The organism is Proteus mirabilis ATCC 29906, assembly GCF_000160755.1.
In the GTDB taxonomy this organism is placed as follows: domain Bacteria; phylum Pseudomonadota; class Gammaproteobacteria; order Enterobacterales; family Enterobacteriaceae; genus Proteus; species Proteus mirabilis.
On the sequence record NZ_GG668576.1, the window covers coordinates 175,884 to 260,236 of the forward strand.

The following is an 84,353-nucleotide window of genomic DNA, read 5'->3' on the forward strand; positions in this document are numbered from 1 at the left end:
CCGAAAGTAGGCAATTAATTATCTCTTATTCGATAAGCAACGCCTGCAATTGTAGCTTAATATCGCTTAACTGCGCTTGCTGCTGTTGGTTCTGTTGCTTCATAGTTCGAATGTCTTCACTGTCCGGTATCAATACCAAACACTCATTTAGAATATTCACCGTAAAAGTGAAATCCGTATCAAACCTTGTATCCTGAACCACTGCCCTTTGAGGTGTATCGCCGGCGATGGTACAGTTTTGTTACCGTCCCGCCATGTAATAGAGACATATAATAGAGAATGGCTGTATTTATGGAATACACAAAATCATCTAACTGCGTGTCTTGTAGATAGGGGTTTTCCTGATGAAATTAGAAAATTACTGGGGATAGAATGAATATATATGACGGTATAGTATCAAACTCGTTACTTAAGAAGTTTCCATCGGGTTATCCTGCAAATGTACTATTGACTAATTTTGTGGCGAATTTTGTTGATTTAGAAGGCGTTCTTGCCTGTGCTGGTTTATTTTGCCCAACATTTATTGAAATAGATAATGTACTAATGAATATCTTTTAGATATAGACTGGAGACCTTCGTTCAAAATTGATGGTCAATTTAAGTTGGCGCTAATTAAAGGTTTTAACTTGTAAAATTCTGTTTATTTAGGTTCAACAATTAATTTATTCGAATTAAAGAAGAAACTCAACTAGCAATGCGCAAATTATAGGATCTCTTGATTAATATGGAACAATTACTAACCAAAACCGAAATGCCAGAATGGTTTTCTTACCCACGTGAATTTCTCAGAATAGTTGAGCAAAATTTACTTAATTTTGATCCTTGGATTATTTTGGAAGGAGAGCGGCTCAGGGTTCGTTTTGGTGGTTTAAAAAAAGATACCCAACAAATAGAAATATTATTCCTTTTGCCCATCGGGAAGATAATGATGATGTAGCGTGTTGGGATAAAAATAGCCGTCATCAGGTTATTATTATTCACGATTTTGCAAGTGAAGGTTATGAATATGTCGGTAAGTTTGATTCATTTTGGGATTGGCTCAGAACGGCCTTAGAAGCAACTATCGAATACAATGAGTAAATATTAATGTATCAACAAAGCCGGAAGACTGAAGTGGCAAGTTACCGTTGATGGGAGAACCTAGAACATATTTCAAAGCAACTGGTGGGCATATTATAGTCTTCGATCCAGATGGGTGCCGCATAGCGGATATAAGTAAAGAAAGAATAAAAATAGTTGAATGAAACCGTTCACCCAAAGGACAATATTTTATCCCAACTGGTAGTGATACAAAGTTTGCGAGTAAAGAAATACCCGATGTAATTAAAAAATTATAATAGCCCTTGCTATAAATTAGCAAAGGCTATTTTGTTGTTTATAAGATAAACGCTAAACAACTACTGCTTTGCTGGTACAAGCAAGCTCAATACAAATAAACTACTGGCGGCTAATACTACTGATGGGCCTGCAGGGGTGTCATAGAATGCAGAGAAAGTTAATCCCCCAGTGATAGCAAACATACCTACAGCGACGGCAATCACTGCCATCTGTTCTGGTGAACGTGAAAAACGGCGCGCTGTTGCTGCGGGAATAATCAATAGTGACGTAATGATAAGTGCACCAACAAATTTCATTGCCAACCCAATTGTTAATGCGGTGATCATCATCAATTTTAAACGTTCGCGTTTAATATTCACACCATCGACAAAAGCCATATCTTGATTAATAGTCATTGAAAGAAGTGGACGCCATGAACGGATAATCACTAATAAAACAATAACGACACCAATAAAAATACTGATCACATCTTGGTAATTAACGGAGAGTAAATCACCAAAGAGATATGCCATTAAATCAACACGAACATTGGCCATTAAACTGACGACAACAAGCCCTAAAGAAAGGGCGCTATGAGCCATGATACCTAACAAGGTATCAACAGAAAGTTGAGGCTTTAGTTCTAACCAAACTAATAAAATAGCTAACAGCAAAGTTACGGCAATAACGGCATAAAAAGGCTCTATATTAAACAGCAGGCCAAAAGCGACCCCCAATAAAGAGGCGTGGGCGAGGGTATCGCCAAAATAGGACATTCTGCGCCAAACAACAAAGGAGCCTAATGGACCTGCGGCCATCGCTAAGAGCATACCGGCGATCCAGCCCGGTAACAGCAACTCAATCATGATGACACTCCTTATTATGTTGGTGATGATGACGATAAATACCCAGTTGTTCAGCACCACGACTACCAAACATAGCTATAAATTCAGGGTGAGAAGAAACCACATCTGGTGTACCTGAGCAGCAGATATGACCATTTAAACAGAGCACTTCATCTGTTTTAGCCATAACCAGATGTAAGTCATGTGACACCATTAAAATTGCGCAGCCTAATTCATTGCGAAGCTGATTAATTAAATCATAGAGGGCTAATTGACCATTTACATCAACCCCTTGAGTGGGTTCATCTAGAACTAACAGTTGTGGTTGATTAAGTAAAGCTCGGGCGAGTAAAACACGTTGTGATTCACCCCCTGATAATTTTTGCATAGGGGCGTTTATTAATTTTGCTGCATTGACTCGTTCTAAAGCAGGTAAAATATCTTTATCTTTAACACCCGGTTTTAAGGTCATAAACCGCTTGACTGTCAATGGCATAGTTGGATCGAGATAGAGTTTTTGAGGTACATAGCCAATACGTAAACTATGTTGACGTTCAATCTTTCCAGAAGAGGGAGCCAACAACCCTAAAACCAAACGAATAATCGTTGACTTACCCGCACCATTAGGGCCAAGTAAGGTAAGAATACGGCCTGCTTTTAGATTAAAAGAGATATCTTTTAGAATAACGCTTTCACCAAAAGAGACACCAACCGATTTTAAACGAATTAAGTCAGACATAAAATTAGCACTTGCAGAATCATTGAAACGTTATAATATAACATTTCCAATGACGTTTCACGAGAATTTTGCCTATGTTACATAAAAACAACAAATTTGCGCATGGTTTTTTAATTAAATCATGTTTAGTGACTGCTATGATAGCCTCATTTAGTTCATCTGTTCAGGCAGATGTTGTTGCTTCAATTAGGCCGATAGGGTTTATTGCGGCAGCAATTGCTGATGGTGTAACGCCAACAGAAGTTTTATTACCTGATGGGGCATCGCCACATGATTATGCATTAAAACCTTCGGATTTACGCAAAATCACCTCAGCAGATTTAATGGTATGGGTTGGGCCGGATATGGAAGTCTTTTTAGATAGACCATTAAATAGACTTAGTGACAAAAATAAGCTGGCTTTAGCGGAAACTGACAAAATAAAGTCGCTTTTATTGAAAGATGATAATGACAATGTGCATAAACATGAGGAAAATCACGAACATCATTCTCATGGTGATTATAATATGCACATCTGGTTATCACCAGAGATTGCGTTGTCGTCTGCAAAACAGATCCACGATAGGTTAGTGACGCTCTATCCAGATAAAAAAGAACTTCTGGACGTAAACCTAAGTAAATTCAGCGAACAACTCAAGCAAACAGATAAAAATCTTGTTAATATTCTGTCGCCTGTTAAAAACAAGGGTTATTTTGTCTTTCATGATGCTTATGGCTACTTCGAAAAACATTATAATTTAAAGCCATTAGGTCATTTTACGATCAACCCTGAAATACAACCAGGTGCACAGAAATTACATCAAATACGAACACAGTTGGTTGAGCAAAAAGCCACATGTATTTTTGCTGAGCCACAATTTAGGCCGACAGTAATTGAGACAGTGGCGAAAGGCACTGGAGTTAAAATGGGGGTATTAGATCCCCTAGGAAGTGGGATTGCATTAACTCAAGATAGTTATGTGAAATTCCTTACCCAATTAGCTAACCAATATGCGAGCTGCCTGAATGAAACACAATAAGGAATTAAGAACGTGCAGCAGAAGACGAGATCCATTGCACAGGTATATTTAAATTTACCCTTACCACATAAAATTATGCTTGGTTCGTTAACTGCAGCAACACTGGCTGTCGCAATATGGCGGCCAGTTGTGCTTCACACCGAACAAAGCAGAGAAGTTCCTATCAGTATTCAGACTCCCCTAACAACCCAAGGGGAAAACACCGACGATATTATTACCGACAGTAGTGATCAGCTAACAGATGAAGGACTTGTAGGTGCTGATGATGGTGTCGATACTAGCACCGCAGTGGCACAGGTTCCTCATACTTATATTGTCTCCAGTGGAGATTCATTAAGTTCGATATTAACGCAATTTGGTATCGACTCAGCTGATATTGCAACGCTCTCCAATCAAAATAAAGATCTCAGAAACCTTAAAATAGGCCAACCAATAAGTTGGAAACTTGATGATGATGGTTTATTGCAAGAGTTAAGTTGGGGCGTTTCTCGCCGAGAAACTCGTGTTTATACGCGTACGGAAACAGGTTTTACTGAAGCAAAAGAGTTCCAAAAAGGCGAATGGAAAAATAGTGTGACCACAGGGGTTATCCGTGGTAGTTTCTCTGCAAGTGCAACAAATGCTGGCTTAACTAACGCAGAAGCTCGCGCAGTGACTAAAGCTTTGCAATGGCAATTAGACTTTAGAAAATTACAAAGTGGTGATAAATTCTCAGCCCTTTTTTCTCGTGAAGTCTTAGATGGTCGTACCGAACAGAGCGAACTTATTGGTGTGCGGTTACGAAGTGGTGGTAAAGATTACTATGCTTTTCTTGCTGAAGATGGCCGCTACTATGATAGCCAAGCAGGTGGTTTAGAACGTGGTTTTATGCGTTTTCCAACGGTAAAACAGTTTAGAGTCTCTTCTCAATTTAATCCTCGCCGTATCAATCCTGTCACAGGCCGTGTTGCACCGCATAAAGGGGTTGATTTTGCTATGCCTGTTGGTACGCCTGTTTTAGCTACAGGAGATGGTGAAGTCATTGTCTCTAAATACAGTGGTGCAGCAGGTAATTTTATTGCTATCCGTCATGGTAGCCAATATACCACTCGTTATATGCACTTACGCCAACTGTTAGTCAAACCGGGACAACGTGTAAAACGAGGTGATCGCATTGCACTATCCGGAAATACAGGGCGCTCCACAGGGCCACACTTACATTATGAATTATGGATCAACCAACAAGCAGTTAATCCATTAACAGCTAAATTACCTCGTGCAGATGGCCTAACAGGCAAAGAGAAGCGTGAATACTTAGCTAAAGTAAAAGAGATCATGCCTCAATTAACGTTAGATAATTGACATTAAACAAGAAGTTAAAGACATAAAAGCGGATGATTGATATCATCCGTTTTTGTTTTAATGATTTTTACGCCTATTTAGAGGTGTCAGTTCAGCGAGTTATCTGATGAATAAAGAAAAAGATACAGATAGTAAAGCGGGTTATGTACCGACTTTTCACCGCGCCTATTTGCATCCTCGTCATTGGGGAACCTGGTTTGGTGCAGGCGTATTGTGTGCATTAGCGTATATGCCGGTAAAATGGCGTGATCCGCTCCTTGCTTCTATAGGTCGTTTTGTTGGGCGTAAAGCGAAAAGTGCCAGACGTCGTGCAGATATCAATTTAAGATATTGTTTTCCTCACTGGGATAAAGCACAACGAGAAGATGTGCTTGATAAAATGTTTGAAACAGCGCCACAGTCTTTCGTGATGCTTGCAGATCTTTGTTTAAGAGGGGCTAAACACACATTACAGCGTACCTCTTGGGAAGGGATAGAGATTATAGAGCGCTTAAAAGCACAAGGGCGTAATGTTATTTTTATGGTACCGCATGGATGGGCTGTTGATGTACCTGCCATGTTATTGGCTGCTAAAGGGCAAAAAATGGCAGCAATGTTTCACCACCAAAAAGATCCGGTGACTGATTATTTATGGAATAAAGCACGTTACCATTTCGGCGGACGTTTACACTCGCGCGAAGCGGGGATAAAACCTTTTATTTCAACGGTGCGCCAAGGGTTTTGGGGGTATTATTTACCTGACCAAGATCATGGTGCCGAGCATAGTCAATTTGTGGATTTTTTTGGTACTTATAAAGCCACATTACCGGCGATTGGCCGATTAATGAAAGTATGCAGAGCGGCCATTGTGCCACTGTTTCCTGTTTACTGTCATAAAACGCATCAACTAAAGATTATTATCCGTGAGCCGATGGATGATATAGAAGGGCAAGATGATCGTTATATTGCGCGTCGGATGAATGAAGAGCTAGAAGCGTTAGTCTCACCGACACCAGAGCAATATACTTGGATCTTAAAACTATTAAAAACGCGTAAAGAGGGGGAAATAGAACCTTATGCGCGTGAGAATATCCTAGACTAGTCCATTGCTGGTGAACGAATAGGAAGATAAAAAAACGGGCACTATTTAAAGTGCCCGTTTGCCATTTTGCTATAAAAGAATAAGAACGATTATTCTACGGTAAGGATACGACAAGTATTGGTACTTCCGATCGTACCCATCTGGTCACCTTGCGTGACTAAGACTAAATCACCTGAAACTAAAAAGCCTTTTTCACATAAACGCATAATAGCTTCATTAGCGGCAGCAATACCGTCAGTATGAGTACTGCAATAAACAGGCGTAACACCTCGATAAAGTGCAGTTTGGTTTAATGTTTTCTCATGGCGTGACATAGAGAAAATAGGTAAACCGGTGCTAATTCGTGACATCATACGGGCAGTACGACCGGACTCAGTCATAGCGATAATCGCATTAACGCCTTTCATATGGTTAGCTGCATACATGGTTGACATGGCTATCGCTTCTTCAGCATTATCAAATACCATATCTAAACGGTGTTTTGATACATTGGCCGCAGGCATTTTTTCCGCGCCTAAGCAGACTTGTGCCATTGCGGCTACAGTTTCAGCGGGATATTGTCCTGCTGCTGTTTCAGCCGATAACATAACGGCATCTGTACCATCTAATACCGCATTGGCGACGTCCATGACTTCTGCACGAGTTGGCATTGGGTTAGTTATCATCGATTCCATCATTTGAGTGGCTGTGATAACAACACGATTTAGCTGACGAGCACGACGGATGAGTTTTTTCTGTACCCCGACTAATTCAGGATCACCAATTTCTACGCCTAAATCACCACGGGCAACCATGACAACATCAGAAGCGAGAATGATCTCATCGATAATTTCATCATTGGCAACGGCTTCGGCACGTTCAACTTTCGCGACAATTTGGCACTCACAGCCTGCATCACGTGCTAAGCGACGTGCATAATTAAGATCTTCGCCTGTTCTTGGAAAGGAGACAGCAAGATAATCAACACCAATTTTGGCTGCAGTAATAATATCTTGTTTATCTTTTTCAGTTAATGCTTCAGCAGAAAGACCACCACCGAGTTTATTGATCCCTTTATTATTAGATAATGGGCCACCGACAGTCACTTCAGTGAAAACTTTCAGGCCTTCGACTTTAAGGACTTTTAATTGAACACGTCCATCATCAAGTAGCAAGATATCGCCAGGAACAACATCGGCAGGTAACCCTTTATAGTCAATACCGACTTTAGTTTGGTCGCCTTCGCCTTTTTCTAAATTGGCATCAAGGAGAAATTTGTCTCCCACATTAAGAAATACTTTGCCTTCTTTAAATGTCGAAACACGGATTTTCGGACCCTGCAAATCGCCTAAAATAGCAACATGGCGACCAAGTCTAGCTGCTATTTCACGGGTGCGATTAGCACGAGCAAGATGATCTTCTGCAGAGCCATGAGAGAAATTTAATCGAACAACATTTGCACCAGCAGTAATGATTTTTTCTAGGTTATTATCACGATCTGTTGCTGGGCCTAAGGTGGTAACAATTTTTGTTCTTCTGAGCCGTCTGGACATGCATTACTCCGTTGACCTTGAACGAAAGGTATTGGCTATTGGATAAAACGGAGGTAAGTAACATTCTATCCAATATGTTAAGTGAAACGCTTCAAGCTAATTGTAACATACTTAGGTGTTTTCATCATATGTGAGAGTTAGCTCGCAGTTATGCTACCATTTTTCAAAAAGTTATCTAGTCAAGGGCACACTGCTAAATGTGACTATACTAACAAATTCATTTAAAACGGTTACTTATCAAAGCGCGAATCGCGTAATGCTTCTTTGACACGCTTCAAGTTATCTCTAAATTTTGGCCCTCGGCGTAAAATAAACCCTGTAGCCAGAACATCAATAACGGTAAGTTGTGCAAGGCGAGAAATCATCGGCATGTAGATATCGGTATCTTCCGGTACATCAAGTAAGATGGGTAACGTTGCTTCGGCGGCTAATAAAGAGCCAGAAGTGGTAATCGCTATTACTGATGCATCATTTTCACGTGCAATTTTAGCAATTTCGACTAAATTTTTAGTACGACCTGTGTGAGACACAATCACCACAACATCACCGTCGATACTATTTATACAGCTCATTCGTTGCATGATAACATCATCAAAATAGGTCACGGGAATGTTGAAACGTGAGAATTTATTCATGGCATCATGTGCGACGGCGGCAGAAGCACCTAGACCAAAAAACGAGATTTTTCTTGCTTGAGTAAGAATATCGACAGCTCGATTAATAACCGCAATATCGAGATTATTTTTGACAGTCTCTAAACCCGCCATCGCGGATTCAAATATTTTATTGGTATAAGCAGAGACAGAATCGGAGTCATCAATGTTACGATTGACATAAGGTGTACCATTGGCAATGCTTTGTGCTAATTGTAACTTAAAATCTGGAAATCCTTTTGTTGCCATGCGTCGACAAAAACGATTTACAGTGGGCTCACTAACATCAGCTGTTTTCGCCATAAGAGCGATACTTGAATGGATCACGGTTTGTGGTGTTGTTAAAACAACCTCAGCCACTTTTTTTTCTGATTTACTCAAGATGTCCAGACTAGACTGAACCCTTTCCAATATATTCATTAAATATACAGATCCTTGGCTTTGCCAATTTCAATAAAAGGAGAAATCTATAACGGTTTTATGAAAATATACTACGCATATAACAGCACTTACATCGCTGACAGCCCCTTAAAAGGGCTTTTTTCATCAAAGTATGACCTGTGTCTAACTTTCAAAGCTGAAAACAATTAACAAAACTGTTGTAAATTTACATAGAAATAGAAAAAGCTAGACATAAAAAACTGTTGGTTAATAAGATGTAAGGGGCGTTAAAGACTAAAACACGCAAGCGTATTTACTGCGTACACCCAAAAGAGTACATTAATACGAAATTATGTAACAAAATTACAAAATCTCATCATGAGGAGACGTACTATGGCAGCGATATCGACTGCTCAGGCCTGTGATCTGGTTATCTTCGGTACTAAAGGGGATCTTGCCCGTCGTAAGTTAATTCCATCACTTTATCAACTGGAAAAGGCAGGATATATTCACCCTGATACACGTATCATCGGTGTTGGTCGTGCTGATTGGGATGTAGCTGCTTATACAAATGTTGCCCATGAAGCATTACAAACTTTTTTAAAAGAAGAGATTAACCCTGAAATTTGGCAACGTTTAAGTGCTCGTCTCGATTTTTGTAATCTTGATGTCAATGAAACTGACCACTTTATTGAGTTAGCAAAACATCTAAAACAAGACAAATTACCGGCGATTTACTATTTTGCAATGCCACCAAGTACTTTCAGTGCGATGTGTAAAGGTTTGGGACATGCTAAATTAAATAAAGAGCCAAACCGTGTTGTTATGGAAAAACCACTAGGAACAGATTTAGCGTCTTCAGTTTCTATTAATGACAGTGTGGCGAAATACTTTAAAGAGAGTCAAATTTATCGTATCGACCACTACTTGGGTAAAGAAACCGTTTTAAACTTATTGGCTTTACGTTTTGCTAACTCCTTATTTGTTAATAATTGGGATAACAAAACGATAGATCATGTCCAAATCACGGTGGCAGAAGAAGTTGGTATTGAAGGACGTTGGGGGTATTTCGATCAAGCGGGTCAAATGCGTGATATGGTGCAAAATCACCTATTACAAATTTTGACGATGATCGCCATGTCACCACCTGCTGATTTAACGGCTGATAGTATCCGCCAAGAAAAAGTGAAAGTACTGCGCTCATTACGTCGTATTGATATGACTAATGTCCGTGAAAAAACGGTTCGTGGGCAATATACGGCTGGTTTTGTACAAGGTAAAAAAGTACCGGGCTATCTAGACGAAGAGGGTGCAAATAAAGCCAGTAATACAGAGACCTTTGTTGCAATTCGTGCTGATATTGATAACTGGCGTTGGGCGGGTGTACCCTTCTATTTAAGAACCGGTAAGCGTATGCCAAGTAAATGCTCGGAAGTGGTGGTCTATTTTAAAAAACCAGCTCTGAATATTTTCAGTGAAACCTATCAAGAGTTACCACAAAATAAACTCACTATCCGTTTACAGCCTGATGAAGGTATTGATATTGAAGTGCTAAATAAAGCACCAGGTCTTGATCATAAACACCGCTTACAAACCACTAAATTAGACTTAAGTTTCTCCGAAACTTTTAATCAAACTCATTTAGCTGATGCTTATGAGCGGTTGTTGCTTGAGGCAATGCGGGGTATTCAAGCGCTATTTGTCCGTCGTGATGAAGTAGAAGAAGCATGGAAATGGGTCGATTCAATTATTAATGCATGGGAATGCGATAATGAATTACCTAAGCCATACCAAGCAGGAACATGGGGGCCGGTTGCATCTGTTGCAATGATCACTCGTGATGGCCGCTCTTGGAATGAAATTGAGTAGGGAATTTCATCGTCAGATATAGTCCCTAACTAATATAAATAACACCGTAAAATAAGAGGTCGAGTTTTGCGGTGTTTTTTTATTAAGCATGATTACTGCGATATAAATGAATAAATTAATAACAAGTTCAGCTAAGAATTGATTAACTATGCAGTGTATTGCAATCTTCAACTTAAAACCTAAATAAAACCAATCAATTACCTAAAAAATTTTTGCAGAAGATCCTTGCTTTAAATAATTCGGCATGATAGAAATATCATGTAACATTTATCCATATTATATGAGGGTTCGGAGTATATCGTGCGGATGGTCTGCGCGATGAAAGAATAAATAATCATGACTAGCGCCAAAAGCGTAAAAGTTAAACGTTCTACTTATAAGTTATTCCTTTCTGCTATTTTATCCAGCGAACACTACTGGTGTGGCGCATTATAGAAATTTCTCATCCTACTTCCTGATATATCAGGAAATAACGTTGCCTTAACGTTCGGTTTTATACCGCCAGAAAGACTATCTGCATATTCTCTATCTTCTGCGCAAGAAACGTTTAGGCGTGCTTTAAACGTGTATGAGAGATGAAAAATGATTTATTGGATATTTTTAGTTTTAGCTATTATCTGTGAAGTGATCGGCACTTTATCAATGAAGTATGCCAGTGTCAGCGGTGGTTACACTGGTATGATCGTTATGTGGTTAATGATTGCCACTTCCTATATCTTTTTAGCCATAGCCGTAAAAAAAGTGGCATTAGGTGTAGCTTATGCACTGTGGGAAGGTATTGGAATTGTCATTATTACAACATTTAGCGTGCTTTGGTTTGGTGAATCACTGTCAGCATTAAAATTAGGTGGTTTAGCAATGTTAATTGCGGGGATCACTCTGATTAAGTCAGGCACTAAAAAATCGGCGGTTGCTAAAAAAACAACCGATTCGGTAAAAAATATTGCCGGAAAAGCCAAACAGGTTGCTACTGTGGTAAAGGGAGTTAATAAGCCAATTTCTTCTAATGTTAAAGAGGCTTAATATGTTAGCTCAATTTGAATGGTGGCATGGCGCTTTTCTTCTTCTTGCTGTTGTGCTTGAAATCGTGGCCAATATATTCTTGAAAATGTCTAACGGTTTTAGTCGTTGGGGGTTGGGAATATTGTCATTGCTTTGTGTATTAGGCGCATTTAGTTCATTGGCAATGGCCGTAAAGGGGATAGAGCTTTCTGTTGCTTACGCACTATGGGGAGCTTTTGGTATTATTGCCACTATCGCCGCTGGGTGGATCTTATTTAATCAACGCCTAAATTATAAAGGATGGAGTGGAATTATATTATTATTAGTCGGTATGATAATGATTAAATTCGCTTAACTCTATTTTACATAGCAAAGTAAAGCATATTAAATAAAAAAGCTAAGTTTCTTGTAAACTTAGCTTTTTTGTTTCTATAAATATCTATTAAAAACGATGTGTTTAAAATAACAAAAGTTTATAGTAAAAATAACCTTACTATTTCAACACTAAAAAGAGTGAAATTTGAAGATGCTATAGAATCTATCACTAACAATGGTGAGTATATTGCATTTATTATGCTAAACGCAGTTGCTATTAATTTATCATTGATGTTACTTTTCATGATAATTAAAAAATAAAGGAGTTGAAATGAAACGGATATTAGTCGCGGGAGCAACAGGATATTTGGGTGGTTTTTTAGTTCAAGAATTAAAAAAACAAGGATATTGGGTACGTGTTTTAGTTAGAAATCATCAACAAGCGACAAAGTTTGCTGATGTTGATGATATATTTATTGGCGAGATCACAAAACCAGAGCAACTTTCTTTGATTGCTCAAAATATTGATTGCGTGATATCAACGGTAGGGATCACTCGGCAAAAAGAAGGGTTAACCTATATGGATGTGGATTATCAGGCAAATGCCAATTTATTAGAAGAAGCGATTAAATCGAAGGTTAATAAATTTATTTATATCTCGGCTATTGATGGCGAAAAACACCGAAATCTAAAGATTTTTCAAGCAAAGGAGCGCTTTGTTGATAAATTAAAACAAGCCAATTTAGCATACTGTATTGTAAGACCTAATGGCTATTTTAGCGATATGGGGGATTTTTTACAGATGGCAGCATCGGGTAAAGTTTATTTATTTGGTGATGGCGAACAAAAAATAAATCCTATTTCTGGAAAAGATTTAGCGCAATTTATTGTCGAGAAAATGACAACCAATATAAATGAATTCACTGTAGGTGGACCGGATATTCTATCTTTGAATCAAATATGTGAACTCGCAGGAAGCGCATTAGATAAAAAAATTAAAATAATCCATTTACCCGATACGTTAAGAAAAATAACTATTTTTACGTTACGTCATTTCACGAGCCAAAAATTTTATGGGCCATTAGAGTTTTTTTTAACTTTTATGGCAAACAGTCATATTGGTATGTGTTATGGGCATGATCATTTATCAAATTATTATATTGAATTAGCTGATCCGAGATATAAGAGAAAATAGTACCCGCATGTGCGGGTGCTAATAAAAAATTAGAGAGCAGCGATGATTTTAATTTCTACTTTATATTCAGGATGCATGAGTTGAGCCTGAACGGTACAACGTACTGGCGCGCTCCCTTTAGCAACCCATGCATCCCATGCTTGATTCATACCTGCAAAATCGGCTTTATCTGCTAAAAATAGTGTTGCATCAAGGATCTTACTTTTATCCGATCCCACTCTTTGTAATAACACATCAATAGCAGCTAATGTATCTGCAGTTTGTTCGATTATATCCCCTGATAAGTTTTCAGGAACTGCAGTGTAATAGACAGTATCATTATAAATAACCGCTTCAGACCAACGGTCCTCTGGATCGATACGTTTTATAGTCACGATAAATTCTCCTTTGTATTAATAACGTGGGTGGTACTTTTAGCTATCCACTGGCATAATTTACGTCTTATTTTATAAAAAGAGTATGCCTGTGTCAGACGATTTTGCAGAAAACGGGATTTTAACCCGACGCGTTCCTGGATTTCATCCCCGTGAAGCTCAACGACAAATGGCGATATCAGTAACAGAGGTTATTGATAAACAAGGTGTGCTTATTGCAGAAGCGGGGACCGGGACAGGGAAAACCTATGCCTATCTTGTGCCTGCATTACGTTCTGGGAAAAAAACTATCATCTCTACCGGATCTAAGGCATTACAAGATCAACTGTATAGTCGTGATCTCCCCACCATAATAGAAGCGCTAGACTACGATGGTACAACGGCTTTATTAAAAGGTCGCTCTAATTATTTGTGTTTAGAACGTTTAGATCAGCAAATGCTCAGTGGCGGTGATTTAGAAGCAGAAGTACTTGCTGATGTTATGCATGTACGCCAATGGTCAACGCAAACAGAAGATGGTGATATTAGTCGCTGTCATAGTGTGGCGGAAGATAGCAAAGTATGGCCATTGGTGACTAGCACTAATGATAATTGTCTGGGCAGTGATTGTCCTCGCTACAAAGAGTGTTATGTATTAAGTGCCCGTAAAAATGCGTTAGCCGCTGATGTGGTGGTTGTTAATCATCACCTTTTTATGGCAGATACGGTAGTAAAAGATACTGGTTTTGGTGAGCTGATCCCCGATGCGGAGATAATGATCTTCGATGAGGCGCATCAAATTCCTGATATAGCGAGCCACTACTTCGGTCAACAGCTCACTAGTCGTCAATTATTCGATCTAGCGCGAGATATGATTGTGGCGTATCGCACTGAAGTGCGTGATCAAGTGCAACTGCAAAAAAGTGCTGACCGTTTAACTCAAATGGTACAAGATTTTCGTCTTAGCTTAGGTGATACGGGTTTTCGGGGTAACTTAAGGGAATTATTACAAAATAAGGAAACCAAACGCTATTTAACCTTATTAGATGATGCGTTAGAGCTAAGTTATGATGTAATGAAGCTCTCTTTAGGGCGTAGCCAATTACTGGATAGTGCGTTTGAACGGGCAACACTTTATCGTAATCGTTTAAAACGCCTAATTGATACGACGATTGCCGGATACAGTTATTGGTTTGAAAGCTATGGTCGTCATTTTTTACTGGCGATCACGCCACTTTCGGTTGCTGATAAATTTCGTGAGCTGATAAAGTCCCATAAAAGTAGTTGGATATTTACTTCTGCAACACTCTCTGTAGATGAAAAAATGTCTTATTACACAGATAGATTAGGACTGGAAAATGCCACAACATTAATTTTAAATAGCCCATTTGATTATCAACATCAAACGTTGCTCTGTGTACCACGTTATTTACCTCCGTTAAATCAACCATACACCGCGAAGCGTTTAGCCGCTATGCTGGCTCCTGTGATCTTAAAAAATCAGGGGCGTTGTTTTTTTCTTTGTACCTCTCACGCTATGATGCGTGGATTAGCCGAAGAGTTTAAAGCCAGCTTACCACTTCCCGTGTTAATGCAAGGCGAAATGGGGAAATCGCAATTATTGAAAAAATTTGTTTCCTCAGGCAATGCGTTACTTGTCGCGACCCAAAGTTTTTGGGAAGGGGTGGATGTCAGGGGAGATACACTTTCTTGTGTGATCATTGATAAATTACCCTTTACCGCACCTGACGATCCATTATTAAGAGCACGTATTGAAGATTGTCAATTACGTGGTGGTGATGCATTTCGGGATGTACAAATCCCTGATGCGGTGATCACTCTAAAGCAAGGCGTCGGGCGTTTGATCCGCGATATACATGATTATGGTGCCATTATTGTTTGTGATGATAGATTAGTTTCAAGACCTTATGGGGAAGTGTTTTTAAGTAGTTTGCCCCCATCACCACGAACCCGTTCATTAGAAAAAACCAGTTATTTTTTAAGCCAACGGGCACAACGAAATGAAATAGTGTCGGAGTCATAATAGTGATTACATATGATGTGTATTTATTCTGTTGAATACTATTATGATATTATTCTTTCTCTTTTTACTTATTGAATCTGCCGGAGTTATGGCGTGTCACTGCGAATTTTAGCAATTGATACCGCAACTGAGTCTTGTACTGTTGCGGTTTGGAATGAAGGTGTCGTTGCTTCACGTTTTGAAATTTCACCGCGTGAACATACACAAAAAATTTTACCAATGGTGAAAAGTGCTTTAGAAGAAGCCAATTTATCACTGCAATCCTTAGATGCCCTCGCTTTTGGTCGTGGTCCGGGCAGTTTTACCGGTGTTCGCATTGGTGTCGGTGTTGCGCAAGGTATCGCACTAGGGGCTAATTTGCCACTGATTGGTATTTCTTCTCTTGCCACCATGGCAGAAGGCGTCTTTAGAACAACAGGCATTAAGCAAGTTTTAGTCGCCATTGATGCCCGTATGGGGGAAATCTACTGTGCCCAATATCAACGTAATGACGCTGGCATTTGGTCTGGTGAAGAAACAGAAGCGGTAATGAAACCAGAACAATTTGCCGAAACGCTACAAGCTACCACAGGTCGCTGGGCAATTGCGGGTACGGGGTGGCAAGCTTATCCTGATTTAGCTTTATCATTGCCTTTTACCGTGGTTGAAACGCAAATTACTTTGCCTGCGGCACAAGATATGTTGCCACTTGCCGTTACCGCATGGCATGAAGGGAAAGCAACTAAAGTAGAAGAGGCCGAGCCTGTTTATTTACGTAATGAAGTCACTTGGAAAAAATTACCAGGACGGGAATAGATTGTTAGCGATTTTCTGTTAGAAGTGACAGAGTGACGCTATACTTATCTTAGCGTGTAACGTACTTAATGACGTACAAAGAGGTGGTTTATGAACAGACAATTAAACTACCGTTTGGTAAGTAAAGCGCTATTTTTATCTGGCGCTCTATTACTAACGGGCTGCGTCTCTATACCTGAATCTATTAAAGGGACAACAGCAACTCCTGTTACTGACTTAAATGTAGTTCTAGCGGCACCGGAGCTTTATGTCGGTCAAGAAGGTCGTTTTGGTGGGCGAGTGATAGAGGTTAAGAATCTACCTTCATCAACCCAGTTAGAAATTGCTGTGATGCCACTTTCTCACTATGATGCGGCTCCTGAGTTACAGCAACCTTCTGTTGGTCGTCTTTATGCGAATGTTACTCATTTTTTAGATCCAACAGATTATAAAAATCAGTATGTCACGGTAGTGGGTACGATCAAAGGTGTAAAAACAGGCAAAGTGGGTGAAGCCGTTTATCCATTTTTACGTATCGATGTTACAGGAATGAAACGCTGGACATTAACGCAACAAGTTATTATGCCTGCGCCTGTTATGACATGGGGATACTATGGTAATGCCCCTTACTGGTATAATTATGGCTACGGCGGCTATGGGGCATATCCATATGGTACTGGCCAAGTTGTCCCCGTTTTGGAGTAATAAACTAGAATAATTGTTAATGACGATATAATATTTTACCTTTATGAGTTTGAAACGGTGTATAATCAATACCTGTAATATATTAGATGGCAATTATCTAATATAATTATTAAAGATGAAGACAACAAAAGAGAGGGCGGTTTTGACCGCCTTCTTTTTTGTTAAACATAAAAAGAAAAAATTTAGTGATACACTTCGCATCTTCACAACAGAAAATTGTTTGTGCTGGTAGGATGAGTTAATACTTTGTTAAAAAGAAACATAATATTAACCAAGAAGTGCGATTAATCAGGAGTACTACTTTGGAAAAAGTCTGGCTTAAACGTTATCCGGCAGATGTTCCGGCTGAAATTGACCCGGACCGTTTTGCATCTCTTGCAGAGATGCTTGAAAACGCTGTCGCAAATTACGCAGATCAACCCGCCTTTATCAATATGGGCGAGGTCATGACTTACCGCAAACTAGAAGAGCGTAGCCGTGCTTTTGCCGCTTATTTGCAAAATGGCTTAGGATTGAAAAAAGGTGATCGTGTCGCCTTAATGATGCCTAACTTACTGCAATATCCTATAGCGCTTTTCGGCATTCTTCGTGCCGGTATGGTAGTGGTCAATGTAAACCCACTCTACACACCAAGAGAGCTTGAACATCAGCTTAATGATAGTGGCGCCACAGCTATTGTCATTGTTTCTAATTTTGCCCATACGCTGGAAAAAATCGTCTTTAACACCAGCATTAAACACGTTATTTTAACACGTATGGGAGATCAGCTATCTCGTCCTAAAGCGACACTGGTTGATTTTGTGGTTAAATATATCAAGCGATTAGTCCCAAAATATAATTTGCCTGACGCGATATCATTTCGTCGAGCGATGCATTTAGGCTACCGAATGCAATATATTAAGCCAGAAATTACTGGAGATGATTTAGCCTTCTTACAATATACTGGTGGTACCACAGGAATTGCGAAAGGCGCGATGTTAACTCATCGTAATATGTTGGCTAATCTAGAACAAGCTAAAGCCGCTTATGTTCCTGCACTTAATGTAGGGAAAGAGCTGGTGGTAACCGCTTTACCCTTGTATCACGTCTTTGCTTTAACCGTGAACTGCTTGTTATTTATTGAAGTTGGCGGGAAAAACCTACTGATAACGAACCCACGAGATGTTAAAGGCACTATTAAAGAGTTATCGCGTTATCCTGTCACGGCGATTACCGGGGTAAATACACTATTTAATGCTTGGCTACATAATCCTGAGTTTCGTCAACTTGATTTTTCTAAGCTCAACCTTTCTGTTGGTGGCGGAATGCCCGTACAAAGTAGTGTTGCGAAAGAGTGGGAAGAATTAACCGGTAAGCATCTATTAGAAGGTTATGGTTTAACTGAGTGTTCGCCTTTAGTAACAGGTAACCCTTATAACCTGAAAAAATACAGTGGTAGTATTGGGCTTCCTGTACCTTCAACGGAAGTAAAATTTATGGATGATGAAGGTAATGAAGTGTCTCGCACAGAAGGCGGTGAAATGTGGGTTCGTGGCCCTCAGGTCATGAAAGGCTACTGGAATCGTCCTGATGCGACAGCAGAAGTACTACATGATGGATGGGTTGCCACAGGTGATATTGCCACAATGGATGATGAAGGCTTTATCCGCATCATTGACCGTAAAAAAGATATGATCTTGGTTTCAGGATTTAATGTCTATCCTAATGAAGTTGAAGAAGTGGTTACTGCGCACCCGAAAGTTTTAGAATCAGCAGCTATTGGTGTACCGAGTAAAAGCTCGGGTGAGACTGTGAAAATCTTTGTTGTCAAAAAAGATCCCTCATTGACAGAAGATGAACTTAAAACTCATTGTCGCCGTTACTTAACGGGTTATAAAGTACCTAAGATTATTGAGTTTCGAGAAGAGCTGCCTAAGTCAAATGTTGGTAAAATTTTACGCAGAGAATTAAGAAATGAAGAAAAACAGTTGAAAACATCAACTGGATCTTGATACAACAAAGTATAACCTTTGATAAATTCGCCGGTTTATACCGGCGTTTTTGTCTTTACGAAAAAGTCATTAGACATAAAAACACAAGAGAAACCTGTTTTGAATTATCAATTTATCACGACAAACACAGCACTAGAAGATGTCTGTAAAGCAGCGTCTGAGGTATCACAAATTGCATTAGATACAGAGTTTGTCCGTATACGCACCTATTACCCACATTTGGGGCTTATCCAAATGTACGATGGGAAACAGATCTCTCTTATTGATCCCCTGACCATTACTGAGTGGACTCCTTTTGTTGAATTATTAACTAATCCCGCAGTACTTAAATATTTGCATGCTGGAAGTGAAGATCTTGAAGTGTTTTCTCATCAATTTGGTTGTGTTCCGACACCCATGATAGACACCCAAGTCGTGGCCGCTTTTCTGGGCTATCCCATTTCTTGTGGTTTTGCCACCTTAGTTGAGAAATATGAACATATTGCTCTCGATAAAAGTGAATCACGAACAGATTGGCTGGCGCGCCCATTAACCGAAAAACAGTGCCAATATGCGAGTGGTGATGTGTTTTATTTGTTACCTCTAGCTAAGAAATTAATCGCACAGGCACAAGAAGCCGGTTATATGGACGCGATTGTTGATGAGTGTGAAATGATAGCCGAGCGTCGCCAAGAGACCGTATCACCAGAGCTTGCCTATCGCGATATTGGTAATGCATGGCAATTACGAGGTCAACAATTAGCATGCTTAAAAATGTTGGCAGAATGGCGTTTAAATCAAGCTAGAGCCCGTGATATGGCATTAAATTTTGTTGTAAGGGAAGAGCATTTATGGTCAGTAGCACGCTATTTACCGACCTCTCTTGCTGAATTAGATGCGCTTTCTCTATCGGGGCAAGAAATTCGTTGTCATGGCCGTCGCTTGTTGGATTTTGTTGCCAAAGCCAAACAGATCAAAGATGAAGATTGTCCTGAGCCTATTGGCAATTTAATTGAACAACCTAACTATAAAAAAGCCTTTAAAGCAATAAAAACGGTGATCCAAGAGGTAAGTGAAGGACAGCGTTATAACCCCGAGTTATTAGCCTCAAGAAGACAAATAAACCAATTGCTTAATATTCACTGGAAAATTAAAACAGGGGAGCCTGAATTGCTTTCACGCTGGCGTAAAGCATTATTAGCAGAAAAAATTACTGCAATTTTGGCGCAATATCCTTAATATCACGTTATATTAATTCAGGCTAAAGAGTAATTATTTAGCCTGAAATTTTCTCAAACCCAATATGAGTTTCTATCATCCTTCTATCATCCAATAAATAGCAACTCCAACTTATTATTAATGAATGTTTAAAATAGCAACAATATATAGCGCTATTTGCACATTTGTATTCAGCCAGTTTATATATAATTAAAAACACAGAGCCAAGCAAATATGTGATAGTTTATAGCTGGCTCTGTGGATCATTAGCTTATATCAGCGAATTAAATATGATCACTTAGGTGATTCTTCATTTTCAGGTAATGTCACATTTAATTCTAGTACGGAGATATCATCGCCTTTCTGCTCAAACTGAACAGATAGCATATCGGGATCTATCTGCACATACTTACAGATAACACCTAATAAATCTCTTTTCATATCAGGTAAATAAGCTGGCTCAGTATCGCCACGTCGACGCTCTGCTACGATAATTTGTAGGCGCTCCTTGGCAATATTTGCTGTCGACTTTTTACGCGACAGAAAAAAATCTAATAAAGCCATCTTTTACCCCCCAAAAAGGCGTTTTAGGAAGCCTTTTTTCTCTTCTTCAATAAAACGGAATGGATGTTCTTCACCTAATAAACGATTTACTGTATCTAAATAAGCTTTACCTGCATCAGATTCACTATCAAGAATAACAGGCTCACCTTGGTTTGATGAACGTAAAACGGATTGATCTTCTGGAATAACACCCAGCAGTGGAATACATAAAATTTCTAGCACATCTTCCATACTTAACATATCACCACGGCTTACTCGGCCTGGATTATAGCGTGTTAATAGAAGATGTTCTTTAATAGGATCTTCGCCTCGTTCAGCGCGACGTGATTTAGAGGCTAAAATACCTAAAATACGGTCTGAGTCACGTACAGAGGAGACTTCTGGGTTGGTGGTGATAATGGCTTCATCTGCAAAATAGAGTGCCATAAGTGCGCCACTTTCAATCCCTGCAGGTGAATCACAAATAATAAAATCAAAACCCATTTCATCCAGTTCATCTAACACTTGCTCTACACCATCACGGGTTAAAGCGTCTTTATCTCTTGTTTGTGAAGCAGGGAGGATATAAAGGTTTTCTGTACGTTTATCTTTAATCAGGGCTTGATTTAAAGTAGCATCACCTTGAATAACATTAACAAAGTCATAAACGACTCTACGCTCACAACCCATAATTAGGTCAAGATTACGTAACCCGATATCAAAGTCGATAACAACCGTTTTATGCCCTTTTTGAGCGAGGCCGGTAGAAATGGCCGCGCTGGAAGTTGTTTTACCAACCCCACCTTTACCTGACGTAACAACAATAATGCGTGCCATGGAGTGATTCCTTGTCGATGCTCTAAATTAAGTTCTCGATTGTTAATTCATTCTCTTGCAAACTAAGTTGGACTGATTTGCCAACAAAATCTGTAGGAATTTGGTCGCTTAGCCAATATTGACCAGCAATGGAAACTAGTTCTGCAGATAAATGTGTACAAAAAATATGGCTCTCTTGGTCGCCTGATGCTCCGGCAAGAACCCGTCCACGCAATACACCATAAATATGTACATTACCGTCTGCGATTAATTCAGCGCCAGCACTGACATTGCTTAACACGACTAAATCGCTATTTGGTGCGTAAATACGTTGCCCTGAACGCACTGGTGTATGAATGATTTTGGTTTTTTGTCGTACATTTATCGGTACTTCATTCGTTTTATCGTTATTTGCCTGAGCTGCTGGCTTAGTTATTTTACCTTCATTTAGAATAGGTAACTGTGCGGCAATTATCGCTTCTTTTTGTTGAGCGTCATGACTACCACTAATTCCCACAACACGTAAGCCAGCATCTTCTACTATTCGCCTCAGTTTTTTAAAATCAATCGTTTGATCTGCGATAGCAGAGACATTGATAACAACAGGCGCATTTTTCAGAAATTGAGGCGCTTGGGCAATTTTATCTGAAATAGCCTGACGAATAACCTTCGGTGATCCATCATTTAAATGAAGTACCGAGAGGGTAAAATTACTGCCTTTTAACTCAATGGGCGTGTTTGACATCTATCTGACTCAGTAAATTTTCTATAATCTGGCACAAAAAACCAGAGACGATATTACGAAATTATATAAGCATGTTATATTTACTAAAATATTCAGGCAAGTCGCTTATTTTAATAATTAGAGTTTAATGAAAATGATTTGTGCAATTTACCGTAGTACCAAGCGTGATCAAACTTATTTATACATCGAAAAAAAAGATGATTTCTCTCGAATTCCTGAGGAATTATTACAAAGTTTTGGTGAACCACAGTTTGCAATGTTGCTAGATCTCGCGCAAAGACAGCGTTTAGCGAATGCAGACATAGAAAAAGTCAAACAAGCGTTGACTGACCAAGGTTTTTATCTACAAGTGCCACCTCCCGTCGAAAGTATGTTAAATGCTTATTTAGATGAATTAAAAAATTCAGAAAAAACTGAATAAATCATCGAGATAAAAGGAGCATAAATGTTCAAATATTCGTTCATCGCGGTGATTGTTTCTACTGTTTTGCTATCTGCTTGTGCAGATAGCCATCAGAAGAGTGCAGAAAAAAAACCTGTAACAAGTGAAATTGCCGATATTACGACATCAGCACCGGCTCGCTGGAAACAGATTGATGTTGCCTCACTTGAACAGGCGTTTCCAAAACAGTCACGGACACCTGCACAATTTCCTGCTTATGTAGATGCTTTAAAACAAAAAGCGGCTGAATTGGGTTATAAACCTGAAACTATCAATTTTGCCTTTTCGGAAATTCACTTTATTGACAGAGTGGTGAAATCAGACCGTAATCAGCCAGAAAAGAAAATTACTTTAGATGTGTATTTACCTCGAGTGGTGACGAAAGGACGTATCGCAGAAGGGGCGAAACTTTATCAAGCTAACCAACAAACCCTAGCGCAGATCAGCAATCAATATGATGTGCCTGCAAATTATATTGTTGCCTTATGGGGATTAGAAAGTGGTTTTGGTCGAGTACAAGGAAAAGAAGATGTTATCTCAGCACTGGCCACATTAGCTTTTGAAGGTCGCCGTGAGGCCTTGTTTAGTCGCCAATTAATGGCCGCACTTGAGATAATCGAAAATGGACATTTACCTGTAGGCCAGCGTTTAAAAGGCTCTTGGGCAGGCGCAATGGGGCAGACACAGTTTATGCCATCTTCATTTTTGACTTACGCTGCTGATGGCAATGGTGATGGCAACATTGATATATGGAATAGCCGTGAAGATGCGTTTGCTTCAGCCGCTAATTATTTAGCAACCGAGGGATGGCAACGCGATCTCCCTTGGGGGGAACAAGTCAGTTTACCTGCTAATTTTAATCAACAGTTGGAAGGTATAAAAACAGAGCAACAAAAAACGGTCGCACAATGGAAGGCGCTAGGGGTGCAATTACCCGCTAATAGCCAATTAAGTGATGATATGAAGGTATGGCTGATAATTCCTGATGATGATTTGCATAGAAGTTATTTAGTCACCCAAAATTTCCGTACTATCATGCATTGGAATAGCTCTTACTTTTTTGCTTTGAGCATTGTGACGATGGCTGATGGCGTTGCCAATAAAATAAATACACTGCCAACTCAACACTAAATCACGTTAGCAGTGACATAAAACACAGCGATTTACCTAATAAGGAAAATATTATGTATCAACATAGAGATTGGGAAGGTTCGTTGCTTGATTTTCCTGTTAATAAAGTGATTTGTGTGGGCAGTAATTATGCAAACCACATAAAAGAGATGGGCTCGGTGCGCTCTGAAGAGCCGGTTATCTTTATTAAACCAGAAACGGCGATGTGTGATATTCGCCAACCTATTGCGATCCCCAAAGAGATGGGGGCGGTGCATCATGAAATAGAGTTAGCGGTATTAATTGGTCAGCCACTGAAACAAGCCAATGAAGATAGGGTTGATCGTGCTATTGCTGGTTTTGGTGTTGGTTTAGATCTCACTTTACGTGATTTACAAAGTCAATTAAAAAAAGCGGGACAACCTTGGGAGAAAAGTAAAGCGTTTGATGGTTCAGCGCCTTTGTCGGGATTTATTCCGGTGAACTCTTTTGGTGATCCCCAAAATGTTGACTTAATGTTGAAAGTTAATGGTGAAATTCGTCAGCAAGGCAACAGTCGTGATATGCTAACGCCTGTTTTACCCCTTATCAGTTATATGTCGCGCTTTTTTACCCTTCGCCCAGGTGATGTCATTTTAACGGGAACACCTGAAGGTGTCGGTCCCTTAGCATCGGGTGATATGTTGGTATTAAGTGTCAATGAACATCAGCTGACCACACGGGTTATTTAATAATATGATGAGCAATAAGGTAATAACGTAGAGATGACACAGGCTTTTTGGCAGACAAAAACTTTGGATGAAATGAGTGATGATGAGTGGGAATCGTTATGTGACGGGTGTGGGCAGTGCTGTTTACACAAGTTAATGGATGATGATACTGATGAGATCTATTTTACTAACGTCGCTTGTAATCAGTTAAATATTAAAACCTGCCAATGCAGTAACTATGAAGATCGTTTTCGTTATGAGCCTGATTGTATCAAACTCACGCGATATAATTTGCCGACGTTTGAATGGTTACCGATGACTTGTGCTTATCGCTTATTAGCAGAAGGGAAGCCTTTAGCGGATTGGCATCCCCTTATTGCAGGTAATAAAGCAAAAATGCATCAAGGTAATATCTCAGTAAGATATATTGCTGTTCCTGAAGTGGAAGTTGAAGACTGGGAAGATCATATTCTTAATCGCCCCAAAGGACGCGGTTAATATTGCGCTCTCCCTTTGTGTTACACAGAGGGAGAGCCATTATTTTATTGATTAAACGTCATTAATTGATGGCGTTGATTAAAGAATTTCTTATAGGTTAAATAGCAAGCAATAATTGTTGAAATACTGGCGGTTGCCATCAACATAAAGGTGACCATAATTTGGTATTTAACCGCTTGTAGTGGATCAACACCGGCAAAAATTAATCCAGACATCATTCCAGGTAAGCTTACAATCCCCACTGTCTTGGCTGCGTCAACGGTCGGAATTAACGACGATTTAATACTATCTCGAATAATAGCCATTGAAGCAATTTTAGGGGTTGCCCCCAAACTTAACATTTCTTGGATCTGTTGTTGATGATTTTCAAAACGTTGCCCAAGCTGATTATAACAAAGTCCGGTCGCAATCATTGCATTCCCCGCGATCATACCGGTAATAGGAATAATTTGGATAGGGGTAAAGGCAATAGCATGAGTAAAAAGTAAAATACTTAAGGTGAGCAATGCCCCTGTGGTAATAGCGACAAACGAGATAATAAAAATATCTTTAACGTATTTACTGCGTTTTTTAGCATTATAGGCAGCGTTATAACAGATAAATAAGACCATTAGAAATGTAAGGATAATATGGTCGACGTCGAAAATATAAGTTAATACGTAGCCAACAATAAAGAGTTGAATTATCGCTCGGGCGGTACTCCAAATAATATCTTTCTCTAATGAAAGTTTCTCTTTTCGGCTAATAAATATAGCCACTAAGACCAGTAACAGAGAAAAAATAAGAGATTCATTACTGATTGTATGTTCGTTCATAATAATTTATTTGCTCACTGCTCAATAAAGTTAAAACTAAGGGGGTAATGGAAGTCAACCTAACCTTAATTGTTCATATGACTCGGTAAGTGGATCACATCATCGGCATGTTTGATTTCATTTTGATCGTGAGTTACCCATAATGCAGCGATTTTTTGCTCTTTGACATAATGATGGATAAGCTCATTGACTTTTATTTTATTGTCTTCATCAAGAGCACTAGTAATTTCATCAAGCAATAACACTTTAGGCAAAAACTGTAGGTTACGGATAAGTGAGATACGCTGTTTTTCACCACCAGAAAGTTCATTAATACCTTTATTTAAAATCTCATTGGGCAAATTAAAGTAATCTAAATCTTTCGCTAATTTCTTCTCATCAACGGCGATTTTGCGTAGTAAATAAGGAAATTTAAGATTGTCATAAACCGTTTCACCAAATAACATCGGGGTTTGAGTACAATACGAAACTTGTTGTCGGTATTGTTCAGGAGAAAGGGTTAAGTAGTCTTTTCCGTCAAAGAAAAGTGTGCCACTTGTCGGTGATAATAAAGAGGCAATGATTTTTAATAACGTACTTTTTCCACAGCCAGAAGGGCCTGTAATCAATTTAAATTCAGAAGGTTGTAGTGAGAAAGTCACATTATCTAGAATAATTTTGCTATCGAGTTGAAAGCCAATTTTTTCCAGACATAGTAGTGCGCGATTATTGTTCATTCTGATCCTATACATCTAGAAGAGAGAAGTTATCACTATTATACAAGGTTAATTGTTTAATGATCCTGTTCCATATCAGTGATCTGATAACAAGATTTAACTTAAGTATAAGAGCATAAAGGTGTGATGATAAATTGCTTTTCTCTATCACTACTATCAGTCAATCAATATTAAATAGCCAATAGGGGAAACAGAAAGATAACGCAGCATAAAAGATTAAGCATGATAAAATAGGCCTAATCATCAGCTCGTAAAATTATCTTAATATAATAAGTCAAGATAGGATGAATGTTATTTATTATATTGCGCATACCATTGCTGTATATCTTGAACGACTTTTCCGGTTAATCGCTCACCTTGTTGATTATAAAAACCATGATTTAATTTATCATATTTAATAAATGTCACATTAGGTTGCGTTATCTCTTGAGATAATTGATGGAATGCAGCCATATCTACATTGATATCATCTAATGTTTGAACAATTAATACCGGAGTTTGCGTGTTGCGCTTAATCACCTCAAGTAGATCAATAGCAAGATATTGTTGCCACCATAATTTGCTATGTTCACTAACAAATTGCTCATCACCAATTTGATTCGTTATTATTGCATTAGCGAGTTGTTGAAAGCTATTTATTGCTTCTTCCACATGCTCTTTAGGTGTTGTATTGCGTATATTGTACAGTACATCATCAAGGAAAAAACGACCACCGCCATTTAATGCGATTGCAGCGCTAATATCATGACGTTCAGCAACAACTAAATGAACCATTGTTGCGCCTTCACTTCCTCCAAGTAATACAATATTGGTGTAATTAGGGGATAATTTATCTAGCACTGCTAAATAATCAGCAAGTCTTTGGTTAGGATTATCATGTAGTTTATAGTTTTTAGGGCAATCTTCTCTTTCACCATTATCGTCGGAATAAGTCAATTGTGCTGTAATACCATACTTTTCAACCATTAAAACATCACTACTCGGTAGCCATCTACCAAAGGTTTCTTGAATAAAAGTATTATTTTTTATGCTATTACAGTCAGAACCTTGCATTAAAACTAACAGTGTTTTGTTATGTTCAGCTTGTTTATCTAGATAATAAATCAGTTCGCTATTATCTTGGCGAATCAGTTTATGTGTGCTTATTTCTGCGTAGCTTGATGTTATTGATGATACTAAGAAAGTGGTGCAGAGCAACAAAGAACAAATACGCATAGAACAACCTTATTAACCAAGGGAGGGTGAGAGAGAAGGATGGCTAAATAATCCATCAAGACGGTTAATTAGCCATATCAATAAACTGAAAGTCAAGTCGTTAAGTACTTATTACTGATTAATGAATTGGAACGTAATAATCAATTTCCAGTGTTTTTGGTAGTTCCATAATGTCGCTATCTGTTTCTATACAAATGTAGTTTTCAATATCTGGCCCTAAACGACGACATAACCCCAAAGCCGGTAAAGTATAAAAGTAGATCTTGATGGCAAATTGTTTATATTCTTCTAACGTGCCTTTAAATTGGAAACGAACATAACGCCCGCCTGCAATCGCTTTTTTTCTAAAACCACGGGGTCTGGTAAAGTGATCTAAATTGTTTAGGCCAATTTCATAATCAATCTGGATCTTATCTTTACGTAATGTATTTGGCTGATAAGAAATTAACACACTACTTTCCGTAAAGTTTTTATCTGTGTACAACAGAAAATCATTCCAAAACTGATGACGAATATCTTCATGTAGCTTGCCAATATCCTCGATAGAGCAAAAGTATTGGTATTGAATAACATAAAGAAAGCTTTCAGGTAGCTCGATAATATTTGGAATAGGGAGGTCGGTAACTTCAAAATTGATGGGGGGCTGAAAATTGTCGCTACACAACACATCAACTTTACGGTATTCCGAAGGAGTAACGCCAAAAACAGCTTTAAAGCGGCGTGTAAAAGATTGCTGCGAATCAAATTGATAGCGTAGTGCGATAGTTAATACCGGAAGTTTAGTTAAGCGCAATTCAGTGGCGGCTTTGGTCAGTCGTCTACCACGAATATAAGAGGCTAATGTTAAGCCCGTTGCTTGCTTAAACACCCGTTGTAAATGCCATTTTGTATAACCTGATTTTATCGCAACATCATCAAGTAATAACGGCTTTTCTAGATTTACCTCGATCCAGAGCAGAAGTTCTTTAATCACTTCTATATTAAACGAAGATAAAGAATTGGAAGGGATAAGTCCATTGAACTGAGATGACATGATGATTTCCTGAAAAGATATTTTGTTCAGTTTACACAAAACTGATACCCATATATTATTACATACTTATGGTATGTTTTATGGGTTTTTTATCATGAAATTAAAATCACGGCAACAAGAGAATTCAGAACAAACACGCTTAGCTTTACTTGAAGCTGGACAATATCTCTTTGTAAATCAATGCTATTATGATGTTTCCATTGATGAAATATCACGTTATGCAAGGGTTACTAAAGGGGCGTTTTATCATCACTTTAGTAATAAAAAAGCCCTTTTGAGAGAGTGTTATTTACTGCAAGTTAAGCATGCTGTTCAAAAATTAGATGAAGTGCCTACTTATGATGATAAATGGCAAGAGCTAACGGCGCTCTTCTCTCTTTGTGTTGACCATATTTATCAGTGTAAAAACGAGTTAATTCCCTTACAAGAAGTTATCTCGGTATTAGGTTGGAAAGAGTGGGAAGAGATTGACGCCAACATTCTTATTCCTCGTATCCAACACTGTGTTGATATACTCTTTGCTGAAAAACAGATCTGTGCTTATTCACCGGCTATTGTGGTGAATTTAATTTATGGTTTTATTACTCATATTGCTATCAATCTAAAAAATGAAGCGTCATTGCCGAAAGAGGCATGTAGTGATTTTAAAGCTATTTTTGCTGATTTTTTAATCGGGGTAAAACAAGCATCACCACAGCGTCATCAACATAGGGTATAAAGAGGTATTAAAATACCTCTAAGCATTGTGCAAAAGATTAACAATCAACAAATAATTCTGTTCAATTATCACTGTATTATTGAATAGCAAAACATAGCGATTCAATAAAGAGATAAGTTTAATTGAACTAACTAAAAAATAATTAAAAATAGAATAAGTAATCTTTCTTAATATCGTTAATCTATTTGAGTTAAATAACCTAATGTCCACAGTATTAAGCAATAGCATTATTTTTTAAGAAAGTAACAACAATTCTTTCTGTTTAAATAAAAAAGTATGATTAGTTTAATTTATAAAATAAATACTGATATTGTATGATAAATTGGTCATGCCTTAAAATCTATCCTGTTCATTCTAAAAGATAATTAATCATTTAATTTTTTATCAATCAAATCATAATGCTAATGGAATATTATGTAACGAATTGCTTAGTGGGCAGTGAAATGAAATGTTTATTTCAAAAATAAAAAATAGATTTCACTATGCTCTAAAGTTTTTGATAAAAATGACCGACATTATCAATGTGAGCAGTCTCTTACCTGTCTCTATAATCTAAAAAATAATCTTTAATTTATTTTGTTAACACTAGGGAATGCACTCTTTTTTACTAAAGAGTGCATTCTGATATCTTACAAATATACAGAAAAATCAAAGCTGTATATTTTGCTGGAATATGATTATGTTTAAAAACATCAGTATAGAAAAAACCGTTAAAGTTATGCTGGCTATTTTATTTGTACTTATTATGAGCATTATTTACTTTAGTTATGATGCTTCAACACGCTCTTATCATAACTTTGTTTCATCAAATAACTTAAGTCAGCAAATGTTGCTGATGGGAAAAGCGCGTTATCAAATGGCGGTGATCAGAGCGAATATTAATGGCTTGGATGGGCAGTTAAGAGTGAATGAAAAACCTTCTGCTAAATACCTTCATCAAACTCAAGAATATATAAAAATCACCCGTGAAGAGATCCACCGTTGGGCAGATGCTGAAAAGTTAACCATGGAAGGGCGTCAGGTTGCTGATGATATGACGAAACGCTTTGATGAGCTTTTAGATATATTTACCGATGCCTTAGCTAAATTACGTAAAGGACAATTGACTACGCACTCTGCTAGTCAAAAAATGGATGAACTCAACGAGATCACCATGACATATTATGCCGTCGCCAATGGTATTGAGAATAATTATATTGATATTGCGAAAACCTCACAACAGCGCATTATACTAATGGCGTTAGTCACAGCGATTATTGTCATTATGCTCTTTATCATTATCTTACGTTGGTTCTCTCATAGCTTTATCGGCAATATTAAAGTGCTTATTAATATTTTTAGTAAAATGAGCCAAGGCGATTTAAGTATGCGAGTGGAAAATCACGGTAACAATGAATTTGGTAAGCTATTTAATGAAATGAATAAAATGAAAGTTTCATTAAGTCAAATGATTGCTTCGGTAAAAAATGCAGTAAACACCATTAGCGTCAGTGCAAGTGAAATAGCAACAGGTAATACTGACCTCTCCTCACGTACTGAAGAGCAGGCTAGTGCGCTACAACAAACCGTTGCAAGCATGGAGCAAATCAAAACCACGGTTGAAAAAAATGCCGATAACTCACGCCAAGCTAGCCAGTTGGCATTAAGAGCGACAACGTCAGCACAAAACGGCGAAAAGGTGATGGATAATGTTATCGAAACCATGTCATCGATTTCTGAAAGTGCGAAAAAGATCTCAGATATTAATGACATCATTAACAGTATTGCCAATCAAACCAATATTCTCTCATTGAATGCTGCGGTTGAAGCGGCTAGAGCGGGTGAACAAGGTCGCGGATTTACCGTTGTTGCAGCCGAAGTGCGTAACTTAGCTAGTCGTAGTGCAGAGGCAGCCAAAGAGATCAATGAACTTATTACCCATTCGGTAAATAAAGTACAGGTTGGATCACAACAAGTGAGCGAAGCAGGACGCTCCATGTCGGAAATTGTGACCACCATTAGTCAAGTTAATGATTTTATGCAACAGATTGCCTTAGCCTCTAATGAACAAAGTATGGGGATTAATCAAATTGCTATGGCCGTAAGTGAGATGGATACCGTGACTCAACAAAATGCGGCACTTGTGGAAGAGTCTGCCACTATTACTGCCAATATGGATGACGAAGCTCATCAGCTTGCCAACTTAGTCTCTCAATTTAAAGTGGATGAGAAAGAAAATACTAGGCATGCATAAAAGGGATAGTTTACGCTTGATAAAAATGTACCTAAGAAGATAAATATGTTGTTAATTCATTAACCAAGACGAATAAGATAAAACCCCTTTAGCCACTCAAAGGTGACTAACAGGGGTTTTTTAGAGACTTAGGCTTTCACTTCGTTAGGTGATGTTATACCTGCAGCAACCTCTTTAATATTGTGCAATGTCGTTTCACTAATACTAATTAACGCTTCTTCAGTTAAGAATGCTTGGTGCCCGGTAAACAATACGTTATGGCAAGAGGAAAGGCGACGGAACACGTCATCTTGAATAACATCATTTGATTTATCTTCAAAAAATAAATCGCGCTCATTTTCGTAGACATCCATGCCTAATGCGCCAATTTTACCTTGTTTTAAGGCATTAATGGCAGCTGCAGAATCAATTAAGGCCCCACGGCTAGTGTTGATGATCATTACGCCATCTTTCATTTGCGAAAAAGCACTTTCATTTAATAAATGATGATTTTCTGCGGTTAATGGGCAATGCAACGAAATAACATGTGAATTTGCGTAAAGAGTCGCTAAGTCAACATATTCCGCACCCAAATCTAATACAGCTTGGTTTGGATAAGGATCATAGGCCAATAGCTTCATACCAAAGCCTTTTAGTATGCGTAAAGTCGCTAGACCAATTTTCCCCGTACCGATAATCCCTGCAGTGCGATTATGCATATTAAAGCCAGTTAAGCCTTCTAAGGAAAAGTTTGCATCACGGGTACGCTGGTAGGCTCTGTGAATACGACGATTTAACGAGAGCATCATCCCAACAGTATGCTCAGCAATCGCTTCTGGGGAATAAGCCGGCACACGCACTACGGTGATCCCTAATTCGGCTGCTGCCTTAAGGTCAACATTATTAAACCCCGCACAACGCAGTGCAAGGATACGGATGTTGAGACTGGCAAGCTCTTGTAATACCGCACGATTAGCATCATCATTAACAAAGATACAGACTGCATCTGCGCCGACGGCATTTTTTGCTGTTTGTTCAGTCAAATTAAAGTCAAAATATTCGATATCATAATGATATCCATTATGCTGATTGACCCATTCCATGTGTTTGCGGTCATAATGTTTAGTACTATAGGAAACAATTTTCATCCTGTACTCGCTTATTATCGATTAAAATTTATTTTGAGAGTGAGAAAACAAGAATTATCTAACCCCAATAGAGAAACATTTAATACTATTATTATAAACAATTTAATGGGTAAAGTGGATGTTCGGAATGTGGTTAATGTGATCAAAAGGAAAATGAGGTGTTGTTAAAGAAAACAATCAAATGGACAGGGATGATACTACTGGGTGTCGGCGCAGTTAGCACGACCTTGTGGCTCACCATTCCACGTTGGTTACCTGTTGTGGCTAAAAGCTATTTACCTGAAGGTGTTTCACTCTCTTTAACACAACCTAGGTTACAACAATGGGGTGTTTTTATTGATGATATCGCATTAAAAAGTGATAGCTGTACCTTGGCTAATGTGCAGCAATTTACGTTTAACTATCAAAAACAGCAAATTGATAGCCTATCATTTAATAGTCAACAACTTACTATTAACGAAGGGTGTTTTTCACAATTATCTTTTGCAGATAAAAAAGAGACCGCAACAGTTCCTCTCGATATTCATGCGTTATTAGCTACTATTCCTCACTTATCGGTTGATATCAATCATGTTTCTTTAATGGATAATCAGCGCTATAACGGCCATTTTCAGCTTAAAAGTGATACAAATGGGCGATTAATCAGCTATCAGGGAGATAATACGCAGATACAAGCGCTGATCCGTGATAATCAATGGTTAGATATTAAACAATTAAAGATTAATTTACCTGACGATAATCAGATAGAGCTGGCGGCTGAAATCGCGTTACCCCTTAATGTTGATTCATTACCAGAAAATGGTTCTATCAGCACAACATTGTTAACATCCCATTATGCTTACCCATTAGTCTTTATTGCTCAATGGCAAGGGAATAGCGGTACCATTTCTATTGCTGAACAAGGTGGAGGGCAAGCGTTAGCTGTGTTGCCTTGGAATGTAACTGCAGAAAATATCACGATAGAAAAAGGGCGTTGGGAATGGTTTGGGCTTGATCAACCCTTACGTGGTGGTGTGAATATCAACATTGCCCAGTGGCAGCAAGGATTAACGGGATTACGCTTAACTGCGCGCTTAAATGTTATGACGCAAGGGCATGCAGGAAAAGGGAATTTAGTGATGACGATACCTGAAACGGCGATTAACTGGTTAGATGCTGATATACCTATTCAATTGACAGGCATTGTAAATAAAGATCTCATGCAAGCCAGTGCACAACTTCCCGTTAAAGTGACTGGTATGTTGACAGATCCTACTATCGAATTTCAGCCCGGTTCACTATTACGCTTTAAAGGGCAACTAACAGAAACGCTGACGGTAAAAGATGCTCGTTTACCACTGGCTGGCTCAACATTATCTTCCAAAGGATTTAATGGTCACCTAAATGCGATTGTGTTAGCTGAAGATACTATTTGGGGAGATTATCGGGTCCATTTTGCTGGACGTTCGACCGATTTCTTACCTGATCAGGGCAATTGGCAATGGCGTTATTGGGGAGAGGGCAATTTATTGCCATTAAAAGCGCGTTGGGATATCGCTGGAACTGGCTCTTGGGTAGATAACATGGTGAGTTTTGAGACATTAAATACCGGATTTGATGTTTTAACTTATCAGCATACCAGTATGTTAGCCCCCAGATTGACGCTCTTAACGCCATTTCGTTGGTTAAGAGACGATAAAAACCCATTATTTGAAGGAAAATTGAAGTTAACCAGTCAACGAATCGATTTTCCTGCGGGGGGATTCTTAGATAGAGCTGACTTTATTGCCAGTGTAAAAGGTCAATCTCCTTTTCGTTTTAATATGAAAGGCGAGCTCAATGCCAAGCCAAATATTGGACCGATAACGATTAATACACGTTGGGATGGTGAAAGGCTAAGAGGGCAGATGCGTTGGCCTGCACAACCAATCAATGCCTTTCAATCTTTATTGCCAGAAAAATTAGGCATCACATTAGATAATGGCGAATTTTATACACAAGCTGACTTTTCTATTGCCCCTCAACAAGGTTTAGTTGCTGGTGGACATTTAGTAGTTAAGCAAGGCAGCATGTGGCTAAAAGATGGCGTATTAGAAGGACTCGATTTTATTTTACCTTGGCGTTTAAACGGTGATGAATGGCAACTAGGTGTAAAGCAGCCAGTGCAATTACGGATTAAGCGCGTCAATAATTTATTTGAAATGACAGACATTACCGCCGATCTGCAAGGATTTTACCCTATTACAGAAGCAAAACCTTTAGTCTTATCTAATGTCAAGGTTGCTATGCTTGATGGCACTATTTCTATGGCAAAATTAGCATTACCACAGCATGAAGCGGCGATTATCTCATTAGATAATCTAGAGTTAAGTCGGCTTTTCACTTTATTGAAGGTGACCCAATTTGCCGCATCAGGTAAAGTAAGTGGCGAATTACCTTTCTTTATCAATAACAATCAGTGGATAGTGAAAGATGGGTGGCTGGCTAATTCATCGTACTTAACCCTCAGGCTTGATAAAGATTTTGTTGACTCTATTGATGATAGCAATATGACAGCCGGTGTCGCTATGGCATGGTTACGATATTTAGAGATTAGCCGCTCTTGGACGCGGGTTAATTTAAGCAACCTAGGTGAATTAGTGCTTGAAGCGGAAATCCAAGGGAAAAATCCATTGGAAGACAAACGGCGACAAGTAAATCTTAATTATCGCCATCAAGAAAATATTTTTCAGTTATGGCGCAGCTTGCGATTTGGTTCGCAATTGGAAGAGTGGTTAGAAAAGAGCCTATCCGATTTAGGGAGTGAGTCAGAATGATGTTATTATTTTTAAAAAGACTATTTTTATTTGTTATTTTCACTATCGGCATATCAGCACTCACTGGATGTATTCGATTAGAGGTTGCTACCCCGGAAAAACCGATAAACATTAATATGAACGTTAAGATTGAACATGAAATTAATGTCAAAATAGATCGCCAAGTTGAAGACTTGCTGAAAAACAATAGTGCTATATTCTAACGCTGGGGTGAATAATGAATTATAAAAAATATCTCTTTAGTTTTGCATTAATCACAGCATTGATTAGTTCAAATGCCGTTGCTTTAACACTTGATGAGGCGCGCGCGCAAGGCTTAGTAGGGGAAACTTTTAGTGGTTATGTTGAGTTAGTGCAACCAAACCATAAGCAAGCTCAAATATTGGTGAATGAAATCAATCAAGCCAGAAAAGCCAAATATGCTGAAATTGCTAAAACCAATCAAGTGACTCCTGAATCTGTTGCCCGTTTAGCGGGTGAAAAATTAGTGGCAAGAGCCAATTCAGGTGAGTTTGTTAAAGGAATTAATGGGCAGTGGATTAAGAAATAATATCCACTACCCAAGTAGCGATAAAAGAGAGACTAAATTATTCTCATAGCGTTGATATAGTGATAATACTTATTATCACTACAGTACTCTGTTTTCTACACCCGCAAATTCATTATCATTTTCAACAATCTGATCTTTTGCTTCCACAATGAACGTAATACGAGAAGATATATACCCTGGCTTTGCGCGAAGATTATCTTTTTTGACATAATTTATAAAGAAATTAAAATAAGCAGTACCACTTTCATCAATAGTTTTAGTGAATGTATTTTTCTGATTTAAATCAATAGGATTATTTTCATCATCAATTAATTGGAATGTCACATTATCACTTGCTTCAGAGCCTGTTACATCGTTGATAAGGTAACCATTATTAAAATCAATATTTGTATTATCAATACGTAAAGTTATTTTAGTATTCTTTTCTGAACAAAGACTAAAAACTATAGCAATTCTTTTAGAATATCTGTCATTAGCTAAGGTTCCTGCATAATTGCTAGGGAAAGAATCAGGACGTATACTTCTAACTTTAGTGCTATTAGGTATGTCAAAGCTACAACTTATTGGCGCTGGTAAACTACCTCTTCTATTATCAGATAAAGCAATAAAAGGGAAGTATAGTAATAGTAGAGGAATTAAAAATGTTATATTTATTGATTTCATAGAAACACCTTACATAAATATTCAAGAATAAAAATTATTCATTATTGGCAATAAATTTGTTTCTTAATAATTGAATTATTTTTACTTTCATTTTTTACGTTATAATGGAAGAAACATTGTTGCTCCTCTGTATCTCCCCATTTTACTTGTACCGTTCCGCTTTCTTTTATTCCGGAGAGGAATATTCTATTGTGGTCATAGACAGAATCACTAGAAATGAGATTATTATTATCATCAAATGCCATTACATTGGCAGCAAAAGGAATTGGTGTATTTGAGGTAAATAAAACATTATAGCCCCTATTTATAGGGAAATTGATTTTTGCTACCGCACCTAAAGTAGGTACGATGATTTTACTTTGAGTTTTAGTATTACTAAACTCAGGTAACGAATTTATGTTTAGTCCAATAGTATTTTTACGATATGGCATGATGTGCGGTAATATTAAATTACCGTTATTGTCTGTAATGGCTTGTGAAGAACGATTAGTTTTAATTCCGGCAATGCCATTCGTATTTACAATAGCAAAAGTATTACCTAAGTCAGGTGCCAAAGTTACTCCACTTTGATGTAACACTATTGCACCATTAATCCCTAATCTTAAATTGGTTTTATTATTAGACGATTTAGTTGTATTAATAGAATAAGATTGATATCTCCCCTTATACTGAGTATTTACTGAAGTATGATAGCCAGCATTTGGGTGGCTAAAATCCCGTCGGTAATTAATAGAATAGCCTAAGCGATAGTGTTCTAATAAACTTCCACCTATAGTCGTACTATTTATATAACCTTTATTGTTTGGATGATAATCAAATTGATTGCTTACCCAATGATAGGATTGAGAGCTATTTGTTAGTGGAATATTAAAATTTAAAGAAAAATGATTGTCATTATAATATTTTTCATTTTTATATTGATATTTTATACTATAATTCATTTTTTTTATAGAAGATGATAGAGAAGTATTGATTGTAAAGTCATTTTTTCTTTTGGCATAAGAATTTTGATGATAACCAATAGAAAATGTCCCGAAAGATTTAATCGGTTGAAAGAGAGAAATTGTATAGCTATTTTTTATGTTGTCTGTTTGACTTTTTCTAATGCTAACACTATCAGATTTTATTGATTGATAATGGCTAGAAGATATATTTAAAGAAGTACCAATATTGCTCCATCGTTTATTATAGCGCAACTGGTATTTTAATAGATTATTGTGTTCAAAATAACTAATATCACTGGCTACTCCCCCCCAGCGTCCTAAATCTAATGATAATCCTGAAAAGAAAGTATTGCTATTCAGCTTCTTTCTAATTGCACCATAAGCGGTTATTTTTTGATTAATACCATAGGAGAACTCACCCAGTAAAAAAATAGGGTTATTATTTTGATTATTAAACTGGTTATATCTATCATAAGAATATCCAGAAATAAAATTATATTGATAACGACCTTTTTTTAATTGGTTTGGCATTGTAGTAAAGTAATGAGTACTTTTTCTTATACGTCCATCTGCTTCTTTTATTTCTAATACCAATTCATTGCTACCTATAACAGGTAGATCGTTTAAAATAAAAGGCCCAGGAGGAACAATAGTTTCATAAATGGTTCTTCCTTGTTGTTTCACTTTAATTTCAGCATGAGATTCTGCAATCTCTTCTATGATAGGACTATTCATATAGAGATCATTACCAGAGAGCAAATTACTAGATATAAGTTGAAATCCAATTAATTTATCTGTTGATAACATTCTACTGGTTGGTCGAAATTCCCCCACATTAAGCGTTGCCAACAGCGTATTTAATTGATGATAAGCATATAATGAGTATAGCTTAAATTGCTGTTGCTTATCCGTATGATGATAATAACTTTTACTACGTACTCGCCAAGCACCTAAGTTAGCACCTGAGTTAAAACTGATTTTGTGTTCTATCTTATTTTGATTGTTATATTTGCCAAAATAAGAATATGAGCTAAACAAAGCAGGGACACCATCATCCCATAAAACTTGGCTAGCAAGCATATTTTTTTTATTATCTAAGGCTTTTTGTGGAATAGTTAAATATAATGATTGCGAGGAGAAATTATATTTAAAATCAATATTGTAATCGCTTAATAACAAATCAGAACTTAAATCAATAGGAATATTATAAAAAGATGGATCAATATTTAAACGAATTAAATCATTAACATTAATCCTTGGTGTTAATATACCGTCTTTATTTTCATAATATAAAATAATGGTTTCTTTTTTATTTTCGTTGATATAAATATTTGTTGAGTAATAACCATCAGGATGTTCATTATTTAATAACTTGCCGATGGTTTTATTATCAATATTTGACAATACACTTTTATATAGAGAATGAATATTATTGTTAGCAATAGAAAAGAAAGGGTATGCATTTAATATCAATAGCAAAGATGTTTTTAGTCTAAAACTTATCTTACTCATAAATAAGTTCCTTTGGGGTTGCAATGATAGTCTGCTCATACTCATCGACTCTCTTCCAATGTACTTTTTTATCTTTAATATTTTTAGTTATTTTTTTATTTTTTATACTGTAATTTTTAAATGGCGATAGGGTTATTCGCTCATTTAATATATCAATGTTATCTACCTTTGCTTCTGCTATGGTAATAAAATAAGGAGTGGGGTTGTTTATTTTAATAAAATTTTCATCATTAATAAAGAAATTAATATCTTTATTATCACTTTTGTTAATAATATCGCTAGGTGTATAGAAAAGATTATATATTGAGTTTAAAGAGATAAGAAGCAAGTTTTTATCAGCCATCTCATCATCTATAACTGGAACTAATTTTATATTTACTCTATATACAGATTCTTGGTTGATTTCTTTTATATCATCCGTTTTGATAATTTTTAATGTAAAATTTTCATTGGGTGCTAATCTTATTAAACTAGGAGAAATGATAAATGGTGCCTCACTATTATCTTCTTTGTTATAGTGTGATACCCAACTTTGAATAATATAGGTTTTTTGTTCGCTTTTATTTCTTATGTCAAATAGAATTTCCTTATCTTGTTCTTTATAAAAAAATCTATCCTTATTAATTTGAATAGAAGCATAACATGAGAATGTAAAGACAAATGATATTATATAAACAATATATTTTTTAATCATATGTTTTTTAATTAACCATTAGTTAAGTTATTTATTATATTAATCCATAAATAAAAAGCCGGTATTTCCCCGGCTTTATATTGGGTTAAAAATTAAAGCAGAATTATATTTAATTTTGGCCTTTTTTATTGGATATCATCAGTGACGTAAGCATCAAGAGATAAGGCTGCATTGAAAGCACCTGCGGTAACAGCATCATCAATCGATTCTGGTCTATCATATTTTAATAAAAATTCTAAGCTACCACGTTCACCGGCAACCTCCGAAGAAAATGTACGTTCTGAATTCTCACCATTAAGTGGAACAAGTTCACCTGTAGAACGCAATAATGCTACTCGAGCATTGGTATCATTTTCTGTCGAACCAGTATTCATTAAATGAGTAGCGTGTTGTCGTGCAACAACTACTTTGACTTTTCTATCTCTTGCTTGATTAGTACAGCCAGAAAAATCCACACTAAATCGTTTTTCAGGAGTAAGTAGTAAAGAATCAACGTAAGCATTATCCAATTGAATTGGAGCAATATCTTGAACGACACAAGTTAGTTTCTCGTCAATTACTCTGCCTTGGATATCTATATTATAACCACCAAGGAAAATCTGTTGTGCAATAGCTTGTGTTGATAAAGAAAGTGTAGATAGAATTAATAGTGAAAATAATGATTTTTTCATTTTAAAGTCCATTTAAGTATTAATTGTAGTTACAAATTTGCTCATAATTAAGAGCGAGATAATAATATTTTTTTACGTGAAATTTGACAAGTTATATATAATTATGATTAGTATTATTTTGTTAAATGATTAGCGAAATATGTTTTTTTTGGGTTGGTTTGTTAGATTTAAATTTTAAATTATAGGTAAAAGATGAAGGATTTATCTATTGAAGGTTTTTTTTAAAAAAAAACAGAGGTTTTATTTGTGTAATTATATTTATAAATAAATAGCACCTTGATTAAAGGTGCCATTAGGTATATTTTTATTTTATCATTATTTCTTTATTAATAATTAAATTTATTTCTTTTTGTGCTTGAACATGTGACTGTTGTGCATATTCTTCGCCTAGCGCAGTATCCTCGGTGAGAATAAACTGTACATTATTAATACCAATAAATGATAAAAATTGTGTTAGATATGGAATAATTAAATCAGAGGGTTGTCCTTTATGGATCCCACCACGACTCGTTAATACAATAACTTGCTTATCTTCAAGTAATCCGACTGACCCTGTTTCAGTATATTTAAAAGTTTCGCCTGCACGCGCAATAAAATCAATAGAATGTTTTAACTGAGAGAAGATGGAGAAATTATATATAGCCGTATCTTTGCCAAAAGCAAATAATATGGCTTGATCTAAAACGGGAATGGGATCTTTTGCCAGATCACGTAGGGTAATGAGGTCATTTTGATGGTGTTTTTGCCAAATTTTAATCTTATGTTTTTTAATTAATCATTAGTTAAGTTATTTATTGTATTAACCTATAAATAAAAAGCCGGTATTTCCCCGACTTTTTATTGGGTTGAAAATTAAAGCAGAATTATATTTAGTTTTGGCTGTTTTTATTGGATATTATCAGTGATGTAAGCATCAAGAGATAAGGTAGCCTTGAAAGCACCTGCGGTAACAGCATCAATCGATTCAGGTCTATCATATTTTAATGAAAATACTAATCTACCACTATCACCGGCAACATCCGAATAAAATGTACGTTGTTCTCGCTCACCATTAAGTGGAACAAGTTCACCTGTAGAACCCAATAATGCTACTCGAGCATTGGTATCATTTGCTGTCGAACTAGTATTCATTAAATGAGTAGTGTTTTGTCGTGCAACAACTATTTTGACTTTTCTTGCTCTTTCTTGATTAGTACAGCCAGAAAAATCCACATTAAATTGTTTTTCAGGAGTAAGCAGTAAAGAATCAACGTAAGCATCATCCAATTGAATTGGAGCAACATCTTGAACGACACAAGTTAGTTTCTCGTCAATTACTCTGCCTTGGATATCTATATTATAACCACCAAGGTGAATCTGTTGTGCAATAGCTTGTGTTGATAAAGCAAGTGTAGATAGAATTAATAGTGAAAATAATGATTTTTTCATTTTAAAGTCCATTTAAGTATTAATTGTAGTTACAAATTTGCTCATAATTAAGAGCGAGATAATGATATTTATTTACGTGAAGCTTGACAACTTATATGTAATTACAATAAATATTTATTTATTAAATAATTAGGAGTAGATACTTTATATGGTGGGTAAGCTAGATTTAAATATCAAAGTATGGGTAAATAGTGAAGTATTTATCTGTTGAGTTTTTTTTAAAAAAAAACAGAGGTTTTTTTTGTGTAATTATATTTATAAATAAATAGCACCTTAGTTAAAGGTGCCATTAGATATATTTTTATTTTATCATTATTTCTTTATTAATTATTAAATCTATTTCTTTTTGTGCTTGAGCATGTGACTGCTGGGCATATTCTTCGCCTAGCGCAGTACCCTCGGTGAGAATAAACTGTACATTATTAATACCAATAAATGATAAAAATTGTGTTAGATATGGAATAATTAAATCAGAGGGTTGTCCTTTATGGATCCCACCACGACTCGTTAATACAATAACTTGCTTATCTTCAAGTAATCCGACTGACCCTGTTTCAGTATATTTAAAAGTTTCGCCTGCACGCGCAATAAAATCGATATAGTGTTTTAATTGAGAAGGGATGGAGAAATTATACATAGGCGCCGTGATCACAATAATATCATGTGCTTTTAATTCATTAATTAATGTATCAGAGAGTGCTCTAGCGGCTTTTTGTTGTTCCGATAACATAGCCGTATCTTTGCCAAAAGCAAATAATGTGGCTTGATCTAAAACAGGAATGGGATCTTTTGCCAGATCACGTAGGGTAATGAGATCATTTTGATGATGCTTTTGCCAATTTTCTATTAGATAGTCAGCCATTTTATTGCTGTGCGAGTAATTTTCTAAAATACTGGATTTTAGTACAAGAAGCTTGTTCATTTTATTCTCTCGGTAAATATCTGTTATGTTTATATAGACCAAATTTTATCTTATCTGAAAAATTTCACACCATAATCGTTTGAATATGCTATTCAAATTTATTGATTATATATATTCATAGAATAAGAAAATTCATCAACCCTTTATGTGCAAATTGGCGGTTGTGATATCATGGCAACAATATTATTTGGTTAAATAAACCTCAAAAAGGATAACAAAAGGTGGCACTATCATCTGCGATGCTCTACAAAGAGATAGAGCAACTCTCGTTGCGGGATCAGCAACGATTGAGAAAACGCTTACGTGGCGTTGATAAAATAAGTAAAGAAACGTCGAAACACGCGGTATTAAGCGAGATTGAGCAGGATATTATTGTCGCAAAACAGCGTATATTAAATCGACAAATTCACTGTCCTAAAATTGTTTATCCAGAAAACTTGCCTGTTAGCCAGAAAAAAGAGGCTATCTACAATGCAATCAAAGATAACCAAGTGGTTATTATTGCAGGGGAAACGGGATCGGGTAAAACAACTCAGATCCCGAAAATTTGTCTCGAATTAGGGCGAGGCGTAAAAGGTTATATTGGGCATACGCAGCCTCGACGTTTAGCTGCACGCTCTGTCGCAGAGCGAATTGCTCATGAATTAAACACAACATTAGGTGAGTCTGTCGGTTATAAAGTTCGTTTTAGTGATCATGTTGGTGATAACACGCTAGTTAAGTTAATGACTGACGGGATTTTATTAGCTGAACTACTACAAGATAAGCTGTTATTACAATATGATACTATTATTATCGATGAAGCCCATGAACGTAGCTTAAATATTGACTTTATTCTTGGTTATTTAAAGCAGCTTTTGCCCAAACGCCCAGATTTAAAAGTGATTATTACTTCTGCCACTATCGATCCTGAGCGTTTTTCTAAGCATTTTAATCAAGCTCCTATTATTGAGGTATCTGGCCGAACTTATCCGGTTGAAGTGCGTTATCGTCCTATTGGTGGTGACGCTTTGGATAGTGATAAGGATATGACTGAGGGCATTATTGATGCAATTGACGAGTTAAGTCGAGAAAGTGCGGGTGATATTCTTATTTTTATGAGCGGTGAGCGCGAGATAAGGGATACCGCAGAGGCATTAAATAAATTACAACTACGTCATACCGAAGTTTTACCCCTATTTGCTCGTCTTTCTAATAGTGAACAAAACCGGATATTTCAGCCTCATACCGGAAGACGCATCATATTAGCAACCAATGTTGCCGAAACTTCTCTTACGGTACCGGGCATTAAATATGTGATTGATACGGGTTATGCACGTATTAGTCGATATAGTTATCGAACCAAAGTTCAGCGCTTACCCATAGAGCCTATCTCTCAAGCTTCTGCGGATCAGAGAAAAGGGCGTTGCGGTCGTGTTTCTGATGGTATTTGTATTCGTCTTTATTCTGAAGATGATTTTATTTCCCGTGCGCAATTTACCGATCCTGAAATACTAAGAACCAATCTTGCTTCGGTTATTTTACAAATGACCTCGATAGGATTAGGGGATATTAGCGGATTTCCTTTTGTACAAGCGCCCGATAAACGCAATATACAAGATGGTGTACGCTTATTAGAAGAGCTGGGTGCCTTACAAGAGGGTACTGATAATAAAGGTGCTTATCGTTTGACGCCGATGGGGAAACAATTAGCTCAGCTTCCTATCGATCCAAGATTAGCGAGAATGGTTCTTGAAGCGCGCAAATATGGTGCAGTTAGAGAATTAATGGTGATCACATCGGCGCTTTCTATTCAAGATCCTCGTGAAAGACCGATGGACAAGCAACAAGCATCAGATGAAAAACATCGTCGTTTCCAAGATAAAGATTCAGATTTTCTTTCGTTACTCAATTTATGGGACTATTTAAAAACTCAGCAGAAAGAATTGAGTCACTCTCAGTTTCGAAAACACTGTCGCCAAGAGTTTTTAAACTTTATGCGAGTTAGGGAATGGCAAGATGTCTATACGCAACTACGCCAAGTTGTGAAGGAATTAGGTTTTCCAATTAATAGCCAACCGGCCGATTTTAAAAGTATTCATGTGGCTTTATTAAGTGGGCTATTATCACATATCGGACAAAAAGATAGCGATAAGCAAGAGTTTACTGGCGCGAGAAATGCGCGTTTTGCTATTTATCCCGGCTCTGGGTTATTTAAAAAACCGCCCAAATGGACCATGGTGGCAGAATTAGTCGAAACATCACGGTTATGGGGGCGCATTGCTGCACGTATTGAAGCGGAATGGATTGAACCTATCGCGACCCACTTAGTTAAATATCACTATAGTGAGCCTCATTGGTCAAAAGCACAGGGTGCGGTAATGGCTAATGAAAAAGTCACCTTATATGGTTTACCTATTGTGGCCTCACGATTAGTAAATTATGGCAAAATTGATCCACTATTATGTCGAGAGTTATTTATTCGCCATGCGTTGGTAGAAGGCGATTGGCAAACTCGACATGCTTTTTTCCGTGAAAATTTAAAATTACGTACCGAGGTTGAAGAGTTAGAGCATAAATCACGTCGTCGCGATATTTTGGTAGATGATGAAACGCTGTTTACATTCTACGATCAACGAATACCACAAGATGTTATCTCTACTCGCCATTTTGATAAATGGTGGAAAATAGCGCAAAAGAATTTACCTGATTTGCTGAGCTTTGAAAAAAGCATGCTTATCAAAGAAGATGCTAAACGTGTTAGTGCATTAGATTATCCAAATTATTGGCATCAAGCTAATTTAAAATTACGCTTAACTTATCAGTTTGAGCCAGGTACAGCAGCAGATGGCGTCACTGTCCATATTCCATTACCGATTTTAAATCAGGTTAAAGATGAAGGTTTTGATTGGCAAATTCCGGGTATTCGTCATGAATTAGTCGTTGCCTTAATAAAATCATTACCTAAACCTATACGTCGTAATTTTGTTCCTGCGCCTAACTACGCTTCAGCTTTTTTAGAACGAGTGGTTACCCCTGAAGGTGAATTACTCGATAAATTAGAAAAAGAGCTACGTAGAATGACCGGCGTTACGGTCGAACGTGATAGTTGGCAACTTGAGCAAGTGGCCGATCACTTAAAAATGACTTTTCGAGTTGTTGGTGACAACAATAAAACCCTTGCGGAAGGAAAAGATCTTAATCAGTTAAAAGCACGTTTAAAGGACAAAGTTCAAGAAACATTATCAGCGGTAGCAGATGATGGTATTGAGCAGCAAGATTTACATATTTGGAGTTTTGGTGACTTGCCACAACGCTACGAACAAAAGCGTGGTAGCTATTCAGTTAAAGCCTATCCGGCATTAGTGGATGAAAAGAATAGTGTTGGTATCAAGCTATTTGAAACAGAAACAGAGCAACAAGCGGCAATGTGGCAGGGGATAAGACGGTTATTACTACTTAATATTCCTTCACCCATTAAATACTTGCATGAAAAATTGCCTAATAAAGCAAAATTAGGTCTTTATTTTAATCCTTATGGCAAGGTGCTAGATCTGATTGATGACTGTATCGCTTGTGGGGTTGATAAACTCATTGCTTCTTATGGGGGATTAATATGGCAAGAAGAGCAATACCAAAAACTCCAAGATTATGTCCGTGCTGAATTAAACGATGTTGTTGTCGAAATTGCTAAACAAGTTGAGTCTATTTTAACTCAAGTATTTGCGATTAATAAACGCTTAAAAGGGCGGGTTGATATTAGTGTCGCTTTTGCATTATCTGATATTAAAGCACAACTTAATCAATTAGTTTTCCCCGGATTTGTCACATCCCATGGCTGGAAACGTCTTGCGGATATTCCTCGCTATCTCAGTGCCATTGAAAAACGTATGGAGAAATTAGCGATTGACCCTAACCGTGATAGAGCACAAATGAGCCGAGTTGAAAATGTCATTTTGCAGTGGCAACAGTGGTTAGCTAAGTTAACCGAGAAGCAAAAACAGCAAGAAGAGGTACAAAATATTCGTTGGATGATAGAGGAATTAAGAGTGAGTTTATTTGCTCAACAGATAGGAACACCTTATCCCATCTCTGATAAACGCATCTTACAAGCTATTGAGTCTATCTCATTAAGTTAAAGCTGATAGATAAACCCACAATGGTGAGTTATGGCCATTGTGGGTTTATATACTACTATTATTGATAATGTACTGAAATGGTAAATTGATCATTAATATTGTCAGCTAAAACCACTTTATTACTATCTAAGATAAAAGATGTTTTTGCGCTATTTTTTATTGAAATAGCAGTGTTCTTTTTAATATTCAATATACTATTAGCGTTTTTTATTATTGATGGACAGTTTGATATCTTCAATATAACTTCTTGGTTTTCTTTTGATTTATTATTATCCATTATGTATTCACAGCTAGTTTCATAGATATAATAAGCATTTACAGAAAACACAGGTAGTAATATTAATAACATGATAATAGGAGTTAAATGTTTTTTCATAGGGGAAATAAATTATTTATATTCTAAGTTTACATTAATTTGTGATGTTACCTTGCCAGGCAAGATGTTTTCACTCATTTTCACATAACCTACTGAAAAAGGAAAAGTATATTCCGTCGAAGGTGTTCTATGAACGCTATTATAAATAACATTACCTAAATAATATTTATTATCATTATATTTAATTGATAAACCTACCCCAGAAGGGGTGCCATTATTAAGAAGTGTTAATAAATTAGTATTTCTACTTTTATAAATAGCAGGTGCATCAAGCTTTAATGAAACTAATGTATCTTGGTTACAAATAACACCAATAGAAAAATGTGTTTCATTAGCGGGTATTGAATCACTTAAACTGTTTTTTTCTACAGGCGCTAATTCAATATTAGGTTGTTCAATATTAAGTTCGCAAACTTTATTCTGAGGCTTCTCAATAATCAAATTATTATAAGTAAATTTTTTATTATCTAATGTATAGACAAGAAAATCATCCATAACAAATATGTCGCTCAGAGGTTCTAGAACGATTTCGCTTATTTTTATTAATTGAATATATAGTCTTGGCCAACTATCAGTACAATATATATTTTTATATCCTTCTTTTCTAGTTTGAGCATTACAGACATTTGCATATTCAGGTGTTACATTAAACTCATCGCCTACTAAGTTAAAAGGTGTTTTATTCGCTGATATCTTAAAGCCAACTCCTGGAATATTTGTTTTAAAAATATCATCTTTATAATGCCTTGCATTAATAATTAATTTTAGATCAACTTTATCTTTACAATGAAGAATTGACGTAGATAGAGCGGCATCAGTAAAACTCATTTCTGCGATAGGTTGGCCAATATCGACACCTAAATCAATATCACTAGCTTTAAATCTAATATTATGTACTGGAATAAACCCATTGTCTGTTATATCGTCATAAACGCAATTGTTACTAAAGCTTTTATATGGTTCATCAGAATAACAATGGAATGAGAGTAAATAAATTAAAATAATAATGTATTTCATTTTTATATATTATTCCTCTTTAATGCAATTTACAGTTTTAAAATAAATTCTATTTTGTTTTTCATTATCATTTAATTGATAGTTAAATGAGCACTGTTGTTTGTTGGAACTTCCCCATTTTACAAAAATCTTTCCTGAAATAGGTAAATTAGAAATATATAATTTATTATCTTCATTTACATAGGATATATCGGATAGGGTGCCATCAGAATTTTTCACATAGGCTGTTGCACCAAAAGGAATGTTTTGGTGAAATGTAAATAAAGCACTTTCTCCTTTAGTTACCTTAATATTTTTTGCAATAATAGCTCCTTTAGTAGGAATTAAATGATAGCTATAATTATCAATATTATAATTATAATCTAATGATTTTGCATCAATGTGGAACTTATTGTTATGATAACTAGTTAAATTAGGAATGATTAAATAACCTCTTCGGTCTGATTCTATTGTTGGCTTTCCTATTATTTTTACTTTCTTAGCACCTGCAAAATTTAGGATAGCAAAACTATCATTTAGATCTTGGGCTAACGTTATTCCTCCATTATGAAACACAATGCCGCCATTGAGTCCATAGCCTAAAGAATAACTATCTTTATTAAATCGAGAGTTTATATTTAGTTTGGCTATCCTACTTAAATAATTAATTTTCATTGATGAATCTAAGCGTTCTTTATTATTTTTAGAAAAATCAAGGTTATAATTTAACCGATTATTTTCTAATGTATTTCCACTAAATGAAATATTCTCATGAAAATATTTTTCTCTATTATCATAATTGATCCTTGCTGTTGCCCAATGAGAGAGATCTTGACCAATAGGATAATTTAAAAAAATTGATAATTGATTATTATTGCTGTACTGATCTTTGCTATTCTCTAGCTCTAATGAATAGGAAAGTTTTTTATAATTTGAACTAGTATTAATAAAAAGTCGTTGGCTTTTTTCTTTTGAGTGATAATAGGTTGCAATATTATACCCCAACGTTAAAGCAATATTATTATTTAATGATTGTGAAAAGTGAAATCCTAAATCATATTTCTTATATTCTTTATTTACAGCATAATTCTCTTTAAATCTAAAGTAGAATGATGAGTTTAATGAAATAGTTGTATTTTCCATAGAAAATACTTTTTGGTAATTAATCTTATTGGACTGATATTGTTGATGATATTTCTCTCTTATCCAAGCGTTTTCTAATGAGACTATACCCAGGATATTTAATCCTAGGGTATTTCCAATAAGTGCTTTAATATCATCTCCTTTTTTTTCAGCTCCTATCATTGTCGTTAAATAATTGCTCACTCCATAGCTTAAATTCAATTGAGTTAATAGTTCTTTTTTCTTATTAGAAGGAAACTGTCTTTTTTGAGGATTATTTACTAAACCCATAGTATAGTAATAATTCCATTGGTTCTTTCTTAATAAATACTGTGAAGAATAATTCCAGATTTTCTTCTTTCTTACTTCGCCATTTTCTTCTTTTATAATTAATACTAATTCACCATTTGTACCTAAAGAGGGAAGGTTATTAAGAGTAAATGGCCCAGGTGGTACAGATGTGCTATATAGTGTTTCTCCATTTTGCTCAATGCTAACTTCTGCATAGGTATAGGCGGTTTCACTTATAATGGGTGCATAACCTACTAGGGAGCCATCTTTCATTGCATTATCGCTATTGATTTGCACGCCTAGTATTTTATAAGTGTTTAAGTTAGGAGAATAAGCATAGAAATCACCCATAGTTAAAATGGAATTAATATTTCTAAGTGTCCTATATACATATTGCTGGTTTATAGAAAAAGAATTATTATTATTATAGTTTAGATCTTGACGATAACGCCATGCAAATAAATTAATTCCATTATATAGCTGTAGGTTATGTATGTGTTGTCCATTTAAACTATTTTGTTTATAATAATGGCCTTGATAGTTGTATTTAATGAAAGCAGCATTATCACCATCATCCAATTTTTCTTTGGAATATGAAGTGTTTTTTTCTATCGCAATTAATGGTACTTTAAAGTAAATCGACTGTTTGTTAATTTCTAATTTTATATTAAATAATTTTTTTAATAAATCATAGTCAACGATATCGTTGTCTAACTTATTTTTTAAAGGCTCGTAATAATTGGTGTTTATTCCCCATTGTTTTAAATCAAATAGAGTTATTATTGGAGTTAAGTTATTGTTTTTGTTTTTAAATGATATCTCAGCATTTTGTTTTTTATTGTTATTTATATAAATTGTTATGTTATAGGTTCCTTCGAGAAAATTTTCATTAAGCAAGAGTGAAAAATCAATATTTCCATTGTGGTTTTCAATTGCTTGTAAGTAAAGTGCATTTGCATATACATAGGGCGTAAATAATAAGAGTAAAGAAATAGGAGATAACTTTATCATAATTAATACTATTCGCTATTTTTTATGTTGATATTAACTTCATTACCAAAATCATTTATATAGCTCCAGCCTACTTTAGCTGTACCAAAATGATTTTTTCCTATATTAATTTCACTAAAAGGGGATAGCATGACTGAGATCTCTTTTTTTTCCCCATTAGAAAAAATATTTATAATAGTGAAGTAGTATTCAGAGTTGTTTTTTATTATCATTTCTTTTTTATTATTTATAGAAAAAATAATTTTTTTTGTCGCTTCTTCAACTGTTTCTGTTAAGCCATGTGGTCGGTAAAATAATTTAAACACTGACTTAATTGATATATGAATACTATTATGTTTTGATTCAGCTATAGGGATCGCTTTGCTATTTATATAAAAAAGACTTTCACGATCTGTTTGAGCTATTGATGTGATTTTGGCAATTCGCAAAATTGCAGATTGTTCTTTATTTAATTTAAATAAAGGTGGGGTAATCATAAAAGGTGTATTTTTATCATTTTCATCCTTTGTGATCCAGCTTTGTATTAAATAATCAGTAGCGGAGTTTTTATTTTTTATATTAATAATAATATCATTATCGTCTTCATTATAGATAAACCGTGTTCCACTATAAATTACATTTGCTTGTGTAAAAAAAGTAGAACACAGAATTATGATAAATAAAATATAAACATTATACTTCATAATAAAATAATCCTGTGTTTTTTTTAATTAAGAATATTTAACGGTAAAATTTACTGATGTATTGACAGTTCCTGATGTTGGATTTGGAAGATAACTCGCGTAATTGGCATGGAATTTATAAGTTGCTGTTTTATTTTCAATTCTCTTAGTTATTGCTTGGTTACCATTTAAATGAATAATATTTTTATTACCTTCATCACTACGAATGAAAATTCCTACTCCTTTAGCACTATTATTTGTGATGCTTTTATTCTTCATAATTTTATTTTCACCGGCTAAATCAGTGCCGTTAAATGTTAATGTTGCATTATTATTGCCACAATCTAATAGTTTAATTTCAAAATTACTACCTGTACTGCTTTTGGCATTGGCCCAATCTTTATCTAAGACTATTTCCGATTTATTAATTGTAGGCAAAGTGATAGGAGAACTAGGGCTATCTATATTGCAGGATGTTGATATTACTGTTCCACTAAAATTAATAATATTGTTATTTTTCTTTTCTGTTGTTTTGCTATTATCTGCTAATACATTCATGCTAGAAGAGATAACTAATAATGCAGATAGTAATCTGATATGATTTTTTATTTTCATCGTTTTTCCTTTAATAAATAATTTGATAATGCAATAGGTTTATCCTATTTGTTGCGACGGAGTGGATAATATAGTTTTCTAACAAAAAGTAAATAAAGTTTATTTATCTACTTTTTGTTAGAAAAACCAGTTTATTTGTCTGTCTATAATGTTACTTATGGTTGTATTAACTAAAAATAATATATTTTATTGTGTTATTCACTGGTTTTTTAAAAAACATCATATAAAAAATGAATTTTATATAAAAATTATATGGGTAAATTGTAGTCAATTAGGGAAATAATTAGTTACAACATACAATTTACCCTTCTAATATAATGCACCTAACCATCATCAATAATATTTACTTGCTAAGTAATCAAAACATGGCGTTATTCAATTTCTAATTACAAAGCTTAAGGAAATGAACAAGAGAAGCTTGGGTAGAAAAAAAGGGGAGTGAAGGGAAAGAGATGCCCCCTTGCTTCTTTCTCAAGGGGGAATATAGATCTTAATTAAATACTAAATAGCCACAAGCAGGAATTGCGCCAATTAATACCATCATCAGTAGTATTTTTTCACTAGTATTTAATGACTGTTTATCTTTATATTGTTTTCGTGAATATAAAAATATTAATACACCGGGTGCATAGAGAACGACGGAAAGTAATAAATTAATTACACCTGATGCATAAAGTAACCATAAACCATAGAGGCTTGCAGGTATTGCTATCAGTAATAATCCTCGGCTACTGCGTTCTATGGCAACTTTAAATAAGAAAGCACCAACCAGGAAATAAGGAACGAGGATCATTTCTGACGCGATGGTCAGTAGGGTATTGTAATTACTACCAGTAAGCCAAATTAATACTAGTGATAATTGAACAGCTAAATTAGTAAACCACAAGGAAGAGGAAGGCGCATCATTGTGATTTTGTTTACTCAGTTGTTTGGGAAAAGAGTGGTGTAATGCGGCAATATAAGGGACTTCAGCAGCCATAATTGTCCAGCTTAAATAAGCGCCACATACCGATAGAATAAGGCCGGCGGCAATAACTATCTCACCTATATTTCCAATTAGTTGAACCAGTAAAGGTGCCATAGATGGGTTTTTCATCATAGCAAGCTCTGGTTGGCTAACTAATCCTTGAGATAATAGGGTAACGAGAATATAAATAATCAGCGCGATCACAACCGCAAATATTGTCGCTAAACCAACATCTCTTCTATTTTTTGCTCTTGCAGATACGACAACGGCCCCTTCAATACCAATAAATACCCATAAAGTAATTAACATGGTATTTTTTACTTGTTCCCAAACGGGCACGCCCATTTTTATCCCTTCGAAATCAAAGGTAAAAATATCCATATTAAAGGCAAGTAGGGCAACAATAATAAATAACCCCAATGGTATTAATTTTGCCATCGTGGTCATTAAATTGATACTAGCGGCTGTTTGCACACCTCGTAGAACTAAAAAGTGCACAACCCAAAGTAAGATTGATTCACCCAACAATGCCTGCCATGTATTACCATCACCAAAAATAATATTATTAGGGCTGTCGGTAAAAAAACTCACAGCAGCGAAAACGATGACTAAATAAGAGACATTGGCAACTACCGCACAGACCCAATAGCCCCAAGCAGAACAAAAGCCAATAAATTCACCAAATCCTTCTTTCGCATAGGTAAAAATACCGCCATCAAGATCAGGTCTTAAGCGAGAAAGCAATAACAATGATAGGGCGAGAAAAAGGATGCCAACCCCTGTTATTATCCAACCGATAATCAGTGCCGCAGGGCTTGCAACCTCAGCCATATTCTGAGGCAAACTGAATACACCTGCACCAACCATTGAGCTTAGCACTAACGCTGTTAGTGACATTAAACCAAGTTTTTTATTCAAAGATAAGTTCCTGCATGATTAAAATTGTGAATAAATAGCGTATTTTCTTGTTTTTGGTTTAATAATTAGCATAAATATGAATCTGTTAATTTAAGACAAAGATAAAACCACTAAAAAACAGCGAGATTTTACGGAGAGTTGACTTGGTTGTCTATGCATAAAATCATAAATTTTATGCATAAGGATAAGAAATTGAGTGAGGTTATTTGGACAAGTATAAAAAAACCTTGCATAGAGCAAGGTTTTTAAAAGAGAAAGTAACAACAGATTATTTAAATAAATCAGCGGTGATTGTTACCGTACCACCATTACTCTGCCATTCACGAGTAATATGGTAGTATTTTGCACCTTTCTCTGCGGCACGTTTAGCAACTTGATAAGAAACTTCCGGTGAGTTCACAAAATAACCACTGAAAGTAATGGTATCAAAAGGTTCCATTAATGCAGCCGCTGCTTTATTAACCTCTTGAATTTCAGTGCCATCAGGTAAGGTGACAGTGTAACGTCCGCTTTTACCTGATGATTGTGTTTCAGCAAATACACCTACATTTCTATCAAAGTCACTATTTGACGCAAGTCCTGGTTTTTCAACTTTATTGGCTGCACTTCCACCTTCGGCAATAAGCGCTCGACCCGCATCAGAGTCATAAGGAACCACGGCTTCTGAAGACTGTATGGCTCTTTTAGGGGCATCTTTTTTATAGATATAAGCAGTAACTTCTTGGTTACCACCATCATTTACCGAGATATTACGGACAATAAAGAATGATGCTGCACCTTTTTTTGCTGCTTCTTTCCCGATTTCGTTATTAATATCAGGTGTTGTTGGATAGTAACCATGAATAGTAACGGTATCAAAAGGCTGTAGCAAAATAGCTTCAGGTTTTGGTAATTCTTTTACACCATGAAATACGCGGTATTCTTCTTCAGTTGCTTTTGGTGCATCTTTTCTATACAGATCGGCAGTCACACTCATGTTACCACTATCACTGATATCATCTAGACCTTGAATGTAAAAACTATCAGCACCGATTTTATCAGCACGACGAGATACTGCGTCAGCTGCTTCATAAATCGCATTAAAACGACCGATGACTGTAATTCTTTCAAATGGTTTTAGCTCTGCCGCTTGTTCTGGAGACAGTTCCTGTGCAGCCTGCGCAACAGTAATATTAGTTAAAGATAACACCGCTGCTGCGATGACTGAGGTTTTCAGCTTCATACAAAATCCTTCCGCCTTGCGCAATTAATATTGGTCATGTGCTGAACATAGTGATCTATCACATAGAGTGCAATTATTACATGTAATAATAGCGTTTGTCGCATTATTTTATTTAGTGAATAGCCACTGGGTCAAATGACCAGTATATGTTACCAGATATTTACTTAAATATAGTGAATAATTCATTAATATGCCTTTTCGACTAAAATGATCGCATTAAGTTCAATTTTAGCTTTACACAGATCTAGATTATTGGTTTTATTTTCAGTAGGTTATTAGTACCCCAATAAATGGCATGTGAATGATAATGCTTAACAATTTTTTTGCATATTAATGAAATTAGCCATGAAATTTTAACAGTTTTCGGATGGATAAGAAGGGAAAATTATGCGAATTGGTATACCCAAAGAGCGACTTTCTAACGAAACAAGAGTTGCAGCAACACCTGCTACAGTCACACAACTCTTGAAATTAGGATTTACAGTCGCGATAGAAAATGAAGCTGGCATTGCTTCTAGTTTCGATAATGACGCTTATCAACAAGCAGGGGCTGAGATCTTAGATTGTCAAAATATTTGGCAATCCGACATTATCTTAAAAGTTAATGCCCCCCTAGAAGATGAAATTGCTTTACTCAAAAAAGGCTCGACTTTAATTAGTTTTATCTGGCCCGCACAAAATGCACCATTGCTAGAAAAATTAGCTGAAAAAGAGATTAATGTGATGGCTATGGATAGTGTACCGCGTATTTCCCGTGCACAATCTTTAGATGCATTAAGTTCAATGGCGAATATTGCCGGCTATCGTGCCGTTGTTGAAGCCGCTCATGAATTTGGCCGTTTCTTTACTGGGCAAATTACCGCTGCAGGTAAAGTACCACCAGCCAAAGTGATGGTGATTGGTGCGGGTGTCGCTGGGCTTGCCGCTATTGGGGCCGCAGGTAGTTTAGGCGCTGTTGTTCGTGCATTTGACACTCGACCTGAAGTCAAAGAGCAAGTGCAAAGTATGGGCGCTGAGTTCCTAGAGCTGGATTTTAAAGAAGAAGCGGGGAGTGGTGATGGCTATGCTAAAGTGATGTCAAAAGCATTTATTGATGCAGAAATGGCATTATTTGCAGAGCAAGCCAAAGATGTTGATATCATTATTACCACAGCATTAATTCCAGGAAAACCTGCACCACGTTTAATCACTAAAGAGATGGTTGATTCAATGAAACCAGGTAGCGTGGTGGTCGATTTGGCAGCCCAAAATGGTGGTAACTGTGAATATACCGTTCCTGGTGAGATTTTTACCACTGAACATGGTGTGAAAATTATTGGTTATACCGATTTAGCCGCCCGGTTACCGGCTCAATCATCTCAACTTTATGGTACTAACTTAGTTAACCTATTGAAATTACTCTGTAAAGAAAAAGATGGTAATATCAATATTGATTTTGACGATGTGGTTATTCGTGGTGTTACCGTTATTAAAGCAGGGGAAGTGACATGGCCGGCGCCTCCTATTCAAGTTTCAGCGCAACCTAAAGCAGCTCCTGCAGCAAAACCCCAAGAAAAACCCGTTGCGAAACCTATTTCCCCGTGGAAAAAATATGGTTTATTGGCTATTGCCTTTTTACTGTTCGCATGGTTGGCTAATGTTGCGCCAAAAGAGTTCTTATCACACTTTACTGTCTTCGCACTTTCTTGTGTTGTTGGTTATTACGTTGTTTGGAATGTCAGCCATTCATTGCACACCCCATTAATGTCGGTGACAAATGCCATTTCAGGTATCATTGTCGTTGGTGCATTACTACAAATCGGTAGTGGTGGTTGGGTAAGCTTTTTCTCATTTATCGCTATTTTAATTGCCAGTATTAATATTTTTGGTGGATTTACCGTCACTCAACGTATGTTGAAAATGTTCCGTAAAGGATAAGGGAGACAATTATGTCCAGCGGTGTTGTTACAGCGGCATATATTGTCGCCGCAATATTATTTATTTTTAGCCTTGCAGGGTTATCCAAACATGAAACCTCAAAACAGGGGAATTACTTTGGTATTGCAGGGATGGCTATCGCGTTATTTGCGACTATCTTTGGGCCTTATGCTGATAATGTAGGTTGGATCATTGTTGCTATGGTTATTGGTGCCGTTATTGGTATCCGTTTAGCCAAAAAAGTTGAAATGACGCAAATGCCAGAGTTAGTGGCTATTTTGCATAGTTTTGTAGGTTTAGCCGCGGTTCTGGTTGGTTTTAATAGTTATCTAGATCACAATCCTGCCATTGATCCTGTAATGGCCAACATTCATCTCACAGAAGTCTTTTTAGGTATCTTTATCGGTGCGGTTACTTTTACCGGCTCTATTGTCGCTTATGGCAAACTAAGTGGCAAAATGTCATCCAAACCTATGATGTTGCCTAATCGCCATAAACTTAATTTAGCAGCTTTAGTTATTTCATTTTTATTAATGATCTGGTTTGTCAAAACTGACAGTGTTGGTTTACAAGTCTTTTTAATGATTGTGATGACAGTCATTGCATTAGCATTTGGTTGGCATTTAGTTGCCTCCATTGGTGGTGCGGATATGCCAGTTGTTGTGTCAATGTTGAACTCTTATTCGGGGTGGGCCGCCGCTGCTGCTGGTTTTATGTTAAGCAACGATTTGTTAATTGTGACCGGGGCATTAGTGGGTTCATCGGGCGCTATTCTTTCTTATATCATGTGTAAAGCAATGAACCGCTCATTTATTAGCGTGATTGCCGGTGGTTTTGGTACAGATGGTAGCAGCTCCAGTGACGAAGGAGAGATGGGGGAATATCGTGAAACAACCGCAGAAGAAGTTGCTGAACTATTGAAAAACTCAACTTCAGTGATTATTACGCCGGGTTATGGCTTAGCAGTGGCACAAGCACAATACCCAGTACATGATATAACAGAAAAGCTTCGTCAGCGTGGTATAAAAGTACGCTTTGGTATTCATCCAGTTGCGGGTCGTCTACCGGGGCATATGAATGTATTGTTAGCAGAAGCGAAAGTACCTTACGATATTGTCTTAGAAATGGATGAAATCAATGATGATTTTGCTGATACAGATACCGTTTTAGTTATTGGTGCAAATGATACTGTTAACCCAGCCGCACAAGACGATCCTAATAGTCCAATAGCAGGTATGCCGGTATTAGAGGTATGGAAAGCTCAAAACGTGATCGTGTTTAAACGCTCTATGAATACTGGCTATGCGGGGGTACAAAATCCATTATTCTTTAAAGAAAATACCCAAATGTTATTTGGTGATGCTAAAGCCAGTGTCGATGCGATTTTAAAAGCCTTGTGATCTGTTTAGCTAATAATCTTTAATAAAAAACGCCCGACTATTTAAGTGATAGCGGGCGTTTTGTTATACAGTATTAAAAGCGTTATTCGTTGTCTGAATCGACAGTGATAGGACAGGTAAAGCCATCAGGTTTGATAGCGAGTAAATCACATTTTATATGGTCGATCAGCTGTTCTGCTGTATTGCCTAAGAAAGCGGCAGAAAGTCCGGTTCTCCCTAAAATACCTAATACGACAATACCCGCGTTTAGCTCTTCGCATACTTGAGGGATAACTTGCTCAGGCAATCCTTCTTTGACATGTGTTTTTTCCTCAGGAATAGAGAATTTCTGGCGAAGCTCTTTCATCGCTATAAGGTGTTGTCCACGCAAAGCATTGTTATAAAGGTTAGGATCAAAGTCAGGTAACTCAATTGCAATATTAATGGGTGCAACAGGGTAGGCACTGAGTAAATGAACGTCTGGATCTTTTTGTATACGGTGAGATAAATCGTTAGTTAATTCAATTAACTTTAAATTTAATGCATCATGATATGACTCTTCATTGGACAGATTAGCGGCGACAACAATAGTGCCGTATTCTGGCCACTCTTTATCTTTTACCATCCATACAGGAGCAGGGCATTTTCTTAACAATTGCCAATCTAGGGGAGTAAAAATTAAGGAGCCTAACTTATCATGTTGATGAGCCATTTTAATCAGTAAGTCATGCTTATCGGTGATCACTTCTTCAATAATGGCTTCATACGGTCGGTTATGCCAAATCACTTTTATGTCGATTTGAATGCCGGCTTCAAGATAATAGCGAGCTTGCTGTTTTATCCAAGCGGTTTTTTGATTAATCACGCCTTTGCGCATCGCATTACGTTCATCGGGAGATAAAAGGGTGGTCATGTCATATGAGAGATCATAAACAGGTAGAAAAGCTTTTATCCGCCCACCATTACGCTGAACGATATAAACAGCACGACGTAGTGCTGGTTGGTCATCTTGGTTAGGATCAATGACAACGAGAAGGTTTTGATATTTTTCCATTGCTATATCCTCTTTAGGGCTGGATTTATCCATCTACATTTTTAAAGATAACCCAAGAAGCTAAAATGCAATAGCACAAAATAGAAAACGGGACACAAATTTGTGTGCCCCGTTATAAAAATAGGTGATGTAATGTAAAAGATTAAGCTTCTGTTGAGGAAGGCAGTTTGCCTGCGAGTTCACTTAACATTTCACTATCTTCAATAGTGATGTATTTACCTTTTACACTTAACATACCACTTTTCTGGAAACGACCTAATAGTCGGCTAATAGTTTCTACTGTCAGGCCTAAGTAATTACCAATATCACCACGAGTCATGGTTAAACGGAACTCACGAGGTGAAAAACCGCGCTGCGCAAAGCGGCGAGAGAGGTTATAAATAAAGGCGGCTAAACGTTCTTCTGCATTTTTCTTTGATAGCAGTAAGATCATCTCTTGGTCACCTTTGATTTCGCCACTCATTAGACGCATCATTTGTTGACGTAAATTAGGCATTTTGCCTGATAAATCATCTAGTGTTTCAAATGGTATTTCACAAACCATTGATGTTTCAAGAGCTTGTGCAAAGCTTGGGTGTTCGGTGTTGATAATGGCATCAAATCCAACCAAGTCACCTGCAAGATGAAAACCTGTGATCTGTTCGTCGCCTTCTTCAGTGATCGTATAACTTTTAATAGTTCCTGAACGAATGGCATAAAGTGACTTCAGCTCATCACCGGCTTTAAACAAGGTTTGACCTTTCTGGATAGGTTTTTTACGCTCGATAATATTATCCAGTTGATCAAGCTCATGCTCGTTTAAAGTAAACGGGATGCAGAGCTGGCTAATACTGCAATCTTGACAATGGATTGCACAACCGCCAGATTGGATTCGGCGAACGACGCGTTTTTCTGGGATCATAAGCTTGCTCATTACAAATAAAAATATTGATATGTGTCAATTTTAACACACATTGCTGTAATTGGTAAGGGGAATAATGGTACGCATAGAAATAATTCTGAATGTAAAAAACGATATAGATTGATTAAGCCCGTGTTTTGTTTGGTGACTTATTTAGAATAATTTGCGCTAACCCTATACACGATTGGTATATTATTCGATTTTTTAAGGAAGTCATAGGGTATTTGCTAAATTATCTTTGGTAAAACTAAAAATTAGGAGGGAACTCAAGAAATTTTATTCAAGGATTAACATCTTATTCACTTTATTTTCTTAACTTTTCGTTTTGCCAACAGAAATTAATCATCTGTTAACACTTCCTAAGTAAAGTTAGCTAAATGTATTTTTGATACAACTTAATGCTAACTTGAATTAGCTTTTCCTTATAAAATGGCAGATCCCATACAAAGACGAATGGAGTTTTGAAACATTCGCTTACCTATTAAGTGGTATTGATATGTATCAATAAGGGTTATCCACTATCTTTTATCATTTTCATTAATAAAAATAGTTATGTGAGAATGATATGTCTATAAAAAAACAAGAAAAAAGGCTTGCTAATCAAGAGGGGATGCCATTAACGCGTCGTCATTTTGTACAAGCCAGTGCAGCATTAGTGAGTATGCCTTTTTTCGCACAAAATGCACAGGCCAATCTTGATAAAAGCCTACCTATTGCCAACATTGATGAGAAACCTGCTACTGTCGTCGCAACATGTAGCACCTTTGACTGTGGTGGTAAATGTGATATCCGAGCTCATGTTAAAGAGGGGATTGTTACCCGTATTACCACAAGACCAGATGCTGATTTAGATGAACAAATGCCGATAATGAGGGCCTGCGTAAGAGGTAGAGGTTATCGTAAATTCACTTATCATGCGGATAGACTTAAATATCCCATGAAACGTGTGGGTAAGCGCGGTGAAGGCAAATTTGAGCGTATCTCTTGGGATGAAGCAACCTCTTTAATTGCTGATAATGTAACACGATTAACTCAACAGCATGGTGCAGCAAGTCGTTTTCTTACGGTAAATACCGCCGTCACTGGGGGGATCTTCTCTGGTGATACTATGATGAAAAAACTCTTTAATCTCACAGGAGGATATCTTCCTTATTATCACTCAGTGAGCTTAGGGAATACCGCTAAAGTCACACCTTATACTTATGGCGTATCTAAAACAGGAAGTTCTCTTGATACTTTAGCGGATACGCCTTTAGTTATTTTGTGGGGACATAATCCCAACGAAACCATTTTTGGTCACACCAATCACTATTTTCAAAAAATGAAAAATAATGGGACCAAATTTATTGTTGTCGATCCTCGTTATTCAGATACAGCCCAATCTTTAGCTGATCAATGGATCCCATTACTTCCTACCACAGATAATGCACTGATGGATGCAATGATGTATGTCATTGTGACCGAAAATTTACATGATAAAGCGTTTATCGATAAATATGTGCTAGGTTTTGATGAAGATCATATGCCTGAAGGGGTGCCAGCTAACGAATCATTAATGGCTTATTTATTAGGGAAAAAAGACGGTATAGCGAAAACCCCAGAATGGGCGACAAAAATCACACGAGTCCCAGCCAATACTATCCGTCAATTAGCACGTGAATATGCGATGACAAAACCCGCGGCCTTAATTCAAGGTTGGGGGCCACAACGTCATATTTGTGGTGAACGTACCGCCCGTGGTTCAACGTTATTAGCAGCAATTACTGGGAATGTGGGTAAAAAAGGCGCTTGGGCGGCTGGATATGGCGGAATTGGTAACCGTCAATCTATTCGTGGTCCTAATATTGGCAAAAATCCGGTAACTGCACAAATATCCATTATGAATTGGATGCAAGCTGTTGAGGATGCGAGCAAAGTGACGCCAGAAGATGGCCTTATTGGCGTCGATAAACTTGATAGTAATATCAAAATGATCTTTTCTTTAGCGGGTAACTATCTTGTCAATCAAAACCCTGATGTTAATGCGGCAGCTAAGTTACTTGAAGATGAATCTAAAGTAGAGTTTATCGTTGTTAGTGATCTATATATGTCTCCGTCAGCCAAATACGCAGACTTAGTTTTACCAGAAACGAGCTTTTTAGAGCGTTGGAATATCGGTAATACATGGGGAACGGGCAACTATTTCTTACTGTCAGAAAAAGTCGTTGAACCTGCTTTTGAAAGACGTTCTGATTATGAATGGATCAGCGATGTTGCTGAGAAAATGGGAGTCAAAGAGGCTTTTACCGAAGGACGAACAGAAAAAGAGTGGATAGCTTATCTCGTTAATACTAACAAAGAACGCTTTAAAGATAGACCTGATTTCCCAACTTTTGATGAATTACTCAAGACTCGCCGCTATCTTTTCAAAGATGCACCTTTTGTTGCATTTGAAGAAAATATTCGTGATCCAGAAAATCATCCTTTCCCAACTCCATCAGGAAAAATTGAAATTTTCTCTAAACGTCTCTATGACATGAATAATGTCGATATTCCTGCATTATCTCATTATGTTCCTGCAATTGAAGGTCCAGAAGATAAATTGACCGAGAAATATCCACTACAAATGTTAACTTGGAAAGGAAAAAATAGAGCTAATTCAACGCAATATGCTAACCCTTGGTTACAAGAGGTACAACGCCAAGAAATGTGGATAAACCCTATTGATGCACAAAATAGAGGCATCAAAAATGGCGATATGGTGCGTATCTATAACGACAGAGGGATCACCCAAATACCCGCTTTAGTTACCGAGCGAATTATTCCTGGTGTGGTTGGTTTACAGGCGGGGGCTTGGTGGTCTCCTGATAAAGACGGTGTTGATCATGGTGGGTGCCCTAACGTTTTGACATCAACACGTATGACACCATTAGCCCATGGTAATTCACATTTAACCGTTTTAGTTGAGGTAACCAAAGCATGAGTGAATTCAAACAATATGCGCCTGTTAGCGATGAACAGCTTGGTTTTTTTATTGATTCTTCTCGTTGCTCAGGTTGTAAAGCATGCCAAGTTGCATGTAAAGATAAAAATAATTTAGAGGTTGGGCGCCGTTTTCGCCGTATTTATGAAATACAGGGCGGGGGATTTGCGCCTAATGGGCAAGGTGCATTTGAAAATAATGTCTTTGCATACACATTAACGATTTCATGTAATCACTGTGACGATCCTATATGTGTAAAAAACTGTCCAACAACAGCAATGCATAAACGCCCCGGAGATGGCATTGTCCGTGTTGATACCAGCAAATGTGTTGGGTGTGGTTATTGCTCATGGTCATGTCCTTATGGTGCACCACAAATGAATACTGAAACGGGACAAATGTCGAAATGTGATTTCTGCGTAGATTTATTAGCAGAAGGTAAAAATCCTATTTGTGTTGATACATGTCCATTAAATGCGATTAAGTTTGGAAAAATTAAAGATCTACGCGCTAAATATGGTCATTTAAGCCAAGTTCAAGGGTTACCTGATTTTACAATCACTCACCCTAATTTGGTCATTAAACCACATACTGGTGCAATTAAAAAAGGAGGGAACCAAGCATGAGTGAATGGCCATTAGTTACCTTTACTTTGTTAGTACAAAGTTCTGTTGGTGTTACTATTTTTACTACCCTCTATTTTTGTTGGTTAGAGAAAGAAATAGGTAATCAACGAGCAACACGCACTTTGCGCCCCGTATTACTGACAAGTGCTATATTGGGATGCTTAGGATTATTAGCCTCAACACTGCATATGGGATATCCGTGGAATGCGTTTCATGCCTTGCGCCATATATCATCATCATGGTTAAGCCGTGAGATTATCTTTGCTGCTCTTTACCTGGGCGCATTATGTTTATATACCTTGCTAGTACTAATAAAAGGTCATATGAATAAAACCCTCTTAGCCATTATCGGTTTACTGGGGTTAGTGGATATTTTCTGTATGGCTTCGCTTTATTACAGCACATCGATGATAACTTGGATGCATGTTAATACCTATTTTATGTTTATCGGCTCTGTTTTTTCTGCGGGAGCGGTGATCACATTATTAATCACTTCAATAAGGGTTAAAGCCTTTGCTGATGGCGAACTTGCTAAAAAAATAGTATTAAGTGCTTTAGTTGGTATTTTTCTTGCTGTGACTATCCGTATGGCAGAGCAACCACTTTATTTATCATGGATGTCAGAAATACAATTAACCAATGATGCAATTACTTTTCCTCATACCCCTATAATTGCGTATAATGAGACTTTCGGATTAAGAATATCTGCATGGATATTGTCTATTATCAGTATATTAATGATGGGATATAGCCTGTATAAATATCGTATAGCTGTATTTACTTCTGGATTATCTCTAATTTGGAGTAGTGGTATTGTCCTGTTAATTGCTGAAATACTTAACCGATTTGCATTTTTTATTGTTAAGTAATAGTAATGGAGTCATGAAGTATGAGGCGTTTTATTAGGGTAGATCTTCCTCCTGAACCTATCATTAATGATAAATGTGTTAGGAAACGCCTCAAACAAAGCCTTTGTGATAGCTGTTCAAAAGTCTGTCCTGTGGACGCTATCACTTTTAGTCTTTTGAACGTTGAAATAGATAATGAGCGTTGTTTCCAATGCGGTAATTGTCTATTTACTTGCCCTGTTGACGCTATAGAAAATATCTCCCCCCATGAACGTAGCTTTCAAGATAATCTATTAGTCATTAATCATGATGAACCACTGGCCAGTATTGAAGAGCTTTTGGTTTGGCATCGACAATATCAAATACGCGGTATGAAAATAGCGGAACCCTTGGTTGATAAGTGGCTGCCGATACTCGCACAACTTAATTTGCAATTAAAAACCTTACAAGAGCCTATTTGGCAATTAGTTTTAGTGGAGCCTGAACCGGTCGATAGTGGTCGTCGCTTTATGCTATTTCGACAAAAATTAGATGAAAAGCCACTTAATAAAGGTCACGTAAAAACAGGATTAAATGCAAGGAAACAGCTTTATCCGCAAGATAGCTGGTTCCATATTCAATTAGATAAAGAAAGTTGTATTCTTTGTTCTGCATGTGCCAAGGTGTGTGATGAAGGTGCAATCACAATCGAAGATAATCGCTTTATCATTGATGAAAAACGTTGCACCGGTTGTATGAACTGCCAAGTTGTCTGTTTTCCAAAATCAATAAAAGTCGTAGAACAAATTGCTAAAAATAGCACACCGACACATTACCATTATTATGATGCACAATGTGATAAATGCCGCCTTGCTTTTTTTGCTTGGGAGCCTAATGCCACCTTATGTCCGATTTGTACTCAGCATCAAAAACAGGGATGGCTATAACAGTGTTTATAATTTGTTCTATGCAAAAATAAATTTATCTCAATAACATCATTACTTAAATAAAATGACTATTTTTATGCGATAGTGATTGTTGATAAAGATCTCATTCATTTCTAAGTAAGGTGATATCATGATAAAAAATAATGACTTACCTGCTTTTATGACGCAAGTGGTTATTACTGAACCCGGTGGCGTTGATAAACTGCAATTAGAAAATAGCCCATTACCGTCATTGCCCCCTCATTATATGTTGGTAAAAGTTAATGCAGCGGGTGTTAATCGCCCTGATATTTTTCAACGTCAAGGTAGTTATCCACCGCCAGCCGATGCATCTCCTATATTAGGATTAGAGATTGCTGGGGAAGTGGTGAAATTAGGTGAACATTGTACAAAATGGGCAATAGGTGATCGTGTTTGTGCTTTAGTTGCTGGTGGCGGTTATGCTGAATATTGTTTAGTCCATGAAGATATCGCTTTACCGTCGCAAGGATTAAGCGATATTGAAGCGGCAGCATTACCTGAAAATTTATTTACTGTTTGGGCAAATCTATTTCAACTCGGTCAGTTAAAAGCAGGGGAATCGGTTTTGATCCATGGGGGCACTTCTGGGATTGGCTCTATGGCGATTATGTTAGCACACAATCTTGGTTGTGAAATTTACACAACGGTAGGTTCAAAAGAAAAAGCCGAAGTTGCCCAAAAATTAGGGGCTAATCATGTTATTAATTACCGTGAGAAAGATTTTGCTACAGAAATTCCTGTATTAACTCAAGGTAAAGGCGTTGATGTCATACTTGATATTATCGGCGGCGATTATGTGGAAAAAAATTATCAAGTTGCGGCGAAATTTGGCAGAGTGATCCAAGTTGGCATGATGAAAGGGGCCCCTAAAAACTTAAATATGATGCCACTGATGCTTAAGCGATTAATTCATACAGGTTCTACCATGCGTTCTAGAACGCCAGAAGAAAAAACGCATATAGCACAAGAATTAAAACAACAAGTATGGCCGTTGATTATCAAAGGTCAAATTAAGCCTATTATTAATGCGGTCTTTTCTTTACAAGAAGTTGCCAAAGCACATCAATTAATGGAGTCTGGTGACTTAATTGGTAAAGTAGTGCTTGAGATTGATATGAATAAATCACTGGTGTAGAGCTAAAATAAATTTATTTTATTTATTATAAGTTATAAAAGCATTCTCATTCTCAATCACGATTATTCTGAAAAAACACATAATAAAGATATTATGTGTTTTTTTATTCTCTATAAAAAATTTAAGAAGCTTTAATATGATCCTGTGCTTTTTGCGTCATTATAAAAATAAACCTCACTTAATAATCCATCTTATCTAAGATAAAAAATCACTTATTTAAAATAAAACAGATTTAAGTATCGACTATGGTAAAAATATTATAATAAGTTTTGAAAAATAGCATAAATCAAAATTGATAATGAAATTTATAAACTAATTAATAAAACTAAATCATTTATCATGAAAAAGTTAAAACTTTAGAACGAACTTGGAAAATCTTATCTGATATCAATAAAATAAAGAAGATTCTTACTCATCATGTAGTATATCATTTAAAAAGAGACTAATTATTTACGTAAAATAAACTCAATTCTGATTAAAATTGATAACAAAAATTTATATATAGGTGCGATGATGGCAAATCACAAAGAAACCTGTCTGAGTGCTGCAGAGCGTGTGTTTGATACCCGAACCGTGGATACCCTAACATGTTATCATCGAGAGATGGTAAAGATGTTGATGGATAGTGAGTCCTTTTATTCTAGTCCAAATAACTCACAGATAAATACTAATGAGAGATTAGAGAACAAAATAAAAAGCAATACCATTGAAAATAAAGCTGTGAAGGGATCTTATGGTGATATTTTAAATAATTTAAACCAGCAGCTAATGAATAATAAACCTGAGATTGAGCCTTATTTCTCACATTACAACTCTCCCGTCATGCGATTGGCGAAATTAGGCTACCTTTCTGCACTGGCCTATAATGCTGATAATGTTTTTAACAAACATTCACCCATACAAAAACAGCAAGAGCAAAAAATAACTCATGATTTGTGTAAACTAATCGGTTTTGAACCAGATAAAGCATTTGGGCATATTACCACCAGTCATGTTTTTGCTTGTTATGAAATTTTGTGGGCTTTGAGAAATTTAAAAACACTGCCGATGGCGATTGCACGTCATCCAAAATCAAGAGATCTGGTTGCAGATAAAAAAGCATTTGAGTTATTTAATATGTCTATCACTGATATTTTATCCATCAGTGAACAGCTATATGAGCGAGATATTTTTGATGATGTCAGCCATTTAACTTGTCGTGGCACCGGCATGACAAGAACGATGCATTTAGGTAAATTACTAGTACCGATATACCGCTTCGAATTTTGGAAGAAGGCGATGGATATCTTGGGGTTAGGTTATGATAATCTCATTGCCTTACCAATAGATGAAGAGTTTAAAACAGATATAGCTAAAACGCGTCATATTGTGCTTCGCTTAATAGAGCAGGGAGAGCCGATACTCGGTATTATTGGCGTGTTAGGCTCATCGACATACGGTAGCATTGACAAACTTAAGCCTCTTTTCGAATTACGTGAAGAGTGTGAAAAACAACATAACAACTCATTCTATATTCACATTGATGCATCCCAATTAGGCTATATGAAAAGCCTGTTTCTTGACGAAAATAATAGCATCATCCCTTATAACATATTGTGCGATAAACTTAAGCAAGAAGCACCTTTACTTGAGTTAACCTCAGATATTTATGATAGTTTTACTCAGCTATCAAGAGCTGATTCTGTTTCTTTTGAGCCATTTCAAGCGGGATTTTCTCCTTATCCTACGGGGATTGTTTGTATAAAAGATGCTCGATTAAGTCGTTTTCTCGCTAACCCGCCAAAACTGTGCCCAGAAGAGGGGAATATTCCCGATGAAATTGATGGGATCCAATCAGCACCTGCGGTTGCATCAATGTGGGGGATCCATCAGCTATATGCTTTTAATAATTTTGGGTATGGGCAATGCGCTCAAAATCAATGGGAAGCTAGAGTAAAACTGGAACAACAATTAAAACAAGAGAACGAATTTGAAAAATCGGGTATCTCTTATGCTATTCATATTTTGCCAGTTTCAGATTTTAATAAACTCACTTTTGCCATTGCTCTTAAAGGCAACCAATGTTTAAAAATACAAAATCAGCTAAATAATGCTATTTATAAAAATTTAGAAATAAAGAGCCAATATAAGCCAGATCTCAACCTATTAGTGCTGTGTGCTCGTAATAGCGATGATATACCTGCTCAGTTTTGTCAACAATGTCATTTAGGTAAAGATGAATGGAAGCAAGTTAACCACTTAAGTCTTTTACAATTAACGATAAAAAACACTGATAAATGGAGTGAAGAGCATATTAAAGCAGGGTACGACTATATTAAAAAAGTTGTCCTATCTGCATTAAAATAGCTATTTTGTTCTATTTATTATTTAACATAGTAAAAGTTAGCAAGGAAAAGGTTGCTAACTTTTTTAGTTTACCCTTATAAAAGTGACGCTGTCACTAAAGTTACTCCTTCCTTTGCTTGTTTCGTTTGTCTAGCTCCTTATTTTCGTTATAAATAGCACATAAAATCAAGCTCGAGAATGAGAATCATTCATAATTAGGCGTGAATGATAGAATGTAACTATAGATAAATCATATTGTTACTATTCCTTATGATAGATAAAAGTAAATAGATATATCTAAAACTTGATCATTTAGATATATCGGATTATATTGGTCATCAATGATTTCGATATATCTAAAAAATGAGGGAATATTATGATGATCCAAGCGTTACATTCGCTTTATCAACAACACACCGATAATGGTGGTCATGGCATCGGACGTTGTGGTGGTAAAGGTAAACACAGAGGACAACACCACAATGGCAATAATGAACATTGTTGTCATGGTGAAAGAGGCCATCACCAAGAAGGTCATGGCAAATGTTGCCAACAGGGTGAGCAAAGTCATGAGCATAATGATCATGCCGAACATGGCTGTTGTCACGGTGAAAAACAGCAAGAGCATGGTAAACGACATGGCCGAGGTTGTGGTGCTGGTAAAGGAAAAGGAAGAGGCCAAGGTCGTCAATTAAAACGTATGTTTGACCATGGTGATTTACGTGTCCTTTTGTTGAGTATGATTGCGGCAAAACCTAGCCATGGGTATGAAATTATTCGAGGAATAGACGAAGCATCTTCAGGACTATATGTACCAAGTCCAGGGGTTATATATCCAACACTGACACTATTAGAAGAGCAAGATTTAGTTGTTGCTAATATCGCTGAAAAAGGCCGTAAAAATTATAGTATTACGCCAGAAGGTTCAGCATTTTTAGCAGAAAACCAAGAAACAGAAAAAAATATTCAAAATAAACTGGCTTATGCACGTGATTTATCACAAAACGCAGGGGGAGTTTCTGAGGAAATCGAATTTGCGGTAGGAAAATTAAAAGCGGTATTACGTCATAAGTTAGTATTGAAACAACTTTCTGTAGAAAAAGCGCAACGCATTGCTTTTATACTTAATGAAGCAGTCGAAAAAATAGAAGCCATTAATGAGGCATTAATCTCTGAGGTAAGGGAAGATGAATAAAACAGAAACACCATTACGGAACAGAAGCAAAAATAATGATATTGAAAAAGAAGAGCTAGAAAATAATCCAGCCGTCAAAGAGCAAATTTGTCCTAAAATGCCAGTATCCTATTTTCGACGAGCGTTACGAAAAACAGGTAGACTATGATAATGCTAGACAGAGGCTATCCATATGCTATAGCTTCTGTCGTTTTGAGCATGCTGCCTCGCATATTTCTTTTATCATGTCATCATTTTTTTCAACGCACTGTTTTTTCAAATAGTTCTCACTACTAATGAGACACTTTATAACTATTTCAGTGGTTTTTTATTAGTTTTTTATTATAAGTTGTGAGACTCCTCGCTTTTTTATTCTTAGTTCATTACTTGCTGATTTTATTGATACTGTTATTTTTTAATTTGTCATAATATTCGAGATACCATTGATATATGGTAAAACCAAAATGCTACCCATGCATCTATATGAATAAGATGATAGATAAGATAAATAAGATGACAGATAAGATAAACAGTACCTATATGCCTTACAAACATTATAAAAATAGCATAGCAATATTATTTCTCGCCTCTGCCTTGCTACCTAGATTTTCTGTGGCTGAACCACTCACTCATTTACCTCAAAAAGATCGCATTTCTTATTTTGCTCAAGCGGAGAAAATGGCCATCACTGGTGTGGCTATCAAAACCAAACCCGTTTTAGCCAGACCTGCAAAAGAAGGGGAAGTGATCACCACTTACATAAAAGGTGAAGGGGTTGAAACTATTTCGGAGCCAGCCAAAGCGGGTGATTGGGTTGTACAAAATATTTGTCCAGCAACAGGTAATGAAGAAATTCTGGTCAGAAAAGATAAATTTGCTCAGCGCTATAATCTGGCTGATGCAGACAAAGCGAAAAGCATCACACCGATAAGGCAAGGCTATCAAGTTTTTATCCCTAAAGGGATTGAAATGAATTATTTTATTGTTCCAAAACAAACCGCTGAGTTTGCAATGGAAGCGCCTTGGGGAGAGCTACAACGTTTTCAAGCCGGTGATGCAGTTGTACAATCTACCACCGATAAACAAGATATTTATCGGATCCAACAGGCCGCTTTTAAATGCACTTATACTATTTTAAAAACCGCCAAAGAGATTTGATCTGTATATATGTGATAAAAAGCGCTAAATTGAAAAAATAATTGTTACTTTTTATAGAGTTAATTTTATAGTTTTACTGCTAAAAATAGCAATAATTAGCTTTTTTTGTCATTAAATCGTGTTTTTTTGTATTTTTTTTAGTCATTTGCGTTAGTCGCTACATTTCGTTAATCTATCTCTATCAATTTATTAAACTCATTAGGTAAAACCTATTGATATGATAGTAGGAATGTATTAGATATTCTCAATTGGAATAGGTACATTAGATTCATACCAAACAGGAGGAAATACAATGTCTTTAATTAATACCCCAATCAAACCATTCAAAAACATGGCATTTAAAGACGGTCAATTCGTAGAAGTGACTGAAAAGGACGTCGAAGGCAAATGGAGCATTTTCTTCTTCTATCCAGCTGACTTTACCTTTGTTTGTCCAACAGAATTAGGTGACTTAGCTGATCATTATGAAGAATTCCAAAAAATGGGTGTAGAAATTTACTCTGTTTCTACTGACACTCATTTTACTCATAAAGCATGGCATAGCAGCTCAGAAACTATCGGTAAAATCAAATATGGCATGATCGGTGACCCAACTGGCGCATTAACTCGTAACTTTGAAAATATGCGTGAAGCGGAAGGTCTGGCAGATCGTGGTACTTTCGTTGTTGACCCACAAGGTATCATCCAAGCAATCGAAATTACTGCTGAAGGTATTGGCCGTGATGCAGCTGACCTGTTACGTAAAGTAAAAGCGGCTCAATATGTTGCTAGCCACCCAGGTGAAGTTTGCCCAGCAAAATGGAAAGAAGGTGATGCAACTTTAGCTCCATCACTGGATTTAGTTGGCAAAATCTAAAAAATTCTAAATAAGAATCAAGCCACTAAAGAAGCTACTAACGTAGTTATTTATCGGGTGTTTCGGCACCCGATTTTATTGAGGGTGCAAAAATGTTAGATAATAATTTAAAAGCTCAACTGAAAGCTTACCTAGAACGATTAACCCAGCCAGTTGAGTTAGTTGCAACATTAGACGACAGCAAACATTCTGCTGATATCCAAGCCTTATTAAAAGAAATTGAACCGTTATCTGATAAAGTCACATACCGTGAAGATAACAGTGCTAATGTGCGCAAACCATCTTTTCTTATTACCAACCCAGGGAAAACAACTGGCGTTCGTTTTGCAGGCTCGCCATTAGGTCATGAGTTTACTTCTTTAGTATTAGCATTATTACAAACCGGTGGTCATCCATCTAAAGAAGCCCCAGAATTACTTGAACAAATTCGTCAGTTAGACGGTGAGTTTCATTTCGAAACCTATTATTCGCTCTCTTGTCATAACTGCCCTGATGTTGTTCAGGCATTAAACTTAATGGCGATTTTAAATCCGAACATCACCCATACGGCGATCGACGGAGGCATGTTCCAAAATGAAATTCAGGAACGTAATATCATGGGCGTTCCTGCGGTATTCTTAAATGGCAACGAGTTTGGCCAAGGTCGTATGACTTTAGCTGAAATTGTTAGCAAAGTAGATAGCAATGCAGAAAAACGCACTGCAGAGTTATTAAATAAAAAAGATGCCTTTGATGTTTTGATCGTCGGAAGCGGCCCTGCGGGGGCGTCAGCGGCAGTATATGCTGCACGTAAAGGCTTAAATACAGGTCTTATCGGTGAACGTTTTGGTGGACAAGTTCTCGATACTGTTGATATTGAAAACTATATCTCTGTACCTAAAACAGAAGGTGCAAAATTAGCTGGGGCTTTAAAAGCTCATGTTGATGATTATCAAGTTGATGTCATTGACAGCCAAACTGTCAGCCGTTTAATTCCGGGAGCAGCGGAAGGTGATCTACACCAAATTGAAACCGCATCTGGTGCGATTTTAAAAACCCGTAGCTTAATTATTGCCACGGGTGCGCGCTGGAGAAATATGAACGTACCGGGTGAAAACGAGTACCGTACTCGCGGTGTAACATACTGCCCACATTGTGATGGTCCTCTATTTAAAGGTAAAAGAGTGGCTGTTATTGGTGGTGGTAACTCGGGTGTTGAAGCTGCCATTGACTTAGCGGGTTTAGTGGAGCACGTGACCGTACTAGAATTTGCCTCAGAAATGAGAGCCGATGCTGTTTTACAAAAGAAACTGCGTAGCTTAAGTAATGTCGATGTTATCTTAAATGCCCAAACAACAGAAGTATATGGAGATGGTACTAAGTTAACAGGACTGAAATATAAAGATCGCACTAACGATTCAATGCATGATATTGTCTTAGCGGGTATTTTCGTCCAAATTGGTTTACTGCCAAACACACAATGGTTAGACGGAACTGTTGAGCGTAATAAAATTGGTGAGATCGTGGTTGATTCACGTGGTGAAACCAATATTAAAGGGGTATTTGCTGCGGGTGACTGTACAACTGTTCCTTATAAACAAATTATTATCGCCGCAGGTGAAGGTGCAAAAGCCTCATTAAGCGCATTTGATTACTTAATTCGCACAACTGCAAAATAAGTAAATCAAAGATAATCAATAAGTTATAGAGAAAGGCGTCTTTTTTAAGATGCCTTTTTTTGTATATAAAATCATCAAGAAGGGCTGAAAAGTGGCCCTAAGTGTTCAAGTGTGGACAATATGTGGACACTCTAAACCAGTAATTCTGTACACCCTTTCAAGGGGTTATATTGAATGGCATCTTGTAAGAAGTATGTAGATAAGCCATATCATTTTTTGAGTATTAACGTTTATTCACTAATTCATCAGGAATATAAGCTTTATACATTGACAGTATTTGTTCGCCTAATAAGTATTCATTCTCAAAACTATGGGTAAGAAGGTATGTTTTTTCTTCAAGCCATTTTTTATTGTCTCTATTTTGGGCTAATCCTATCTGAATGGCTTTTGAGCTTTGTAATAGCTCTTTCTGACTATAATAATAATTCATTATTAACGAGACTTCTTGGGGTTCAAGAAGATATATCTGAGGTAGATAAATAGTATATACATCATCTCTTAGCGAGTTTAGAATCATCAATCTTATGCCAGCAAATACATTGAGTTCAACAAGACTAGCAGTGCAGATTTCTGCTTGGCACTTTTCTTTATCAAAACCTGCATTTTTAGTTCCTTCTAAAAGTCTTAGATTTGATTGATTATATGAAATCTCATAGGCGAACATTGTTCTTATATTATTTCTTTCATTTTCTCTATTTTCTTTGTCTCTATCTGCTATGTTATTTTGAGTAGAAATATGAAAATACAATGATGCTAATATTCCTAATACCATCACAAAAGTACTCCAATTAAATACATAAACTCTTACTTTTGATGGGTGCATATTCTTTTCTCCAAGCTAATAAGTTAACTAATATTAACTTATTTATTGTTTTACTTGGAGTCCTAGCAATAACTGTAGTTCGGGCAATTCACCCGATATTAAAAATCTACACGAAAGGGGCTTAAAATTGCCAGTATGGGGGATTTTTGGAGACAATATAGAAATTGGGAGAAAACATTTGGCGAGGTTTTAGAGCATAAAAAGGGTCAGCAAATAATTTCAACGATGTCATTAAGTGAAAATCAGGAACGTTTGATACCTGAATTTAAAGCTTTTGCCGAAAAAATGGGGTTGGATTTATCACCTAGCTAAATATGATCAATGGTAATGAATGGTATGCGACTGAGTTATAGTGATGAAGTGATTTAGTTTAATGATAGTAGGGTGCAGATTTCATCCAAAAAAGATGAAATAACTAATTTTGAAGAAGTTAAGAAGAAAAATATTGAGAAAAAGAGAGATATAGTTATAGATAATGCGAATGGGTTAAGGGAAAATATTAAGAAATTTGATTAAATAAGTAGGTAAATATGAACTTAAAGCTCTGTACCAACATATTTCTAACGGTTTTTGTCATATTAGCCGTATCAGCTTTAATAGTTTGTTGGAATGATATAACAGTAAAAGAAGTGTGGTCTAACTATATTAGTAAACCAGATCCATGGGTTGGCATTTTTACAAGTATAGGTGCAATTTTTACTGTATTTGTTTTTATAGTGACCGCATATGCATCTTTAAAATCAGGAGAAAGTGCAAAGATTGCTGCTAAAGCATTAGAGCTATCGCGCGAGAGTAGTCGAAGAGATGATTTTATTAAACAATTTACTTTATTACTTGAACAGCATAACAGATCTCATGATGCTTTAGCTAAGAGTATAGATTCAAATAATGGGCAATTAATATCAAATAGTAGTAGTTTTATTCAGTGGGGAATGACATTAAAAGAAGCTTCTAAAAAATTATTTCAACACTATCAATATAGTCCATACATGAGAATATTATATAGAAATCTAAAATATATCAATGAGAGTTTTTATCTTGAATCGGATGATAATAAATATATAGAAGAGAAAAAACAATATACTGCTATTTTAAGAAGTATCATTAGAAATGATATTCTTTTTTTTGTGGCAATAAATGCTAAAAATGAAATGAAGATATTTAGAAGATATGAGGAAATGTTAAAGAATTTTTCTTTTTTTGAACATATTATTATTGACGATATTGGCACAAAAATAAAATTTAATATTGAAGAAAAGAAAAATGTTTTTAGTTTAAATATAAAGAAATTGTTTGAGTTCTATTTAAATGATTACCTTAATAAAACTGTCTACGCCAGAACAACACTGGAAGATAAAAGTATTATTAATGAAGGGGTTGTGCTAGAGAGTTCATTTGTTTATGAAGTGATGAGGGATTTTTCTCTTTGGCAATACAATTTGTTCAAGGAGGATTTATTAAGAATAATTGAATGCTATTATTCTTATTTGAAAAATTTGCAAAATAAATATTTCACATTGAATGATAGTTATTATTTATATAAAGGCAAGAAAACAGGGTGGGTAAATAATAGTAAAGATGAGAATCTCATCTTAAAAGATGAAATTATTCTGAATGATGGTTTTTCTATTTCTCTAGTTGATGAATTAGAAGATATTTTAGAAGGAAAGATTAATTGCAATAATAAAGTGATTAATTTAAATAAAGATATTTTTTTTAAAAAAGAAGAAGATATAAATTATCAGAGTTTTGAATATATAAAAAAACAATGCATTAAAATTAATTTAAAAAAGGAAGAATTAAATAATTATTTTGAAACGTATGATGATATGTATTTGAATATTTTAAATTATGTCATTAAAGAAGTTAATGAAACAGAACTATTTAAAAAAATGAACGAAAAATTAAAGATTGATAGTACTGGTACAATTTTATTTGAAAAATAATAAGTGAAAAAATCATGCAATAAAGTGTAAAAAACGCAAGATCAAAAAAGGGTCAAAGTTGCTCGAAGGCGACAGATATCACGGGCTTTTGTGGTACTCATGCAGGTACATAAAAACCGATACATTTAGTGAGCGGGCGTGGCGGGGTCACGATTGCGTTTTGAGGGGGGCGAAAACATTATTGCTCGCAAATTTCCAGCACGTAGAGCGATTAAAACAAGAAAAAGTTACCTAGATATTTGTAATACCTGGCTTTGTAACGGTTCCAACTCATTACGAATGAAAATCTTTGCTGCTTTTTCAACATCACCAAAGATACCAGTATGTTGTAGAATGATCCCCATCATTTGTGGTGATACGCGATGCGTGGTTAACAATCGTCACGGCTGACATTATTAATATTGAGAAATTCATCTTTTGCCGCTGGAATAACTTGCACGCTGTCTTTCCTGCCGTTCGGCACGTGGATAAACAGGTTGCGGAAATTGCCGGGACCTTTTGAGTCTTTCATTGCGTTACGGATTTTATTAATGTCGCTTTGGTTTTATGAGGCATCACTAACGTATAGAATAAATCCGGCATAGCTTCCATTGCGATAATATTTAACACGAAACAAGGTTACTGCTTCATTCAGTAGCACTGACATTGTAGCTATCAGATATTATGATAAATATATGGTTATAAAATAAAGATATTACTTAGTGTTTCTAAAGTTTAAATATATTGATCTTTTTATTCTAATGAGAGAGATTATTAATGTAACTTCAATCTTTATCACATATTAAATAAAAGGTTATAACAATGAATATTGATGATGAGTTAACTAGAAAAATTCTTGACCCAATTCATGGCATTATACGAATGACAGCTCTGGAATTTAATTTTATTAATCATCCATTATACCAACGTTTACGGAATATTAAGCAAAATTCTTTTTTATATAAAGTGTTTCCTTCTGCTGTTCATAGCCGTTTTGAGCATTCTCTTGGGGTTCTTCATTTATCAAATGAGATTCTCAATAACTTGTATCTTAATGCTATTCTTTATGATAAAAAATATAATGATGGAAATGTTTTTTGTGATATAAATCATATTCCAAAGCATAATGTTCAAGAATTAAGGCTAGCTGCATTACTGCATGATATTGGCCATGGGCCAATGTCTCATCAGTTTGATAGCTTCATGCCAAATAAAACAGAATTAATGAAAATTTTAGATGAAAAATATTACGATATTTTAAATTTATTGGAGAAACCTGATGACAAAGTTGAACATGAATATATGTCACTAATCTTTTGTTTGATCATTTTTAATGACCTAGAAAAAGAAGGAAAAATAAATAATGAAATAAAAATAGAGAACGTATTTAAAATTATAGAGAAAGAATATGGAAATAAGCAAATCATCGAGAATATTAATGGAGAGAATATTGATATTCTTCCTTTAATGACATCTATTATTTCATCATGTCCAATTGATTCTGATAGAATGGATTATTTACTTAGGGATAGTTATTTTTCTGGAGTAAAGTGTGGAATCTATGATTATAACCGTTTGTTTATGTCTATAGTACCTGTTAAAGAAGATGCTAAATTATTCCTTGCCTACAAAGAGAGTGGAATTGATTCTATAGCCGAATTTATTAATGCAAGGTCTAGTTTATTTGCTCAGGTTTATTACCATAAAACCAATAGAGCATTTTCATCTATGCTAAATAAATTATGTGATAACATGTTAGCAGAATATAGAGAGAATCTAATTATTTCAGAGCTTTATGATGAGGATACCACTAGTTCTAATACTGATAGTAGTGAAGCGTTGATTAAATTCTATCTTGACTGTAGTGATGATTATTTTTTGAATGAAAAAATTGCAGAATGGATTGATTTAACTGAAACAGAAAATAAAAACGCAAAAATCTTAGATGATATTATCAATAGGCATCCTTGGTCAAAGGTCTATGAAGCTAAGCATTATATTAGAAATATAAAAATTACAGATAGAGATGATGGATATTTAAGAAAAAATTTACAAAAAAAACTATCAGAGATATTAGATTTACATATAGAAAAACATTTGTATGCAATTGATATTGTTTCCGATACAGCATTTAAAGATATTAATAAAACTGAGGTTAAACTATTGATTAAAAGTATTAATAATAAATATGAAATAAAAAAAATAGTAGATTGCGATGATAAATTAAATCAATATCAAATTATAAAATATTTCATTCGTGTCTTTATTGATCGTGATGAAAAAGATAAAATACCACCTGAATTACTTAATGAAATTAATGACGTTGTAATGAGGGAAATAAATAAAGAACCATAAAGTTCATATATTTACTATGCATAATTTGAATTATTTTTCTTTGGAAAAAACTTTAAAAATTTTATAGTAAATTGTTAACAAGAAAAAACACTTCCATCCATTGAAAAATAATGACTAATCTTGATATAGGTTGACAACTTTTCAGGTATAAAATGCTCGATGAACCTCATCGGGCGTTTTATAGTTTAATAATAAATGGGGTCGCCTTTCATTATAAATCTGTATTGATTCGTCAACCAATCTCCGGATTGAAGTGTCTTGTGAACATGGCAAGCAGAGATCTAGGTGTTATATCAAAAAGGGATAATGGTGTTCTTTAATTGTTTGAATGCTCTCAATATAGCCCAAAAAATGGTAAAATAATTTCTCAAAACAAAAGCCGTTTTCTGCCTATTTAATTTTTAAGCAATTTAACCATTTCAATTAATATACTTTTTACATCTATTTTTCTTTGTTCAAGAAAAATGCTATTCAAAATTTTTAAGCAATCTATACTATTATTCCACTACTTAAATAATCTATAAGGAAATTGATTGATATGAATCTAAAAAAGAGATGTTTTAGACAAATTGCTCCTGCGCTTATTTTTTCTTTATTAACAATTGGTGCTTTCTCGGTAAATGCGAATATTGATGTTCGCGATGAAACCTTATTTGAAGCACATCAGCGTTTTAAAACACAAATTATAAATGATAGTTTTGACAATACTGAAGCACCTTGGGAAGCGCCAGCAGAAATATTCAATGTAGTTAAATATCCCACCAAACTAGGTGATATGTATGCTTATTTAACCCCTCCGCCGGCGAATAAAAAAAATAAACTACCTGCGGTGATTTGGCTGAATGGAGGATATGGTGGGATAGGAGGAGATGATTATTTTTGGACACCACAACCAGTTGAAAATGACCAAACAGGAGCGACGTTTCGTGATCCTAATATGGTACTCATGATACCTTCTTTTCGTGGTGAAAATACCAACCCTGGTCGCTATGAAATGTTTTATGGTGAATTAGAAGATTTAGACTCAGCCAGAGAATATTTAGCATCATTACCTTATGTTGATCCTAAACGTATTTACATAGTAGGACATAGTACTGGGGGAACGAGAGCATTATTGGCTAGTGAATACAGTGATAAATTCAGGGCAATATTCTCTTTAGGAGGAATACCTGATCTTAAACTACGCACAGAAGGGCGGATGATGGTTGAATTACCCTTTGATAAAAATAACGAAGAAGAATTTAATGTCCGTTCTGTATACCGCTATATTAAATCAATAAAAACACCAACATTTTATTTTGAAGGTCATGATTATTTTTGGGATGAATTCAATGAATTACGTGTGTTTGCAATGGAACAGGATATTCCTCTGAAAATTTATAATATAAAAAATGGAGACCATTTTAATATTATTGTCCCTGTTAGCCAATTAATTAAAGAGAAAATATTGCAAGATACTGATACAAATAAAGAAAGTAATATTCGATTCACTAACGAAGAAATTAAGTGGATCAATAAAATGGTGAAATAAATTTTAAAATAATAAAACTGCTCTATTATCAATTAGATAAAAGAGCGGTAGTATCTATTTTGAGCCGATATAGCGCGTCTAAATTTTCATCATATGTGCTTAAAAGTATTTAGAACTTTGTTGACAGTCTCTTTCAATTATCAAAACAGAAGATGCTAGAATTGTTTATACTGTCTTATAAACATATAGTTTTAGGTAAAAATATTAAGTATATTATATATGATATGAAAGAATACAATTTTAAAATAGAAAGGATTGAATATGAAAACTAAAATAGTTTATCAATGGAAGGAAAAAAGACGGGATAGACTCTCTTTTTTAGGGGCAGAAGTGGTTTTTTCTGTGTTATTTGGTATTGTAAACGGTTTAATATATATGTTATTTATGACCTTGTTACCTGATTCCGTTGAGAATGATCCTGATAAATTATTTTTCTACCAATTCTCTTTTAGTTCTTATGGTATAGTCGAATTCATATTATTAATAGCACAAATCTACGTATTTGCACTTATTTTAACTCAACGAGTAAGAGATTTTGGTTTCAAATATCCTATCACTATTGCACTGATCTTTACCATTGGCACCATGGTCCTTACGCCATATCCATTACTTATTTCTTCAGATACAATGGTGATAGTGCGTTTTATTTTATTATTAGGATACGTTATTGCATTATTATTACCATCTTCGAATAATGTTGAGTGTAATAACGATGAAAATAATAAGATAACCATACTAAAATAGTTAACTAATAAGTGAATTATCCTAAGTGTATCAGGCGTAATGGATACACTTAGGACATTATAAAAATAATATTATAATAGTGGTATAAGAAGAAAATATAAAAATAGTGAATAATAACTTCTATAATTGCAATATCTACAGTGACTAATGAGGTTATAATGGAAGGTGTTCAACTTAGGCTTGCGGAGCCTCATGAAGCAAAACGATTATGGTATTTAAGAAATAAAGCGTTACGTTTTGGCTGTCAACATGTCTATCCGCCCGATATATTAGCCGCTTGGACTCCTGATGAAATGCCTGACGGCTATAGACAATCTATTATTAATAATCCTTTCTATGTTATTGATGATAAAAAGTTGTCTATTCCCGTGGCTTCTGGTTTTTTAGATCTTAAAACTGGCTTTGCTGAAGCCATTTTTACATTACCGGAATGCATGGGAAAAGGATATGCAGGACTTATTCTTAAACAGCTACAATATGAAGCTAAACAAAGAAATTTTGTTCAGTTATTTTTAGATGCAACGCCTAATGCGATGCTATTTTATTTAAAACAAGGGTTCACTGTTTTAGAAGAGCGAGAGTACTATTCTAGCTTGGCTCAGGCAAGTTTACACTGTTATCGAATGTATATTGATTTATAAAATTTATAAATAGTGCCTTATTGACATAAAAATTATACCTAGCATTATAGAACAGAAAAAGTTGGGCTTAAAATGCGAAAATTTTTTATTTTTATCATTTTTTGAATTAGCTTTTATATTAACAATATCAGTTGGTAATTTTGCTAATGTTACGATATTGTAAATTATGACTATTTTTCTGGGGCACACACTATGCAAAATGTGTTGTTAACGTTATGGCCTTTATTTGCGTTAATTGCGCTAGGCGCTATTTTAAGAAGAAATAAAGCATTTGAACCTGCATTTTGGGTAGGGACTGAAAAATTAAATTATTTTTTACTCTTTCCTGCATTACTTCTCAATAGCTTGGCTAATGCTCCTTTATCTGATCCTCAATTACCTCACCTTGCTGGGGCTATTTTCTCAGTAGTCATTATTACCACTATTTTGTGTGTTATTTTTAAAAAAATAACCGGCTGGTCTGCTGGCCGCTTTGGTGCGATCGTTCAAGGCAATATTCGGTTTAACACTTATTTAGGTTTAGCTATTGTCGCTGATTTATTTGGCGTTGAAGGTTTAGGAATAGCTGCTTTGATATTAGCAACCTTGGTTCCTCTATCAAATGTGACTTCAGTGCTTTGTTTAACCGCAGGACAAAATGTAACTTTTCGTCAATTAATCTTCCCAATTATTAAAAATCCATTAATTATCTCTTGTGTAATAGGGATTGTAATCAATTTATCAGGAATAGGGCTTCCTTTTGGTAGCGATCAATTTCTAAAATTGTTAGCTGCGACTAGTTTACCTTTAGGGCTTATCTGTATTGGTGCGGCATTACATTTATCAACACTAAAAGCAGAAAGTAAAATGATTAGTATTAACACAGTGACTCGGTTGCTTATTGTACCGATAATTGCATATAGTGTTGCTAATTTTTTAGGTTTGTCTCCATTAGTTATGATGCTTTTAGTCATTTTCTTTTCTATCCCTACAGCCCCAACTTCTTATATTTTAACTCGACAGCTAGGAGGGGATTCTGAGCTAATGGCGGGGATCATTACTTCACAAACCATGCTTGCAGCAATTACCTTGCCGATCGTATTAAGTTTTTTAATTCCATAAATTTAAAGGAAATGCGACTAATATTATTTATCGTGGGTGATTTTTTATAGCATAGTGTCACTAAAAGTGTTCTTCTCTTAAATGTAATTTTAATTATTATATGGTTAATTTAAGAGGAAAATATGATGAGTGTAAAAATTAATCACAATGATATTTCTAGTTTACAGATATTAAGAATATCACAAGGAGAAAAAACAAAAGATGTGATGTCATTATGGGATAAAATAAAAGACTGGTTCCAATCAAACAAAAGAGAAAAAGCACTAAAAACAGTTGAAAATATTGTATATCAAGATCTATTTGATGACAAAAATCATTTTAAAATGCTATATCATGTTTTAATGCTAAAAACTATGGCTTCAGATGCATATAAAGAAAGAATAAAAATTGATATTAATGATAATGATAAAAATATTACGATTTCAATAGATAATTATAATATTTCTATAACGGATATAGACAATGAACAACTTAATAAAATGTCAACAATAATTAATGCATTTAATCGGCATTCATCAATTTTTTCTAATGAAATTGCATTGAAATGTCTATATGAAAAGTTAGATAAAAATGAGCTTAATGATCAAATTTTTGCTGAGTTGTATATTGAATTAGATAATAAAATACGTTCTGGTGAAATAGACTTAAAGCTTAATAAAAGTAACTTTAATCAAGTTAACTTTAGTGCTATAAGACAGCTCGTAAGCAAAGCGATAGAAAATGATAATACTAACTTAGATAC

Annotated in this window: 74 protein-coding genes and 2 pseudogenes; 45 read left to right on the forward strand and 31 right to left on the reverse strand. The window is 35.9% G+C overall.

Translation table 11 applies throughout. From position 1 onward, the window contains the following. Nucleotides 1-372 precede the first annotated feature (372 nt). Entirely contained in the window at nt 373-558 is a 186-nt protein-coding gene (locus tag HMPREF0693_RS00835) for a hypothetical protein (protein ID WP_004242751.1), read from the forward strand. Between the two features lie 166 nt (nt 559-724). Beyond that, entirely contained in the window at nt 725-937 is a 213-nt protein-coding gene (locus tag HMPREF0693_RS19365; protein ID WP_223293443.1) for a hypothetical protein, read from the forward strand. A 460-nt stretch (nt 938-1,397) separates the two neighbouring features. Here HMPREF0693_RS19365 and znuB read toward each other — a convergent pair whose 3' ends face one another. After that, entirely contained in the window at nt 1,398-2,183 is a 786-nt protein-coding gene (znuB, locus tag HMPREF0693_RS00845; RefSeq protein ID WP_004242754.1) for a zinc ABC transporter permease subunit ZnuB, read from the reverse strand. Next, entirely contained in the window at nt 2,176-2,901 is a 726-nt protein-coding gene (gene znuC, locus HMPREF0693_RS00850; protein ID WP_004242756.1) for a zinc ABC transporter ATP-binding protein ZnuC, read from the reverse strand. Before znuC ends, znuB begins: the two co-directional genes overlap by 8 nt. Before the next feature lie 74 nt (nt 2,902-2,975). Here znuC and znuA point away from each other — a divergent pair, with 74 nt between their 5' ends. The 3 genes from znuA (at nt 2,976) to lpxM (ending at nt 6,342) form a co-directional block, all read left to right on the forward strand. Next, entirely contained in the window at nt 2,976-3,920 is a 945-nt protein-coding gene (gene znuA, locus HMPREF0693_RS00855; RefSeq protein WP_004242757.1) for a zinc ABC transporter substrate-binding protein ZnuA, read from the forward strand. A gap of 12 nt (nt 3,921-3,932) precedes the next feature. Then, complete coding sequence (gene mepM, locus HMPREF0693_RS00860) at nt 3,933-5,261, forward strand: murein DD-endopeptidase MepM (protein WP_004242759.1); 1,329 nt, start codon at nt 3,933-3,935, stop codon at nt 5,259-5,261. 106 nt (nt 5,262-5,367) lie between these two features. Then, the gene (lpxM, locus tag HMPREF0693_RS00865) at nt 5,368-6,342 is read left to right on the forward strand and encodes a lauroyl-Kdo(2)-lipid IV(A) myristoyltransferase (protein WP_004242762.1); all 975 of its coding nucleotides are present in this window, start codon (nt 5,368-5,370) and stop codon (nt 6,340-6,342) included. Between the two features lie 89 nt (nt 6,343-6,431). On the opposite strand, the gene pyk is transcribed toward lpxM, so the two are convergent. Together pyk and HMPREF0693_RS00875 are read right to left on the reverse strand one after the other, a co-directional pair. Continuing rightward, on the reverse strand, nt 6,432-7,874 hold the full coding sequence (gene pyk / locus HMPREF0693_RS00870) for a pyruvate kinase (protein ID WP_004242765.1): 1,443 nt from the start codon (nt 7,872-7,874) through the stop codon (nt 6,432-6,434). A gap of 230 nt (nt 7,875-8,104) precedes the next feature. Continuing rightward, entirely contained in the window at nt 8,105-8,947 is an 843-nt protein-coding gene (locus HMPREF0693_RS00875; RefSeq protein ID WP_004242767.1) for a MurR/RpiR family transcriptional regulator, read from the reverse strand. A 354-nt stretch (nt 8,948-9,301) separates the two neighbouring features. On the opposite strand from HMPREF0693_RS00875, the gene zwf reads away from it, so the two are divergent. From zwf to HMPREF0693_RS00895, 4 genes are all read left to right on the forward strand, one after another. Next, nucleotides 9,302-10,777 carry a glucose-6-phosphate dehydrogenase gene (zwf, locus tag HMPREF0693_RS00880; RefSeq protein WP_004242768.1) on the forward strand — a complete coding sequence of 492 codons (1,476 nt, stop codon included), beginning with the start codon at nt 9,302-9,304 and terminating at the stop codon, nt 10,775-10,777. Nucleotides 10,778-11,359: 582 nt separating this feature from the next. Further along, nucleotides 11,360-11,800, forward strand: coding sequence for a multidrug/spermidine efflux SMR transporter subunit MdtJ (gene mdtJ / locus HMPREF0693_RS00885; protein ID WP_004242769.1), 441 nt, complete (start codon nt 11,360-11,362; stop codon nt 11,798-11,800). 1 nt (nt 11,801) lies between these two features. Beyond that, nucleotides 11,802-12,134, forward strand: a complete 333-nt coding sequence (gene mdtI, locus HMPREF0693_RS00890; protein WP_004247986.1) for a multidrug/spermidine efflux SMR transporter subunit MdtI — start codon at nt 11,802-11,804, stop codon at nt 12,132-12,134. Between the two features lie 291 nt (nt 12,135-12,425). Beyond that, nucleotides 12,426-13,289 (forward strand): SDR family oxidoreductase, encoded by an 864-nt coding sequence (locus tag HMPREF0693_RS00895; RefSeq protein ID WP_004242772.1) that lies wholly within the window; start codon nt 12,426-12,428, stop codon nt 13,287-13,289. A 29-nt stretch (nt 13,290-13,318) separates the two neighbouring features. On the opposite strand, the gene HMPREF0693_RS00900 is transcribed toward HMPREF0693_RS00895, so the two are convergent. Beyond that, nucleotides 13,319-13,663, reverse strand: a complete 345-nt coding sequence (locus tag HMPREF0693_RS00900) for a RidA family protein (protein WP_004242773.1) — start codon at nt 13,661-13,663, stop codon at nt 13,319-13,321. A gap of 85 nt (nt 13,664-13,748) precedes the next feature. Here HMPREF0693_RS00900 and yoaA point away from each other — a divergent pair, with 85 nt between their 5' ends. From yoaA to rnd, 5 genes are all read left to right on the forward strand, one after another. Then, nucleotides 13,749-15,686, forward strand: coding sequence for a DNA repair helicase YoaA (yoaA, locus tag HMPREF0693_RS00905; RefSeq protein WP_004242774.1), 1,938 nt, complete (start codon nt 13,749-13,751; stop codon nt 15,684-15,686). Nucleotides 15,687-15,779: 93 nt separating this feature from the next. Then, nucleotides 15,780-16,481: a tRNA (adenosine(37)-N6)-threonylcarbamoyltransferase complex dimerization subunit type 1 TsaB gene (tsaB, locus tag HMPREF0693_RS00910; protein ID WP_004242775.1), complete on the forward strand. Its 702-nt coding sequence runs from the start codon at nt 15,780-15,782 to the stop codon at nt 16,479-16,481. A 90-nt stretch (nt 16,482-16,571) separates the two neighbouring features. Then, complete coding sequence (locus tag HMPREF0693_RS00915) at nt 16,572-17,165, forward strand: Slp family lipoprotein (RefSeq protein ID WP_004242776.1); 594 nt, start codon at nt 16,572-16,574, stop codon at nt 17,163-17,165. 302 nt (nt 17,166-17,467) lie between these two features. Next, complete coding sequence (gene fadD, locus HMPREF0693_RS00920; protein ID WP_004242778.1) at nt 17,468-19,156, forward strand: long-chain-fatty-acid--CoA ligase FadD; 1,689 nt, start codon at nt 17,468-17,470, stop codon at nt 19,154-19,156. 99 nt (nt 19,157-19,255) lie between these two features. Continuing rightward, the gene (gene rnd, locus HMPREF0693_RS00925) at nt 19,256-20,374 is read left to right on the forward strand and encodes a ribonuclease D (RefSeq protein WP_004247992.1); all 1,119 of its coding nucleotides are present in this window, start codon (nt 19,256-19,258) and stop codon (nt 20,372-20,374) included. 273 nt (nt 20,375-20,647) lie between these two features. Here the strand turns inward: rnd and minE are convergent, their stop codons facing one another. Genes minE through minC form a run of 3 tightly spaced genes read right to left on the reverse strand, consistent with a single transcriptional unit; the run spans nt 20,648 to nt 22,457 of the window. Next, nucleotides 20,648-20,917 carry a cell division topological specificity factor MinE gene (gene minE / locus HMPREF0693_RS00930; protein ID WP_004242781.1) on the reverse strand — a complete coding sequence of 90 codons (270 nt, stop codon included), beginning with the start codon at nt 20,915-20,917 and terminating at the stop codon, nt 20,648-20,650. 3 nt (nt 20,918-20,920) lie between these two features. Continuing rightward, nucleotides 20,921-21,733 (reverse strand): septum site-determining protein MinD, encoded by an 813-nt coding sequence (gene minD, locus HMPREF0693_RS00935; protein WP_004242782.1) that lies wholly within the window; start codon nt 21,731-21,733, stop codon nt 20,921-20,923. A 22-nt stretch (nt 21,734-21,755) separates the two neighbouring features. Next, nucleotides 21,756-22,457, reverse strand: a complete 702-nt coding sequence (gene minC, locus HMPREF0693_RS00940) for a septum site-determining protein MinC (RefSeq protein WP_004242783.1) — start codon at nt 22,455-22,457, stop codon at nt 21,756-21,758. Between the two features lie 133 nt (nt 22,458-22,590). Between minC and HMPREF0693_RS00945 the strand changes: the two genes are divergently transcribed. Genes HMPREF0693_RS00945 through ycgN form a run of 4 tightly spaced genes read left to right on the forward strand, consistent with a single transcriptional unit; the run spans nt 22,591 to nt 25,217 of the window. Then, entirely contained in the window at nt 22,591-22,878 is a 288-nt protein-coding gene (locus HMPREF0693_RS00945) for a YcgL domain-containing protein (protein WP_004247993.1), read from the forward strand. A gap of 24 nt (nt 22,879-22,902) precedes the next feature. Next, nucleotides 22,903-24,030: a lytic murein transglycosylase gene (locus HMPREF0693_RS00950; protein WP_004242785.1), complete on the forward strand. Its 1,128-nt coding sequence runs from the start codon at nt 22,903-22,905 to the stop codon at nt 24,028-24,030. Nucleotides 24,031-24,083: 53 nt separating this feature from the next. Continuing rightward, complete coding sequence (locus HMPREF0693_RS00955) at nt 24,084-24,740, forward strand: fumarylacetoacetate hydrolase family protein (RefSeq protein WP_004242786.1); 657 nt, start codon at nt 24,084-24,086, stop codon at nt 24,738-24,740. Nucleotides 24,741-24,773: 33 nt separating this feature from the next. Further along, on the forward strand, nt 24,774-25,217 hold the full coding sequence (ycgN, locus tag HMPREF0693_RS00960) for a cysteine cluster protein YcgN (RefSeq protein WP_004242788.1): 444 nt from the start codon (nt 24,774-24,776) through the stop codon (nt 25,215-25,217). A 44-nt stretch (nt 25,218-25,261) separates the two neighbouring features. On the opposite strand, the gene fetB is transcribed toward ycgN, so the two are convergent. The 4 genes from fetB to HMPREF0693_RS19680 form a co-directional block, all read right to left on the reverse strand. Next, nucleotides 25,262-26,032, reverse strand: a complete 771-nt coding sequence (fetB, locus tag HMPREF0693_RS00965; RefSeq protein WP_004242789.1) for an iron efflux ABC transporter permease subunit FetB — start codon at nt 26,030-26,032, stop codon at nt 25,262-25,264. 65 nt (nt 26,033-26,097) lie between these two features. Continuing rightward, nucleotides 26,098-26,748 (reverse strand): iron efflux ABC transporter ATP-binding subunit FetA, encoded by a 651-nt coding sequence (gene fetA / locus HMPREF0693_RS00970; RefSeq protein ID WP_004242790.1) that lies wholly within the window; start codon nt 26,746-26,748, stop codon nt 26,098-26,100. A gap of 291 nt (nt 26,749-27,039) precedes the next feature. Then, nucleotides 27,040-27,963, reverse strand: coding sequence for an alpha/beta hydrolase family protein (locus HMPREF0693_RS00975; protein ID WP_004242791.1), 924 nt, complete (start codon nt 27,961-27,963; stop codon nt 27,040-27,042). Nucleotides 27,964-28,081: 118 nt separating this feature from the next. Next, complete coding sequence (locus HMPREF0693_RS19680) at nt 28,082-28,996, reverse strand: helix-turn-helix domain-containing protein (RefSeq protein WP_004242792.1); 915 nt, start codon at nt 28,994-28,996, stop codon at nt 28,082-28,084. A gap of 94 nt (nt 28,997-29,090) precedes the next feature. Between HMPREF0693_RS19680 and HMPREF0693_RS00985 the strand changes: the two genes are divergently transcribed. Together HMPREF0693_RS00985 and HMPREF0693_RS00990 are read left to right on the forward strand one after the other, a co-directional pair. Further along, nucleotides 29,091-29,714: a TetR family transcriptional regulator gene (locus HMPREF0693_RS00985; protein WP_004247996.1), complete on the forward strand. Its 624-nt coding sequence runs from the start codon at nt 29,091-29,093 to the stop codon at nt 29,712-29,714. Between the two features lie 679 nt (nt 29,715-30,393). Next, on the forward strand, nt 30,394-31,947 hold the full coding sequence (locus tag HMPREF0693_RS00990; protein WP_036932118.1) for a methyl-accepting chemotaxis protein: 1,554 nt from the start codon (nt 30,394-30,396) through the stop codon (nt 31,945-31,947). A 128-nt stretch (nt 31,948-32,075) separates the two neighbouring features. Here the strand turns inward: HMPREF0693_RS00990 and HMPREF0693_RS00995 are convergent, their stop codons facing one another. Beyond that, nucleotides 32,076-33,074: a 2-hydroxyacid dehydrogenase gene (locus HMPREF0693_RS00995; RefSeq protein WP_012367888.1), complete on the reverse strand. Its 999-nt coding sequence runs from the start codon at nt 33,072-33,074 to the stop codon at nt 32,076-32,078. Between the two features lie 158 nt (nt 33,075-33,232). On the opposite strand from HMPREF0693_RS00995, the gene HMPREF0693_RS01000 reads away from it, so the two are divergent. From HMPREF0693_RS01000 to HMPREF0693_RS01010, 3 genes are read left to right on the forward strand one after another with little or no spacing between them, the layout of a single operon-like run. Continuing rightward, on the forward strand, nt 33,233-35,869 hold the full coding sequence (locus HMPREF0693_RS01000; protein WP_004242802.1) for a YdbH family protein: 2,637 nt from the start codon (nt 33,233-33,235) through the stop codon (nt 35,867-35,869). After that, complete coding sequence (locus HMPREF0693_RS01005; protein WP_004242803.1) at nt 35,866-36,072, forward strand: YnbE family lipoprotein; 207 nt, start codon at nt 35,866-35,868, stop codon at nt 36,070-36,072. The genes HMPREF0693_RS01000 and HMPREF0693_RS01005 overlap by 4 nt, the downstream gene beginning before the upstream one ends. A gap of 14 nt (nt 36,073-36,086) precedes the next feature. After that, a complete protein-coding gene (locus HMPREF0693_RS01010; RefSeq protein WP_004242804.1) occupies nt 36,087-36,419 on the forward strand; it encodes a YdbL family probable chaperone protein in 333 nt (110 codons plus the stop codon). A gap of 78 nt (nt 36,420-36,497) precedes the next feature. Here HMPREF0693_RS01010 and HMPREF0693_RS01015 read toward each other — a convergent pair whose 3' ends face one another. From HMPREF0693_RS01015 to HMPREF0693_RS01040, 7 genes are all read right to left on the reverse strand, one after another. Next, nucleotides 36,498-37,082, reverse strand: a complete 585-nt coding sequence (locus HMPREF0693_RS01015; RefSeq protein ID WP_004242805.1) for a fimbrial protein — start codon at nt 37,080-37,082, stop codon at nt 36,498-36,500. A 41-nt stretch (nt 37,083-37,123) separates the two neighbouring features. Then, on the reverse strand, nt 37,124-39,538 hold the full coding sequence (locus HMPREF0693_RS01020; RefSeq protein ID WP_004242806.1) for a fimbria/pilus outer membrane usher protein: 2,415 nt from the start codon (nt 39,536-39,538) through the stop codon (nt 37,124-37,126). Next, nucleotides 39,531-40,232 carry a fimbrial biogenesis chaperone gene (locus HMPREF0693_RS01025; RefSeq protein WP_004242807.1) on the reverse strand — a complete coding sequence of 234 codons (702 nt, stop codon included), beginning with the start codon at nt 40,230-40,232 and terminating at the stop codon, nt 39,531-39,533. Before HMPREF0693_RS01025 ends, HMPREF0693_RS01020 begins: the two co-directional genes overlap by 8 nt. 125 nt (nt 40,233-40,357) lie before the next feature. Next, complete coding sequence (locus tag HMPREF0693_RS01030) at nt 40,358-40,903, reverse strand: fimbrial protein (RefSeq protein ID WP_174232762.1); 546 nt, start codon at nt 40,901-40,903, stop codon at nt 40,358-40,360. A gap of 304 nt (nt 40,904-41,207) precedes the next feature. After that, complete coding sequence (locus HMPREF0693_RS19380) at nt 41,208-41,675, reverse strand: NAD(P)H-dependent oxidoreductase (RefSeq protein WP_071587362.1); 468 nt, start codon at nt 41,673-41,675, stop codon at nt 41,208-41,210. A gap of 113 nt (nt 41,676-41,788) precedes the next feature. Then, a complete protein-coding gene (locus HMPREF0693_RS01035; RefSeq protein ID WP_223231938.1) occupies nt 41,789-42,331 on the reverse strand; it encodes a fimbrial protein in 543 nt (180 codons plus the stop codon). Nucleotides 42,332-42,632: 301 nt separating this feature from the next. Beyond that, nucleotides 42,633-43,253: an FMN-dependent NADH-azoreductase gene (locus HMPREF0693_RS01040; RefSeq protein WP_004242810.1), complete on the reverse strand. Its 621-nt coding sequence runs from the start codon at nt 43,251-43,253 to the stop codon at nt 42,633-42,635. A 221-nt stretch (nt 43,254-43,474) separates the two neighbouring features. On the opposite strand from HMPREF0693_RS01040, the gene hrpA reads away from it, so the two are divergent. Next, on the forward strand, nt 43,475-47,371 hold the full coding sequence (gene hrpA / locus HMPREF0693_RS01045) for an ATP-dependent RNA helicase HrpA (RefSeq protein WP_150024380.1): 3,897 nt from the start codon (nt 43,475-43,477) through the stop codon (nt 47,369-47,371). A 58-nt stretch (nt 47,372-47,429) separates the two neighbouring features. Here hrpA and HMPREF0693_RS01050 read toward each other — a convergent pair whose 3' ends face one another. The 7 genes from HMPREF0693_RS01050 to ydgH all read right to left on the reverse strand — a co-directional run bounded on the left by HMPREF0693_RS01050 (nt 47,430) and on the right by ydgH (nt 55,551). Beyond that, nucleotides 47,430-47,648, reverse strand: coding sequence for a hypothetical protein (locus tag HMPREF0693_RS01050; RefSeq protein ID WP_223231934.1), 219 nt, complete (start codon nt 47,646-47,648; stop codon nt 47,430-47,432). Nucleotides 47,649-47,759: 111 nt separating this feature from the next. Further along, nucleotides 47,760-48,764, reverse strand: a complete 1,005-nt coding sequence (locus HMPREF0693_RS01055) for a fimbrial protein (RefSeq protein ID WP_004242814.1) — start codon at nt 48,762-48,764, stop codon at nt 47,760-47,762. Nucleotides 48,765-48,773: 9 nt separating this feature from the next. Beyond that, nucleotides 48,774-51,167 carry a fimbria/pilus outer membrane usher protein gene (locus HMPREF0693_RS01060; protein ID WP_004242816.1) on the reverse strand — a complete coding sequence of 798 codons (2,394 nt, stop codon included), beginning with the start codon at nt 51,165-51,167 and terminating at the stop codon, nt 48,774-48,776. A gap of 8 nt (nt 51,168-51,175) precedes the next feature. After that, a complete protein-coding gene (locus tag HMPREF0693_RS01065) occupies nt 51,176-51,850 on the reverse strand; it encodes a fimbrial biogenesis chaperone (protein ID WP_004242817.1) in 675 nt (224 codons plus the stop codon). 27 nt (nt 51,851-51,877) lie between these two features. Then, on the reverse strand, nt 51,878-52,444 hold the full coding sequence (locus tag HMPREF0693_RS01070; RefSeq protein WP_004242818.1) for a fimbrial protein: 567 nt from the start codon (nt 52,442-52,444) through the stop codon (nt 51,878-51,880). 490 nt (nt 52,445-52,934) lie between these two features. Then, complete coding sequence (locus tag HMPREF0693_RS01075) at nt 52,935-54,329, reverse strand: amino acid permease (protein WP_004242821.1); 1,395 nt, start codon at nt 54,327-54,329, stop codon at nt 52,935-52,937. A gap of 268 nt (nt 54,330-54,597) precedes the next feature. After that, on the reverse strand, nt 54,598-55,551 hold the full coding sequence (gene ydgH / locus HMPREF0693_RS01080; protein WP_004242823.1) for a DUF1471 family protein YdgH: 954 nt from the start codon (nt 55,549-55,551) through the stop codon (nt 54,598-54,600). Nucleotides 55,552-55,938: 387 nt separating this feature from the next. Here ydgH and pntA point away from each other — a divergent pair, with 387 nt between their 5' ends. Then, nucleotides 55,939-57,468, forward strand: coding sequence for a Re/Si-specific NAD(P)(+) transhydrogenase subunit alpha (gene pntA, locus HMPREF0693_RS01085; RefSeq protein ID WP_004242824.1), 1,530 nt, complete (start codon nt 55,939-55,941; stop codon nt 57,466-57,468). An 11-nt stretch (nt 57,469-57,479) separates the two neighbouring features. Continuing rightward, nucleotides 57,480-58,868, forward strand: coding sequence for a Re/Si-specific NAD(P)(+) transhydrogenase subunit beta (gene pntB, locus HMPREF0693_RS01090; RefSeq protein ID WP_004242825.1), 1,389 nt, complete (start codon nt 57,480-57,482; stop codon nt 58,866-58,868). 82 nt (nt 58,869-58,950) lie between these two features. Here pntB and uspE read toward each other — a convergent pair whose 3' ends face one another. Together uspE and fnr are read right to left on the reverse strand one after the other, a co-directional pair. After that, nucleotides 58,951-59,901 carry a universal stress protein UspE gene (gene uspE / locus HMPREF0693_RS01095; protein ID WP_004248016.1) on the reverse strand — a complete coding sequence of 317 codons (951 nt, stop codon included), beginning with the start codon at nt 59,899-59,901 and terminating at the stop codon, nt 58,951-58,953. Nucleotides 59,902-60,043: 142 nt separating this feature from the next. After that, nucleotides 60,044-60,802: a fumarate/nitrate reduction transcriptional regulator Fnr gene (fnr, locus tag HMPREF0693_RS01100; RefSeq protein WP_004248018.1), complete on the reverse strand. Its 759-nt coding sequence runs from the start codon at nt 60,800-60,802 to the stop codon at nt 60,044-60,046. 565 nt (nt 60,803-61,367) lie between these two features. Here fnr and HMPREF0693_RS01105 point away from each other — a divergent pair. The 11 genes from HMPREF0693_RS01105 (at nt 61,368) to ahpF (ending at nt 74,491) form a co-directional block, all read left to right on the forward strand. Beyond that, nucleotides 61,368-63,764, forward strand: a complete 2,397-nt coding sequence (locus tag HMPREF0693_RS01105; protein ID WP_004242829.1) for a DMSO/selenate family reductase complex A subunit — start codon at nt 61,368-61,370, stop codon at nt 63,762-63,764. Further along, the gene (locus HMPREF0693_RS01110; protein ID WP_004242832.1) at nt 63,761-64,390 is read left to right on the forward strand and encodes a DMSO/selenate family reductase complex B subunit; all 630 of its coding nucleotides are present in this window, start codon (nt 63,761-63,763) and stop codon (nt 64,388-64,390) included. The genes HMPREF0693_RS01105 and HMPREF0693_RS01110 overlap by 4 nt, the downstream gene beginning before the upstream one ends. Further along, nucleotides 64,387-65,259 carry a dimethyl sulfoxide reductase anchor subunit family protein gene (locus tag HMPREF0693_RS01115; RefSeq protein ID WP_004242835.1) on the forward strand — a complete coding sequence of 291 codons (873 nt, stop codon included), beginning with the start codon at nt 64,387-64,389 and terminating at the stop codon, nt 65,257-65,259. Before HMPREF0693_RS01110 ends, HMPREF0693_RS01115 begins: the two co-directional genes overlap by 4 nt. Before the next feature lie 20 nt (nt 65,260-65,279). Next, on the forward strand, nt 65,280-66,164 hold the full coding sequence (locus tag HMPREF0693_RS01120) for a 4Fe-4S binding protein (protein WP_004242836.1): 885 nt from the start codon (nt 65,280-65,282) through the stop codon (nt 66,162-66,164). Between the two features lie 130 nt (nt 66,165-66,294). Further along, a complete protein-coding gene (locus tag HMPREF0693_RS01125; protein WP_004242837.1) occupies nt 66,295-67,320 on the forward strand; it encodes an NAD(P)H-quinone oxidoreductase in 1,026 nt (341 codons plus the stop codon). Between the two features lie 513 nt (nt 67,321-67,833). Then, entirely contained in the window at nt 67,834-69,666 is a 1,833-nt protein-coding gene (disA, locus tag HMPREF0693_RS01130) for a swarming inhibition tyrosine decarboxylase DisA (RefSeq protein ID WP_004242838.1), read from the forward strand. 355 nt (nt 69,667-70,021) lie between these two features. Next, the gene (locus HMPREF0693_RS01135; protein ID WP_017827809.1) at nt 70,022-70,840 is read left to right on the forward strand and encodes a PadR family transcriptional regulator; all 819 of its coding nucleotides are present in this window, start codon (nt 70,022-70,024) and stop codon (nt 70,838-70,840) included. Further along, a complete protein-coding gene (locus tag HMPREF0693_RS19070) occupies nt 70,833-70,988 on the forward strand; it encodes a hypothetical protein (RefSeq protein WP_004242841.1) in 156 nt (51 codons plus the stop codon). The genes HMPREF0693_RS01135 and HMPREF0693_RS19070 overlap by 8 nt, the downstream gene beginning before the upstream one ends. 281 nt (nt 70,989-71,269) lie before the next feature. Next, nucleotides 71,270-71,977 carry a hypothetical protein gene (locus HMPREF0693_RS01140; protein WP_026164688.1) on the forward strand — a complete coding sequence of 236 codons (708 nt, stop codon included), beginning with the start codon at nt 71,270-71,272 and terminating at the stop codon, nt 71,975-71,977. A gap of 292 nt (nt 71,978-72,269) precedes the next feature. Then, on the forward strand, nt 72,270-72,833 hold the full coding sequence (gene ahpC, locus HMPREF0693_RS01145) for an alkyl hydroperoxide reductase subunit C (RefSeq protein ID WP_004242845.1): 564 nt from the start codon (nt 72,270-72,272) through the stop codon (nt 72,831-72,833). Between the two features lie 92 nt (nt 72,834-72,925). Next, nucleotides 72,926-74,491: an alkyl hydroperoxide reductase subunit F gene (gene ahpF / locus HMPREF0693_RS01150; RefSeq protein ID WP_004242847.1), complete on the forward strand. Its 1,566-nt coding sequence runs from the start codon at nt 72,926-72,928 to the stop codon at nt 74,489-74,491. 223 nt (nt 74,492-74,714) lie between these two features. Here ahpF and HMPREF0693_RS01155 read toward each other — a convergent pair whose 3' ends face one another. After that, nucleotides 74,715-75,314: a hypothetical protein gene (locus tag HMPREF0693_RS01155; RefSeq protein ID WP_004242848.1), complete on the reverse strand. Its 600-nt coding sequence runs from the start codon at nt 75,312-75,314 to the stop codon at nt 74,715-74,717. Between the two features lie 135 nt (nt 75,315-75,449). Between HMPREF0693_RS01155 and HMPREF0693_RS18855 the strand changes: the two genes are divergently transcribed. Beyond that, nucleotides 75,450-75,626: a hypothetical protein gene (locus HMPREF0693_RS18855; protein ID WP_004242849.1), complete on the forward strand. Its 177-nt coding sequence runs from the start codon at nt 75,450-75,452 to the stop codon at nt 75,624-75,626. A gap of 218 nt (nt 75,627-75,844) precedes the next feature. Next, nucleotides 75,845-77,260, forward strand: a complete 1,416-nt coding sequence (locus HMPREF0693_RS01160; protein WP_004242856.1) for a putative phage abortive infection protein — start codon at nt 75,845-75,847, stop codon at nt 77,258-77,260. Nucleotides 77,261-77,487: 227 nt separating this feature from the next. Here HMPREF0693_RS01160 and HMPREF0693_RS19385 read toward each other — a convergent pair. After that, nucleotides 77,488-77,921, reverse strand: a pseudogene (locus HMPREF0693_RS19385) (phage portal protein); the annotation flags it as partial. Nucleotides 77,922-78,061: 140 nt separating this feature from the next. On the opposite strand from HMPREF0693_RS19385, the gene HMPREF0693_RS01170 reads away from it, so the two are divergent. The 6 genes and pseudogenes from HMPREF0693_RS01170 to HMPREF0693_RS19075 all read left to right on the forward strand — a co-directional run. Continuing rightward, entirely contained in the window at nt 78,062-79,594 is a 1,533-nt protein-coding gene (locus HMPREF0693_RS01170) for an HD domain-containing protein (protein WP_004242860.1), read from the forward strand. A gap of 538 nt (nt 79,595-80,132) precedes the next feature. Further along, the gene (locus HMPREF0693_RS01175; protein ID WP_004242863.1) at nt 80,133-81,125 is read left to right on the forward strand and encodes an alpha/beta hydrolase family protein; all 993 of its coding nucleotides are present in this window, start codon (nt 80,133-80,135) and stop codon (nt 81,123-81,125) included. A gap of 261 nt (nt 81,126-81,386) precedes the next feature. Beyond that, the gene (locus tag HMPREF0693_RS01180) at nt 81,387-81,869 is read left to right on the forward strand and encodes a hypothetical protein (RefSeq protein ID WP_004242866.1); all 483 of its coding nucleotides are present in this window, start codon (nt 81,387-81,389) and stop codon (nt 81,867-81,869) included. 158 nt (nt 81,870-82,027) lie between these two features. Next, a complete protein-coding gene (locus tag HMPREF0693_RS01185; RefSeq protein WP_004242867.1) occupies nt 82,028-82,510 on the forward strand; it encodes a GNAT family N-acetyltransferase in 483 nt (160 codons plus the stop codon). Nucleotides 82,511-82,702: 192 nt separating this feature from the next. Beyond that, nucleotides 82,703-83,611 (forward strand): AEC family transporter, encoded by a 909-nt coding sequence (locus HMPREF0693_RS01190; RefSeq protein ID WP_004242868.1) that lies wholly within the window; start codon nt 82,703-82,705, stop codon nt 83,609-83,611. 122 nt (nt 83,612-83,733) lie between these two features. Then, nucleotides 83,734-84,353, forward strand: a pseudogene (locus tag HMPREF0693_RS19075) (hypothetical protein); the annotation flags it as partial.

What these genes read in the sequence shown, in the direction of transcription:
- HMPREF0693_RS00950 (WP_004242785.1), top strand. Translation starts at nt 22,903, where the DNA reads ATGTTCAAATATTCGTTCATCGCGGTGATTGTTTCTACTGTTTTGCTA.
- HMPREF0693_RS01135 (WP_017827809.1), top strand. Translation starts at nt 70,022, where the DNA reads ATGATGATCCAAGCGTTACATTCGCTTTATCAACAACACACCGATAAT.
- ahpC (WP_004242845.1), top strand. Translation starts at nt 72,270, where the DNA reads ATGTCTTTAATTAATACCCCAATCAAACCATTCAAAAACATGGCATTT.
- HMPREF0693_RS01005 (WP_004242803.1), top strand. Translation starts at nt 35,866, where the DNA reads ATGATGTTATTATTTTTAAAAAGACTATTTTTATTTGTTATTTTCACT.
- HMPREF0693_RS01040 (WP_004242810.1), bottom strand. Translation starts at nt 43,253, where the DNA reads ATGAACAAGCTTCTTGTACTAAAATCCAGTATTTTAGAAAATTACTCG.
- HMPREF0693_RS01115 (WP_004242835.1), top strand. Translation starts at nt 64,387, where the DNA reads ATGAGTGAATGGCCATTAGTTACCTTTACTTTGTTAGTACAAAGTTCT.
- fetB (WP_004242789.1), bottom strand. Translation starts at nt 26,032, where the DNA reads ATGAACGAACATACAATCAGTAATGAATCTCTTATTTTTTCTCTGTTA.
- HMPREF0693_RS01025 (WP_004242807.1), bottom strand. Translation starts at nt 40,232, where the DNA reads ATGATTAAAAAATATATTGTTTATATAATATCATTTGTCTTTACATTC.
- HMPREF0693_RS01125 (WP_004242837.1), top strand. Translation starts at nt 66,295, where the DNA reads ATGATAAAAAATAATGACTTACCTGCTTTTATGACGCAAGTGGTTATT.
- HMPREF0693_RS00945 (WP_004247993.1), top strand. Translation starts at nt 22,591, where the DNA reads ATGATTTGTGCAATTTACCGTAGTACCAAGCGTGATCAAACTTATTTA.
- pntB (WP_004242825.1), top strand. Translation starts at nt 57,480, where the DNA reads ATGTCCAGCGGTGTTGTTACAGCGGCATATATTGTCGCCGCAATATTA.
- HMPREF0693_RS01065 (WP_004242817.1), bottom strand. Translation starts at nt 51,850, where the DNA reads ATGAAGTATAATGTTTATATTTTATTTATCATAATTCTGTGTTCTACT.
- znuA (WP_004242757.1), top strand. Translation starts at nt 2,976, where the DNA reads ATGTTACATAAAAACAACAAATTTGCGCATGGTTTTTTAATTAAATCA.
- HMPREF0693_RS19680 (WP_004242792.1), bottom strand. Translation starts at nt 28,996, where the DNA reads ATGTCATCTCAGTTCAATGGACTTATCCCTTCCAATTCTTTATCTTCG.
- HMPREF0693_RS01180 (WP_004242866.1), top strand. Translation starts at nt 81,387, where the DNA reads ATGAAAACTAAAATAGTTTATCAATGGAAGGAAAAAAGACGGGATAGA.
- uspE (WP_004248016.1), bottom strand. Translation starts at nt 59,901, where the DNA reads ATGGAAAAATATCAAAACCTTCTCGTTGTCATTGATCCTAACCAAGAT.
- HMPREF0693_RS01070 (WP_004242818.1), bottom strand. Translation starts at nt 52,444, where the DNA reads ATGAAAATAAAAAATCATATCAGATTACTATCTGCATTATTAGTTATC.
- zwf (WP_004242768.1), top strand. Translation starts at nt 9,302, where the DNA reads ATGGCAGCGATATCGACTGCTCAGGCCTGTGATCTGGTTATCTTCGGT.
- HMPREF0693_RS01110 (WP_004242832.1), top strand. Translation starts at nt 63,761, where the DNA reads ATGAGTGAATTCAAACAATATGCGCCTGTTAGCGATGAACAGCTTGGT.
- HMPREF0693_RS01190 (WP_004242868.1), top strand. Translation starts at nt 82,703, where the DNA reads ATGCAAAATGTGTTGTTAACGTTATGGCCTTTATTTGCGTTAATTGCG.
- minD (WP_004242782.1), bottom strand. Translation starts at nt 21,733, where the DNA reads ATGGCACGCATTATTGTTGTTACGTCAGGTAAAGGTGGGGTTGGTAAA.
- HMPREF0693_RS01015 (WP_004242805.1), bottom strand. Translation starts at nt 37,082, where the DNA reads ATGAAATCAATAAATATAACATTTTTAATTCCTCTACTATTACTATAC.
- fnr (WP_004248018.1), bottom strand. Translation starts at nt 60,802, where the DNA reads ATGATCCCAGAAAAACGCGTCGTTCGCCGAATCCAATCTGGCGGTTGT.
- HMPREF0693_RS01185 (WP_004242867.1), top strand. Translation starts at nt 82,028, where the DNA reads ATGGAAGGTGTTCAACTTAGGCTTGCGGAGCCTCATGAAGCAAAACGA.
- HMPREF0693_RS00975 (WP_004242791.1), bottom strand. Translation starts at nt 27,963, where the DNA reads ATGCGTATTTGTTCTTTGTTGCTCTGCACCACTTTCTTAGTATCATCA.
- HMPREF0693_RS00995 (WP_012367888.1), bottom strand. Translation starts at nt 33,074, where the DNA reads ATGAAAATTGTTTCCTATAGTACTAAACATTATGACCGCAAACACATG.
- HMPREF0693_RS01155 (WP_004242848.1), bottom strand. Translation starts at nt 75,314, where the DNA reads ATGCACCCATCAAAAGTAAGAGTTTATGTATTTAATTGGAGTACTTTT.
- ydgH (WP_004242823.1), bottom strand. Translation starts at nt 55,551, where the DNA reads ATGAAGCTGAAAACCTCAGTCATCGCAGCAGCGGTGTTATCTTTAACT.
- HMPREF0693_RS01175 (WP_004242863.1), top strand. Translation starts at nt 80,133, where the DNA reads ATGAATCTAAAAAAGAGATGTTTTAGACAAATTGCTCCTGCGCTTATT.
- disA (WP_004242838.1), top strand. Translation starts at nt 67,834, where the DNA reads ATGGCAAATCACAAAGAAACCTGTCTGAGTGCTGCAGAGCGTGTGTTT.
- znuB (WP_004242754.1), bottom strand. Translation starts at nt 2,183, where the DNA reads ATGATTGAGTTGCTGTTACCGGGCTGGATCGCCGGTATGCTCTTAGCG.
- minE (WP_004242781.1), bottom strand. Translation starts at nt 20,917, where the DNA reads ATGGCTTTATTAGATTTTTTTCTGTCGCGTAAAAAGTCGACAGCAAAT.
- HMPREF0693_RS01170 (WP_004242860.1), top strand. Translation starts at nt 78,062, where the DNA reads ATGAATATTGATGATGAGTTAACTAGAAAAATTCTTGACCCAATTCAT.
- mdtJ (WP_004242769.1), top strand. Translation starts at nt 11,360, where the DNA reads ATGATTTATTGGATATTTTTAGTTTTAGCTATTATCTGTGAAGTGATC.
- fetA (WP_004242790.1), bottom strand. Translation starts at nt 26,748, where the DNA reads ATGAACAATAATCGCGCACTACTATGTCTGGAAAAAATTGGCTTTCAA.
- HMPREF0693_RS01120 (WP_004242836.1), top strand. Translation starts at nt 65,280, where the DNA reads ATGAGGCGTTTTATTAGGGTAGATCTTCCTCCTGAACCTATCATTAAT.
- ycgN (WP_004242788.1), top strand. Translation starts at nt 24,774, where the DNA reads ATGACACAGGCTTTTTGGCAGACAAAAACTTTGGATGAAATGAGTGAT.
- HMPREF0693_RS00835 (WP_004242751.1), top strand. Translation starts at nt 373, where the DNA reads ATGAATATATATGACGGTATAGTATCAAACTCGTTACTTAAGAAGTTT.
- HMPREF0693_RS00895 (WP_004242772.1), top strand. Translation starts at nt 12,426, where the DNA reads ATGAAACGGATATTAGTCGCGGGAGCAACAGGATATTTGGGTGGTTTT.
- mdtI (WP_004247986.1), top strand. Translation starts at nt 11,802, where the DNA reads ATGTTAGCTCAATTTGAATGGTGGCATGGCGCTTTTCTTCTTCTTGCT.
- HMPREF0693_RS01035 (WP_223231938.1), bottom strand. Translation starts at nt 42,331, where the DNA reads ATGAAAAAATCATTATTTTCACTATTAATTCTATCTACACTTGCTTTA.
- HMPREF0693_RS19365 (WP_223293443.1), top strand. Translation starts at nt 725, where the DNA reads ATGGAACAATTACTAACCAAAACCGAAATGCCAGAATGGTTTTCTTAC.
- HMPREF0693_RS01060 (WP_004242816.1), bottom strand. Translation starts at nt 51,167, where the DNA reads ATGATAAAGTTATCTCCTATTTCTTTACTCTTATTATTTACGCCCTAT.
- HMPREF0693_RS00985 (WP_004247996.1), top strand. Translation starts at nt 29,091, where the DNA reads ATGAAATTAAAATCACGGCAACAAGAGAATTCAGAACAAACACGCTTA.
- HMPREF0693_RS01010 (WP_004242804.1), top strand. Translation starts at nt 36,087, where the DNA reads ATGAATTATAAAAAATATCTCTTTAGTTTTGCATTAATCACAGCATTG.
- HMPREF0693_RS01105 (WP_004242829.1), top strand. Translation starts at nt 61,368, where the DNA reads ATGTCTATAAAAAAACAAGAAAAAAGGCTTGCTAATCAAGAGGGGATG.
- ahpF (WP_004242847.1), top strand. Translation starts at nt 72,926, where the DNA reads ATGTTAGATAATAATTTAAAAGCTCAACTGAAAGCTTACCTAGAACGA.
- HMPREF0693_RS01030 (WP_174232762.1), bottom strand. Translation starts at nt 40,903, where the DNA reads ATGAAAAAATCATTATTTTCACTATTAATTCTATCTACACTTTCTTTA.
- HMPREF0693_RS18855 (WP_004242849.1), top strand. Translation starts at nt 75,450, where the DNA reads ATGGGGGATTTTTGGAGACAATATAGAAATTGGGAGAAAACATTTGGC.
- HMPREF0693_RS01020 (WP_004242806.1), bottom strand. Translation starts at nt 39,538, where the DNA reads ATGAGTAAGATAAGTTTTAGACTAAAAACATCTTTGCTATTGATATTA.
- HMPREF0693_RS19070 (WP_004242841.1), top strand. Translation starts at nt 70,833, where the DNA reads ATGAATAAAACAGAAACACCATTACGGAACAGAAGCAAAAATAATGAT.
- znuC (WP_004242756.1), bottom strand. Translation starts at nt 2,901, where the DNA reads ATGTCTGACTTAATTCGTTTAAAATCGGTTGGTGTCTCTTTTGGTGAA.
- HMPREF0693_RS00955 (WP_004242786.1), top strand. Translation starts at nt 24,084, where the DNA reads ATGTATCAACATAGAGATTGGGAAGGTTCGTTGCTTGATTTTCCTGTT.
- lpxM (WP_004242762.1), top strand. Translation starts at nt 5,368, where the DNA reads ATGAATAAAGAAAAAGATACAGATAGTAAAGCGGGTTATGTACCGACT.
- HMPREF0693_RS00990 (WP_036932118.1), top strand. Translation starts at nt 30,394, where the DNA reads ATGTTTAAAAACATCAGTATAGAAAAAACCGTTAAAGTTATGCTGGCT.
- yoaA (WP_004242774.1), top strand. Translation starts at nt 13,749, where the DNA reads ATGCCTGTGTCAGACGATTTTGCAGAAAACGGGATTTTAACCCGACGC.
- HMPREF0693_RS01050 (WP_223231934.1), bottom strand. Translation starts at nt 47,648, where the DNA reads ATGGATAATAATAAATCAAAAGAAAACCAAGAAGTTATATTGAAGATA.
- HMPREF0693_RS00875 (WP_004242767.1), bottom strand. Translation starts at nt 8,947, where the DNA reads ATGAATATATTGGAAAGGGTTCAGTCTAGTCTGGACATCTTGAGTAAA.
- pyk (WP_004242765.1), bottom strand. Translation starts at nt 7,874, where the DNA reads ATGTCCAGACGGCTCAGAAGAACAAAAATTGTTACCACCTTAGGCCCA.
- HMPREF0693_RS01160 (WP_004242856.1), top strand. Translation starts at nt 75,845, where the DNA reads ATGAACTTAAAGCTCTGTACCAACATATTTCTAACGGTTTTTGTCATA.
- HMPREF0693_RS00915 (WP_004242776.1), top strand. Translation starts at nt 16,572, where the DNA reads ATGAACAGACAATTAAACTACCGTTTGGTAAGTAAAGCGCTATTTTTA.
- HMPREF0693_RS01140 (WP_026164688.1), top strand. Translation starts at nt 71,270, where the DNA reads ATGGTAAAACCAAAATGCTACCCATGCATCTATATGAATAAGATGATA.
- minC (WP_004242783.1), bottom strand. Translation starts at nt 22,457, where the DNA reads ATGTCAAACACGCCCATTGAGTTAAAAGGCAGTAATTTTACCCTCTCG.
- pntA (WP_004242824.1), top strand. Translation starts at nt 55,939, where the DNA reads ATGCGAATTGGTATACCCAAAGAGCGACTTTCTAACGAAACAAGAGTT.
- HMPREF0693_RS01055 (WP_004242814.1), bottom strand. Translation starts at nt 48,764, where the DNA reads ATGAAATACATTATTATTTTAATTTATTTACTCTCATTCCATTGTTAT.